The sequence below is a fragment of the Variovorax pasteuri genome (assembly GCF_051216435.1).
Lineage (GTDB): Bacteria > Pseudomonadota > Gammaproteobacteria > Burkholderiales > Burkholderiaceae_C > Variovorax.
In genome coordinates this window covers 1-109,950 of sequence record NZ_JBPJZS010000007.1, presented here as the reverse complement: position 1 = coordinate 109,950, position 109,950 = coordinate 1, and the positions used below count along the sequence as shown (strand labels likewise).

Genomic DNA, 109,950 nt, shown 5'->3' with positions numbered 1-109,950 from the left:
CGGGGGCGCGGCCACGTCTTCGGCGTTGAGCGCGGGCAGCGCATGGCCTCGGCGCACGTGGTCGGACTCCATTGCATCCATGATCGATTGCGCCTCGGCCAGGCGGCCCTGGCTTTCGAGCCAGCGCGGCGACTCCGGCAGCGCCCGGCGCCACCACAGCAGCAGCACCACGGGCGTGGCCGTGATGAAGATGACGATGCGCCAGCCCTCGGCGAACGCCGGCACGATGAAGTAGCCCAGCAAGGCCGCGGCCACGAAGCCGAAGGAGAAGAAGCCGGCCAGCGCGCCCGTGAAGGTGCCCCGGTAGCGGCGCGCCACGAACTCCGACAGGTAGGGCGCGATGATCGCGCTCTCGGCGCCGGCGCCGAAACCGGCCACGATGCGCAGCCCGAGGAAGATCGTCCACTCGTTGACCATGCCGCTGAACAGCGACGCCACGCAGTAGATCGCCAGCGCCGACATCATCACCTTGCGCCGCCCGATCAGGTCGCCGAAGGAGCCGGCGGCCAGTGCGCCGAAGAAGAAGCCGATGAAGTTCGCGCTGGCCAGCACGCCGATCTGCACGCTGCTCAGTCCCCAGGCCGTGCGCAGCACCGGCAGCACGAAGGCGATGACGGCCGCGTCCATCGCATCGAAGGTGTAGCCCAGTCCTCCCATCAGAAGCAGCCGGCGGTGGAAGCCGGAGAAGGGCAGGCGCTCGATGCGGGCCGACAGCATGGTCATGGGAATCCCTCAGCTCGGGTGATACGACGAAACGATGCAGAAGCGCCAAATCGTAGGATCGGAGGGATATAACGGCAAATTTATACGTGTGATTGTGTTTATAGAGCCCGTGAATGACCTACCGCACTGCTGACCTCAACCTGCTGAAGGTGTTCGAGGCCCTCATGACCGAGGGCAACGTCACGCGCGCCGCGCGCAAGCTGTCGCTGACCCAGCCGACGGTCAGCAATGCGCTGCGCCGGCTGCGCGAGACCTTCGACGATCCGCTGTTCGTGCGCAGCGGTGCGGGCGTCAATCCGACGCGGCGCGCCATCGACCTGTGGGAGCCGCTGTCGCAGTCGCTGCACGCCATTCGCGGCACGCTGGACGTCGAGCGCTTCGACGCCCTGCGCAGCACCGCCAGCCTGAGCATCGCCATGTCCGACTACGTGTCGAGCATCGTGGTGCCCCGGCTGGCCAGCACGCTCAGCAAGGTCGCGCCGTCGATGCAGATCCATGCCATTCCCAACACGCTGGTCGATTTCGGCAAGGTGCTGGCCGACAACAAGGCCGACTTCGCGATCAGCGTCTACAACGAGGAGGTGCAGCGGCCGGCGTTTTTAAAGTCGCGCGCGCTGTGGTCGCCCGACTTCGTGTGCTTCATGCGCACCGGGCATCCGCTGGCGCGCCTGGAGAAGATTCCGCTGAAGAAATTTCTCGCGGCGCGTCATGTCGACGTGAGCCTGGTCGGCAAGACCTCGCCCACCTACGACCTGTTCCTGCGCAGCCGCGGCCTGCAGCGCAACCTGGTCTCGACCGTGAACCACTACGGCGCCGCCTACGAGGTGGTGCGCCGCTCCGACCTGATCGCGGTGCTGCCGTGGTCCGCGCGTTTCGAGCCGCCGCGCCTGGCAGGCCTGCGCAAGGTGCCCGTGCCGCTGGAGGCGCCGCCGCGCATCATCGAGCTGTTCTGGCACCAGCGGCACGAGACGTCTGCCTTGCACCAATGGCTGAAGAACACGCTGCTGGACCTGTTCGAGCAGCGGTGATGCGCGGTCAGGCTCAGCCGCGCAGGCGCACCACCTGCAGGTCGTCGCGCGCGGCGGCATGCAGCCGCGTGACCTCGGCCGCGCGCCGGTTCAGCACCGCGCGCTGGTTGATGTAGCCCTTGTCGGTGATCTCGCCCGCATCGAGGTTCGGCGGCTCTTCCAGCACCAGCGCGCAGGTGGGGCACTGCGAGGAGCCCGCGCCTTCGTCCCGCAAGGCGCGCAGCACGCCGGCGATGCGCTCGCCCAGCGCCTCGGGCGACAGCGACGCCGCCTGCGGACCGGGAAACACCAGCATGCCGATTTCGTCGCGGTCGTGCCCGGTGAGCACCACGTCCTGCACATGCGGCGCCAGCAGCGACACCAGCTTCACGCGCAGCGTGCCCACCGACACCCAGGTGCCGCTGGAGAGCTTGAAGTCTTCCGCCACGCGGCCATTGAAGATCACGCCGTGCGCGGGCTCGCCCGGGTTCGCGAGGAAGCCGGCGTCGCCGATGCGGTAGTAGCCCTCTTCGTCGAAGGCCTCGGCCGTTTCGCGCGGGGCGTCGCGGTAGCCCGGGAACACCGAGACGCCCTTCACGCGCATTTCCAGCTTCTCGCCGTTGGGCACGAACTTCAGCTCCAGCCCGGGCAGCGGCGCGCCGATGCAGCCGGCGCCGTCGAGCTTCCAGTGCGCGGAGGTGATGGCGGGCGAGGTCTCGGTGGCGCCCCACGAGGTGGTGAGCCACAGCGGGCGCGCGGGTCGCACGCGCTGCGCCACGGCCTCGAGCCGTTGCCAGGTGGAGGGCGCGAGCGCCGCCGCCGCATAGAAGGCCAGCCGCAGGCGCGAGAACACCTCGGTGGCCAGCGCGTCGTCGGCTTCCAGAAAGGGCAGCAGCATGTCGAAGCCGCGCGGCACGTTGAACAGCAGCGTGGGCTTCACCTCGCGCAGGTTGCGCACGGTCTTCTCGATCAGGCCCGGCGCGGGCCGGCCTTCGTCGATGTAGAGCGCGCCGCCGTGGCACAGCACCATGTGCAGGTTGTGGTTGGCGCCGAAGGTGTGGCTCCAGGGCAGCCAGTCGACCAGCACCGGCTTCTCCTGCGCGAGAAAGCGCCAGGTCTGCGCCATCATCTGCTGGTTGGCGCACAGCATGCGGTGCGTGTTGATCACCACCTTGGGCTTGCCGGTGGAGCCGGAGGTCAGCAGGTACTTGGCGTGGGTGTCGGGCAGCACGTGCCCGAAGGCTTGCATCACCGCGGGCGTTTCCCTGGCCGCCAGCAGCCGGTCGAACGCCATCGCACCCGGATGCGCGTCGGCGTTGCGGCTGAACACCGTCACCGCTTCCACGCCGCAGCCCGCGAGCGAGCCGCCGTAGACCTTGGCGTCGGAGGCGTAGATCAACCCCGGCTTCAGCGCCTGCAGCATGCCGTGCAGCCGCGACGGGTCCTTGGCCATGCGCGAATAGGCGCTCGAGAGCGAGCACGCGGTGCGCCCGATGTGCATGGCCGCGAGCATCAGCACCGCGTGGTCGATCGCGTTGTCCGAGAGGATCACGACCGGTTGGCCCGGCGGCAGGTTCATGTCGAGCAGCGCCTGCGCCACCGCGCCCACCGCTTCGCGCAGCGCCCGGTAATCGAGCTTGCGCCAGCCTTCGCCGGTGTCGTCGCGCTCGGCAAACGCCAAGGCATCGGGCGTCTCGCGCGCCCAGCGTTCGATCCATTCGCCGATGCAGCGCGCATAGGGCTTCAGCGCCATCGGCGAGCGCAGCGCGAAGGAGCCGTCGTCGAAGTCGATGCGCACCGTGCGGGGCGGGGCGATCAGGCTTTCGTCCAGAAGGAAGTCGGTCATGTCAGTCGAGTGTGCCGGTATCGGCCTTCGCGCGAATCAGGTTCAACAGCAGGGTGTCGCGGGCGGCTTCGAGGTCGGCCGTGCGGCGCGTGCCCAGTTCCTCGGCCACGCCTTCTGCCACCTTCTGCTTCAGCTCCGCCGTCATCGACGGCGCGCCCAGGTCCTTCCACCAGTCCTCGATCGGGCCGCCCAGGTGCGCGAGCACATGTTCGATGCCGCCCGCGCCGCCCGACAGATGCAGGTTCATGAAAGGCCCCATCACCGCCCAGCGCAGGCCGGGGCCGTGCGCGATGGCGGTGTCGATGTCGGCCACGCTGGCCACGCCTTCGTTCACGAGGTGGAAGGCTTCGCGCCACAGCGCCGCCTGCAGCCGGTTCGCAATGTGGCCCTTGACCTCGCGCTTCACGTGGATCGGCCGCTTGCCGATGGCCGCGTAGAAGGCCATCGTGCGTTCGATGGCCTCGGCCGAGGTCTGCTCGCCGCCGATCACTTCCACCAGCGGAATCAGGTGCGGCGGGTTGAACGGGTGCCCCAGCACCACGCGCTGCGGATGCGCGCAGCCCGACTGCACGCCGCTGATGGCCAGGCCCGACGAACTCGACGCGAGGATGGTGTGGTGCGGCGCGGCCGCGTCCATGCGGCGGAACAGGTCGATCTTGAAGTCCATGCGCTCGGGGCCGTTCTCCTGCACGAAGTCGGCCACGGAGACGGCGTCTTCCAGGCTGTCGTGAAAGCGCAGGCGGTCGACCGAGGCACCCTCGGACAAGCCGAAGCGCGCGAGCGTCGGCCAGTGCTGCGCCACCGCCGCGCGCAGGCGTTCTTCCGCACCCGGCGACGGGTCGGTCGCGTTCACGTCCAGGCCGTGCGCCAGGAAGTACGCCGCCCAGCTTGCACCGATCACGCCGGTGCCGACCACCGCCACGCGCTTCACTTCGTTGTTGTTGATCATGATTTCCACCGCGTGCAGCGGCTCTCCGCCTTCGTCGTCCATGCGGCCTCGCCGCGAATCGGCTCGACCACCTTGTAGTAGTCCCACGGCTCCTTCGACTCGGCCGGGGTCTTCACCTGCATCAGGTGCATGTCGTGCACCATCAGCCCGTCGTCGCGCAGCCAGCCGCCCTTGACGAACATGTCATTGAACTTCGTCTTGCGCAACTGCGCCATCACCTTGTCGGCGTCGTCGCTGCCCGCGGTCTTCACGGCCTGCAGGTACTGCAGCGCGGCCGAGTAGTCGCCGGCGTGGAACGAGGAGGGCATGCGCTTTTGCTTGTCGAAGAAGCGGCGCGCCCACTCGCGCGACTCGGGGCTCTGGTTCCAGTACCAGCTGTCGGTGAGGTACATGCCCTGCGAGTTCTTCAGGCCCAGCGCATGCACGTCGTTGATGGTGATGATCATGCCGGCGAGTTTCATGTTCTTGCTGATGCCGAACTCCGCCGCCGACTTGATGGCGTTCACCGTGTCGCCGCCCGCGTTGGCCAGCGCCAGCACCTGCGCCTTGGAGTTCTGCGCCTGCAGCATGAACGACGAGAAGTCGCTCGCGCCCAGCGGGTGCTTCACCGACCCGGCCACCGTGCCGCCGTTGGCCTGGATCACCTTGGCCGCGTCCGCCTGCAGCGCCGCGCCGAAGGCGTAGTCGGCCGCCACGAAGTACCAGCTCTTGCCGCCGGCCTTGACCACCGCGCTGGCGGTGCCGCGCGCCATGGCCACGGTGTCGTAGGCGTAGTGCACCGTGTAGGGCGAGCAGTATTCGTTGGTGAGGCTCGATGCGCCCGAGCCCACCACGAAGTACGGCTTCTTCTTGTCGGCCGCCACGCCCGCCATGGCAATGGCCGCGCCCGAGTTCACGCCGCCGATCAGCATGTCGACCTTCTGCACGTCGAACCACTCGCGCGCCTTGGCCGCGGCGATGTCGGGCTTGTTCTGGTGGTCGGCCGTGACCAGCTCGATCTTCTTGCCGCCGATGGCGCCGCCCATGTCGGCGATGGCCATGCGGACGGCCTCGGCACCGGCCGGGCCGTCGTAGTCGCGGTACAGGCCCGACATATCGCTGATGAAGCCGATGCGGATGGTGTCGTCGGACACCTGGGCCGATGCACCCGATGCGAATGCGGTGCCGAGTGCGAGCGCGAGCGCGAGTGGGAGTGCTCGGGCCAGCGCGGTGCGCGGAATGTTCATGTGTCTTGTCTCGGTTCGTTGTTCTTGTCGTCTCTGGTGCCTGGCTTCAACCCAGCGCGAACTCGGGCCGCGGACCGCCCACGCGCGGCAGCCCCATCATCTGGCGTGCCTCGGCCGGCGTGGCCACTTCCATGTCGAGCTCGCGGATCACGCGCACGATGCGCTCGGTGAGCTGCACGTTGGTGGCCAGCTCGCCCTGGCGGAAGTACAGGTTGTCTTCGAGCCCCACGCGCGCATGGCCGCCCAGCAGCAGCGCCGCCACGTTGGCCTCCAGCTGCGACATGCCGATGCCGCTCACGCCGAAGATGGCGCCCTTGGGCAGGGTGTCGACCATCATCTGCAGGTTGCGCGGCGAGTAGGGCATCGCGTTCTGGAAGTTGCGGTGCACGTTCATCACCAGGTTGATGAAGTAGGGCTCGTCGTCGTGGCCCTCGCCGATCAGCGTGGTCGTGTCCTGCAGGATGTGCGTGGGGCTGAACACCTCCCACTCGGGCTTGATGCCGCGCGCCTTCATGCCCGCGGCCAGCTCGCGCCCGCGGGTGATGGGCGTGTCCATCAGGATCTGCCTGCCCTCGAAGCTCAGGTTGAGCGTGGTGGCGTCCAGCGTGCACATCTCGGCGCCGGCGTCCATGCCCTTGATGCGCTCTTCCCACGCAATTTCCCAGCGGTCGCCGGCCAGCGGCTTGACCATGTCGCCGTGCACGCCGCCGCCAGTGGAGTTGTTCAGCACGATGTCGCAGCCACCCGCGCGGATGCGGCTGTTGATGTCGCGGTACACGTCGGCGTTGCAGGTGGCGCCGTCGTCGGGGCGGCGTGCGTGGATGGCCACCACGCTGGCACCGGCGTTCCAGCAGCGCAGCACGTCGGCGGCAATCTCGGCGGGCTGCGTGGGCAGGTGGGGGTTCTGCGACTTGTGCGCCATGCCGCCGGTGGGGGCGATGGTCACGATCACTTTGCGCTTGGACATGCGGTTTCTCCTGTGGGAAGCGCGCTATTATTTTTGGCTGCCGTCGCCCGGGCAGTCATTGCGATGACATTTGGGATCAGGGTTTACGAGGCGCAGTCCGTCTGCGCAGGAGCTTTCATTTCATGCCCACCACGAAGCCGGCCATCAAGGCGGCATCGCTGACCATCCCGCAGCTGCTGCAAGGCTCGGCCTGGTTCCCGCTGCTCGACGTGAGCGCGGGCGAGCGCGTGCTCGACGAGATGCGCGAGGTCGAAGTGGCCGCCGGTGCCGCGCTGTGCCGGCGCGGCGACACGCCGGCGCACTGGTACGGCACGCTCGAGGGTCTGCTCAAGTGGTCGATCACCTCGAGCGACGGGCGCGCGGTGACGCTGGGCGGCCTGTCGGTGGGCAGCTGGTTCGGCGAGGGCACGCTGCTGCGCGCGCTGCCGCGCTCGGCCGACATCATCGCGCTGCGGACCAGCCGCGTGGCGCAACTGCCGCTGGAAACCTTCGAGTGGCTGCACCGCACGCAGCGCGGCTTCGATCACTTTCTGCTGCAGCAGATCAACGAGCGGCTGCACTGGTTCATGGGCAGCTACGCGGCTCACCGCCTGCTCGACGCCGACAGCCAGGTGGCGCGCGCGCTGGCCGGGCTGTTCCACCCGTGGCTGCACCCGGGGAGCGAGCCGCATCTGCAGACTTCGCAGGAGGAGATCGCCAACCTGTCGGGCGTGTCGCGACAGCGCTGCAATGCGGCGCTGAACCGGCTGAAGGAAGCGGGTTTTCTTCGCATCGAGTACGGGGGGATCACCGTGATCGACCTCGAAGGGTTGCGGCGCTTCATCGAATAGAGCCCCGAACAAGGTCCCGACGGCCCGCGGAAAATTCCGTTTGACACGCCCGAAACCTTCTCCTATTCTCCGGCCTCACGTCAGCACTCGGCCTTGAGTGCGGCGGGCAGCAACATTGCTGCTTCACATACCGGCTATGAAAGCCCTCGAACAACGCGCAAGCGGGGTCGAGGGCTTTTTTGCGTTTTGGAGCTCAGATGGCAACAGAGGATGGACTTTCAGCGAGCCCGGCATTCCCGGACTTGATCGTGGCGAGCGTGCAGATGGCGCCGCGCGTCGGGCACACGGCGGCGAACGTCGAGCGGTCGGTGCGGCTGATCGAAGAAGCGGCGGCACAAGGTGCGTCGATCGTCGTACTGCCCGAACTGGCCAGCAGCGGCTATGTGTTCGCGAGCCGCGCCGAGGCCTTCTCGCTGGCCGAGCCCGTGCCCGACGGGCCCAGCACGCAGGCCTGGGCCGAGGCGGCGCAGCGGTGCAAGGTCCACGTGGTTGCAGGCATCGCCGAACGCGCGGGCGACCGCCTGTACAACGCCGCCGCGGTGCTGGGCCCCAATGGCTGGCTCGGCACCTACCGAAAGCTGCACCTCTGGGGCGACGAGCACCTGTTCTTCGAGTCCGGCGACAAGGGGCTGCCGGTGTTCCACACCGAGCTGGGCCGACTGGGCGTGTTGATCTGCTACGACGGATGGTTCCCCGAGACGTACCGCCTGCTCGCGATGCAGGGTGTCGACATCGTCTGCATGCCCACCAACTGGGTGCCCATGCCCGAGCAGCCGGCGGACCGGCCGGCCATGGCGACCACGCTGGCCATGGCCAATGCCCACAGCAACGGACTGAACATCGTTTGCGCGAACCGGGTCGGCACCGAGCGGGGCCAGCCTTTCGTCGGGCAGAGCCTCATCGTGGGTGCGCAGGGGTGGCCGCTGGCCGGGCCCGCCTCGCACGACGCCGAGGAAATTCTCTATGCCCGCATCAACCTCAAGGCCTCGCGCCGGGCTCGCCACCTGAACGCGTTCAACGACGTGCTGCGCGACCGGCGCGACGACATCTACGACCCGATGCTGGGCACGGGCTGGCCGTTGCCGCGGCACTGAGCCGACGGCTCCCTTCGATTTCTCAACCTGAACCCCTCGAGGATTTTGACCATGAAAAAACTGACATCCCTCCTGTGCAGCGGCACGCTGGTCGGCACTGCCGCGCTGGTCCTGACCCTGAATGCCCAAGCCGCCGATCCGATCCGCATCGGCGTGGCCGTCGGCCTGTCGGGTGCGAACAGCGTGGTCGCGCCTGCCGTCGTGCAGTCGTCGCAGCTGGCGGTCGAGCAGATCAACGCGGCCGGCGGCATTCTCGGGCGCAAGGTCGAGCTGGAGATCGTGGACGACGCCTCGGGCGCGGTGGGTGCGCAGAAGGCCTTCGATACGCTGGTCTTCCAGAAGAAGGTGCAGGCCATCATCGCCATGGAGACCAGCGCCGCGCGCAATGCCGCGCTGCCGGTGGTCACCAAAGGCAGGATTCCCTACATCTACACCTCGTTCTATGAAGGCCGCTCGTGCAACCCCTGGATGTACGTGAACGGTTGGGTGCCCGAGCAACAGGTTGCCCCGATGGTCGATTACTTTGCGAACGCCAAGAGCGCAAAGAACTTCTTCCTGGTCGGCAACGACTACGCCTTTGGCCGCGGCATGCTGGAGTTCACGAAGAAGTACATCGAGAAGAAGGGCGGCAAGGTCGTCGGCGAGGAGTATCTGCCGATCGATGGCAGCGACTGGACCTCGGTGGTTTCCAAGATCCGCTCGGTGAAGCCCGATGCGCTGATCAGCGCGACAGCCGGCGGCGCGCCCAATGTTTCCCTGGCCAAGCAGCTCAAGGGCGCGGGCCTCACGCTGCCCTACGGCAACCTCGCGATCGACGAAGGCACGGCAAAGACGATGGGCGACGTGGCCACGGGCCTGTACATGTCGGCCTCGTACCTCACCGGCATCGACACGCCGCAGAACAAGGAATTCATCGCCGCGATGACGAAGAAGTTCGGCGCCGACCTGAAGACGCCCAACGAGCTTTCCGAACCCCAGTACGAAGCGTTCTTCCTGTACAAGGCGGCGGTCGAGAAGGTGGGCTCGACGGACTCGGCCAAGGTGACGCAGGCGCTGGGCGAGGTGTCGTACACCGGCCCGCGCGGTGCGGTCGCAATGAACAGCAGCCGTCACACGCAGCTGTCGATGCGGCTGGGGCACGTGCAGGCCGACGGATCGATCCAGATCCTGGAGACTTTCAAGAACGTCGATCCGGGTGCACAGTGCCCGAACCTCAAGTAACCGCGTTCGTCACCGCACGCTGAAGACCTTTCCATGGTGCTACTGCTGGACCTGCTCACTACCGCGGCGATGCTGTTCGTCGTCACCGCCGGGCTGATGATGATTTTCGGGGTCATGAAGATCGTCAATTTCGCGCACGGCGCATTGCTCACGCTGGGCGGCTACGCCAGCTATGTCGTGACGCAACTCAAGCTCGACCCCTGGCTGAGCTGGCCGCTCGCGCTGGTTGCGGGCGTGGCGGCGGGCATGCTGGTGGAGTGGCTGATCGTCAAGCCGCTCTACAAGCGGCCGCTCGACGCCATCCTCGCGACCTGGGGCCTGGGCATCGTCATCGGCCAGCTGATCGTGATGGGCTTCGGGCGCGAGGTGCAGTTCGTCGACGCGCCGCTGTCGGGCACCTGGTCGGTGTTCGGCGTCGACTACTCGGCCTACCGCCTGCTGCTGGTGCCGATCGCCGTCGCGCTGTGCCTGTTGCTCACGGCGCTGCTGAACGGCACGCGCTTCGGCATCCGCACGCGCGCGGTGATCATGAACGAGGAACTGGCCAGCGGCCTGGGCATTCATGCCGGCCGCGTGCGGTTCATCACCTTCAGCCTGGGCGCGGGCTTGGGCACCCTGGCCGGCACGATGATCACGCCGCTGTCCAGCGTCGATCCGAACATGGGCCTGCCGTGGCTGGTGAGTGCGTTCATGCTGGTCATGGTGTCGGGCCATTCGATGCTGAGCCTCCTGGCGACCTGCCTGGTGTTCGGTGCCTGCCAGGTGCTGGTCAGCACCTATGCGAACCCGGTGCTGGGCGGCCTGACCATCGCGGTGCTCGCGGCCGTGACGCTGCGCATCCGTCCGAAGGGGTTTGCCCGTGGCTGAAACCGCTGCAATGGCTTCGGCCTCGTCTTCAGTCCCTTCGGCTCCTCCAGCCTCTTCCGCGCGCGCGGCGCTTCGGTCCGGCCGCGGCCTGCTGGCGCTGGGCACCCTGGGCGTCGCATTGATCGTGGCCGGCCCGTGGGTGTTCGACACCTACCTGCTGAACATCCTCGTCAAGGCGTTCTTCTTCGCCATCGCGGCGCTGACGGTGGATGTGCTGTGGGGCTACACCGGCTACCTGAGCTTCGGCCAGTCGGCCTTCTTCGGCATCGGCGCCTATGCGGCCGGGCTGGTCTTCACGCACGGTGGCTTCGGCGTGTCGAGCGTGCTGCTGGCATTGCTGGCGGCCGTCGCGGTCAGTGCGGCCGTGGGCGCGCTGGTCGGCTGGCTGTCGTTCTATCGAGGTGCGTCGCCGTTCTTCGCGACCGTCATTTCGCTGGTGCTGCCCATCGTGCTCACGCAACTGCTGCTGTCGGGGGGGCAGTGGACGGGCTCCAGCTCGGGGCTGACCGGCTACGAGACCTTCGACCTCTCCATCGAAGCCTGGTATTGGATCGCCGGCGCGATGCTGCTGCTGTTCGGCGTGCTGGGCTGGCTGCTGGTGCGCAGCGACGCGGGTCGCGTGCTGGTGGCCATGCGGGACAACGAATCGCGTTGCGCCTATCTCGGCATTCCGACGGCGCTGGTGAAGATCGCGCTGCTGGTCGTCATGGCCGCCGTTGCCGGCATTGCCGGTTTCGGCTACGGCAGTTTCAGCGGCGTGGTGGCGCCCGAGCTGACGGGCTTTGCGTTCGGCACGGAGCTGATCATCTGGGTGGCGCTGGGCGGCCGGGGCACGCTCTGGGGACCGCTGATCGGCACGGTGCTGATCAACGTGGCCACCGCCTACCTGAGCGGCAGCATGCCCTTCGCGTGGCAGCTGATCGTCGGCCTGGCGTTCGTGGGCGTCATCGTGCTGTTGCCGCAGGGACTGGTGCCCGTGTTGCTCAAGCCTTTCGGCCTCGGGCGCCTGGCAGGGCGCGTGCCGGTGCTCGAAGAGCGCGCGGTGAGTGCCCCCACCGAGACGCCGTCCGCGCCGGCCCTGCGCATGCACCAGCTCGCCAAGCGCTTCGGCTCGCTCAAGGTGCTTCAGGGCATCGACCTGGAGGCCCATGCCGGTGAACTGGTGGGCCTGATCGGTCCGAACGGCGCCGGCAAGACCACGCTCATGCGCTGCATGAGCGACGGTGCGGACCGCAGTGCCGGCACGGTGGAACTGTGCGGCCATGACATCCGCCAGTTGCCGCCCGAGGCCTGCGTGCGCTTTGGCCTGGGCCGCAAGTTCCAGAACGCCAACATCTTCGAATCGCTGACGGTCGCGCAATGCCTGCGCATCGCGGGCACCCTGCTCGAAAAGCCGTCGCTCGTGCGGCAACGCCGCGCGCTGCGCCTGCCGCCCTATGCGCTCGATGTCGTGCGAACCACCGGCCTGGACGCCAAGCTCTGCACCGTGGCACGCGACCTGTCGCACGGCGAACAGCAGGCGCTCGAACTCGCGATGGTGCTGGCGCTGGAGCCGCGCATCGTGCTGCTGGACGAACCGACCGCGGGCCTCACCAAGACCGAACGCACGCAGATCGGCGAAGTGCTGTCATCGCTGGCGCACCGCTACCGGCTGTGCTGCCTCCTGGTGGAACACGACCTGGACTTTGTCGAGCAGATCGCTACCCGCATCGTGGTGCTGCACCAGGGCACGATCGTGATGCAAGGCAGCTTCGAGGAGGTGGTCAACTCGCCGCTGGTGAAGACCATCTACTCCGGCAGCGCACATGTGCCGAAGGAGGTTGCATGAGCGAACCTGCATTGAGGCTGGATGGCGTGACCAGCGGCTATCGGGCCTCCGTGGTGTTGCGCGAACTGTCGCTCGGCATTGCCGCCGGAGAAGCGGTCGCCCTGCTCGGAAAGAACGGCATGGGCAAGAGCACGCTGCTGAAGACGGTGATGGGCTACCTGCCCAAGCAGCAGGGGGCCGTGCATCTGAAGGGAGAGGACATCACCCGGCTGCCGCCGCACCGCATCGCCCGCCAGGGCATCGCGTATGCGGCGCAAGAAAACGCGCTGTTCGCCGACCTGAGCATTCGCGACAACCTGCGGCTCGGCCTGGTGGACGAATCGACGTTCGGTGAGCGCTTTGCAGACATCGAGCCGCTGTTTCCGGTGTTCAAGGCGCGGCTGCAGCAGGACGCCGGCACCCTGTCCGGTGGCGAGCAGAAGATGCTGCTGCTGGCCCGCGCCCTGATGATGCGTCCGGCGGTGATCCTGCTCGACGAAATCACCGAGGGGCTGCAACCCTCGGTGATCGATCGCCTGGCGCATGCGTTGCTGGCCGAACGCGCCCGCCGCGGCACGACGATGCTGATCGTCGAGCAGAACGTGCGGTTCGCGCTCCAGGTCGCCGATCGCTACGTGGTGCTCAAGCAGGGCGAACTGGTCGACGAGGGCGATGCCAAGGCCGGCGGTGCGCTCGACACGGTCTTCGACCATCTGCGGGTTTGAACATGGTGTTGCCCACCTGTGTTTTCATCGCGACCGGCGGCACCATCGCCATGAAGGTCGACCCGGTCGGTCGGGCCCCGGTGCCGGCGTTGTCCGGGGAGGACCTGCTTGCGGCGGTGCCGGGCATCGGGCGCCTTGCAAGGCTGGAAGTCCACAACCTGTACAACGTGCCGTCCGACTGCATGGGGCCCGAGCGCTGGATCGCCCTGAGCCGCGCGGTCGACGCCGCGTTGCAGCGACCCGAGGTGACGGGCGTTGTCGTGTCGCACGGCACCGACACCCTCGAAGAGACCGCCTGGTTCCTGGACCTGACGCTGGCAGGCCGCAAGCCGGTCGTGTTGACCGGCGCGCAGCGCAACGCCTCGGCACCGGATTTCGACGGGCCGCGCAACCTCCTGAATGCCGTGCGAACCTGCATCGCACCCGAAGCGGTGGGGCAGGGCGTGCTGATCGTCATGAACAACCAGATCAATGCGGCGCGAGAGGCAACCAAGAGCCATACCGCCGACGTCGAGTCTTTCAAGTCGGGCGACTTCGGCTTTCTCGGTGTCGTCGACGAGGACCGCATCGTGTTCTCGCGCGCGTCGTCACGCCGCCAGCACCTGCCCGTGAACGCCGACGTCCTGCCGTGCGTGGAGATCGTTGCGATGTACGGCGGCGCCAGTGGCGCGATGGTGCGGGCGGCGACATCGCTCGGTGCGCGCGGCATCGTCATCCAGGCCTTGGGCCTGGGGAACGTGAACGCGGCGATGTTCGAGGCCATCGAGGCGGCGATCCGCCAGGGCGTGGTGGTCGTGGTCTCGACCCGGGTGCCGAATGGGCGCGTCGCGCCGGTCTACGGCTTCGTGGGCGGCGGGCGCACGCTCAAGGCTGCCGGGGCCGTCTTCGCGGACAACCTCAGCCCCCAGAAGGCACGCATTCTGCTTATGCTTGCGCTGCAGAACGCCCCGACACCTCGCGAGATCCAGAGCCTGTTCGACCGATGACGAAAGAAACCGATGGCCGCTGACAACCATCCGCCCGCCGACGAAGGCTGGCGCATCGGCGTGCTGTTCTCGCGCTCGGGTCCCACGGGCGTGACCGAGACCGAGCATTTCCTCGGCACTGCACTGGCCATCGAGGAAATCAACGGCCTGGGCGGCGTGCTCGACCGGCCGCTGCTGCCGGTGGCCTACGACCCCAAGGGGGATTCCGACGAGTACCGGCGGCTCGCGACGCGGCTGCTGCTGGAAGATGAAATCAACGTGGTGTTCGGCTGCTCGCGCTCGTCGAGCCGCAAGGCCGTGTTGCCAGTGATCGAGCGCAACAACGCGTTGCTCTGGTATTGCTCGTTCTACGAAGGCTTCGAGTATTCGCCCAACGTGATCTACACCGGCGCCCTGCCCAACCAGGGCAGCGTGCAGCTCGCCGCCTACCTGTTGAAGAACAAGGGCCGTCGGTTCTTCCTGGTCGGCGCCGACTACATCTATCCGCGCGAGTCGAACCGCGTGATGCGCGAAATGGTCGAGCAGCACGGCGGTGAAATCCTCGACGAGGTCTACATCCCGCTGGAGGCCTCGGAGGCCGAGCTTCAGGCGGTGATGCGCGACATCGTCGACATGCAGCCCGACGTGATCTTCTCCACCGTCGTGGGCCAGTCGGCACGTCGCCTGTACCAGATCTACCGCGCGCACGGGCTCGATCCGCAGCGCATGCCGATCGCCAGCCTGTCGATGGCCGAAGAAGAGGTGCGGCTGACCGGCGCGCAGGTCTGCGCCGGGCACATCACCGCGGCCACCTACTTCGGGTCGTTGGAGAACGAGTGCAACACGCGCTTCGTCGCGCTGTGGCGCGCGCGCTTCGGCGACCGCCCGACCAGCACCTGGTCCGAGATGGCGTACAGCCAGATGCATCTGTTCGCTCGCACGCTCGAGCGCACCGGCAGCCTTGACACCCGCAAGCTGGTGAACGCGGCGCGCACCGTGCGCTTCGATTCGCCGGAAGGACCGCTGTCGATCGACCCCGACAACAACCACACCCTGCTGACGCCACGCATCGGCGTGTGCCGCAGCGACGGGCAGTTCGACATCGTCTGGGAAAGTGCCGCACCGGTGAAGCCCGACCCGTACCTGTCGACCTTCGGGTTTTCCGAGTTCTGGCTGAGCTGACGCCGTGAGCAGCTTGCGTCGCCTCTACGATGACCTGCGCAGCATCTGCGTCGCGGTGGTGTACCCGCCGGGCGAAGACCGCGACCTGTTGCTCGACCAGCTCAAGCGCATCGGCTGCAGGCTCAAGGTGATCTGGCCCTTTCCGGCGGCGCCGCCCACGGGCGTTGACGTGATCTTCTTCCAGGTCTCGCAGGAGCTGCAGGACAGCACGAACTGGTGCGCGAGCGCGGTGGAGGCCACGCTGATCGCGCTGTCCGACTATGAGAACCCGACCACGCTGAAGCTGCTGCTCGACACGAGCGCGCACGGCGTGATCACCCGGCCTTTTCGCTCTTCGGGCATCCTGAGCACGCTGGTGCTGGCCCGCTCCTCGCGGGGCTACCAGGAGCGCCTGCAAAGCAAGGTCCTGAAGCTCGAAGACACCATCAAGTCGCGCCGGCAGATCGAGAAGGCCGTGCGCCTGCTGGCGGAAACCCAGGCGCTCTCCGAAGCCCAGGCCTACGAGCACATGCGCGCACGGGCCACGGCCCTGCGCGTCACGGTGGCGGAGGTCGCGTTGATGGTGGTGGAGGCGAGCGAAGCCATGGAGAAGCTGGGGCTGGGCCGTCCGCGCGGTCGGCCTTGATGGGCGGCTGCTGCCATGGCGTCGCTCCGCGCGCTTGTCAGCGCGTGTGGTGCGACGCCGCCCGCTCGTACACCGGCGTATCGATCCCCTCCATGCGCGCCTTCAGCTGCAGCGCCAGAAACTGCGAGTAGTGCCGCGACTGGTGCAGGTTGCCGCCGTGGAACCACAGGTTGTCGACCTGCGTGGGCTTCCACATGTTGCGCAGCTCGCCTTCCCACGGCCCCGGGTCCTTCGGTGTGTTCGAGCCCAGGCCCCAGCACTTGCCCACCTTGTCTGCAATCTCCGGCGAAATCAGGTCGGCGAGCCAGCCGTTCATCGAGCCGTAGCCGGTGGCGTACACCAGCAGGTCTGCGGGCAGCTCCGTGCCGTCCGTCAGCGTCACCGAGCGCTCGTTCACCCGCTCGATGTTCACGCCGCTCTTCAGGTGGATGCTGCCGTTGGCCACCAGTTCGGAGGCGCCCACGTCGATGTAGTAGCCCGAGCCGCGCCGCAGGTACTTCATGAAGAGCCCGGAGCCGTCCACGCCGAAGTCCAGCAGGAAGCCCGCCTTCTCCAGCCGCGCATACAGGTCGGCGTCGCGCTTCTTCATCTCGTCGTACACCGGGATGTGGAAGGTGTGCATGATCTTGTAGGGCACCGACGCGAAGATCAGGTCGCCCTTGTGGTGGTCGATGCCGTTCTTCACCGCCTGCTCGGAGTAGAGCCCGCCGAGCGCCAGCTCCATCAGCGACTGCGAAGGCGCGATGTGGGTGGACGAGCGCTGCACCATCGTCGCGTCCGCACCGTGTTCCCACAGCGCCGCGCAGATGTCGTGCGCCGAATTGTTCGAGCCCAGCACCACGCACTTCTTGCCCGCGTAGGCCTCGGGCCCCGGGTGCTGGCTGGAGTGGTGCTGGTCGCCCTTGAAGTTCTCGGCGCCGGCCACCTTCGGCACGTTCGGATAGCCCGACACGCCCATCGCAAACACCAGCTGCCTCGGCCGCAGCACCACCGTCTTGCCCTCGCGCTCCACCGTCACCTCCCAGCGCTGCGTGGCCTCGTCGAAGCGCGCGTTCTTCGCGTTCGTGGAACTCCAGTAGTTGAGCTCCATGATCTTGGTGTACATCTCGAGCCAGTCGCCGATCTTGTCCTTGGGCGCGAACACCGGCCAGTCGTCGGGGAAGGGCATGTAGGGCAGGTGGTCGTACCAGACCGGGTCGTGCAGGCACAGCGACTTGTAGCGCTTGCGCCAGGAGTCGCCGGCCTTGGCGTTGCGCTCCACGATGATCGTCGGCACGCCCAGCCGCCGCAACCGTGCACCCAGCGCAATGCCACCCTGGCCGCCGCCGATGACCACCACCTCGGGCTGCTCGGTGTAGCCGAGTGCGGCTTCTTCGTCGCGGCGCTTCTCCAGCCAGTTCTTGCGGCCCTTGTGCACGCCGTGCTCCGCGCCCTTGACGCGGTTGTCGCCGGTCTTTTCCTCGAAGCCCTTCAGTTCGGTCATGGTGGTGAGCAGCGTCCAGGCCTTGCCGTTGCGAAGCCGCAAGTGGCCACGGCCGCGCGCCACGCGCGTCTCGAAGGTGAACCACGCATCGACCACGCCGTCGGCCTCGGTCGCGTCGCCCTCCACCACGAAGGCCGTGGGCTGCGTGTCGGCCAGGCGCGCCGCCAGCATCGCGCGGATGGCCTCGGGCCCTTCCTGCGTGCGGATGTTCCAGGTGAAGGCGACGAGGTCGCGCCAGTAGCTGTCGGGTTCGAAGAGCGCGACGACGGCGTCGATGTCGTCCTGCGCGAGCGCGGCGGCGAAATCGGCGAGCCAGTGGGCGGCGGCCCGGGTGGGGCCGCTTGAGCTGAGGGTCGGGTCTGTCATTGAATGTCTCCGGAGCGTCGTTGATGAATGCGCGGCGCTGCAAGGCGCACGCGGCGTTCATTGCGCAGCTTTCGTGCCCTAGGCGGTACGACGACAAATCAATGACTTGGCGACGGTTTTGTCGCATCTGTCGCACTCATCGCGCGACAGGCGTCGCGGCTGCCGCACTGCGCTACAGGCGTTGCGGCGGCGTGATGCCGTGGCGCTTCATGTGCCGGTAGACCGTCGCCCGGCAGATGCCCAGCTCGGCTGCGGCAAGAGACACGTGCCAGCGGTGGCGCTTCAGCAGCTCGAGCAGGCGGGCCGCGCTGCCGATGTCCTCGGCCATGGGCTGGGGGGTGGTCGGGGTGCAGCCGGTGGCGTCGCCAGCAGGCAACTGAAGATCGTCCACGCCGACCGATCCGCCCGTACACAACGCCAGCGCCAACCGCAGCACATTGCGCAACTCCCGCAGGTTGCCCGGCCAGTCGTGCGCCAGCAGCTGCTGCATGGCCTCTGGCGACAGGCGGGCGGAAGACCCCATCGCCGCGGCTTCCTCGTTAAACATGCCTTCGACGAGGTAGCGCCTGTCGCCGCGTGCACGCAGCGGCGGCAGCTTCAGCACCGCGCCGCACAGCCGGTAGTACAGGTCTTCGCGAAAGCGCCCCGCGGCCACCAGCGCCGGCAGGTGCCGGTGCGTGGCGGCCACCACCGCAACGTCCACCCGCTGCGGCGACTCCGCCCCCAGCGGCAGCACCTCGCCCTCGGACAGCACGCGCAGCAGCCGCGTCTGCAGCGCCATCGGCATGTCGCCGATCTCGTCGAGGAACAGCGTGCCGCGGTCGGCCTGCGCGATCAGGCCCTTCATGCCCTTGGCGCGGCCGCCGGTGAAGCTGCCGGGCGTGTAGCCGAACAGCTCGCTCTCGATCAGCGAATCGGGAATGGCCGCGCAGTTCACCGCCACGAAGGGCAGGGCCGCGCGGCGGCTCGCCCCGTGCAGTGCGCGCGCCAGCACTTCCTTGCCGCTGCCGGTTTCGCCTTCCACCAGCACGTGGATGCCGCGGTCGACCAGCCGGCGCGCCTGGGCGAGCAGCTTGCGCATTGCGGGGTCGTCGCCGGCGATGCGCTCCAGCGGCGGCAGGCGATCGGAAGGCCGCGCGCCCGGCGCGGCGGCGCTTGCGGGTGCGGATGCAGGCGCCGAGGCGCGACGCACGCGCGGCGCCAGCAGCGAGGCGTGGTACTCGCCGCCACCGGGCAGCAGCACCGTGTGCGCAAAGGGCATTGCCGAGGCGCCGCCGGTGCCGATGCGCCAGATGGCGTCCATGGGCATGTGCAGCAGCTCCGACACCGCGCCGCTCAACGCCCGCCCGGCCAACGCCTGCCGCGCGCCGCCGTTCGCGCCCGCCAGCGTGCCGCCCTCGTCGAAGGCCAGCATCACCTCGCCCGCCACGTCGACCAGCCCGTAGGCGCTGCCCAGCCGCAGGATCCAGTGGCCGCGGAAGTTGCGCAGGAAATCGGCGTCCTCGATCATCCGCGCGTACATGGCCACCAGGTGGCGCACCAGGTGCTGGCTCTCCCTGGCCTCGGGCGAGCGCAGCGCCGACACGTCGAGGATGGCCGTGAGCTTGCCGCTGTGGTCGAACAGCGGCGCGGTGGTGCAGGTGAGCGCGATGTGCGTGGCGTCGAAGTGCTCGGTCTGGTGGCAGGTCATGGCCTGCTGCTCGACCAGGCAGGTGCCCACGCCGCAGGTGCCGGCATGGGCCTCGTTCCAGTCGGCGCCCAGGTACAGGCCGGCCTTGCGCAGCTGGTCGTCCCATGCGGGGTTGCCGATGTAGTCCACCGTGATGCCTTCGGCATCCGTCAGCAGCACCATGTAGCCCAGGTCGGCCACGCGGCGGTAGATGTCTTCCATGCCCGCGCGTGCCGCGCGCAGGAAGTGCTCGAGCTGCTGCTGGTGCGCGCGCACCTCCTGCGCGGGAAGGATGCGCGCGGGGCTGGGCTTCGACGGATCGAGCCCGTGTTCGCGCACGCAGCGCGCCCATGACTTGTGGACCAGGCTGCGCGCCGGATCGGCCAGCGCCGCGCCGGTGGCGATCGAGCAGACGTTGTCGATGTGACGCGATTGCAGGGAGATCATGCAGAACCTCGCGGTGGCGCACGGCCGCGCCAAGCGAAGCCGGGGCGCCGTGCAGCCGCACATCATTCGGCTGTCGCGCTGTCGCAGGACAGAGGTGAAACCCGGTGGAACCCAGGTGTTACTCCCTCACACAGAGGGGCGACGGGCGCTAGACGCCCAGCAACTCTTCCAGCGCCTGCGGCTGCGCCAGCAAGTCGGCTGAAGCCCCGTGCCGCACGATCTGCCCCTTCTCCATCACCACCGCCAGGTCGGTGTGCGCCAGCACCTTGCGGTAGTCGCGGTCGACGATCAGCGTCGCGATGCCGGTGCTGCGGATCTCGCTGATCACGCGCCAGATCTCGGCCACGATCAGCGGGGCCAGGCCTTCAGTCGCTTCGTCGAGGATCAACAGGCGCGGGTTGGTCATCAGCGCACGGCCGATCGACAGCATCTGCTGCTCGCCGCCCGACAGCTGTTGCCCGCCGTGCGACAGCCGTTCGGCCAGCCGCGGAAAGGTGGCCATCACGCGGTCGAAGGTCCAGGCGCGCTGGCCGTCGATGCCGGCGCGTTCGCTCATCACGAGGTTCTCGCGCACCGACAGGTTGGGGAAGATGCCGCGGCCTTCGGGCACATAGCCGATACCGAGGCGCGCCATTTTCTCGGGCGGCAGGCCGGTGACGGTGCGCCCGTCGACCTGCACTTCGCCCGAGGCGGGGCGCACGTAGCCCATCACGGTGCGGATCAGCGTGGTCTTGCCCATGCCGTTGCGCCCGAGCAGGCCGACGGAGGTGGCGGCCGGAATGCCGGCGTGCACGCCGCGCAGGATGTGGCTGTTGCCGTAGTAGGTGTTGAGGTCGCGAACGATCAGCATGTCAGTGTTTCTCTTCGCCGAGGTAGGCGGTGCGCACTTCGGGGTTCTCGCGGATCTCTTGCGGGTTGCCCGTGGCGATGACGGTGCCGTTCACCATCACGGTGATGCGGTCGGCAATGCGAAACACCGCGTCCATGTCGTGCTCCACCAGCAGGATGGCGTGCGTGCCCTTCAGCCGCGCGAGCAGCGTGAGCATGCGGTCGGTTTCTTCCGCGCCCATGCCGGCGAGGGGCTCGTCGAGCAGCAGCACGCGCGGGTGGGTGGCCAGGCACATCGCCACCTCGAGCTGGCGCTGCGCGCCGTGGCTCATGGTGCCGGCGATGCGCCGCGCCTCGTGCGCGAGGCCGGCCGCTTCGAGCGCGGCATCGGCCGAGGCGTTGCTGGTGGCGCAGCGCTGCGACGACTGCCAGATCGCCCACGGCTTCGCGGTGGCGGCCTGCGCGGCGAGGCGGCAGTTCTCGTGCACCGTGAACTCCGGGAAGATGGTCGTGCGCTGGTAGCTGCGGCCCACGCCGTCGCGCGCACGGCTCGATTGCGCGCGGCCGGTGATGTCCACCCCGTCGAGCGCGATGCGGCCTTCGGAGGCCTCGATCTCGCCCGAGAGCATGTTGATGAGCGTGGACTTGCCGGCGCCGTTGGTGCCGATCACCGCGTGGACCTCGCCGATGTGCAGGTCGAGCGTGACGGCGTTGACGGCGGTGAGGCCGCCGAAGCGGCGGGTCAGCTTGTCGACGGAGAGCAGTGCGTTCATGGTCTTGCTCCTTCCCCTTCCGGGGGAAGGTGGGGATGGGGGCTCGCGGCGGTGGCGGAGGCGGTGCTTTTGCAAAGGCCGCTTGCCCCCACCCCAGCCCTCCCCCAGCGGGGGAGGGAGCAAGTCAGAACTCCGGGGCGCGTGGTGATTGGCTTTGCTCCTTCCCCCTTTGGGGGAAGGTTGGGATGGGGGCGAGCGGCGGTGGAGGAAGCAATGCCTTTGCAAAGGTCGCGTGCCCCCACCCCAGCCCTCCCCCAGCGGGGGAGGGAGCAAGTCAGAACTCCGGGGCGCGTAGTGATTGGTTTTGCTCCTTCCCCCTTTGGGGGAAGGTGGGGATGGGGGCAAGCGGCGCTGGTGGAAGCAATGCCTTTGCAAAGGCCGCTTGCCCCCACCCCAGCCCTCCCCCGGGAGGGGAGGGAGCAAGGCAGAAGACGGGTCATGCGGCCTCCTTCGGCGACAGCCGCTTCACCAGCCCGATCAGTCCCTTCGGCAGCAGCGCCACGAACACGATGATCGTGAGCCCCAGCGTCAGCTGCCAGTGGTCCGCCAGCGGGCCCATCACGGCATGCGTCGAGAAGATCTCCTTGAGCAGCGTGAACGCGATGGCACCGATCACAGCGCCGCGCAAATGCCCGAGCCCGCCCAGGATCACCATCAGCAGCACCTCGCCCGAGTTGTGCCACGCCATCAGCTCCGGGTTGACCACGCCGTCGCGCGAGGCCAGCAGGAAGCCCGCCAGGCCCGCAAGCGCACCGGCCAGCACGAAGGCCGCGAGCTTGTAGCCGTACACCGCGAACCCGGCCGCGCGCATGCGCTGCTCGTTCACGCGAATGCCCGCCAGCGCCGCGCCGAAGCGCGAGCGGCGGATGAGCGCCAGCAGCCCGTAGGTGAACACCAGCGACGCCAGCACCACATAGAACAGCACCGTGCGGTTCTCCAGGTCGAGCGCGCCGAGGGCGGGCCGCACGTACATGTAGATGCCGTCGCTGCCGCCGCCCACCTTGGTGTCGTGGAACACGAAGAAGGCCATCTGCGCGAAGGCCAGCGTGACCATGATGAAGTACACGCCGCGCGTGCGCAGGCTCAACGCGCCCACGAACAGCGCATAGAGCGCCGCCGCACCCATGGCCAGCGGCAGCAGCAGCGCGAAGTTGCCGCCCTCGCTGCCCGAGGCCAGCACGGTGACGTACGCGCCGATGCCGTAGAACGCCGCATGGCCCAGGCTCACGAGCCCGGTCATGCCGACCAGCAGCTCCAGGCTCAGCGCGAAGATCGACAGGATCATGATCTTCACGACGAAGTCGGACATGTAGTTGCCCATCAGCGGGCCGGCCACGCCGATGGCGACGGCGCAGGCCACGGGCACGAGGAAAGCGCTCTTCTTCATGGCCGTCATGACCGCTTCCCCATCAGCCCTTCAGGCTTCCAGATGAGCACGATGGCCATCAGCAGGTAGATGCCGATGCCGCTCAGGTCCGCGAAGAACACCTTGCCGAAGGTGTCGACGAAGCCCACCAGCAGCGAAGCCACGAGCGCCCCGGTGATCGAGCCGATGCCGCCGATCACCACCAGCACGAAGCAGATGATGAGCACGCTCGCGCCCATGTTCGGGTACACCGAGGACATCGGCGCGGCGATCATGCCGGCCAGCGCCGCCAGCGCCACGCCGGCGGCGAACACGATGCGGTAGAGCCGCTTCACGTCGATGCCCAGCCCGCGCACCATGTCGCGGTTGCTCGCGCCGGCGCGGATCATCATGCCCAGGCGCGTGCGGTTCACGACCCAGTACAGCGCCACGGCCAGCACGATGCAGGCGGCCGAGGCGAACAGGCGATACCAGGGGTAGCTCATGACGTTGCCCAGCGCGAAGCTGCCGTCCAGCCAGGCGGGCACCTTCACGCCGTGCACGTCGTTGCCCACCAGGATGGAGCGCAGCTCCTCGAACACCAGGATGAGCCCGTAGGTCATCAGCACCTGCTGCAGGTGGTCGCGCTGGTAGAGGTAGCTGAAGAAGGCCCACTCGAGCAGGTAGCCGAAGATGGCCGCGAGCACCACGCCGGCCACCAGCATCAGCAGGAACTGGTCGCCGAACAGCGGCGCGAGCGCGAACGCCATGTACGCGCCGATCATGTAGAAGCTGCCGTGGGCGAGGTTGATGACGCCCATGATCCCGAAGATCAGCGTCAGCCCCGAGGCCACGAGGAAGAGCAGCAGCCCGTACTGAACGGAGTTCAGGCACTGGACTAAAAAGGTTCCGAAATCCACGTGGAAGGTCTCTCAGGGGGCGGAATCGTTGAGGGAGGGATGCAGTTCGCCAGACACCGCGGAACCGGCTTTGCCGGGCCGCAGGTGTCGCCCCCGGCGAGGGGGGAGGCGCAGCGACACGAAGTGCGCGAAGCCTGGGGGAGAGCCCCGTTTACATCCTGCAGCCGCGTGCCGGATCGGCCAGGCCCTTGATGGCCGTGCTCACCAGCTTGTTCTCCTTGCCGTCCACCTTGCGCAGGTAGATGTCCTGCACCGGGTTGTGCGACTTGCTCATCGTGAACGTGCCGCGCGGGCTGTCGATCTTCGCCTTCTCGATGGCGCTCGTGAACTCGGCCTTCTTCGAGATGTCGCCCTTGGTGGCGTTCAGGCCCACGCCCAGCATCTGCGCCGCGTCGTAGCCCTGCACCGCGTACACGTCGGGCTGCAGCTTGAACGACTTGGCATAGGCGGTGCGAAACGCCGTGTCGCGCGGCGTGTTCAGGCCGTCTGCATAGTGCAGCGTGGTCAGCATGCCTTGCGCCGATTCGCCTTGCGCGTCGAGCGTGCCGTCGGTCAGGAAGCCGGGGCCGTACAGCGGAATGGTCTTGTTCAGGCCCGCGGCCTGGTAGTCCTTGACGAACTTCACCGCGCCGCCGCCGGCGAAGAAGGCGTACACCGCATCGGGCTTGGCCGCCGCGATCTCGGTCAGCAGCGCCTGGAATTCCACGTTGGGGAAGGGCAGCGTGAGCTGCTTGTCGACCTTGCCGCCGTTCTTCTCGAAGCCTTCCTTGAAGCCGTTGACCGACTCGTCGCCGGCCGCGTACTTCCAGGTGATGGTCATCGCCTTCTTCTTGCCCTGCTGCTTGGCTGCGACTTCGCCCATGGCGTAGGCCGGCTGCCAGTTGCTGAAGGAGCTGCGGAAGATGTTGGGCGCGCACATCGGACCCGTGACGGCGTCGGCGCCGGCGTTGGGCACGATCAGCACGGTGCCGCTTTCCTTGGCGGCCTTGGCCATGGCCATGGCCACGCCCGAGTGCACGGTGCCGACGATGACGTCGACGTTGTCGCGCTTGATGAGCTTGTTGACGTTGTCGGTGGCCTTGGCGGGGTCGGACTCGTCGTCGACCTTGAAGTACTCGATCTCGCGGCCGGCGAGCTTGCCGCCCTGCTCGTCGACGTACAGCTTGAAGCCGTTCTCGATGGCGACGCCCAAAGCGGTGTAGGTGCCGCTGTAGGGCAGCATCAGGCCGACCTTGAGCTTGCCGGTGCCCTGGGCGCCGGCGGCCGAGGCCAGGGCGGCAAAGGCGATGGCGGTGAGTGCCAGCCGTGCGGTGCGAATGGTCATGGTGTCTGTCTCCTGTTTTTGGTGATGAAAGAAGTGGTCGCGACGATGACACGATCCGGCTGATCGCGATGCGGGGAATGCCCGCATTCGGGGATCTCGAGCAGCTGCGTCGTGGGCACGCGCGCAGCGATGTCGCGGATCTGCGCGAGCGTGCCGTATTCGTCGTCGATGCCCTGCACGGCGAGCACCGGGCAGCGGATGGTGTCGAGCTCGGCCTCGATGTTCCAGTCGCGAAACGGCGGGTGCAGCCAGATGCGGTTCCAGCCCCAGAAGGCGGAATCGGCGCTGTCGTGGTAGCGGCCCAGCTTCTTCGGCAGGTCGGTGTTCAGGTAGGCGGTGCGCGCGATCTCGATGTTCGCGACGGTCTTGTCTTCCACGAAGATGTGCGGCGCGAGCACCACCAGGCCTGCGACCTTGTCGGGGAAGCGCGAGGCGTACAGCAGCGAGATCGAGCCGCCGTCGCTGTGGCCGAAGAGCCAGGGCTTGTCACCGTCGAGCTTCAATGCGGCGAAGAGCGCGGGCAGAACTTCGTGCGCCTGGCGGTGCATGAAGTCGACGTCCCAGGTCTCGTCGTCGGCACGCGGTGTGGAGCGGCCGTAGCCGGGGCGCGAGAACACCAGGCCGCGGGTGTTGGCGGCTTCGCAGACCTGCGCGGGGAAGTCCTTCCACATGGCGACGGAGCCGAGGCCTTCGTGGAGGAAGACGATGAGGGGGGCGTCGGTGCGCTCGGGGGCGATCCACTGGCATTCGATGTGGACCGTGCGGCCGCGCCAGTCGATGGTGGCGAACTCGGGGCTCATGGTTTTGCTCCTTCCCCCTTTGGGGGAAGGCCGGGATGGGGGCAAGCGGCGCTGGCAGAGGCAGTGCTTGTGCAAATGCCGCTTGCCCCCACCCCAGCCCTCCCCCGGGAGGGGTGGGAGCAAGACAAAGACAGGGCTCCTGTCATGCCTGCTTTTCCTTCTCACGCAACCTGAACCGCTGAATCTTCCCCGTCGCCGTCTTCGGCAGCTCGCTCACGAACTCCAGGAAGCGCGGGTACTTGTACGGCGCGAGCCGTTCCTTCACGAAGGCCTTCAGCTCTTCCTCGGTCGCCGTGCTGCCGTCCTTCAGCACCACGAACGCCTTGGTCTTCGTCAGCCCTTCGGCGTCTTCCTTGCCGATGACGGCGACTTCGAGCACCGAGGGGTGCTGCATCAGCGTGGCCTCGACCTCGAAGGGCGACACGTAGATGCCGCTGACCTTCAGCATGTCGTCGCTGCGGCCTGCGTAGGTGAAGTAGCCGTCGGCATCGCGCGTGTATTTGTCGCCGCTCTTGGTCCAGCCGCCCTGGAAGGTGTCGCGCGACTTCTCTCGGTTGGTCCAGTACATCAGCGCCGCGCTCGGGCCGCGGATGTAGAGGTCGCCGATCTCGCCGTCGGCCACGGGGCGGCCGTCTTCGCCGCGCAGCTCGATGTCGTAGCCCTCCACCGGCTTGCCGGTGGTGCCGTAGCGCACGTCGCCGGGGCGGTTGGAGATGAACACGTGCAGCATCTCGGTCGAGCCGATGCCGTCGATGATCTCGCAGCCGTAGTGCGCCTTGAAGCGCTGCGCGATCTCGCCGGGCAAGGCTTCTCCGGCCGACGAACACATGCGCAGCGCCACCGCGTCGCGCGCCGGAAGTCTGGGCGAAGCCAGCATGCCCGCGAAGCCCGTGGGCGCGCCGAAGAACACGGTCGGCTTGTGCTCCACCCAGCGGCGGAAGGTGGCGTCGGGCGTGGGCCGCTCGGCCATCAGCACCACGGTGGCGCCCACCGACAGCGGGAAGGTCAGCGCATTGCCCAGGCCGTAGGCGAAGTACATCTTGGCGGCCGAGAAGCACACGTCGTTCTCGGTCAGGCCGAGCACGGGCTTGCCGAACAGCTCGGCCGTCCACCACAGGTTGGCGTGCGTGTGCACCGTGCCCTTGGGCTTGCCGGTGGAGCCGGAGGAATAGAGCCAGAAGCCGGGGTCGTCCGACGCCGTGGTCACGGGCGCGGCCATGGGCTCGACGGCGGCGAGCGCGGTGTCGAACGCTTTGGCGTTTTCAGGCAATGCACCCACCGGCTGCGACACGAACAGCGTCTGCACCTCATGGCCGCCGCGCGACATCGCGTCCTGCAAGGTCGGCAGCAGCGCGCCCGACACCAGCACGGCCTGCGCGCGGCTGTGGTCGAGCATGTAGGCGTAGTCGTCGGGCGTGAGCAGCGTGTTGACGGCGACCGGCACCACGCCGGCATACAGGCAGCCGAGAAAGCTCACGGGCCAGTCGCTGCTGTCGAGCATCAGCAGCAGCACGCGTTCTTCGCGGCGAATGCCCGCTGCCTTCAACGCGGCGGCCAGGCGGCGCGCCCGGTCTTCGAGCTGGCCGTAGCTCAGCGTGCCGCGGTCGTCGATGTAGGCAATGCGTTCGGCGCGGCCGCGGTTGAGGGCGAACAGGTGCTCGGCGAAGTTGAATCGTGGGGGCAGGGTCATTTGTTTGTCTCCTTCGGCCGCTTTTTGTGTTTCTTCTAGAGGCCCAGTGCCGCGAGCACGCCGGGGCTGGCCTGCACCGCGGTGCGGCGGTGATAGAAGTCGAGCGCGCGCAGGCCGCCCAGTTCGGCGCCGCCGCCCGCGCGGCCGGGGCCGCCGTGCAGCGACATCGGCATCACGTTGCCGTGCCCGGTCTGGGCTTGCGCCACTTCGGGCGTGATGACGTGCACGCGGCCGTGGCTCGGTGCGACAGACAGCGCGGCTTGCGCCAGCGCGGCGTCGTCGCTGCCGTACAGCGAGGTGACGAGCGAGCCTTGACCCCGGTGGGCGAGCGCGATGCCATGCGCGAGGTCGCGATAGGGCAGCAGCGTGGCGACGGGGCCGAACACTTCCACGTCGTGCACGCGTTGCGCCGCATCGGCATCGCGCGCGCCCAGCAGCACGGGGCCGATGCAGGCGGCCACCTTCGGGTCGGCATCGACCAGGGGCTTGTTGCGGCTGTCGTGCAGCACGGTGGTCTGTGCGGCCAGCGCGTCGAGGCCGTCGCGCACCGCGTTCAGCTGCGCGCGGCTCACGAGCGAGCCCATGCGCACGCCTTCGTTGCGCGGGTTGCCGACGCTGATGCCCGCGAGCTTGGCGCCGATGGCTTCGGCGGCCGCGTCGTACACCTCGGCCGGCACCAGGATGCGGCGGATGGCGGTGCACTTCTGGCCCGACTTGACGGTCATTTCGCGCACCACTTCGCGCACGAGCAGGTTGAAGGCCTCGCTGCCGGGCGCGGCGCCGGGCAGCAGCAGGGCGCTGTTGAGGCTGTCGGCCTCGATGTTCACGCGCACCGAGCGTTCGGTCACGGCGGCGTGCGAGCGGATCACCGCGGCCGTCTCGGCCGAGCCGGTGAACGAGCCCACGTCGAAGGGCTGCAGCGCGTCCATCAGGCCGGCCGAACTGCCGCACACGATCGACAGCGCGCCGGCGGGCAGCACGCCCGCGTCGACCACGTCCTTCACCATGCGCTGCGTGAGCCAGGCGGTGGCCGTGGCGGGCTTCACGATCACCGGCACGCCCGACAGCAGCGCGGGCGCGGCCTTTTCCCACAGGCCCCACGAGGGGAAGTTGAAGGCGTTGATGAACAGCGCCACGCCGTGCGTGGGCACCTGCAGGTGCTGCGACTGGAACACCGGCTCCTTGCCGAGCTTGACCGCGTCGCCGTCGCGCAGCGCGCGCACGTCACCGAGCGTGTCTCCCCACTTGGCGTACTGGCCGACGGTGAAGATCGCGCCGTCGATGTCGACGGCCGAGTCGTTCTTCACCGTGCCGGAGTTGGCGGTGGCGATCTCGTAGTACGCGTCGCGGTTGGCCTGCAGCACCTTCACGATGGCGCCGAGCAGCCCGGCGCGCTGGCGGTAGGTCAGCGCGCGCAGCGCCTGGCCGCCCTGTTCGCGGGCGAAGGCAAAGGCCGCGGGCAGGTCGAGCCCGGTGGCGTCGACGCGCGCGAGCTCGGTGCCCAGCACCGGGTCGAACAGGGGCGTGCCGGCGCCCGATCCGCTTTGCCAGCGGCCGGCGACGTAGTTGGGGAGGAGCTCAGTCATGGGGTGAACTTGATCTGCCCTTCGGGCAAGAGATAGAGAACGAGTGCGCGGCCACTGGCCACGGTCGGGCGGTGTGCGGTGCCCGGACCGTAGACGCACCAGCCCGCGGGCCGTCCGTCGAAGGTGGCGGGGTGGTCGTCGAGCGGCATGATCAGGTCGATCTCGCCGTTCGGATGGGTGTGGTGCGGGCCGGCGATGTCCTGCATGTCGACCACGTCGACCGAGAAGCGGTGCAGCGCGTCTTCGGCCTTGAAGACGCGGCCGTACTTGATGCCGCCGCCTTCGCGCTCGCACAGCCAGCCTTCGGCCACGCCGCCGATGCAGGCCTGGCGCAGCTGCTCGAAGCTGGCGCTGCCCGCGCCGTGGGTGGCGTTGAGCCACTGGTCGAGCGTGCCGTCGAGCGGCTTGCCGGCGATTTCTGCCGTCAGGCCGGCGATCAACTGGTGAAATGCTGCCTTGCCTGAGATGGCTGGGTTGCTGCTGTCGGACATCGGGGGGCCTCGAACGGTGGAACGACCTTGCGTGATTGCTGCGTGTGCAGTATCTTGCTTGTGGCCGAACAATAAGCATCGAGACAATGAGTGTCAAGCAATATAGTGCATATATGGTGTTTACCCTGAGCGCGCACAATCCCGGCGAAGAACGAGGAATTGCATGAACGAGCATGTAGACGCGGTGCTGGCCACCGCGCCCGAAAGCGCCGCCGGCGGCAACGGCGCGGCGCCGGCCGGGGAGGCCAAGAATCCGTTGCTGGCGGCATTGGGCGACCGGGTGCGCAACCTGCGCGCGCAGCGCGGCCTCACGCGCAAGGCGGTGGCCCTGTCGGCCGACGTGTCGGAGCGCCACCTGGCCAACCTCGAGTACGGCATCGGCAACGCGTCGATCCTGGTGCTGCAGCAGGTGGCGGGCGCACTGCATTGCTCGCTGGCCGAACTGGTGGGTGACGTGACGACCAGTTCGCCCGAGTGGCTGCTGATTCGCGAACTGCTCGAAAACCGCAGCGAGACCGACTTGCGCCGCGTGCGCGTGGCGCTCGGCGAGTTGCTGGGCACGGCCTCGGTCGACCCGGCGCGGCACCGGCGCATTGCGCTCGTGGGGCTGCGCGGCGCGGGCAAGTCGACGCTGGGACAGATGCTGGCCGAAGACCTGGAGCTGCCGTTCATCGAGCTGAGCCGCGAGATCGAGAAGCTCGCGGGCTGCAGCGTGCGCGAAATCCACGACCTGTACGGCACCAACGCCTACCGCCGCTACGAGCGCCGCGCGCTCGAAGAAGCGGTGCAGATCTACAGCGAGGTGGTGATCGCCACGCCAGGCGGCATCGTGTCCGACCCGGCCACTTTCAACGAGCTGCTGGCGCACTGCACCACGGTGTGGCTGCAGGCCGCGCCCGAGGAGCACATGGGCCGCGTGGCTGCGCAGGGCGACACCCGCCCGATGGCCGCGAGCAAGGAGGCGATGGAAGACCTGCGCCGCATCCTGAACGGACGCGCCGCTTTCTATTCGAAGGCCGACCTGTCGGTGGACACGAGCGGCAAGACGCTGGCGCAGAGCTTCCAGAACCTGCGTGCGGCCACGCGCCAGTCGATGGGCCTGGGCGCCTGACTGAAATCTGAAAAAAAGCACAACAGGCATTGACTTGCCTGTATGCATGCAGCATGATGCATGTCATCGGCGCAAGAAAGTGCATTATCTTTCCTGTTCCCGGTTTCCGAACACAGCCCCACAGGAGACTTCTGCATGACCGACACCACCACGCTCCAGGCGCCCGCGCGCGTCGACTACCGCACCGAACCCGGCCAGTACCGCCACTGGTCGCTGAGCTTCGACGGCGCCATCGCGCGCCTCGTGCTCGACATTGCAGAGGACGGCGGCATCCGCCCCGGCTACAAGCTCAAGCTCAACAGCTACGACCTGGGCGTGGACATCGAGCTGAACGACGCGCTCAACCGTGTGCGCTTCGAGCACCCCGAGGTGCGCAGCGTCATCGTCACCAGCGGCAAGGACCGCATCTTCTGCTCGGGCGCCAACATCTTCATGCTCGGCGTTTCCAGCCACGCCTGGAAGGTGAACTTCTGCAAGTTCACGAATGAAACGCGCAACGGCATCGAAGACACCTCGAAGCATTCGGGCCTGAAGTTCATCGCGGCGGTGAACGGCGCCTGCGCCGGCGGCGGCTACGAGCTGGCCCTGGCCTGCGACGAAATCCTGCTGGTGGACGACCGCTCGTCGGCCGTGTCGCTGCCCGAAGTGCCGCTGCTCGGCGTGCTGCCCGGCACCGGCGGCCTGACCCGCGTGACCGACAAGCGCCGCGTGCGCCATGACCTCGCCGACATCTTCTGCACCAGCGTGGAAGGCGTGCGCGGCCAGCGCGCGGTCGACTGGCGCCTGGTCGACGCCGTGGCCAAGCCCGCGCAGTTTCCCGCCGCCGTGCAGGAGCGCGCGTCGCAGCTCGCCGCCGGCAGCGACCGCCCGGCCGATGGCAAGGGCGTGGCGCTGACCCGCCTGGAGCGCACCGACAGCGCCGACGGCATCGCGTATTCGCACGTCAACGTGCAGATCGACCGCAGCAAGCGCACGGCCACGATCACCATCAAGGCGCCCACCGGCGCGCAGCCGGCCGACATTGCCGCCATCGAGGCCGCGGGTGCCGCCTGGTGGCCGCTCGCGATGTGCCGCGAACTCGACGACGCCATCCTCAACCTGCGCACCAACGAGCTCGACACCGGCACCTGGCTGCTCAAGACCGAAGGCGACGCCGCCGCCGTGCTGGCGTCCGATGCCGTGATGTTCGCCCACAAGGACCACTGGCTGGTGCGCGAAACCATCGGCGCGCTGCGCCGCACGCTGGCGCGCCTCGATGTGTCGTCGCGCAGCCTGTTCGCGCTGGTCGAGGCCGGCTCCTGCTTCGCCGGCACGCTGGCCGAGCTGGCCTTCGCGGCCGACCGCACCTACATGCTCGCGCTGCCCGACGATGCCGACCGCGCGCCGAAGCTCACGCTGGGCGAGGCCAGCTTCGGCCACTTCCCGATGGTCAACGACCAGAGCCGCCTGCAACGACGCTTCTATGAAGAGACCGCGCCGCTGGAGGCCGCACGTGCCGCAGTCGGCAAGGCACTGGACGCCGACGAGGCCGTCAAGCTGGGCCTGGTGACGGCCGCGCCCGACGACATCGACTGGAACGACGAGATCCGTATCGCCATCGAGGAGCGTGCGGCCATGTCGCCCGACGCGCTCACCGGCCTGGAAGCCAACCTGCGCTTCGCGAGCAAGGAGAACATGAACACCCGCATCTTCGGGCGGCTCACCGCCTGGCAGAACTGGATCTTCAACCGCCCCAACGCCGTTGGCGAAAAGGGCGCGCTGAAGGTCTACGGCACCGGCGAGAAGGCCGGCTTCGACCTGAACCGCGTCTGAGCACACAACCGTCCGAACAACCCAAGGAACAACGATGAGCACGATCAACTACGGCGAGAAGATCCCCAACAACGTCAACCTCGGCGAAGACCGCACGCTGCAGCGCGCGCTCGAAGGCTGGCAGCCCAACTTCATCAACTGGTGGGACGACGTGGGCCCCGAAGGCTCGACCAACCACGACGTGTACCTGCGCACGGCCGTGAGCGTCGACCCGCAAGGCTGGGCCCAGTTCGGCCACGTGAAGATGCGCGACTACCGCTGGGGCATCTTCCTGAACCCGGGCGATGCCAACCGCGAAATTCACTTCGGCGACCACAAGGGCGAGAAGGCCTGGCAGGACGTGCCCGGCGAACACCGCGCCAACCTGCGCCGCATCATCGTGACGCAGGGCGACACCGAGCCCGCGTCGGTCGAGCAGCAGCGCCACCTGGGCCTGACCGCGCCCAGCATGTACGACCTGCGCAACCTGTTCCAGATCAACGTGGAAGAAGGCCGCCACCTGTGGGCCATGGTGTACCTGCTGCAGAAGCACTTCGGCCGCGACGGCCGCGAGGAAGCCGACGCGCTGCTGCAGCGCACCTCGGGCGACGCCAACAACCCGCGCATCCTGGGCGCCTTCAATGAGAAGACGCCCGACTGGCTGGCGTTCTTCATGTTCACGTACTTCACCGACCGCGACGGCAAGTTCCAGCTGGCCGCGCTGGCCGAGAGCGCGTTCGACCCACTCGCGCGCACCACCAAGTTCATGCTGACCGAGGAAGCCCACCACATGTTCGTGGGCGAGAGCGGCGTGTCGCGCGTCATCGCGCGCACCGCGCAGGTGATGAACGAGCTGAAGACCGACGACGCGCAGAAGATCCGCGCGGCCGGCTGCATCGACCTGGGCACCATCCAGCGCTACCTGAACTTCCACTACAGCGTGACCATCGACCTGTTCGGCGCCGACCAGTCGAGCAACGCCGCCATCTTCTACAGCTCGGGCCTGAAGGGCCGCTACGAAGAAGGCAAGCGCGACGACGACCACGTGCTCAAGGGCCAGACCTACAAGGTGCTCGAAGTGCGCGACGGCCAGCTCGTCGAGAAGGACGTGCCGATGCTCAACGCGCTGAACGAAGTGCTGCGCGACGACTTCATCAAGGACTCCGTGGCCGGCGTGGGCCGCTGGAACAAGGTGCTCGAGAAGGCCGGCATCCCGACGCGCCTGTCGGTGCCGCACAAGGCCTTCAACCGCCAGATCGGCGCGCTCGCGGGCATCAAGATGTCGCCCGAAGGCCGCGTGGTGAACGAGGTGGAATGGGCCGCCAAGCGCGACGAATGGCTGCCGAGTTCCGAAGACTTCGCTTTCGTGGCATCGTTGATGGGCCGCGTGGTGGAGCCGGGCAAGTTCGCCGGCTGGATTTCGCCGCCGGTGATGGGTATCAATCGCCAGCCGGTGGACTTCGAGTACGTTCGCTTCGGCTGATCGGTATTTCGGTATTGCTCCTTCCCCCGCTGGGGGAAGGCTGGGATGGGGGCCAGCAGCGTGACCACGACAAGCGCCGCTTGCGCCCACCCAACCCTCCCCCGAAAGGGGAGGGCTTTCAGGAGAGAACCACATGGACATGGCCGTTGAAGCCGGAGTCATCAAGCAGCACCTGATCGACCCCGAGATCTGCATCCGCTGCAACACCTGCGAGGCCATCTGCCCCGTGAACGCGATCACGCACGACGACAACAACTACGTCGTGCGCGCGGACATCTGCAACGGCTGCATGGCCTGCATCTCGCCGTGCCCCACGGGCTCGATCGACAACTGGCGCACGATGCCGCTGGTGCGCGCGTACACCATCGAGGAACAGCTCGGCTGGGAGTCGCTGCCCGGCGAACTGTCGCCCGAAGAGCTCGAAGCCGCCGGCGTGCCTGCAACGACAGCAGAAGCCGCCGAAGTGCCCGCGCAGACGCAGGCCCAGGCCGCCGCCGAAGCGACCGAGCCGGTCTTCAATTCCGCGCAGTACGGCGCCAGCGTGCCGCCCTGGTCGGCCGCGCACGCGTACACGAATCTCTTTCCGCCCAAGACCCCGACCACCGCCACGGTGGTGGGCAACTTCAATTGCACCGAGGCGGGCTTCGACAGCGAGACGCACCACATCGTGCTGGACTTCGGCGTGGTGCCGTTCCCGGTGCTCGAAGGCCAGTCGATCGGCATCGTCCCGCCGGGCGTGGACGCCATCGGCAAGCGCCACCATGCGCGCCAGTACTCGGTGGCCAGCCCGCGCAACGGCGAACGGCCCGGCTACAACAACGTCTCGCTCACCGTGAAGCGCGTGACCGAGGACCACGAGGGCGACCCGGTGCGCGGTGTGTGCTCCAACTTCGTGTGCGACCTGAAGGTGGGTGACACGGTGCAGGTGGTGGGGCCCTTCGGTTCCTCGTTCCTGATGCCGAACCACCCCAAGTCGAACATCGTGATGATCTGCACCGGCACCGGCAGCGCGCCCATGCGCGCCATGACCGAGTGGCGCCGCCGCCTGCGCAAGAGCGGCAAGTTCGAAGGCGGCAAGCTGATGCTGTTCTTCGGCGCGCGCACGCAGCAGGAGCTGCCGTACTTCGGGCCGCTGCAGTCGCTGCCGAAGGACTTCATCGACATCAACCTCGCGTTCTCGCGCACGCCGGGGCAACCCAAGCGCTACGTGCAGGACCTGATGCGCGAGCGCGCCGCCGACCTGGCCGCGCTGCTGAACGACGGCAGCAGCCACTTCTACGTGTGCGGCCTGAAGAGCATGGAAGAGGGCGTGGTGCTCGCACTGCGCGACGTGGCCAAGGATGCGGGGCTCGACTGGGACACCGTGGGCGCCGCGCTGAAGCGCGAAGGCCGCCTGCACCTCGAAACCTACTGAGCCGCGGCGGATGCAGTTCGCCGACTTCCATGCGGGCCAGGTCATCGAGGCCGGGCCCTATGTGCTCACCGAGGCCGAGCTGGTGCAGTTCGCGCGGGCCTACGACCCGCAGTGGTTCCACACCGATGCCGAAGCGGCCGCGCAGAGCCCCTTCGGCGGGCTCATCGCCAGCGGCTGGCAGACCTGCGCCATCGCGATGCGGCTGGTGGTCGATGCGGTGCTGGCGGGGTCGGAGTCTTTTGCGTCACCGGGGCTCGAGCAGGTGCGCTGGCCCAACCCCGTGCGGCCCGGCGACACCCTGCGGCTGGTGGCCGAGGTCAGCGAGGTGCGACGCTCCGAGAAGCGTCCCACGCTGGGCATCCTGCGCTGGCGCTGGCGGCTGTTCAACCAGCGCGAGCAGCTGGTGCTCGAGGTCGATGTGACCAGCCTTTTCAAGCTCAAGCCGGCGCCCTGAACGCACAAAAAAACCCGCAACGCGCGAGCGCTGCGGGTTTTCCGTGTGTGACAGACTTGATTTCTTACTTGGTCAGGTCGACGGCGCTGGAGCCCTTGGCCTTGCCGTTCGCCTTCACGCCAGCGCCCGATGCGCCCGGTGCCTTCAGGCCACTGCCGGCCGAGCCCGCGGCACCCGTCGCGCCGTTGAGCGTGCCGCCCACGGTGTTCGTCAGGCCGCCCGTGGTGTTGCCGACGGCGCCCGTGGCACCGCCCACCGCACCCGTCGCGCCGCCGAGGACGCCGCCTGCTGCGTTGCCCACGCCGCCTGCGGCATTGCCTGCACCGCCAGTGTTCGCCGAGGTGCCCGCCCCGGCGGCTGCGCCGGTGTTGGCGCCGGCGCTGCCCTGGGCTGGCGCCGTCTTCACGCCGGTCGAGGTGTTGACGTCGGCATTCACGCCCACGCCGACCCCCACGCCTTGCGCCTGCGCTGCACCGCTCACGGCCAGGAGGCCGGCGAGCAGGGCGCCGACGAAAATCTGCTTGTGTTGTTGTTGCTTCATGTGTGACTGTTCCTTTCGTTGAATGGTCACGAACCGGCTCTGGGCCAGTTCGGGTTGAACCTTCAACGTAGCGGAACGTGTCGCCGTGTGCGCGACAGTCGTCCTTGCGTGTGGGACTTGGCTGTCAGCGGGATCCGGGGCTCGTGCGTTCCCGCGGGCGCTCGGCTGCCGGCGTCAATCCAGCAGATGCGCGCTGAAGAAGGCCGTTGTCTTGCTGTTCACTTCGGGCACCTCGTGCGCGCGGTCGAAGCCCGGCGGGTCGTTCAGCATGTCGCCGATCAGCCCCGTGAGGCCCGGCGGCGGCGGTGACAGCAACGCGCCGTGTCCGCCGCTCGGCATCTGCGCAATGAGCTCGCAGCGCGGCAGGCAGGCCGCGAGCACGCGGTCGCTGTGAAAGCGCGGAATCAGCCAGCGGTCCTGCCGCGCGGTAATCAGGCCAAGCGGTACGCGCGGCGTGGCGAGCGAGGCCATGTCGAAATCGGCCGACGACGGCACGCCCGCCACGATGGCGGCGATGCGCGGGTCGGTGTGCACGCGCGGCGTGGCGTCGTCGAAGCGATGGCGAATGACCAGCAGCGCGCCCCATTTCTTGAGACCGTCGAATGGCCCGCCCGTGAGCCGCGTGATCAGGCCCACGCACGACTGGAAGTCGTCCACCAGGTTCGTCTCGCAGTGCTGCCTGAACGCAGCCGGCGACCAGCGCCCGCCCGCCAGGCTCAGTGCCGTGTGGCCGCCGGCCGACATGCCGTACATGCCGACCTTGTCGAGCCGCAGCAGCGGCGCGAAGCGCGCGTCGGCCGCGACCGCATCGATGGCGCGCGACACCTCGGCCGGGCGCATCGCCCAGCTGTCGGGGCCGGGGTTGCTGTCGTCCTTGTAGTTGTCGGCCTTGTGCTCGGGCATTGCGACGACGAAGCCCGCGTCGACCAGGCTGCGCGCCAGGTCCGCATGCACCCACGGCGCGCCGCCCGAGCCGTGCGAAACCACGACCAGCCGGCCGTTGCCGCGCACCGGCGCACCCTGCACCGCCACGTCGAGCATGAAGCGCCCGTGCCTCGTCGGCGCAGCGGCATCGCCGGACGGATAGAACACGGTGACCGGGCCGTCTCCGGCCGCGGCGGGAATTTCGGCCAGGCCCATCGTGGCGTGCACCGCGCCGGACCACAGTGCCAGCAGGCAGATGAAATACAGACTTCTTCGCATCGGACTCCTTCGTCATCGAGGGCCCATGCCCCCGGCGACACGGACGATGCAGCGCGGCGCCGCCCGCGTCTGGCCGAAACCCGCAATCTCGGTTTTCGGCCAGCAATTTCAGGATTCGGCCAGCTTCTGCTTGCGGAATTCGGTGGGCGTGAGGCCGGTGGCGGCCTTGAAGGCGCGGTTGAACGGGCCGATCGACTGGAAGCCGGCGGTCAGCGCAATGGTCAGCACCGGCAGCTCGCGCTTCGACGGGTCGGCCAGTGCCGCCATCGCTTCGGCCAGCCGGAAGCCGTTGACGAAGGTGTTGAAGTTGCGGTGCCCCAGGCGCTGGTTGATGAGGCGGCGCAGGCGGTATTCGGGCACGCAAAGCCGGGCGGCGATGCTGGCAATGCTCAGGTCTTCGCTGCGGTAGATGCGCTCGACGGCCATGGCGTGCTGGAGGGATTCGGCAAGGCGGTCTTCGGCAAGGTCTGGGGCGGGTTCGGGTTGCGCATGCGGCTCGGGTTCGGGCCGGGGCTCGGGTGCAGGCGGCGGTGTTTGGACGGGAGCTGGTGCGGCTTCTTCTTCGACCTCTTCTGCTGCTTCTTCCGTTGGCGAGCCTGGCGTCATCGCCGCCACCGCGACCGACGCTGGTGCAGCCGGAAACAGCTCCGACCCCGCCAGCCGCAACATCCGCCAGGCCACCACCGCGACGATCAGCAGCAGCATCGCCGCATCCGCCGTCGCCGACAGGTCCGACAGCTGCCCATGCGGCGAAGCCAGCCGAACGAGCAACATGCCCACGCTGTAGCCGACGCCCGTCACCACGATGAACACGCGCAGCCGGCGCCGCCCCTCCACCAGGTCCGCGCGCCACTGCGAAGCCGCCGCGATGGCGGCCAGCACCGCGAACACCAGCGGCACCGCGCGCTGCACGCCCATCGTCAGCGGCGCCAGCACCGAGGCGCTGCCCGCCACCACCGCGCAGTTGACCGCCGCCACCGCGGCCACCGCGAGCCAGGTGGCGACATGCAGCGGCCGCAGCACGAATTCGTCGTTGAACAGGGCCTGCACGAACACCCAGAACAGCACGGCATTGCCGACCGACACCGCGACAAACGGCGCCTGCCACCCGCGCGGCACGAGCGCCTCGAACAGCGGCGTGGCGCCGATGACCTGCACGCACAGGCCGAGCGCGAGCAACGCGCCCGCCCGCGCCGCCGGCAGGCGAGGGCGGTCGCGCCCGAGCATCAGCGCCAGCACGAGCAGCAAGGCCAGCAGCACGCCGCGCAGTGCGGCGTCGAGCAGGGTGGTCGGGGTGGGCGTCATGGCGGGACCGATTCTCGTGCCTGTGCGTGACGAGCGTCGCGCAAATCCGAACGCGCAAAGACCCTTCGGCATGCCATGGAAAAGTTACGCAACTAATAATGTTTCATGAAACGAGACAGCAAGCTTTCAGGCGTCCTCCACGTGCTGCTGCACATGGCCGAGATGGACGGCCCCGTCACCTCCGAGTCGCTCGCGGTCGCGATGCACACCAACCCGGTCGTCGTGCGCCGCGTCATGGCGGGGCTGCGGCAGGCGGGGTTCGTGAGCTCGGCCAGGGGCCACGGCGGCGGCTGGGTGCTGTCGTGCTCGCTGGATGCGGTGACGCTGGGCGACATCCACAACGCCGTGGGCGCGCCCGCGCTGCTGGCCATGGGCCACCGCACCGAAAGCCCGGGCTGCATCGTCGAGCAGGCCGTGAACGCGGCGCTCGACGGCGCCTGCCAGGAGGCCGAGGCCTTGCTGCTGCGGCGTTTCAACAGCATCACCCTGGCAGACCTGTCCAGGGACTTCCATCGCCGCATGACAGGCGGCAGTTTCACCTTGAAGGACATCGAACATGCGGCATGACGCCCTGATCGTGGGCGGCAGCTTTGCCGGCCTTTCCGCTGCCATGCAACTGGCCCGTGCGCGACGCAGGGTGTGCGTCGTCGACGCGGGCGCGCCGCGCAACCGCTTCGCCGCCCAGTCGCACGGCTTCTTCGGGCAGGACGGCATGCCGCCTCTGAAGATGATTGCCGACGCGCGCGACAAGCTGCTCGCATACCCGACGGTCGAATTCGTCCAAGCCAGTGTCGTGGCCGCGAGCGCCGACGGCGCCGACGGATTCACCGCCACGCTGGACAACGGCGAACAGCGCTCGGCCCACAAGCTGCTGCTGGCCTTCGGCGTGCAGGACGGCCTGCCGGACATTCCCGGCGTGCGCGAGCGCTGGGGCACCAGCGTGCTGCATTGCCCCTACTGCCACGGCTACGAGTTCAGCGGCCGGCAGTTGGGCCTGCTGTTCGCCGGCGCGCTGCCGCCGGACCATGCGCTGCTGATCGCCGAGTGGGGGCCGGTCACGTTGTTCATGAACGGCAGCGACGCGCTCGACGCCGAGGTGCGCGCGAAGCTGCAGGCGCGCGGCGTGACCATCGAGCCGGGGCGCGTCGCCGGCCTCGAAGGCGCGGGAACCGACCTGGCCGGCGTGTGGCTAGGCGACGGGCGGCGGGTGCCGATCGAGGCGCTGTACGTGGTGCCGCGCACCCGGCCCGCCAGCCCGCTGGCCGGGCAGCTCGGCTGCGCCTTCGACGACGGCCCGCTCGGCCCGGTGCTGCGCGTCGACGCCATGAAGATGACGACCGTGCCCGGCGTGTACGCAGGGGGCGACCTCGCCATGGCCTTCACCAACGCCACGCTGGCCTCCGCCGACGGGCTCTCGGCCGGCGTGTCGCTGCATCGGTCGCTGGTGTTCGAGGCCTGATTTCACTTTTTTTCGTGGATTCGGCAAAAACGGCCCAAGACCACCCTATAATCTGAGGCTGTCGCGGGAATAGCTCAGTTGGTAGAGCGCAACCTTGCCAAGGTTGAGGTCGAGAGTTCGAGACTCTTTTCCCGCTCCAAATCGCGCAAAAAGGCCACCTCACAAGGGTGGCCTTTTTCATTGGCGCTCCGGTTCAGCCCCTGGCTGCCAACACCGTCCCCCGGCTCTCCCCGAACCCGATGCGCGCATGCCCGGGCTTCTCGCACCAGCCGCGCAGCAGCACCGCGTCGCCGTCTTCCAGGAAGCTGCGCTGCTCGCCATTGGCCAGCGTCACCGGGCTTTGCCCCGCGCGCGCCAGCTCGATGATGGCGCCGGCCTCGCCCTCGCCGGGCCCCGAGATCGTGCCGCTGCCGAACAGGTCGCCCGGGTTCAGGCTGCAGCCGCCCATCGTGTGGTGCGTGACCATCTGCGCCACGCTCCAGTACTGGTGCCTGAAGCTGGTGGCCGACAGGCGCGACGGCCCGGTGTTTTCCTTGCGTGCCTTCTCGCTTTCGAGCCACACCTCCAGCCGGATGTCGAGCGCGCCGCTTTCGCGGTTGGCGGCGTTCTCCAGGTATGCCAGCGGTTGCGGCTCGTTCGCGGGCCGCGTCCAGGCTTGCCGGTAGGGCGCGAGCGCCTCCATGGTCACGATCCACGGCGAGATGGTGGTGGCGAAGTTCTTCGCCAGGAAGGGCCCGAGCGGCGCCATCTCCCAGAACTGGATGTCGCGCGCCGACCAGTCGTTGAGCAGGCAGATGCCGAAGATGTGTTCCCCGGCGCGCTCGAGCGGAATCGGTTCGCCCTGCGCGTTGCCCGTGCCGATCCACACGCCCAGCTCCAGCTCGTAGTCGAGCCGTGCGCAGGCCTGGTAGGTGGGCGCCTTCGCACCCGGTGCCATCGATTGCCCCATCGGCCGGTGAAAGCGCTGCCCGCTCACGCCGATGGTCGACACGCGCCCGTGGTACGCGGTGGGAATCCAGCGGAAGTTGGGCGTCACGTCGCCGTCGGGGTTCATCAGGCGGCTGATGTTCAGCGCATGGTCGATCGAGGTGTAGAAGTCGGTGTAGTCGCCGATGCGCGCGGGCACCGTGTATTCGACCTCGCCCTGCGGCACCAGGCACGTGCGCACCGCCTGCACGGTGGCATCGGGCGCGTCGTGCTTCAGCAGGTCGAACAGCGCGTGGCGCAACACCCGCCATGCGCCGCCGCCAAGCGCGAAGAAGTCGTTCAACGCAGGCAACGCGGCCGCGCGCGCCGCATCGAGTGCCGGGCCGTCGAGCTGCCGGGAGCCGACCAGCGCCGCCAGGTCGAGCACCTGGTCGCCGATGGCCACGCCGCCGCGAAACGCCTCTGTGCTGCCCGCGCGGCGGAACACCGCATGCGGCAGGTTCTGGATCGGAAAGTCGCTGCCCGCGGCATGGGCCGATTCGACCCAGCTGCGTGCGTCGGCGTCGTGCGTGTGATTGAGCGCGTTCATCAAATGCCCCTTACACGGATGCCATCAGCGCGTCGTCGAAGATCGCGACCGCGCGCGTCCACCCCGCCGATGCGCCGCGGATCTTGTGCGGGAAGCAGCTGATGAAGAAGCCCGTGGGCGGCAGCACCTCCAGGTTGTGCAGCTTCTCGATGTGGCAGTAGCCGATGTCGCGCCCGGCCTTGTGGCCCTCCCAGATCAGCGAGGCGTCCTGCGTCTCGCCGTACTTCTTCGCGGTGTGCACGAAGGGCGCGTCCCAGCTCCAGGCGTCGGTGCCCGTCAGGCGCACGCCGCGCTCCAGCAGGTACATGGTGGCTTCGTAGCCCATGCCCGCGCCGGCGGACACGTAGTCGTTGTGGCCGTAGCGCGAGCCGGCGCGCGTGTTGACCACCACGATTTCCAGCGGGCTCAGCGTGTGGCCGATGCGCTGCAACTCGGCCTCGACGTCGGCGGCCGTCACCACGTAGCCGTCGGCGAAGTGGCGGAAGTCGAGCTTCACGCCCGGCTGGAAGCACCATTCGAGCGGCACGTCGTGGATGGCGATGGCGGGCTTCTTCTCGCCCAGCGCCTTGTCCATGGTCGAGTGAAAGTGATAGGGCGCATCGAGGTGCGTGCCGTTGTGCGTGGACAGCTGCACCAGCTCCACGGCCCAGCCTTCGCCGTCGGGCAGGTCCTCCTTCTTCAGGCCGGGAAAGAAGGGCTCGATCTGCTCGTAGGTCTGCTCGTGCGTGAAGTACTGGATCTTCGGCGCGAAGGCCGGCGGGTCGGACATCACGTCGTTTTCCAGGAAGATCGAGAGGTCGACGAATTTGCGTGGCATGGGAAGGCTCCTTGTGTCTTCGTGTGGGAATAAGGAATCAGGGCTGCTGCCAGCGCAGCAGGCGTTGCTCGGCAAAGGCCAGCAATGCATTGCTCACGAAGCCGATGAGGCCGAGCAGCACGATGCCGGCGAACAGGTCGCTGGCGCGAAAGGCGCGCGCGGCCAGAAGAATGGCCTGGCCCAGGCCGCTTTGCGAGGCGATCATTTCGCCCACCACCGCCACGATGAGCGCGATGGTCAGCGCCAGGCGCATGCCGGCCAGGATGTCGGGCATGGCGTTGGGCAGGCCCATCTTCCAGATGTACGCCGCGCGCGACATCTGCAGGCAGCGCGCCACCTCCGCCAGGCGCGGCTCCACGGCCGCGAAGCCGTGCACTGTGGCCAGCAGCACCGGCCACATCGCGCCGAAGGCCACCACGAAGAGCACCATGCCGGGGCTGAGCCCGAAGATCGAAATGGCCAGCGGCAGCAACGCCGAGGCGGGCAGCGGGCGAATGAACTCCAGCGTGGGCTGCACCCACGCGCGCACCGCGGGCGACACGCCGATGGCCGCGCCCAGCACCACGCCGAACAGCGACGCGAGCAGCCAGCCTTCGACCATCCGGCCGACCGTGGCCTGCGTGAACGCCAGCAGCTCGCCCTTGCCTGCGTTCGTGCTGTCGCCCGAGAGGTTCAGCCCTTCGAGCAGGCTGGCGAGGGTGGCTTGGGGCGTCGGCAGGAACACGCGGCTGACCCAGCCCGCGTTGCTCGCGACCCACCACAGCGCGACCAGCGCGAGCAGCACGCCCAGCGAGCCGAGCCAGTCCAGGCCGAAGCGGTTCGAGCGGTTCATGACAGCACGCCCATGCGCCGCGCGACCACACGCTGCAGCAGCACCATGCCCGCGTTCACCGCGAAGCCCACCACGCCGATCCACCCCAGCCACGCGAGCATCAGCGCGGGGTCGAAGCTCTGCTGCGCGATCATCATCGCGTAACCCATGCCGTTCGGGTTGGCCGCGATCTCCACCGTCACGGCCACCACCAGCGCCACCGCCACGCCGAGCCGCAGCGCGACGAACAGGCGCGGCACGATGGCCGGCAGCACGATCTTGAAGGCCCGTTCGCGCGCCGACAGGCCCAGCACGCGGCTCACCTCCAGCAGGCGGGGCTCGATCTGCTGCACCGCCGACTGCACCAGCACCAGCAGCGGCCAGAAGGTGGCGAAGGCGACGATGGCCAGCTCCATGCGCACCCCGAAGCCGAAGCCCAGCATCGCAAGCGGAATCAGCGCCACCGAAGGCACGGGGCGCAGCACCTCGATGGACATGGACCCGAGCTGCGCCGCGCGCCGCGAGAGTCCGAGCACCAGGCCCCCTGCAATGCCGAGCACCGCCCCCAGCAGCAGACCGAGCGCAGCAGTGCCCAGCGTGAAGCCGGTGGCCTGCCACAGCGAGCCGTCCATCGCCGCGCCTGCAAAGGCCCTGGCCGCCGCGCTCGGCGGCGCGAGCGAATCGCTGCCCAGGGCGGCTGCGCGCCGCGCGTACCACTCGAATGCCGCGACCAGCAAGGCGGGAACCACCCACGGCCGCAGCCACCGGAGGACGCGGCGCTCAGTCATGGCCTTGCTCGATGAAGGCGAACAGCTCACGCCGCAACCGCAGGTACTCCGGATGCTCCTTCGTCGTGAGCTGGTCGCGCGGCCGCGGAATCTTCACGTCGATCATCCGCGCGAGGCTCGGCCGGCCCGGGCCCGGGTCGGCCTGCAGCGCGATCACGCGGTCGCCGAGGTAGATGGCTTCTTCCAGGTCGTGCGTGACGAACAGCACCGTGAGCCCGTCGTCGCGCACCAGCCGCGCCAGCTCGTCCTGCAGGCTCTGCCGCGTGAGCGCGTCCAGCGCGCCGAAGGGCTCGTCCATCATCATCAGCTCGGGCTGCTGCGCGAGGCAGCGTGCAATCTGCGCGCGCTGCTGCATGCCGCCCGACAGCTGCACCGGAAACTTCTGCGCATGCTTCGCAAGGCCGACCTTGCCCAGCACCTCGGCGATGCGCGGCGCGCGTTCGGCCGCCGGCACGCCGGCCGCTTCGAGCGCCAGGCTCACGTTGCCCTCCACCGTGCGCCAGGGCAGCAGCGCGCGGCCGTAGTCCTGGAACACGAAGGCGACTTCGCGCGAGGGTTCGGTCATCTTCACGCCGTTGCGTCGCACGTCGCCCGCGCTGGCCGCGACGAGCCCGCTGGCCGCGCGCAGCAGCGTGGTCTTGCCGCAGCCGCTCGGGCCGACGATGCAGACGAACTCGCCGCGTGCCACGTCGAACGAGGTGGGCGACAGGATCTCGCGTCCGCCCAGGCGGATGGCAACGCCGTCGAAGCGCAGGAAGGGGGTGGCCTGCATCGCGGGGCCGGCCTGCGAAGGGAAGCCGTTCGCCGACAGCGCGGCGCGCGCGGTGACAGGTGCGGGTGCCGAGATCACTTGGCCACCAGCTTCGTCACGTCGATGTTGGTCTTGAGCATGTCCTGCTCCTTCATCAGCCCGGTCCAGTAGGCGAGCTGCTTCTCGGTCACGACCGGCCCGGGCGGCGAGACCTGCACCTTGGCCAGCACCTCGGGCGGCAGCTTGATGTACTTGCCGATGGCCGCGCGCACCCTGGCGTCGTTCTTCGCCTGCTGCATGAACGCGGCGGATTCGACCAGCGCCTCGCGAAAGGCGCGCGCCGCGCCCGGGTTCTTCGCCACCCATTCGCGCTTGGCCGCATGCACGATGGTCTGGTTGTTCTCGGGCAGGAAGGTCGAGTAATACGAAGCCACGTAGCCCGCGCCGCTTTCGGTGATGCGGCTCATGAACGGGTCGGCCGACACCACTGCGTCGACCGAGCCGCCGCGCAGCAGGTCGGCATGCTGAGGGAACGCGGCCTCCACGAAGTTGACCTTGCGGTAGTCCACGCCGCTGTCCTTCAGCCAGGCGCGAAAGGTCACGTGCAGGAAGGCGCCCAGGCCCGGCACGCCGATCTTCTTGCCCACGCAGTCCTGCGGGCCCTTGATGCCGGAGCCCGCGCGCGCCACCAGGCCGAAGCCGGTGATGGTCTTCGACGTGAGCCCGCCGCCGGCCACCAGCACCAGGTCGAGGCCGCCGTCCACCGCCTGCAGGAACACCGAGGGCGTGGGCCCGCCGATCTGCAGCGAGTCGGACTGCAGCGCCGCGGGAATGGTCGAGTTCAGGGGAATGAACTTGAGCTCCACGTCGAGGTTGCGCTTCTTGAAGTACCCCTCTTCGGCCGCCACGAACACCGAGGCGAAGTCGGTCACGGCGGTGTAGCCGAACACGACCTTCGTGTTGGCCTGCGCGAAGGCGGGCAGCGCGGCGGCGGCCGATGCCGCGGCCAGCGCCGACAGCAGGGTGCGCCGTTTCATCGTGGGGGTCTTCGTCATGTCTTCTGTCTCCTGGGAGTGGTCTTCGTGCGTGGGGTCTTGACGGTCTTCGGGCGCGGCAGCGCGGCGCGCAGCCCGCCGACGATGAAGCTCACCAGCATCGGCGCCACGGCCGGGTCGGCGCGCTTGTTCTCGCCGCGCGACAGCCGCTCGATGCGGGTGTCGTTCAGGTGATGCAGCAGCGAGCCCAGCGCGAACTGGTAGCCCCAGGCGGCCTGGCTGCGCGTGGCGTGCGGCAGCGCGGTGTGCAGCGCGTCGATGTAGGCCTCGGCCAGCGGGTCGAAGTAGGCGCGCAGCACGCGGTCGGCCTCCTCGGTGGCGTGGTACAGCTCGCGCGCCACCAGCAGTGCGTAGTACTCGCCCTCGGCGCTCGCGCGCAGTGCCAGCACGGGCGCGGTGAAGGCATCGATGATGCGCGGCAGCGTGCGCGCGTCGTCGGGGACTATGTCCACTGCGGCCAGGCCGGCCAGCCGCGCCTCGATGGAGTGGCCCCAGTGCTCGAAGATGGCGTGAAACAGCTCGTGCTTCTGGCCGTAGTAGTAGCCCACCAGCGCCAGCGGCACGCCGGCCTCCTCGGCAATCTGGCGGATCGTCACCACGTGGTAGCCGTGACGCGCAAAAAGCTTCTCGGCCGCCAGCAGGATCGCCTGCTTGCGGTCGGGCCGCGCAGTCTCGGGGGCGACTGCGGCGGAACTCGGCGTCGGGGTGCGCGAGGCGCTGCGCCTTGCGGTGGGTGTGCGGGTGCTCATCGGGGCGTATTGAACGCTTGTACAAATACATTGAACACGCGTACAAACCCTGAGGTCAACCCTCATTGAGCACGGTCGTTCGCGGCGCTACGCTCGTGCCATGGCCGTTCCCAACATTCCCCAGATCCGTCTGTATCAAAACTGGCTGCGCGACACGCGCGGCCTCTCGTTCGACAGCTACGACGCGCTGTGGCGCTGGTCGGTCACCGACCTCGATGCTTTCTGGCAGAGCCTGTGGGACTACGCCCGCATCGAGTCGCCCACGCCGCACACCGCGGTGCTCGCCGAATCGCGCATGCCCGGCGCGCGCTGGTTCCCCGGCGCCCAGGTCAACTACGCGCGCGAGGTGCTGCGCCATGTCGACGCGGCACATGCGGCCGGCATGCCCGCCATTGTGAGCGACAACGAGCGTGGCGAGGTGCGCGAGATGTCGTGGCCCGAAATGCGCCGCCAGGTCGCTTCGGCCGCGCTCACGCTCAAGTCGCTGGGCGTGCAGCGCGGCGACCGCGTGGCCGCCTACATGCCCAACGTGCCCGAGACCATGGTGGCCTTCCTGGCGTGCTCCAGCATCGGCGCCGTGTGGAGCGTGTGCGCGCCCGACATGGGCACCGCCGCCGTGGCCGACCGCTTCCGCCAGATCGAGCCCAAGGTGCTGATCGCGGTGGACGGCGTGCACTACGGCGGCAAGGCGCTCGACCGCAGCACCGTGCTGCAGGAACTGCGCGCGCAGCTGCCGAGCGTGAAGAAGCTGGTGCTGGTGAAGACGCCCTACGCCGCGCAGACGGTGCCGCACGACGTCGAATGGCTGCACGCCATCGACCGCTACGACGACAGGGTCGCCGCCTTCGAGCCCGAGTGGCTGCCCTTCGACCACCCGATCTGGATCGTCTATTCGAGCGGCACCACCGGCCTGCCCAAGCCCATCGTGCACGGGCAGGGCGGCATCATCCTCACCATGCATGCCTGCGGCCTGCACAACGACGTGGGCGCGAGCTACGGCGCCAACAACTTCGGCGAGCGCTACCACTGGTACAGCTCCACCGGCTGGGTCATGTGGAACTCGCAGCTCTCGGGCATGGCCTTCGGCGCCACCATCTGCATCTACGACGGCAACCCGGCCGGCAGCAAGGACAAGCCCGACTGGGGTGTGCTGTGGCGCTTCGTGGCGCGACACAAGGTCACCTTCTTCGGCGCGGGCGCGGCCTATTTCACCAACTGCATGAAGGCCGGCCTGGTCGCGAAAGACTGCGGCGACCTGTCGCGCGTGCGTGCGCTCGGCAGCACCGGCTCGCCGCTGCCCGAAGAGGTGCAGCGCTGGGGCTCGCAGCAGGTGCTCGACGCGGGCTCCCCGGATGTGTGGTGGTGCAACATCTCGGGCGGCACCGACTTCTGCGGCGCCTTCGTCGGCGGCAACCGCGAACTGCCCGAAGTGCCGGGCCAGATGCAGTGCCGCGAACTCGGCCATGCGGTCGAGGCCTGGAACGAGGGCGGGCAGAGCGTCGTCGGCGAGGTGGGCGAGCTGGTGTGCACCCAGCCCATTCCGTCGATGCCGCTCTACCTGTGGGGCGACGAAGGCAACGCGCGCTACCTGTCGAGCTACTTCGACACCTACCCGGGCGTGTGGCGCCACGGCGACTGGATCAAGATCGGCGAAGACGGCGGCTGCGTCATCTACGGCCGCAGCGACGCCACCATCAACCGCCAGGGCCTGCGCATGGGCACCAGCGAGATCTACAGCGCGGTCGAGGCACTGCCCGAGGTGCTCGACTCGATGGTGGTCGACCTGGAGTACCTGGGCCGCGACAGCTACATGCCGCTGTTCGTGGTGCTGCGCCCCGGCGTGGCGCTGGACGACGCGATGCGCACGCGGCTGAACAACGCCATCAAGACCTCGCTGTCGCCGCGCTTCGTGCCCAACGACATCTTCCAGGTGGCCGAGATTCCGCGCACGCTGTCGGGCAAGAAGCAGGAGCTGCCGATCAAGAAGCTGCTGCTGGGCCAGCCGATCGAGAAGGTGGTCAACCGCGAGGCCATGGCCAACCCCGCGAGCCTCGACTGGTACGTGGCCTTTGCCGCGCAGCGCGCTGCCGCGGCCTCGGAAGCCGCAGCAGCCTAGGACGTCAGCAGCTCGTAGAGCACCATGCGCGTCTGCCGGCCGCGCAGCTCCACCAGCTCCTCGATGCGCCGCGTGTGCAGGCGGCCTTGCAGCCCGGCGAAGGTCACCTCCGACATCAGCATCTGCGTGCCCAGCTGCTTGTTGATGCCCTCGATGCGGCTCGCCACGTTGATGACGTCGCCGAAGGCCGTGTAAGACAGCCGGTCGTTCGAGCCCAGCACCCCCGCGATCACCGTTCCGGTATGGATGCCCACGCGCGTGCGGAATTCGGGCAGCCCCTGTGCCAGCCACTTGCGGTTGAGCTCGCTCATTTCCACATGCAGCTCGAGCGCCGCCAGGCAGGCCTTGTGTTCCGCGTCGGGCAGGTCGGCCGGCGCGCCCCACAGCACCATGATGCCGTCGCCGATGAACTTGTCGACCACGCCGCCGTGCCGCGCGAACACGCCGGTGGCCAGGTTGAAGTACTCGGTCAGCATGCCCACCAGCACGTCGGTGTCCAGCGACTCCGAGATCGAGGTGAAGCCTTCCACGTCGGTGAACATCACCGTGATACGGCGCGGCGAGCCGTTGGGCGCGAGCGCATGGCCCTCGGCGATGAGCTGGTTGATCACGTCCACCGGCACGAACTTGCTGAACGCCTTCAGGCTGCGCGCCGAGTCGTCCAGGGCCTGGTCCAGATGCTGGATTTCCAGCACGCGGCTCGGCTCGCGCGGCAGGTTGTCCAGTTCCAGCAGGCCGATGCGCCGCGCGATGTGCGAGAGGTTCTCCACCGGCGAGGTCACCAGCTTGGACAGCTTCAGCGACATGAGCAGCGCCATCGCCAGGAAGACCAGCGCCAGCAGCAGCCCCCACAGCACCGCGCGGTGCAGGTCGCCCAGCAGCATTTCCTCGGGCACCCAGCTCACCAGCTGCCAGCCGGTGGCGGGAATGCGCGAGGTCTGCACCAGGTAGCGGCGCCCTTCGTGGGCGAACGAAAACGCCGTGGCGGTGCCGCTGCCGGCGGTGCCGTCGGCCACCATGTGCGCGTGCAGTGCGCCGAGCACCCCGGTCGGCGCGTCCAGCTTGTGCAGCACGCCCGGCATGTCGCTGCGCGCGAGCACGCGGGCGTCCGAGCTCAGCAGCGCGCTGTCGCCGTAGCCGCCGCTGCTGAACTGCCGCACGAAGTCGGAGAGCCGCCCCAGCGACACGTCGCCCGCCACCACCAGCGCCTGCGCGCTGCTGTCCGCGTAGCGGCGCTTGCTGGGCAGCGCGTAGGTCACGCCCAGCTCCTGCGCGGCCGCGAACACATAGGGCCGCGTCCAGACCGGGCCCTGCGTCTTGCTGGCCTGCAAGTACCAGCTGCGCTGCGTCGGGTCGTAGCTGCTGCGGTAGGACGCGATGCGCTGCGTGGCGTAGCGCTGCTGCACGTCGGCCTCGGCGTCCAGCGGCAGCTTGTACTGCCAGGTTTCCGTGGTGAAGCCCTGGCCGAGCTCGATGTGGCGCATGGCAGGCACCGGGTAGCGCAGGGCCATCAGCATCTGGCCGCGCTCGTTGCTCACGTAGATGCTGTCGAGCTCGGGCGACTGCTGCAGCAGCGTCCACAGCAGCTCGGACGTGTGTTCCACCTGGTCGCCCGCGGGCCGCAGGCTGGGTGCGGTGCCCACCGCGTTGATGACCGACTCGGCCTTCTGCAGGAAGGCCCGCACCTTGTCCTCGGTGCGGTCGTGGTTGGACTTGTGCGCGGACACGCCGATGCGCGACACCAGCCGCTGCGAGCCCCAGTAGCCCAGCGACACCAGCAGCAGCGACTGGGCCAGGGCCACGGCACTGACGATGGAGCCCACGTCGACCCTGAAGCGCCGCGAACGCCCGGGCGGTGGGGCCGCTGTCGAGGCGGCGGCGGCGGGTTCTATCGACGGCCTTCCAGCCGCGGCCGGATGTCCGGACGTGTTCTTGTGCATACAGCTCCCTGGCAACCATCGGACACACCCGCGACGCGAAGGCCGCGGGTCGGCCTGCAGGGAGCCCACGGCCCCGATCGTGTGTGTCAGGGATCCTGGTGGGTGCCGCAGGCGGGCGAGATTTTCGCTCGTCTTCGCGAATGGCGTGTCTCAGGCCTGTCTAGACCGCAGCGGCCGCGGGGCGGGCCGTGCGCGAAGCCGCTCAGCGTGCGTCGTGGAAGATCAGGCCCAGCGTGTGCCGCCGGCCCGCGCGCAGCCGGCTCACGCCGTGGCGCATCGTCACGCGGTAGCTGCCTCGCGTGCCCGCCACCGGCCGCTGGTTGACTGCGAAGATCACCGCCTCGCCCTGCGCGAGCGACACCACCTCGGCGCGCGACTGCATGCGCGGGCGCTGCTCGGTCAGCACGAACTCGCCGCCGGTGAAGTCCTGCCCCGGAACGCTCAGCAGCACCGTGAGCTGCAGCGGAAACTGCAGGTCGCCGTACAGGTCCTGGTGCAGGCAGTTGTAGTCGCCTTCGTCGTAGCGCAGCAGCAGCGGCGTGGGGCGCAGCTGGCCTGCGGCGTGGCAGCGCGCCAGGTAGGCCGCGTGGTCGGGCGGGTAGTCGGCCGGCTGACCCATGGCGGCGGCCCACGCGTTGGCCAGCGGCGCCAGCCGTTCGTACAGCGCGCCGCGCCATGCCGCGAGCTTCTTCGGCAGCGGGTAGGCAAAGTACTGGTACTCGCCCTGGCCGAAGCCGTGGCGCTGCATCACGACGCGGCTGCGAAAGCGCTCGCCCTCGTCGTACATCGCAATGAGCGCGGCACATTCCTCGGGCGTGAAGAGGGGGCCGGCGACGGCGCAGCCGCGGGCGCCAAGGTCGGTTTCGATGCGGGGCCAGTCGAGGGCGGCGATGGTGCGCACAGGGGGGGCGGAGGTTTGCATGGGGCCAGTGTCCGGGCGGCGGGCGGGCGATGCTGGCCGTTTTCGGACGCGATGCCAGCGGCGAGCGGGCGTTCGTTCAAGGGCGGTCGCTGTGCGTCCCGCGGGATGCCCTTGGAAGCAAGGCCTTGATATGTTTGCGCAGCAGTGCCGGAGGGACCGAAGGCGCCATCTGCAGCATGTCCATGCACCTTTCCATGCGGCCGGGCCGCTGCAGCAAGGCATCGGCCGCTCTTGCAAGGTCGGTGTCGATGCTGTCGCCGTAGGCCAGCCGGGCCTTGTCTGTTGCGTGCTGGCGCAGCGTTTTGCCGGGCCGCATCATGGCCAGGTCGATCAGGTCCCGGCTGAACACGCTGTCGTCGGCCCAGCGGTCGGAATTGGCGAGCAGCTTGCTTGCTGCCATGTCCAGGGGCGTGAGCGTGGCGATGCCGCAGATGCGGTCGGCGGCACCCGGCGCTTCGAGCGCGATGCGTGCCTCGAGCACGATTTCGAACTTGAGCTCCGTGCCGTCCACGCGAACGAGGGTTCGGATTCCGTATTGGTCGGCGCGTACTTCGCGTGCCTGCTGCAACTGGCCGCCATCGCGGGCGAGTGCGCGCAGGCCTTCGCTGCCGGTGACAAGCTGCCGCAGGCAGCGATAGCCCGCCACGTCCGACACGAGAAAGTCGATGTCCACCGATTCGCGGTACTCGCCATGCCGAAGCGCGATGGCAGTGCCCCCGCCGAACAGGCAATGGTTGTCTGCCAGCAGGTCGGCATTCAGCGCGGCGAGCACCTCGGCCACGCGGCGATGGTGTGCGCGTTCAAACATCCAGGGGCTTGCGACCGAGCGTGCGGGCCAGCTCGGCGAGCAACTGGCGTTCCTTGTCTTCGAGTGCCGATGGATCGGCGTGGCGCCAGTTGCGTTCGTAGGTGCCCCAGGCTTCTTCGGGGGTGAGCTCTGCGTCCGCCGGCAGTTGCCAGGCGAGACGGCGCAATTGCGGGAAATCGGCGACCCGCACGGTTGTCTTCGGCGCGCGCGCGGAAGCAGGCGTTGCAATTTCCCTGGCGCGGCCTTCGAACGGCGCAACCACCTCGACATCCAGCCCCAATGCCGCCAGCGCGTTCATGTAGGCCCCCATCGTGACGGACGGCTCCCCGCGTTCGATGCGATGCAGCGTCATGCGCGACATGCCCGCCGCCTCGGCGGTCGTGACGGCGCTGACCTTGAGTGCCTTTCGCCGAGCGTGAATGTGCCGACCGAAGGCTTCAAGGCGTTGGCCGGCTCCTTGGGAGGTGGTGGGCGCAGTGGATGGCATATACGTATCACATAATAGACATAAAGATAAAAATGTCTAGATCGAGTGACTTTTCAGTTTGCCCGACCTTGCCGCGCCTGCACTAGCAGCCAGTCGCTGAAGAACTTCAGCAAGGGCCGCTGGTCGGCGCGCTCTGGCGTGACCAGGTAGTAGTTGCGCTCGCCCGACAACGGCCGCGCGCACGCCACCACCAGGTCGCCGCGTGCCAGTTCGTCGGCCACCAGCATCGTCGGCATCAGCGCCACGCCCAGCCCGTGCGACGCGGCTGCCGCGAGGATGGAGAACAGCTCGTAGCGCGGCCCGCCGCGCGCGTTGGGCGCGTCGATCTGCTGCGCGTCGAACCACTGGCGCCAGCCGTCAGGCCGCGTGCTCTGCTGCAGCAGCGGCATCTTCGCGACGGCGGCCGGCGCCACGGCCTTGCCGCGGGGCAGCAGCGAGGGGCTGCACACCGGCACCACGTCCTCGTGCATCAGCAGCAGCGCATGCGTGCCGGCCCAGTTCTCCACCTGCGCGGGCGTGCCGGCATACAGCGCGGCGTCGAACTCGGCGTCGGCGAAGAGAAAGGGGCGGGTGCGCGTCTCGATGTGCACGACCACGTCGGGCTGCAGCGCCGCGAAGCCCTTCAGGCGCGGCATCAGCCAGCGGGTGGCGAAGGTGGGCACTGCCGCCAGCGACAGCGAGCCGCCTTCGCCCTGGTGCGCCATGGCGTCGAGCGCGTCGCGTTCCATCGCCTGCAGCCGCAGGGCCGTTTGCCGCGCGTAGGCCGCGCCGCTGGCGGTGAGCGCCACGCCGTGGCGCGTGCGGCGGAACAGCGCCACGCCCAGGAAGGCTTCGAGCGTGCCGATCTGCCGCGACACCGCGCTCTGCGTGAGGGCGAGCTCCTGCGCGGCGCGGGTGTAGCTCTCGTGGCGCGCGGCGGCGTCGAAGCACACCAGGGTCTGCAGGGGCGGGATCTTGCGTCGCATGTATGACTGGAATGTATGAATGGGAACGGTGGCTCGCCAATGAAGATGCCGCTCCAACATCTTGCAAGACATTCTACGAACGCATATCTGGGTGCGGAATCCTCGTTTGCCTCATGGGTCCTGCGTGGCTAGGATCGACCTATTCCCGTTTTTCTCTTCTTTCCCCTTTTCCGGAGACAGCCACATGGCCGCCAAAGCGCAATTCCACTGGGACGACCCCCTTCTTCTCGACCAGCAACTGACCGACGAAGAACGCATGATCCGCGACGCGGCCAATGCCTACTGCCAGGAGCGCCTGGCGCCCCGCGTCATCGAGGGCTTCCGCAGCGGTGAAACCGACCCGGCCATCTTTCGCGAAATGGGTGCACTCGGCCTGCTGGGCCCGACGATTCCCGAACAGTACGGCGGCCCCGGCCTCAACTACGTCGCCTACGGCCTGATCGCGCGCGAAGTCGAACGCGTCGACTCGGGCTACCGCTCGATGGCCAGCGTGCAGAGCTCGCTGGTGATGGTGCCCATCTTCGAATTCGGCACCGAAGGCCAGAAGCAGAAGTTCCTGCCCAAGCTCGCCACCGGCGAATGGATCGGCTGCTTCGGCCTGACCGAGCCCGACCACGGCTCCGACCCCGGCAGCATGGCCACGCGCGCCAAGAAGGTGCCGGGCGGCTACTCGCTCAGCGGCTCCAAGATGTGGATCAGCAACTCGCCCATCGCCGACGTGTTCGTGGTGTGGGCCAAGGAAGTCAGCGAAAGCGGCACGGTCGGCCCGATCCGCGGCTTCGTGCTCGAGAAGGGCATGAAGGGCCTGAGCGCCCCCGCCATCCACGGCAAGGTCGGCCTGCGCGCCAGCATCACCGGCGAGATCGTGATGGACGGCGTGTTCTGCCCCGAGGAAAACGCCTTCCCTGAAGTGCAAGGCCTGAAGGGCCCCTTCACCTGCCTGAACAGCGCGCGCTACGGCATCTCGTGGGGCGCCCTGGGTGCCGCCGAAGACTGCTGGCACCGCGCCCGCCAGTACACGCTGGACCGCAAGCAGTTCGGCCGCCCGCTCGCCGCCAACCAGCTCATCCAGAAGAAGCTGGCCGACATGCAGACCGAGATCACGCTGGGCCTGCAAGGCAGCCTGCGCCTGGGCCGCATGAAGGACGAAGGCACGGCCGCGGTGGAAATCACCTCGATCATGAAGCGCAACAACTGCGGCAAGTCGCTGGACATCGCCCGCATGGCGCGCGACATGATGGGCGGCAACGGCATCAGCGACGAGTTCGGCGTGGCACGCCACCTGGTGAACCTGGAAGTGGTCAACACCTACGAAGGCACGCACGACATCCACGCGCTCATCCTGGGCCGCGCCATCACCGGCATCGCGGCTTTCGCCAACTGATCGAAGGCATGAGCAACAAGCCCGCAGCACTCGACGGCATCAAGGTCCTGGATCTGTCCCGCGTGCTCGCGGGCCCGTGGTGCACGCAGATCCTGGCGGACCTGGGCGCCGACGTCGTCAAGATCGAGCGCCCCGGCGTCGGCGACGACACGCGCACCTGGGGCCCGCCCTTCATCAAGGACGCGAACGGCAACGACACCGACCAGGCCAGCTACTTCACCGCCTGCAACCGCAACAAGCGCTCGGTCACCATCGACATGGCCACGCCCGAGGGGCAGGCGCTGCTCAAGCAGATGGCGGCGCAGGCCGACATCGTGGTGGAGAACTTCAAGACCGGCGGCCTCGCGCAATACGGCCTCGACCAGCAAAGCCTGCGCGCGGCCAATCCGCGCCTCATCTACTGCAGCGTGACCGGTTTCGGCCACGACGGCCCCTACGCCGAGCGCGCGGGCTACGACCTGATGATCCAGGCCATGACCGGCATGATGAGCATCACCGGCCGTCCCGACGACGTGCCCGGTGGCGGCCCGCTGCGCGTGGGCGTGGCGCTGACCGACCTGTTCACCGGCGTGTACGCCAGCACCGCCATCCTGGCGGCGCTGCAGGTGCGCGACCGCACCGGCGAAGGCCAGCACATCGACATGGCGCTGCTCGACGTGGGCATGGCCATCCTCGCCAACCAGGCCAGCGCCTTCCTCAACACCGGCGAAGCGCCGCAGCGCCAGGGCAACACGCACCCGAGCCTGGCGCCCTACCAGGACTTTCCGACGCAGGACGGCGCGATGCTGCTGGCCGTGGGCAACAACGGCCAGTTCGCGCGCTTCTGCGAAGCGGCCGGCCACCCCGAATGGGCGGCCGACGCGCGCTTTGCGACCAACACGCTGCGCGTGAAGCACCGCGGGGTGCTGATTCCGATGATGGAAGAACTCACGCGCACCCGCACCACGGCCGCGTGGGTCACGCTGCTCGAGGACAAGGCCGTGCCCTGCGGCCCGATCAACGACATCGCGCAGGCCTTCGACGACGCGCAGGTGCAGGCGCGCGGCCTCAAGGTGACGCTGCCGCGCGATGCGGGCGACGGCATCACGAGCATCACCGGCGTAGCGAGCCCGCTGCGCCTGTCGGCCACGCCGCCCGTGCTGCGCCACGCGCCGCCGGCGCTGGGGCAGCACACGCAGGAGGTGCTGGCGGAAATGGGCATCGGCGCGGCCCGCTTCGACGCCCTGCGCTCCGCCGGCGTCGTCTGACGAAGCAGCCATGACAGACCCGATGCGCCCACCGTTCTCGGTGCTGCGCATCGACCATGTGGTGCTGCGCGTGAAGGACATGGAGCGCGCCGTCGCGTTCTACCGCGACGTGCTGGGCTGCGACGTCGAGAAGCGGCGCGACGACCTGGGGCTGGTGCACCTGCGCGCCGGTGCCAGCCTGATCGACCTCGTCACGCCCGACGGCCCGCTGGGCAAGCAGGGCGGGGCGCTGCCCGGCGCGGAAGGCCGCAACGTCGACCATCTCTGCCTGCGCATCGAGCCCTTCGATGAAGCGGGCATCCGCGCGCTCATGGCGCGGCACGGTGTCGCCCTGCACGGCGACGTGCAGAACAACTTCGGCGCCGAGGGCAACGGCCCGTCGATCTACCTTGGCGACCCCGACGGCAACACGGTCGAACTCAAGGGGCCCGCTGCCTAGGCCTGTTCGTACGCCAGGCTCATGCGCGGCAACATCGAGGTCGAGCGCAAGCCGGTGGACGGCGCGGTGCTGGGCGAGCGCTGAAGCCTCGCCGGGCGGGGCCTGACCCCTAACCCGCGCGCCCGACGATCGCCACCGCGAACACCACCACGCCCAGCACCAGGTTCATTCCCACCAGCTGGCGCACCGTGTTCAGCAGCGAAGCCGCCTTCGGCCACTCGCTGTCGGCCACCGCGCGCCGCAGCGCCTTGAACACCGAGGCGCGGATGTACACGTAGATCGCGGCCATCACGATGGCGAGGCTCATCATGGCCTGCACGCGCCAGTGCACGGAACGAAAGCCGCCGGTCGCCAGGATCATCACCACGCCGGTCACGAACAGCAGCGTGACCGACGCATCCACCCCCACGAAGAAGCGCCGCAGCGTCGCGGCCATCATGCGCAGGCGCAGCGGTGGCTCCAGCGTGGCGACGGCCGCGGGGCGCACCGCGAAATGCATGGTCGCCATGCCGCCGACCCAGAAGGCGGCGCACAGCAGGTGAATGAAAAGCGGGATGACATAGGACATGGGGTCCGATCAGAACACCGATGGGCCGCATCGCGCAACGTGGCCGTCATGCGGCCACGCCGCGCCGGCGCGTGGCTGGCCGCACGGCCGGGCGCTTCTCGGGCCCCGGCGGGGTCTCGGCATAGCGGCGCATGTCCGCCACGATGCACCGCAGCAGCTCCGCCGCGGCCGGCGACAGCATGCGTCCGTGCCGCGACACGATGTGGGAGCGGCCCTGCGACAGCAACGGGTTCTTCATCGGCAGCTCGACCACTTCGGGGTGGGTGGCGTTGGGCGTGAGCGAGATGCGCGTGCCCAGCGCGTACCCCAGCCCCGCCGACACGAAATGCCCCAGCGCGCTGAACGAGGTGGTGGTCAGCACCGAGGGCAGCCGCACGCCCTCGCTGACCTCGGCCGCCTCGATGTGCTGGCGCACGCCGAAGTTGCGGTGCAGCGTGGCGCCGGGGTAGGGCACCAGGTCGGCCAGCTTCAGCGGCCGGCCCAGCCGTGCGAGCGGGTGCGAAGCCAGCACCAGCGCCTGGATCGGCTGCGGGTGCGACTGATGCGACGTGAGCCGATCGTCCTTGGGCGGCTGGAACAGCATGCCGATGTGGGCGCGCTCCTCGACCACGCGCTGCACGATCTCGTCGGTGCTGGCCACGTCCAGGTCGATGGTGATCTTCGGGTGCGTGGTCATGAAGTCGCGCAGGCTGTGGCGCATGAGCCAGTCGACGTAGCCCTCGCCAGCCACCACGTCGATGTGGCCGCGCTCGATCTTGCGGATGCTGTCCATCTGCGCCATGAGGTGCTGCTTCTGGCTGTTCTGCCGGCGCACGTAGCCGGCCAGCATCTGCCCCGCGTCGGTGGGCGCCACGCCGCGGCCGTGGCGCTCCAGCAGCGGCACGCCGCATTCCTGCTCGAGCAGGCCGATGGCGCGGCTCACGGCCGAGGGGTCCATGTCGAGCACGTCGGCGGCGCCGCGCACCGAGCCGCTGTCGAGCACCTGCATGAAGTAGCGCACGCGGCGCGTGTCGAGCTTGTCGTCCATGGCCCGGTCTCCTGAAGTTCGTGGCGAGTGTTGCATTTGGTGCATCGAATATCCCGATTTACTGTCATTGATGCAAGAGGCCCGCAGGCAGAAACTCGCCCGGATTGCCACAGACCGAGCCCCCCGCGCCATGAACCCTGCCGCCTCCGCCCACCCGGCCCTCGCCGCCGCCGCGCCCTCCGCCGGCGCCTCCGGAAAACTCAAGCTCGCGCTCGTCACGCTGGCCATCGTGGCCGCGGCCGAGCTCATCGGCCCGGCGCAGTTCAGCGTCGGCCCCGGCAAGGTGGCGCTGCTGCCGATGCTGTGGGCGCTGCTGATCGCGGCCGTGTGGGGCATCGCGCACCGCCGCATGCCGGGCGTGGTGCGCGTGGCGACCGCCGAGCAGTCGTTCGCCGGCGGCCTGCTCAACGCGGGTTTGCTGCTCTTCATCGTGAAGCTGGGGCTGACCGTGGGCGCCGCGCTGCCGCAGATCAAGCAGGCCGGCTGGGCGCTGCTGTTCCAGGAGTTCGGCCATGCGCTGGGCACCCTGGCGCTCGGCCTGCCGCTGGCGCTGCTGCTGGGCATCAAGCGCGAGGCGGTGGGCGCCACCTTCTCGGTGGGCCGCGAGGGCAACCTCGTGATCATCGGAGAGAAGTACGGCATGGCCTCGCCCGAAGGCCGCGGCGTGCTGGCCGAGTACATCACCGGCACGGTGCTGGGCGCGCTCTTCATCGCGGTGCTGGCGGGCTTCATCGCGAGCCTGCACATCTTCGACCCGCGCTCGCTGGCCATGGGCGCCGGCGTGGGCTCGGGCAGCCTGATGGCCGCTGCGTTGGGCGCCATTGCCGCGCAGAACCCGCCCGAGATGCTGCCGCAGCTCACCGCGATCGCCGCCGCGTCGAACCTGCTGACCACGGTGGCGGGTTTCTACTTCACGCTGTTCCTGTCGTTGCCGCTGTGTTCGTGGCTGTACGGCAAGCTGGAGCCGGTGCTGGGCCGCATGTCCAAGCGCGGCGCGCAGGACGCTGCGGGCACGGGTGCGATGTCGCAGGTGAGCGTGGCGCACGGCGGCGCGCTGCCGTTCCGCGACACGCTCATCGCCTGGGCCGTGGTGGGCGGCGGCGTGCTCATCGGCAATTCGCTGACCTACAAGGTGCCGGTGCTGGTGTCGCTCGAAGGCGTGGCCGCGGTGGTGCTGATTGCGCTGGTGGTCGAGGGCATCAAGCGCCTCGCGCCGCGCCTGCCGATGGTGCTGGTGCTGTCGGTGGTGGCCACCGTGGTGGGCATTCCGGGGCTGTTCCCGTTCTCCGACGCGCTGATCGGCATCACGTCCAAGCTCAACTTCCTGGCCTTCACCACGCCGGTGCTGGCGCTGGCCGGCTTCTCGGTGGCGAAAGACCTGCCGGTGTTCCGCCAACTGGGCTGGCGCATCGTGGTGGTGTCGCTCACCGCCACCGCTGGCACCTTCCTCGGTGCGACCCTGATCGCCGAATTCTTCCACTGACCCCACAACGCCAAGAGAGACCCACGCCATGTACCGCGACCCCGAAATTGCCGAAGACACCCGTGCCCGCATGCTCAGCTGGCGCCGCGACATCCACGCCAACCCCGAGACCGCTTTCGAGGAACACCGCACTGCCAACGTCGTCGCCAATGCGCTGATGCTGATGGGCCTGCCGGTGCACCGCGGCCTGGCCGGCACCGGCGTGGTCGGCACGCTGAAGAACGGCGAGGGCCCGAGCATCGCGTTGCGCGCCGACCTCGACGCGCTCAACATGCAGGAGCTGGGCACGCAGGCGCATGCGTCCAAGTGCGTCGGCAAGATGCACGCCTGCGGGCACGACGGCCACACCGCCATGCTGCTGGGCGCGGCCGAGCACCTGTCGCGCCACAAGCCCTTCAAGGGCACGGTGCACTTCTTGTTCCAGCCCGCCGAGGAGAACGAAGGCGGCGGCCGCGTCATGGTGGAAGAGGGCCTGTTCGACCAGTTCCCGGCCGACGCCGTGTACGGCATGCACAACTTCCCGGGCCTGGCGCGCGGCAAGTTCGCCATCCGCAAGGGCACCATGACGGCCTTTCTCGACACCTTCGAGATCGTCGTCACCGGCAAGGGCAGCCATGGCGCCATGCCCGAGACCGGCATCGACTCGGTGGTGGTCTCGGCCCAGCTCATCAACGCGCTGCAGACCATCGTGAGCCGCCGCACCGGCGCCACCGACTCGGCCGTGGTGAGCGTCACGCAGATCCACGGCGGCGACACCTGGAACGTGATTCCCGAGACGGTGGTGCTGCGCGGCACCGTGCGCACGCTGGACGCGGCCATCCAGGACAAGACCCAGGCCGCGATGCAGCAGATCTGCGACGGCGTGGCCGCCACGCACGGCGCCCGCGTGGCGCTGGACTACCGCCGCGGCTACCCCGGCGTGGTCAACACGCCCGCCGAGACCGACGCGGCCATTGCCGCGGCCGCCAGCCTGGTCGAGCGCGCGCAGGTGCACACCGACATTCCGCCGGCCATGGGCTCGGAAGACTTCGCCTTCATGCTGCAGAAGCGCCCGGGCGCCTACATCGGCATCGGCGCGGGCGAGGGCCCGAACGACCCGAACGTGCACAACCCGTACTACGACTTCAACGACAACATCCTGCCGCTGGGCGCGGCGTACTGGGTGGCGCTGGTCAAGCAGCAGTTGCCGCTTGCCTGACGCGCTGATGCTGTCCGCCTTCGACATCTTCAAGATCGGCATCGGCCCGTCGAGCTCGCACACCGTGGGTCCGATGCGCGCGGCGCTGATGTTCGCGCAGTCTCTCGAAAGCCGCGGCGTGCTCGCGCAGGTGGCGCGCCTGCAGGTGGACCTGTTCGGCTCGCTCGGCGCCACGGGCCATGGCCACGCCACCGACCAGGGCGTGATCCTGGGCCTGCTCGGCGAGGCGCCCGACACGGTGCGGCCCGAGAGCGTGCAGCCGCGGCTCGACGCGCTGCGCCGCACCGGGTAGCTCAGCCTGCTCGGCACCACGCCGATGGCCTTCGACCGCGTGCGCGACATCGCGTTTCGCGGCGAAGAATCGTTGCCCGAGCATCCCAACGCGATGCGCTTCACGGCCTTCGCGGCCGAGGGCCGCACGCTGGCCGAGGGCACGTACTTCTCGGTCGGCGGCGGCTTCGTCGTCGAGGGCGGGCAGGCCGTGGCCGCGACGGTGGCCGCGGCCGCCGCCGTGCCGCATCCCTTCACCACCGGCGACGAACTCATGGCGCAATGCGAGGCCACCGGCCTCTCGGTGGCCGCATTGGTCATGCGCAACGAATGCGTATGGCGCCCCGAAGCGGATGTGCGCGGCGGCCTGCTGCGCATCTGGCAGGTGATGCAGCAGTGCGTGCAGCGCGGCTTCGGCATCGACAACCCATTGGCCGCGCAAGCGCTGCCCGGCCCGTTGCGCATGCGCCGCCGCGCACCGGAGCTGAACCGCGAACTGCTGGCGCAGGCCGGCGCGGCCGACCCGCTGGCGGTGATGGACTGGGTCAATGCCTTCGCCATGGCGGTGAACGAGGAGAACGCGGCGGGCGGGCGCGTCGTCACCGCGCCCACCAACGGCGCGGCGGGCGTGGTGCCCGCGGTGATGCATTACTACCAGCGCTTCGTGCCGCAAGCGAGCGACGAAGGCATCGTCGACTTCCTGCTCACCGCCGCGGCCATCGGCATGCTCTACAAGACCAACGCCTCCATCTCGGGCGCCGAGGTCGGCTGCCAGGGCGAGGTGGGCGTGGCCTGCTCGATGGCGGCCGGCGCGCTGGCCGCGGTGCTGGGCGCCACGCCGGCGCAGGTCGAGAACGCGGCCGAGATCGGCATGGAGCACAACCTCGGCCTCACCTGCGACCCGGTCGGCGGCATGGTGCAGATCCCGTGCGTGGAGCGCAACGCGATGGGCGCGGTGAAGGCCATCAACGCGGCGCGCCTGGCGCTGCGCGGCGACGGCAGCCACTACGTGTCGCTCGACGCCGTGATCCGCACCATGAAGCAGACCGGCGAGGACATGAAGTCGACCTACAAGGAAACCTCGCTCGGCGGCCTCGCGGTGAACGTGGTGGAGTGCTGAGCGGGCTGCGCGCAGAATGCGGGCTCCTTGCCACGCACGCAGAAAGCCGAGGCTCCATGACACGCTCCGTCGCCGAAAAGCGCGCCGACTTCCGCGCCCTCCACGAAAAAGGCTGCTTCGTCATTCCGAACCCCTGGGACACGGGCAGCGCGCGCTACCTGGAAGGCCTGGGCTTCAAGGCGCTGGCCACCACCAGCTCCGGCTTCGCGTGGTCGCGCGGCCACGCCGACGGCGCAATGTCGCGCGACGCCATCCTGGCCCACCTGCGCGAGCTGGTGGCGGCCACCGACCTGCCGGTGAACGCCGACTTCGAGAACGGCTTCGCCGCCGACGCGCAGGGCGTTGCCGAAAGCGTGCGCCTGGCCATCGAGACCGGCGTGGCGGGCCTGTCTATCGAGGACTCGACCGGCAATGCGGCCGACCCGCTCTTTCCCATTGACGTGGCGGTCGAGCGCATGCGCGCCGCGCGCAAGGCCGTCGACGCATCGGGCGCCGACGTGCTGCTGATCGGCCGCGCCGAGAACTTCTTCGCCGGACGGCCCGACCTGGACGACGCCATCGCGCGGCTCAAGGCGTATGCGGACGCGGGCGCCGACTGCCTCTATGCGCCCGGCATCAAGACCCGCGAGCAGATCGCGGCGGTGGTCGCGGCCGTGGCGCCCAAGCCGGTCAACCTGCTGGTCGGCGGCGCCAGCGAGCTGAGCATGGTGGACATCTCCGAACTCGGTGTGCGCCGCGTCAGCGTGGGCGGCGGCATGGCGCGCGCTGCCTGGGGCGGCTTCATGCGCGCCGCGCGCACGCTCGCCGACGAAGGCCGCTTCGACGGCTTCGCGGACGCCGCGACGGGCAGCGAACTCGACGCCTTCTTCCGCCCGTTTGCCGGATAGCCGGGCCGCCGGAAAAGCCTTGCCGTGGAGCTTCTTCTTGCCGAGATCCGCAATTGCACCGTCTGTGCGGCGCACCTGCCGCTGGGCCCGCGGCCCGTGGTGCAGGCCAGCGCCAGCGCCCGCCTGCTGATCGTCGGCCAGGCGCCCAGCATGACCGTGCACCAGACGGGCGTGCCGTGGGACGACAAGAGCGGCGACCAGCTGCGCCGCTGGCTCGGCGTGGAGCGCGACACCTTCTACGACGCCGCGCGCATCGCGCTCGTGCCAATGGGCTACTGCTACCCGGGCCGCGGCACCAGCGGTGACCTGCCGCCGCGCAAGGAGTGCGCCCCGCTGTGGCAAGACCGCCTGCTGGCGCAGATGCCGCACATCGAGCTGACGCTGCTCGTGGGCCAGTACGCGCAGCGGCACCTGCTGGGCAGCAGGGCGCGCGGCGGCGTCACCGACACGGTGCAGGCCTTCGCGGACTACGCGCCGCGCTTCATTCCGCTGCCGCATCCGTCGCCGCGCAACACGGGGTGGTTCAAGCACCATCCGTGGTTCGAGAGCGAGGTGCTGCCGGTGCTGCGCGAGCGGGTGCGGCGCGCGCTCGCCACCGACCGCATCGAGGCCTGCAGTTAGGGCGCCGAGGCGACGGACGTGGTCGCCGCGGCGAAGGGCTGCGCCGCATACACCACGCGCCCGCCCACCACCGTCATGAGCGAGGTCGTCTTGCCGATGCGCTCCACCGGCACGCTGAAGAAGTCCTGGTCGAGCACCGCGAAGTCTGCGAGCTTGCCGACCTCCAGGGTGCCGCGCTTGCCCTCGTCGAAGCTGAACCACGCGCTGCCCGCCGTGTACAGCCGCAGCGCCTGTTCGCGCGAGGGCGTTTCGTCGGGGCCGCGCATGGCCTTGCCGCTCACGGTCTTGCCGTCGAGCATCCACTGCAATGCGACGAAGGGGTTGTACGACGCCACGCGGTGTGCATCGGTGCCTGCGCCCACGTTCACGCCGGCGCGCAGCGCGGTGGCGATGGGCGGCATGCGCCGCGCCGCGTCGCCGCGCACGCTCAGCATGCGGTCGCCCTGGAAGTACATCGCGTCCTGCATGGTCCAGCCGATGCCCAGCGCCTTCATGCGCGCGAGCGTCTCGGGGGAGGCATCGTCCAGGTGGGCAATGGACCAGCGCAGGCCGTTGATCGGCACTTCGGCATTCAGCTTCTCGTACAGCCCGAGCAGGTGGTCGACCGAGCCGTTCTCCTGCCAGTGGATGGTGACGGCGAGCTTGCGCATCGCCGCCCACTTGATGAGCTCGTAGAACTTCGCCTTCACCGCCTCGTCGGGGAAATTGTTGTTGTACATCGCGAGCGTCACGCGTTCGCCCAGGCCGTTGAACTTGAGCATGTCGTCGCCGAAGCCCATCGGCAGCATCTGCGTGAGCTCGCGAAACTCCTGCAGTTCCGCGCCGGGCTTCTGCGCGAACACGCTGTAGGCCACGCGCAGCGTCAGCGCCTTCTCGCGCCACAGCGCGAACAGCGCCGCGTACTGCGAAGGCGCGATGCTGAAGCCGCCCGGGTCCACCAGCCCGGTGATGCCCAGGCGGTTCAACTCGGTGAAGAAGGCGCGCGTGCCGGCCAGGTTGTCGTCGTAGGTGGGCTTGGGCAGCTTGTCGAACAGGGCCGAGATGCCGACGATGTCGCCGGTCATCCAGCCCGGTGCGCCGTCGGGCGAGGGCTTCATGCCGGCGGGCAGCGTGCCCGCCGGCACGGCCAGCGCCTCGAGCGCCTTGGGCGTCATGACCACCGCTTCATAGAAGAGCTGCACGTACACCGGGTTGTTCGGCGCGGCCTCCTGCAGCTCCGCGAGCGTGGGGCGGCGGCGTTCGGCGAACTGCTGCTCGGTCCAGCCGCCCGCCACGATCAGCCAGCCGCCGGGGCGCGCGTTGGCTGCGGCGGCGCGGATGCGTGCCATGGCTTCGGCGATGGTGCCGGCGCCGATCCAGTTGACCTCGGTCGAATAGCTCAGCGCGGCGCGCACCGCATGCATGTGCGAGTCGATGAGGCCGGGGATGACGGTGCGCCCGCCCGCGTCGACCGTGCGGGTCATGGGGCCGGCGAGCGTGCGCATCTGCGTCGTGTTGCCGACGGCCACGATGTGTCCGTCGCGCACGGCCAGCGCCTGCGCGTTGCTGGCGGCGGCATCGAGCGTGGCGATCTTCGCGTTCGTGACGATGAGGTCCGCCGGTTGCGCTTGCGCGGCGACGGGCAGCAGCAGGCTGGCGGCGAGAGCCACCGCCGTGATGAGTGTGCGTGGTGCCATGTCAGTCGACCTTGATGCTGGCGGCCTTGACCACCTGTTGCGCCTTGCCGGTCTCGTCCACGATGAACTTGTTGAACTGCGCCGACGGCATCGTGAAGGGCTCGGCACCCAGCTTCTCCAACCGCTCCTTCAGCTCCGGCGACACCATGATCTTCGCCACCTCGGCCTGCAGCCGGTCGATCACCGGCTGCGGTGTTTTCGCGGGTGCGAACAGGCCGACCCAGAACAGGTACTCCGAGCCCGGCACGCCGGCCTCCACGGTGGTCGGCGCGTTGGGCAGCGCCGACGAGCGCTTGCCCGTGCCCACGGCGAGTGCCTGCAGCTTGCCGCTCTGGATCAGCGGCAGGGCCGACACCATCGGCGCGAAGAACCAGTCGACCCGCCCGGCCATCACCTCGGTCATGGCCTCGGGCGTGCCGCGAAAGGGCACATGCTGCGCATCGATGCCGGCCGCGAGGCGGAACACCTCGGCGTTCATGTGCGTGGCCGAGCCGTTGCCCGCGGAGCCGTAGTTGAAGCTGCCGGGCTTGGCCTTGACCTTCGCCACCAGGTCCTTCACGTCGGCGAAGTGCGCGGGCGCGGTGACCAGCACGTTGGGCAGGCTGGCCATCGGCGTGATGCCCGCAAAGTCCTTGATCGTGTCGTACGACAGGCCCTTGTAGATCCACGGGTTCACCAGGTGGCCGGCCGAGTGCACCAGCAGCGTGTAGCCGTCGGCCGGCGCCTTGGCCGTGATGGCCGCGCCCAGCGTGCCGCCGGCGCCGGGCTTGTTGTCGACGATGACGCTGGTGCCCAGCGCGGGCCCCAGCTTCTCGACCACGAGGCGCGCGACGATGTCGGTGCCGCTGCCCGCCGTGAAGGGCACCACCAGCTTGATGGGCTGCGTGCCCGGCCACGCGCTCTGCGCGTGGGCACCGGTGAGTGCGCAGGCTGCCGCGAATGCGGCGGCCATCGCCAGCGCGTGCCGGCGGCCCTGTTGGAATGTCTTCTTCATGCGTCTTGTCTCCGTTGATTTGATTCGATGAGCGATGAATGACTGAAAGAGAGAGCGCTAAGGCGGCGGCGCGTGGGGCATCACCAGCGCGACCAGCACCGGCCGGTTGCTGCGGTTTTCCAGCTGGCGCTTTTCACCGGGCGCGAAGCGGCAGCTGTCGTAGGGCCCGAGCACTTCTTCCTGGTGTGCGCCGTCGATCTCGCCCACCACGTGCAGCTGGCCTTCGAGCACGAGGTAGAGCTTTTCCATCGGCGAGCCGTCCAGGCCGGTGTGGCCGCCGGGCAATATCTGGCTCATGCCCATCCACATCTGCGTGGACGGGCCGGCTTCCTTGCCCTGCAGGCGCAGGCAGCGCATGTCGAAGTGGTTGGGCGCCTCGTAGTGCGGCGCCTCGCTGAAACGGGTCACGTGCATGGGATGTGCTCCAGGAGGGCTTCTTCAGGGCCGCAGCACCACGCGGTCGGTGCTGCCGGAGAGCACCAGCCGGTAGGCGTCCATCGCTTCGTCGAGCGTGAAGCTGCGCGCCACGGGAAAGGGCTTCAGCGTGCCGCGCTCGAAGCCTTCGCGCATGGCGTCGAGCTGCGCGGTGCTGGCCACGCAGTCCATGGCCAGCGAGTCGATGCCCACGAAGGTGTGCATGCCGCGGTAGAACGCGAAGATGTCGAAGGGCACCGCGCGTTCGTGCGTGGCGATGAAGATCTGCGTCGCGCCCTTGGCCATGGCCTTGTTGGCGGCCTCGAAGTAGGCGCTGCCCACGGTGTTGTAGACGATGTGCGCGCCGCGCCCGTCGGTGAGCTCGCGCACCCGTGCGGCCACGTCGGTATGGTGGCGGGCATCGATCAGGTCCACCGGTCCGTTCGCAAAACCCGCATAGGGCCCGGCATGGCGCTGCACCGCGATCACGCGCGCACCGGCCTGCGATGCCAGCTGCACCGCCGCCTGCCCGACCTTGCCGTTGGCACCCAGCACCAGCACGGTCTGCCCGGCCTGCGGCATGCCGCTGCGGCGAAAGCCTTCGTACGCGGTGACGAAGGGCACGCCCACCGCGCCGGCTTCGTCCATCGAGATGCCCTGGGGCTTGGCGCGCAGCGCCTGTTCGGGCAGCACGAGGTAGCGTGCATGCGAGCCGTCGCGCGTGATGCCGACGTCGCCGCCCGAGCCGTAGACCTCGCGGCCGATCCATTCGGCGGGGCCGCTCACCACGGTGCCCGCAAAGTCGCGCCCCGGGGTGCGCGGCCACACGGCCTGCGGCATGATGCCCAGCGTCGCTTTCACGTCGCTCGGGTTCACGGCCGCGGCGGCGATGCGCACCACGGCGTGACCCGGGGGCGGGGTGGGTTCGGCCTGCGGTGCGGCGTGCAGTTGCAGCGCGTCGAGGTTGGCCGCCTTCTCGTTCACGCGCAGCGCGCGGGCCGAATGGGGGGAGTGCATGGCTGCGACGCTCATCGTGCGGCTCCTTGCACGGCGCGGGTGTCCGCCAGCCCCAGCATGGCGCGCGCCTCGCGCGGGTTGGCAACTTCACCGCCCAGGCTCAGGAGGATGTCTCGCGCCTTCGCCACGAGTTGGGCATTACTCTCGGCGAGCACGCCCTTTTCGAGGTAGATGTTGTCTTCCATGCCCACGCGCACATGGCCGCCCATCAGCCAGGCCTGCGCGACGATGGGGAACTCCATGCGGCCGATGCCGAAGGCGCTCCAGAAGGCGCCGCGCGGCAGCATGTTGCGTGCGTACAGCAGCGTCTCGGGCGTGGGCGCAAAGCCGTACTTCACACCGAGCACGAAGGTCCACATGGCCGGGCCGTCGAGTGTGCCGTCGGCGATCAGGTCGAGCGCGAGGTTGATGTCGCCCGAATCGAAGATCTCCAGCTCGGGCTTCACGCCCGCCTCGCGCATGACCTTCGCCATGCGGCGCACGTTCCTCGGCGTGTTGATGACCACGTCGGGCCCGGAGTTCATGGTGTTCAGGTCGAGCGAGCACACGTCGGGCCTGATGAGCGCGATGTGTTCCACGCGCTTTTCCGGCAGCAGCAGCGTGGTGCCGGGTGCCGCGACCTTCGGGTCGTCCTCGCTTGGAACGAAACGCCCGCCCGGGCCGGTCGTGAGGTTGACGATCAGCTCGCGGTTGCCGCGGCGGATGCGCTCCACCACCTCGCGGTACAGCTCGACCTCCATCGAAGGCTTGCCGGTTTCGGGGTGGCGCACATGAATGTGCACCTGGCTCGCGCCGGCTTCGGCCGCGGCCAGGCATTCGTCGGCGATCTGCACCGGCGTGATCGGCAGGTGCGGCGTCTGCTCCGGCTTCACGAGGTTGCCCGTGACGGCGCAGGTGATGAGCGTCTTGGCGGTGCTCACAGGTGGCGCCCTCCGTCGACCACGATGCGCGTGCCGGTCACGAAGCGCAGCGTGGTGGCCAGCGCCTCGACCGTGGCGGCCACGTCGTCGGGCTTGCCGATGCGACCCAGCGGGGTGGTGCTGGCCATCTTGCCGGCGAACTCCGCGCCGCGCCCGGGCACGAAGCCCGACTCCACCGCGCCCGGCGACACCGACACCACGCGCACCGCCGGCGCCAGCGCCTTGGCGAGCGCGTCGCCCACCACGTCGAGCCCCGCCTTGGCCGCGACGTACGCCAGGTTGCTGCCCACGCCGGTGAAGCCCGCGATGGACGAGATGTTGACCACCAGCGCGTCGCCGCTGGCCTTCAGCATCGGCGCGAAGGCGCGGATGGTGGCGAACACGCCGCGGAAGTTGGCGCGCACGATGTCGTCGATGAGTTCGTCGGTCAGCGCGTCGAGGTCGGCGGCCGGCACGGGCTGCGTGTGGCCCGCGCTGTTGACGAGGATGTCGCAGCGCCCGTGCGTGGCTTGCACTTCGGCGGCGGCGGCGGCAAGGCTTGCCGAATCGACGATGTCGGCGCGGATTGCCGCATGGCGCTGGTTGGTGGCCGAGGGCAGGGCGGCGGCGCGCGCGGCGGCATCGTCGCCCTTGCGGTGCAGCAGCACGCAGGTGGCGCCGAGCGCGGCCAGCCGCGTGGCCGTGGCGTAGCCGATGGCGCCGAGGCCGCCGGTGATGACGGCGACCTTGCCGTCGAGTCGGGATACAGGATCGAAGCTCATGGATGTGAGAAGAGTGGGTTGATCGGGGTGATGCCTTTTCGCGGAACACCGCGGAGCCGGCTTTGCGGGGCCGCAGGTGTTGCCCCCTCGAAGGGGGTTGGCGAAGCGACGCGAAGTGCGCGAAGCCTGGGGGTGGTCAAGGTATGGGAGGCCGGGGGAACTTCATTTCTCCCGGTTCGAGTTCGAAGTCGTGGTGCATCGATGCGGTCTTGCCGTCGGGCGCCAGCGCGAAGCGCCCGATCAGCCGGCGCGTCACGCCGAAGGTCGGGTCGCTCTCGAGGTTCTCGTCGTCGTCGGCGAACACCTGCGTGATCAGCACCTTGTGCCCCGGCTTGCTCACCATGAAGTGCAGGTGCGCGGGCCGGTTCGGGTGGCGCAGCTGCGCGCGCAGCAGCACGCCGCACGGCCCGTCGGTCGGCACCGGGTAGCCGGCCGGGCGCACGCTGCGGAAATGAAAGCGGCCCTCGGCGTCGGTGCTGAAGCGCCCGCGCAGGTTCATGTCTTCCTGCGCGGGGTCCTGGTTCTCGTACAGGCCCACGGGCGAGGCCTGCCACACGTCGACCGTGGCCTCGGCCACCGGCCGGCCCGCGGCGTCGCGCACCGTGCCCGTCACCTCCAGCGGAATGCCCGGCGTGCCCGAGCGCGCGATGTTGTCGCCCAGCGCGCAGGCCGGTGCGTTCGCGCGCCAGAACGGCCCGAGCAGCGCGGCCGGCGACTCGCCGTGCGGGTCCTGGTTGTTCTGCAGCGCCACCACGGTCGACACGCCCAGGATGTCCGCCGCCAGCACCACCTCGTTCTTGGTCTCGCCCGTGGCGTGGCCGATGGCGACGATGAATTCGAGCGCCTGCTCGAACTCCTCCTCGGTGAGCTTCACCTCCTGCACGAAGGCATGCAGGTGGCGCGTGAGTGCGTCCATCACGGTGCGCAGCCGCGGGTCGGGCGTGCGTTTCATGGCGTCGAGGGTGAAGCCCAGCACCGAGTCGGGGGAGGTGGCGATGTTCATGGCAGGTCTTTGCAATCGTTTGCACGATGTTAGCCCAAATCGCCAAAAAGTAAAATACAGGGATTCCGCAAGCCATGAGTGATGGAAAGGCGGTCGAAGCCACCCGTTCGCACGACAATCGTTTGCACCAATGAGCACCCCACCGCCCGCCTCGCCTTCGTCTTCCCCTGTCACCATCCGCGACGTCGCCCGCGCCGCCGGCGTGCACGTGTCGACCGTCTCGCGCGCGCTCAGCCCCGGGAAGCGTTCATTGATCAGCGACGAGGTGCTGCGCGTGGTCGAGGAGGCCGCCCAGCGCCTGGGCTACCGGCCCAACCGCGCGGCCTCCGCGTTGCGCACGGGCCGCACCCACACCATCGGCGTGCTGGTGCCCGACATCACCAACGCGGTGTTCCCGCCCATCCTGCAGGGCATCGAGGCCAGCGCGGCGGCGCGCGGCTACTTCGTGTTCGTCGCCAACGTGGTGGATCCGGCGCTCGCCCGGCCGGTGCTCGAACGCATGCTGGCGCAGCGCGTGGACGGCGTGGTCATGGCCACCGCCACGCGCGACGACCCGCTGGTCGACTTCGTCACCCGGGCCGGCATGACGGCCGTGCTGGTCAACCGCGCCGACGAAACCGGGCGGCTGCCCGCCGTGGTCAGCGACGACCGCCTGGCGATGAAGCTCGCGGTCGATCACCTCGTGGGCCTGGGCCACAAGCGCATCGCGCACCTGGCCGGCCCGCAGAACATTCCCACCGGCGTGGGCCGCAGGCTGGGCGTGGAGCAGGCCTTGCGAGACCACCGCCTGAAGCCATTCCGCGTGGTCGAGTGCGCCAGCTACAGCCGCGAGGCCGGCGCCGCCGCGATGCGCCAGATGCTGGACGCCGGCGCCGCGCCGCAGGCGGTGGTGTGCTGCAACGACCTGGTGGCGCTGGGCGCCTACGACGCGCTGCGCGCGGCGGGGCTGCGCGTGCCGCAGGACATCTCGGTCACCGGCCACAACGACATGCCGCTGGTCGACATGGTCGACCCGCCGCTCACCACCATCCGCCTGCCGCACCGCGAACTGGGCTGGCGCGCCGCGGAGATGCTGTTCGAGGAGATCGACGGGCGCTCGATGTCGGCCTCGACCGTGGTGCTGCGGCCCGAGTTGGTGGTGCGCAAGTCGACCGGCGCGCCGGGTGCGCCGGCGGGGGCGCGCTGAACGGCGCCACGCGGCGGCATCCGCTCACCACCAGCGCGCGATGTCGTCGCTCAGGCCCGCCAGCAGCAGCGCCACGGCGACCAGCGCGACGATGAGCTTGTTGCGCCGCGACAGCCCCTCCTTCGGCGCGAAGGCTTCGGCGCGGCCGCTGAAATGCACGCCGCAGTGGGGACAGCGCAGCGCGTAGCCGAACACGGGCTGCTTGCAACGCACGCAGGGCACTTCGCCCGGGCCCATGCCCGGCTGCGCCGGGGCGTCGGTGGCGGTGTTGGCGTCGGCGTCTCGCGATGCCTGCGCCGCGGCGCGTTCCTGCTGCAGCTTCTTCAGCCGCGCGCGGCGTTCGCGGTGCGCGGCCAGGTCGATGGGCTCGCCGGAGCCGTTGCGGCTGTCATGGCCGTCGTGGCCGTTCGGGTCGTGGGGCATGTGATGAACCAGGTCTCTAGCGCGCGCGGGGCGCGGTCTTCTTTCGTGCGGCCGGCCGGCGCGGCGGTTTCGCTTCGAGCACCAGCTCGGCCGGCAGCGTGTCGTTCCACGATTCGGTGAAGTAGGCGCGGTCGCTGGCCACCAGCGCAGGCAGGGCTTCGCGCAACAGCACCAGCGACGCTTCGGCCGCCTTCAGGTCGCCCGCATGCGCCGCGTACCAGGCGTGCTCGAACAGCAGGCTGCAGTGCTGCAGGCCCGGGTAGCGGCGCCGGCCGGCCTGGTGGTCGGCCAGCCGTGCCTGCGCCACCTGCACCCAGCGCGCGGGCCAGTTCGTCGCGTCGAAGGCATCGGCCAGCGGGCCCGCGAGCCTGGAGACAGCCGCCGGGTCCAGCGGCTTCTGCGCGCGAAACTGCGCGAGCGTGGGCTGCCCGCCGGATTCATCGGGCTTGCAGTGGCCGCGCGCGATGCGCATCAGGTAGATCGCGTTCCATGCCGAGCGGCCCTGGCCGTCGGTGTGGCCGCAGAGCCATTCGCTGAAGGCGATCCATTGCACCGCGCGGCGCGTGGTGTCGGCCTTGCCGTCGTGCGCCAGCGCCGGCAGGTCGGACAGGCCCACGCGGTCGAACAGCCATGCGGCCATGCCCATGTTGGCGGCCACGTGCTGGGCCGCGTCGAAGGAGTGCGACTCGAACGCCGCCGCCAGCGCCTCGCCGAAGCGGCGCAGCGACTCTTCGGCCAGCGCTGCCGCCGCCGGCTTGTCGTCCGCGGCCATCCCCAGCGCGCGCGAGCGGCACACCAGCGCCCACAGGTTGCACCACTCGAAGCGCACGTCGGGGTGGTGCCGCAGCACCAGCCCGCGTGCCGCGTCCTCGGCCATGCCGGCCAGCAGCGACTGCGCCAGCGGCAGGTCGCGCGCGGTGTAGGCGCACCACGCCGAGACGATGCACTCCATCGCGCCGAGGTAGTCGTTGCCCGCCACGTGGTGCGCGAGCCGCTGCTTCTTGAGCGCCTGCAGCCGGCGCCGCGCCTGCTCGTTGTCGCCGAGCCGGCGCCACAGCATGGCCTCGTTCAGCGTGACCAGCGCGCGCTGGAAGTCGCTGGCGGCCAGGGTGCCCGCGAGGCGGATCGATTCGAGGGCGCTGCCCTGGTTGCCGCCGCCCGCCACCGGCGCCATCAGCCTGCCTTGCCTGGCGGCCTGCTGCGAGGCGACCAGCTGCTTCCAGAACGCCGCGTCCTGCAGGTGCACGGCATCTGGCGGCGGCGCGCCGGCGGCCGGGGCCTTGCGCGAACGAAGCCCGAGGAACGAGGCCACCTCGGCGGGCGTGGCCGCGCGGCCTTCGACCAGCACGCGCAGCCGCCTGGCTTCACCGGCGGGCAGCCAGAACGGGCCCTGGCTGCGCCGCTCGGCGTTCAGGAACCGCGGCTCGCGCTGCGTGTCCTCGCCCCAGCCGACCTCGAGCTGCCAGGCCTTGAAGTCGCGAAACGCCCGGCTCACCACCATGCGCAGCGTGCTGGCGTCGGACACCTCGCCGCGCAGGTCGGCCAGCCGCACCACACCGGCGGCGGTGTGGTGCGCGTGCTGCATGCGCACCAGCAGCCAGAGCGACTGAAAGGCCGCGCGCCGGCCGTTGACCGACTGCGGCGAAGTGAGTTCGATGGAAAGAACGGCGGGGTTGGAAGCAGGCTTGGGCACGCCCTGAATTGAACCTCAAAACGGGCGCGATGCCCGAACGAGCCAGCGCGCTGCTCAGTACCGGTGGCGGTCCAGCAACCCGGGCACCTCGCTGCGCCCGATGCCCAGGTCGCGCAGCTCGTGCTCGCTCATGCCGCGCAGGTGCCGCCAGTCGGCGCGCGCACGGCGGCGGTTCACCACGCGGCGGCGCCAGCCCCGCAGGGCATGCATCAGGCGTTGATGAAAAGACGGTGGCTTCGGCGCGGTCACGATGGGCTCCTCGGTTGGGAACGCTCATCTTCTTGCGCCGGCTGCTATTGTGGAAGTTGAGAATACTGACACTAACAATCAGGCTTCCTGATACTCAACCGACGCAACCCCATGCGACAACTCAACCTCGACCAACTGCGCACCCTCATCGCCATTGCCGACCTCGGCACCTTCTCGGCCGCGGCCAAGGCGCTGCACCTGGCGCAGCCCACGGTGAGCCTGCACATCAGCGAGCTGGAGTCGCGCCTGGGCACGCCGCTGGTGCTGCGCGGCGGCCGCAGCGTCACGCCCACGGCGGCCGGCGCGGCGCTGGTGGAGCGCGGGCGCAAGCTGCTGCGCGACACCGACGACGCCATCGAGGCCGTCAAGCGCCAGACCGAAGGGCGCGTGGGCCGCGTGCGGCTGGGCACTTCCACCGGCGTGCTGGTCGACCTGCTGCCGCAGGTGCTCGAAGCGCTGGGCGAGGCGCACGCGGGCATCGACGTCGAAGTGAGCATCCGCGGCTCCTACGAGGCCATGGAGCGGCTGGCGGCGGGCACGCTCGACATCGGGCTGGTCGCGATTCCGCAGCCGCCGGTGCGCGGCATTGTCGTCACGCCGTGGTGCGAACAACCCATGATGGCCTTCGTGCCCCCGCGCTGGAAGGCGCCCAGGCGCGTCACGCCGACGTGGCTGGCGGCGCAGCCGCTGATCTTCAACGAAGCCACCACGCACATGTACCGGCTCACCATGGAGTGGTTCGCCGCGGCGGGCTTCGCGCCGCGCGCGCGCATCGAGCTCAACTACGACGCGGCCATCCGCAGCCTGGTGGCGGCCGGCTACGGTGCCGCGCTGTTGCCGCTGCAGCAGAGCACCGACAACGTGCGCGGCGACCGCATGCAGATCCTGCCGGTGAGCCCCAGGCTCACCCGGCGCGTGGGCATTGCGCACCGGCAGCACGCGGCACTCGACGGCGCCACGCTGAGCGTGCTGAGGGTGCTGACGGCGTTCAGCCAGGCCTGAGCATCCCGAGCCGGGCACTCATGCGCGCCAGGCGCTGGGGGAGCGTGCGCGCATCGTCGGCAATGCCGTGGTTGCGCCAGCCGAAGATGCGGCGCACATAGGCATCGGCCGCGCCGTCCACCGCAATGCAGGCCGTGTGCACGCCGGCTTCGCGCGCCTCGGCCACGGCCTGGCGGGCGTCTTCGATCAGGTACTTCGGGTCGTGTACATCGATGTCGGAGGGCGCTCCGTCGGTCACGAGCAGGATCGCGCGCTGGCCCGCAGGCTCGCCGCGCAGGTGCGTGGTGGCATGGCGCAGTGCGGCGCCCATGCGCGTGGAGTAGCGCCCCTGCACCGCGCCGATGGTGGCGCGCGACGCGGCATCGAGCGGCTGGCCGAAGTCGAGCAGCCGGTAGTAGTAGACCTCGGCGCGCGTGTTCGACGAAAAGCCGTGGATTGCGAGGCGGTCGACGCCGTCTTGCGTGTTCGATGCGGCGAGCAGCAGGGCGGCCTGCTTTTCGATGTCGAGCAGCGAGATGGTGTGCGGGCCCGCATCGTTCGCCGATGCCGACAGGTCGAGCAGCACGAGCAGGCTCGAAGGGCGCAGGCCCTTGCCCGGGCGCATGAACAGGCGCGGGTCGGGCTGCAGGCGCAGGCGGAGGTCGAGCAGCACTTCGATGGCGGCGTTCAGGTCGATTTCATCGCCTTCCCATTGGCGGCGCAGCCGGTGCGTGCGGTCCAGATGGCGGGAGCGAGGCAGGGCAAGCGCAGGGATGCGCCTGCTGTCGGCCGTGGCTTGCCCGGGCAGTGTGGAGAGGCCTTGCCATGCGGGCAGCTTTTCGATCACCGTGCACCAGTCGGGGCGCAGGCGCTCCAGCTTGCGGTCCCATTCGGGGTAGGTGTAGCGGCCCAGTTCCATCGTGTCGTTCATGGTGTTGGACGTACCCGAGACCGGTGGTGGCCGTGCGCTCGATTGCTGGAGCGCGATGGCCTCGTCCGGCGGCGTATCGGCCTCGCCGAAATCCCAGAGGTAGCTGTTGTCGTCGCGGTAGGGTGCGGGCACCGCGTAGTCCCGGGGCTCGAAGCGCACGCGCATCTGGCCGAGGTCGTTGGCAAGGACGGAGGCGATGGCGCGGAAGGCGTCGCCGTCTTCCAGACCGGCATGCGCGATGGTTTCGTCGAACAGGCGGCGGGCCTTGTTGACCCAGTGGTTGTCGTCCTGCCAGGCGGGCAGCATCAGCATGCGGTCCATGCGCGCGACGAGCGCCGCGAAGCTCAGGTCCCGCGGGTCGGGCACTGGCGCCAGTGATTCAACGAACCAGCCGTGCAGGCCGGGGAAGTCGCGGCACAGCAGGCGTTCGACGCGCGCGTCCTCGATGGCCGAGACCACCGCGATGCCCATGGGCTTGAGCGTGCGCGCCGGGCGGGCGGGCATGGAGTGGCGCAGGTGCGCGACTGCATGCGCGACCATGGCGCGGCGCAAGCGTTCTTCGCCAGCGCCTTCGGGCAGCAGCAGGCGCTTGCCGGTGAGCACGGCACGCGCTCCGGCCAGCGCCTGCACCTCGACATCGATGCCGGCGAGGCCACGGGCCAGCAGCGACAACGCAGCGTTCATCCGAACTGCGCTTCGACAAAGCCCTGCAGCGCGCTCGCCACGTCGGGGTCGTCGGTGAGCGCGCGCGTCATCGTCATCTCGCAGCTTTCGCGCGGCGTCACGCCGTCGCGGATCAGCACGCCCGCGTAGATCAGCATGCGCGTGGACACGCCTTCGTCGAGCCCGCGGTGCTTCAGTTCGCGCGAGCAGCGCGCAATCGCCACCAGCTTGGCCGCCAGGTCGATGGTGACCTCGGCCTCGTGCGCGACGATTTCCGCCTCGAGCTTGCTGTCCGGGTAGTCGAACTCCAGCGCCGCGAAGCGTTGCCGCGTCGAGGGCTTCATGTCCTTTGCGCTGCTCTGGTAGCCGGGGTTGTACGACACCACCAGCTGGAAGTCGGGGTGCGCGTGCACCAGCTCGCCTTTCTTGTCGAGCGGCAGGATGCGGCGCGCGTCCGTCAGCGGGTGGATGACCACGGTGGTGTCCTGCCGCGCTTCCACCACTTCGTCGAGATAGCAGATGCCGCCGTGCCGCACCGCCAGCGTCAGCGGTCCGTCGTGCCAGGCGGTGCCGTTGGCGTCGAGCAGGTAGCGCCCGACGAGGTCCGATGCCGTCATGTCCTCGTTGCAGGCCAGCGTGACCAGCGGCCGCCCGAGCGACCATGCCATGTGCTCCACGAAGCGCGTCTTGCCGCAACCGGTCGGGCCTTTCAGGATCAGCGGCATGCGGTGGCGGTAGGCCTGCCGGTACAGCGCCACCTCGTTGCCCGCGGGGCGGTAGAAGGGCTCGGCCTCGATGCGGTAGGCGGCCAGCGGATCGGGAACCGCCGCGTTCATCGGTGCTGGGCCGGCTCGTTCGGAATGCCTTCGATCGGGCATTCGGGCGTGCCCACCGTGCTGCGCGTGAACGACTCCACCATCTCGCGCGTGCCCTCGGGGTCGTTGATCCACTTCGTATAGAAGTTGTACGGGCAGGCCGCCACGCCCTTGTCGCCGTCGCCGGAGTTGATGGTGCCGGTGTAGCCGCGGTGCACCAGCTTGAACAGGTGGTTCTGCGACTGGCCGTTCTTGCGCGCGTCGCGGATCAGGCCCATCGAGAGTTCGGCGTAGTTGATGCCCATCTCCTCCTCGCCGCATTCGCCCAGCGTCCGGCCGTCGAAGCCGATGAGTGCCGAATGGCCGAAGTACGAGTACACGCCGTCGAAGCCCGCCGCGTTGGCCACCGCCACGTAGGTGTTGTTCATGAAGGCCATGGCCTTGGACACCAGGATCTGCTGCTCCTTTGCCGGGTACATGTAGCCCTGGCAGCGCACGATGAGTTCGGCGCCGCGCATGGCGCAGTCGCGCCAGATCTCGGGGTAGTTGCCGTCGTCGCAGATGATCAGGCTGATCTTCATGCCCTTGGGGCCATCGCTCACGTAGGTGCAGTCGCCGGGATACCAGCCCTCGATGGGCACCCACGGCATGATCTTGCGGTACTTCTGGACGATCTCGCCCTGGTTGTTCATGAGGATCAGCGTGTTGTAGGGCGCCTTGTTCGGGTGCTCTTCATGGCGCTCGCCGGTCAGCGAGAACACGCCCCACACGTTGGCGCGGCGGCAGGCGTCCGCGAAGATCGCGGTCTCCTCGCCGGGCACCGTGGCGGCGGTGTCGTACATCTCCTTGGCGTCGTACATGATCCCGTGGGTGGAGTACTCGGGGAACACCACCAGGTCCATGCCCGGCAGGCCCCGCTTCATGCCGACCAGCATCTCGCCGATCTTGCGGGCGTTGTCCAGCACCTCGGCCTTGGTGTGCAGGCGGGGCATCTTGTAGTTGACGACCGCGACGCCCACGCAATCGTTGCTGCTCGAAATATCACCATGTCGCATGACGCTGCTCCTGAAGGATGGTTGAGAAAAAGCAAAAAGGCCCGAGCCGGTGTCCAACCGGTTCGGGCCTGTCTGCGGGGCATCGGGTTCGTGTCGTCGAAGCCGATTGTTCTCAACTCAGCGGGGGCTGCACATACGTCATTTCGCTGATTGCGGGGCTGGCTCAGCGCGGGCGCGCGTAGTCGGACTCGATCCAGGCGGTGGCGCTCGAGGGGGTGAGCTTGAACGCGGGCGACACGCTCACGCTGGCGAGTTCGGAGTCGTCGGCATCGTCGCAGGCGCTGAGCGTGGCCGAGGGGTTGTCCTCGTCGGGCACGATGGCCAGGGTCACGCGAACGCGCTGGTCGTTGCGCGCGGTGACGGTCATGCTCTTGTTGAGCGTGGCGTGCAGCTGCTGCTCGTGGCGGCGGATGACTTCGGCGGCGGTCTTCACCAGCGTGGAGAAGGCCGGGCCGTCCAGCGGCTTGGGGTTCTTCTTGTCGCGGCCCATGGTCCAGGGGCCGACCAGGGCGGGTTCGGGGTCGCCCTGTCGGGTCATCTCGACGGCCCAGCCGTCGTCTTCCTCGTTCTTGATGACGCGGGCGGTCCACAGGCCGTCGCGCCAGAGGCGGGGTTCCTGCAGGGGGCGGGTGTCGGGGTCGGTGGTGTCGGTGAGGTCGGTCATGCGGGTGTCTGTGTGCTTGCGCGGGCCATTTTCCCCTGAGTCCCTCGCGGGGGCCGGCCGATGTATTCCTGCAGTCCGTCGACCAGGGCATCGAAGGCGGCGCGGCAGCGCGGGCTGTTGCGCAGGTCTTCGTGCATCGTGACCCAGGTCTCCAGCTTCATCGCGAAAGCGCGCGGCACGAGGCGCACCAGTGCGTCGTCGCGCCGGGCCAGCCCGACCTGGCAGATGCCGATGCCCGCACCGGCGCGGATCAGCGCCAGCTGCGCGAGGTCGCTGTCGGTGCGCAGCGAGAAAGCCTCGCGGCCATAGCCCGGCAGCGCCTTGCCCGCGTTGCGCACGAAAGCCGAAGGCTGGTCGTAGCCGATGAAGGCATGCGCCGCCATGTCTTCCATCTTGCGCGGCGTGCCGTGGCGGGCCAGGTAGTCCTTGCGCGCGTGAAAGCCCAGCTCGATCTGCCCGACGTGGCGCGCGACCAGTTGCTCCTGTTTCGGCCGCACCATGCGCACGGCGATGTCGGCCTCGCGCCGCAGCAGGTCCTGCACGCGGTTGGTCAGCACCAGCTCGACCTTCAGCGCGGGGTGCGCCTCGCGCAGCCGCGCGACGATGGGCGGCAGCACCTCGACACCGATCACCTCGCTGGCCGAGATGCGCACCACCCCGCGCACGCCTTCGCCCTGGCTGGTGGCCGCGCGCTGCAGCGACGCGGCGGTGCTTTCCATGGCTTCGGCGTGGGTGCGCAGCGCCAGCGCCACCTCGGTGGGCAGCAGGCCCACCTGCGAGCGCGTGAAGAGCACCACGCCCAGTGCTTCTTCAAGCGCCGCCACATGGCGCCCGGCCGTGGGTTGGGTGATGCCCAGCGCGCGCGCCGCGCCCGAGAGAGAGCCCTCGCGCAGCACGCCGAGGAAGGAGCGGTAGAGCTCCCAGCCGATGTTCGAAGTCATGCATAAATGTATAGCTGCTGACTCATGTTCGGCAATTCCAATGGAACGCCGTCGCTTCCAGAATCGGTCCATCGACAACCCTTTTGGAGCATTTCATGGCACGCAACGACACGGTTCTGGTTCTGGGCGCAACGGGCGGCATCGGCGGCGAGGTGGCCCGCCAGCTGCGCGACGCGGGTTGGGAGGTGCGCGCACTGAAGCGCGGCGCGACCGAAGAAAAGCGCGATGGCATCACCTGGCTGGCCGGCGACGCGATGGACGCGCAGGCCGTGCGGCAGGCCGCGAAGGGCTGCGCGGTGATCGTGCATGCGGTCAACCCGCCGGGCTACCGCAACTGGTCGCAACTGGTGCTGCCGATGCTGGACAACACCATCGCCGCCGCGAAGGCCGAAGGCGCGACCATCGTGCTGCCGGGCACGGTCTACAACTTCGGGCCCGACGCCTTCCCGCTGCTGGCCGAAGATTCGCCGCAGCACCCGGCCACCCGCAAGGGCGCGATCCGCGTCGAGATGGAAAAGCGGCTCGAAGACGCCAGCCGCGAAGGTGCCCGCGTGCTGATCGTGCGCGCCGGGGACTTCTTCGGCCCGAAGACGGGCAACAACTGGTTCTCGCAGGGGCTGGTGAAGGCGGGGCAGCCGGTCAAGGCCGTGAGCTACCCCGGCCGCGCGGGCGTCGGCCACCAGTGGTCGTACCTGCCGGACGTGGCGCGCACCATGGTCGAGCTGCTGGCGCGGCGCGACCGGCTGGCGCCCTTCGCGCGCTTTCACATGGCCGGGCACTGGGACGCGGACGGCACGCGCATGAGCGGCGCCATCCGCAAGGCGGTGATGCGCCGCACCGGCACCGAGGCGCGTGTGTCGGCCTTTCCGTGGTGGCTGCTGACGCTGGCCTCGCCCTTCGTCGCCACCTTCCGCGAGATGCGCGAGATGCGCTACCTGTGGGAAACGCCCGTGGGCATGGACAACGCGAAGCTGGTGGCCTTTCTGGGGCGCGAGCCGCACACGCCGTTCGACGAGGCGGTCGAGGCCGCGCTCGAAGGCATGGGCTGCCTGGCCGCGGTGCCGGTGGTCACCGTGACTGCGGCGGCCTGATCAGAAGACGGAGAGCCCCGTGCGCGCCACGAACAGTTCCAGCGCCTTCATGCCCAGCAGCGAATTGCCGGTGGCGTCGAGCGCGGGCGACCACACGCACAGCGTGAGCCGGTCGGGCACCACCGCCACGATGCCGCCGCCCACGCCGCTCTTGCAAGGCAGGCCGATGGAAAAGGCCACGTCGCCGGCCGCGTCGTAGGTGCCGCAGGTGAGCATCAGCGCGTTGATGCGGCGGGTTTGCCGCTCGCCCGTGATCTCGGGCTCGCCATCGATCGGGTGCGCCCCGTCGCGGCTCAGGAAGGCCGCGGCGCGCGCCAGCTGGCGGCAGCTCATGCGCAGGGCGCACTGGTGGAAGTAGGTGTCGAGCACGGTGGCGACGTCGTTGTCGATCTTGCCGAAGCTCTTCATGAAGTTGGCCAGCGCGATGTTGCGAAAGCCCGTGTCCGCCTCGGACTGCGCCACCTCGTCGTCGAAGGCGACGGGCTCGCCGCACAGGCCGGCCATGAGCGCGAGGATGTCGTCCTTCGCGCTGCCACCCGCGGCCTTCGCCTGGCTCACCAGCCGGTCGGCCACCGCGATGGCACCGGCATTGATGAACGGGTTGCGCGGCTTGCCCTGCTCGTTTTCCAGCTGCACCAGCGAGTTGAACGGGTTGCCCGAGGGTTCGCGGCCGATGCGCTCCCACAGCGCGTCGCCCATTCGCTGCATGGCGAGCGTGAGCGTGAAGAGCTTGGACACGCTCTGGATGGAAAACGGCGTCTCGAAGTCGCCCGCGCCGGCTTCCTCGCCCTCGCAGGTGCGCAGCGCAATGCCGAACTGGCGGGCATCGACGCGCGCCAGCGCCGGGATGTAGCTGGCCACGGTGCCGCCGGGGCAGCCCTGGTCGATCTGCGGGCGCAGGGTGGCGACGATCTCGTCGAGCACCGGCTGGAAGTTCATGGTCTGGCCGTTCATGCGGTGCGTTGTACCGCAGGCCGCCGGTTCACCAGCACGATGCCCAGCGCCACGCCGACCAGCGCCACGATCAGTTGCGCGGTCAGCGGCTCCTTCAGGAGCACCACGCCGCACACCAGCGCGAACAGCGGCGTGAGGAAGGTGAAGGACGACATCTGCGTGGCCGGGTAGTGCCGCAGCAGCCACATCCAGGCCAGGTAGCTGGCGAAGGCGCCGACCACCATCTGCAGGCCGATGGAGCCCCACGCCCAGGCCGAGTACGCAAAGCCCCACGGCTCGCCCAGCGCGAGCGACAGCACAGGGCACATCGCGGCCGTGACCGCCACCTGGTAGAAGAGCGTTTTCTCGGCGCTGGCGGTGGCCAGGCGGGTGGTGCGCAGCGTGAGCGTGGTCAGGCCCCACAGCATGCCGGCCCCCAGGCCCATGGCGTCGCCGATCAGCTGCGACGAGCTCATGTGGTCGAAGCCCTCGCTGAAGGCCAGCACCACGCCCGAAAAAGCGATGAAGAGCCCGAGCCACTGGAAGCCCCGCAGCCGCTCGGCCGGCACCCAGCGCGGCAGCAGCAGCGACACCCAGAAGGGCGCCGTGTAGAGAAACACCGTGAGCCGCGAAGCGCTGGTGTGCTGCAGCCCGAGGTAGATGCCGGCGAACTCGCCCGAGAACAGCAGCCCGGCCAGCAGCCCTGGCCACAGCGTGCCGTCGCGCTCGAACAGCCGCACACCGCGCGACGCGCACCACAGCCACAGCAGCGCGGTGGCGCCCACCATGCGGATGGAGGCCTGCCACATGGGCGGCACCTCGGCCACGGTGGTCTTGATGAGGATCTGCTGCAGGCCCCAGAAGGCACAGCAGGCAATGAGCAGGCCGATGGCGAGGCTGTCGAGGTGGGTCTTGCGCTGGATCATGAACGGTCAGTCACTGTCGGTCAGGTGGCGGGCGGCCACCAGATTCATCGGATGATCGTACCGCGCCGACGCGTTCCCCGGGGTGTTACTGCGCGAAGGCCTCCAGCGCGGGCAGCGGCGCCTGCCGCTCGAAGCGCCGTTCGATGGCCAGCAGCGCGGCCTCCAGGAACTGCAGGAACATGCCCATGGCCACTGCCGTGGTCTGGCCCGCGCGCTGGTAGAGGCAGCTGAACGAGCGCGCGCCCGCGTCGGCCAGCCCGGTCCACACCAGCGTGCCGCGTTCCACGTCCTCGGCCACGTTCTCCGGAATCAGAAAGCCGATGCCCGTGCCGCCGGCCACCAGCCGCCGCACCATCGCGACCGAACTGGTTTCCACCAGCGGGCGCACCTTGCGGTGCTCGCGGTGGTCGATCTGGTCGACCATGGCGCGCAGCTCGGTGTCGGGCGTCATCAGGATCAGCGGGTGCTCCAGGCAGTCGCGCAGCCGCGGCAGCTTGCCGAGCGCCGCCAGCGGATGGCCGGGCGGCGTGACCAGCCCCAGGTGCTGCGGGAACGCGCGGATCTCCTCCACGCCGGGCGGCGGCTTGCGGCGCAGGCAGAAGCCGATGTCCGACTCGCCGTTGGCCACCCATTTCAGGATGTTCTCGCCGCTGCCCGAGCGCACGCTGTAGGTCACGCCGGGGTAGTTCTTCATGGCCGCCTCGATCACTTCGGGCACCAGTTGCTCGGCCGACGAGTGCGACACCGCCAGGTTGATATGCCCGCGCCGCAGCGACCGCAGGTCTTCCACCTGCGCCATGGCGTTGTCGAAGTCGCGCTGCCCGCGCCGCACGGCCGCCACCATGATCTCGCCCGCGGTGGTCAGCTGCATGCCGCGCGGCAGGCGGTCGAACAGCGGCGTGCCCACCTGTTCCTCGAGGTTGAGCACTTGCTGGTGCACCGCTGCGGCCGTGAGGTGCAAGGTCTCGGCCGCCTTGCGCACCGAGCCGCGTCGGGCCACTTCGTCGAAACACCGGAAGGTTTGGGAGATGGGGCGCATGGTGCTGCGCAGTGTATGGATTTTCTATACGCACTGTACGAAACAAACAGATTTTCCTGACGCGCGATGCGGCCTAGATTCGCACCATTCGTCCATTTCCCCGAGGTTCGTTCCCGTGACCCAGACCACCGTCGACCAGATCACCCAGCGCCGCCGCGGCACCGGCCTGATCGCCCACGACCCGGCGCTCAGTGCCGGCGGCTACACCCTGATCGCCCCGCAGACCGATGACGGCAACGTCTACCTGATCGACATCGAGGGCCGCGTCGCGCACCAGTGGAAGATGCCCGTGCGCCCCGGCCGCGCGGCCGTGATCCTGCCCAACGGCAACCTGGGCTACAACGGCAACCACGCGGACTCGCCCGAGATCTACGGCGCCTGGTCGCTGTGGCACGGCGGCGATTTCTACGAGGCCACGCCCGCCGGCGAGATCGTCTGGCGTTTCCAGGACCCGACTCATCACCACGACGCCCGCTGGCTGGCCAACGGCCACCTGCTGTACGCCGGCTGCGCGCCGGTGCCCGCCGGCTTTGCCGAACGCGTGCCCGGCGGCACGGCGCACGGCCCGTATGAGCCGATGTACGGCGACGTGGTCCGCGAGGTCGACCGCGACGGCAAGCTGGTGTGGGAGTGGAAGGCCTGGGAGCACCTGGCACCCGAGGACTTTCCGATCCACCCCGGTTTCGGGCGCACCCACTGGCCGCTGGTGAACGGGCTGGACGTGACGCGCGAGGGCCTGGTGCTGATGAGCCTGCGCACCACCTCGGGCATCGTCGGCGTCGACAAGGGCACGGGCGCCGTGAAGCTGCACATTCCGCCGTCGGTGCTGTCGCACCAGCATGCGCCTGTCGCGCTGGAGAACGGCCACATTCTTGCTTTCGACAACGGCAACTTCCGCACCGGCAAGCATGTGGCGTTCTCGCGCGTTCTCGAAATCGACCCGGCCTCCCACGAGGTCGTGTGGCAGTACGCGGACGAACTGGTCAACGCGTTCTACACGGCCTACATGGGCAGCGCGCAGCGCCTGCCAAACGGCAACACGCATGTCACCGAGTCGGCCACGGGGCGCCTGTTCGAGGTCACGCCGGCCGGCGAGGTGGTGTGGGAGTACGTGATTCCCTGGTTCGCCGAATACCCCGACGAGGCCGCGCGCAAGTACGTGCCCGGCCGGCAGAACAGCGTGTTCCAGACCTTCCGCTACACCGCGGCGCAACTTCCCTGGCTCGAGGCTTCCGCATCATGATTTCTCCCACTTTTCGCCGTCTCGCGCTTGCGCTGGCCACGGTGCTTCCGCTCGCGGTACAGGCCGCCGACGCGCCCAAGCCGGTGCGCATCCTCAGCAACTGGTTCGCCCAGCCCGACCAGGCCGGCTACTGGCAGGCCCAGCAGGACAAGCTCGGCAAGGAAGCCGGCATCGAGATCAGCGTGCTGCAGGGCGGCCCGAAGATCCAGACCATTCCGCAGGTGGCCTCGGGCCAGGCCGAGTTCGGCATCGGCAATGCCGACGACGTGCTGCTGGCCCGCCTGCGCGGTGCGCCGGTGCGCGCGGTGTTCGCGCACCTCGACCACGTGCCCTACACGCTGGTCTATCACGCCGACCCGGCGGTGAAGTCCATCGCCGACCTGCAGGGCCGCACCTTCGCGGTGAACCTCGGCAACGCCTACTGGGAGTGGACGAAGAAGCAGTACAAGCTCTCCGGCTCGCGCGAGATCCCGGTGAGCGGCGACCTGAGCCTGTTCCGCAACGACCCGAAGATGGTGCAGCAGGGCTACTCGCTGTTCCTGCCCGCGCGCATGGCCGCGGCCGGCGTGCAGGTGCAGCAGATCACGCTGGCCTCGCTGGGCTATCGGCCGTACGACGTGCTCTTCACCACCGACGAGCTGATCCGCAAGAACCCCGCTTTGGTGAAAGCCACCATCGCAGCGGTGCAGAAGGGCTGGGCCGACTACGTGCGCAACCCGCAAGGGCTCAAGCCGCTGATCACCGGCATGAACAAGCAGATGACACCCGAGATCTACGACGCGGCCAACAAGGAAATGATCGAGACGCTGATCTCGCACGACCTCGGGCGCATCGGCTGCATGACCGATGCGCGCTGGAGCGAGCTCGCGGGCCAGCTGCGCAGCGTGAACTTCCTGCCGGCCGGCTTCGACGCGAAGCAGGGCTACGACCGCACGCTGGTGCCGGGCTGCAACCCATGAGCACCCCGGGCGCCGCCATCGGGCTGGAAGGTGTTTCGAAGCGCTTCGGCAAGGGCGAGGGCCTGCAGGCCCTGGACGCGGTCGACTTCGCGCTGCGCCCGGGCGAGTTCGTCTCCATCGTCGGGCCCTCGGGCTGCGGCAAGTCGACGCTGCTGCGCATCATGGCGGGGCTCGTCGCGCCGAGCACCGGGCGCTGCACGCGGCCCGAGGGCATCGCGACCGCCTTCGTGTTCCAGGAGGCCGCGTTGCTGCCCTGGCGCACCGTGGAGCGCAACGCGCAGTTGCTGATGGAGCTCGAAGGCCACGCGCCCGCGAGCTACAAGGCGCGCGCCGCCGAGGCGCTGAAGCTGGTGGGGCTCGCGGGCTTCGAGGCCTCGTACCCGCACCAGCTCTCCGGCGGCATGCGCATGCGGCTGTCGCTGGCGCGCGCACTGGCGCTGCGGCCCGGGCTGCTGCTGCTCGACGAGCCGCTGGCGGCGGTGGACGAGCTCACGCGCGACGTGCTGCAGGAAGAGCTGTCTTCGCTGTGGCGGCAAGCCGGCTTCAGCGGCGTGCTGGTGACGCACAACGTGCACGAGGCGGTGTACCTGTCGAACCGGGTGGTGGTGATGTCGCCGCGGCCGGGGCGCATCCTGGACGTGATCGACGTGCCGTTCGAATTTCCGCGCGCACCCGAGCTGCGCGCCAGCGCCGGCTTCGCGGCGCTCACCGGCCAGGTGACCGCGGTGCTGCGCGCGCAGCACCACGCGCCGGCCTTGGCTTGAGGGAGCGGGCCATGGCAACGACCCGATCTGTCTCGTCTTCGGCCGCGGCCTTCGCGCGCAACGCCAGCCCGGTGCTGGTGGTGGCGTTGCTGGGCATCGGCCTCTGGTGGCTGCTGAGCGCCACCGTCTACCAGGGCAAGGGCTACCTGCTGCCGTCGCCGCAGGAGGTGGCGGCCGCCACGGCGGAGAACGCCGGCGTGCTCGTGGGCGCCACGCTCTCGACGCTGAAAGAGGCGCTGCTGGGCTATGCCCTGGCCATCGTGCTCGGCATCGCGGGTGCGGCGGTGCTGGCGCAGTCGCGGCTGCTGGAGCGCAGCCTGTACCCGTACGCGGTGCTGCTGCAGACCGTGCCGGTGGTGGCGGTCGCGCCGCTGATCGTGCTCTGGTTCGGCTACAACGAGCTGTCGGTGGTGATCGTGAGCTTCATCATGTCGCTGTTCCCGATCATCAACAACACGATGCTGGGCCTGCGCTCGACCTCGCGCAACCTGGCGGAGCTGTTCGCGCTGCACCGCGCGAGCGGGCTGGTGTCGTTCTGGAAGCTGCGGCTGCCGGGCGCGCTGCCGCACATCTTCGCGGGGCTGCGCATTTCCGCGGGGCTGTCGGTCATCGGCGCCATCGTGGGCGAATTCATCATCGGCTCGGGCAATGCCGAAGGCGGGCTGGGTGTGCAGATCGTGTTCGCGCAGGGGCGCATGTACACCGCGCTGCTGTTCGCCGAGGTCATCGCGGCGACGCTGCTGGGCTTTCTGTTCTTCCTGGCGGTGAGCGCGATCGGGCGGCTGCTGTTGCGGCACTGGCACGAGTCGGCGCTGGAGGGCTGAGTGGCGAAATGCCTTGTTTCGCGGCCACCGGGTAGGTCGGCTGGCCGTGCGTGCCGACCCTCAGGTCGGGCACCACGGCTTCCACATCGGGCAGCGCGCGCGCCGCGCGTTCGAGCTTCTTCGCCAGCGCCGCGTTCGGCACACAGCCCTGCAGGTACACCCATCGGCGCTGGATCATGACCCACACGCTGCCTTTGTTCACCCCCGGCACCGCGAGCAGCGCGGCGCGCACCTTGGGCGCGAGCGGCTTGTCGTAGCGGTAGGCATTGCTGTCGGCGCACTTGCCGGCCAGCCAGCAGCTGGTGCCGCGCTCCAGCCGCGAATGGGTCTGCAGGCGGCGCTCTTCGGCCGTGTAGAACGGCCCTTCCGGCACGGCGCAGGCCGGCAGGCCGGCCGATACCTGGAAGAAAGGGTCGTCGAACCAGTTCTGCTTGAGCGGCCCCGGGGCCTCCTGCGCCATGACGGTCTGCGCAAGAAGCAGCAGCACGGGCATGAGCGCGGGGTGCTTCACTACAAGGGGTGTTCCGTGTAGAAGCGCCCGCCGTGGAACAGCAGCGGCGAGGCGCCGGCATCGTGGCTGCAGCGCTCCACTTCGCCCACGAAGATCACGTGGTCGCCTTCGTCGTAGCGGCTGCGGTTGAAGCACTCGAAGCTGGCCGCCGCGCCGGCGAGCACCGGTGCGCCGCCCAGGCCTTCGGTGAAGGCCACGTCGGCCCAGCGGTCGATGTTCTTGGTGGCGAAGCGCTCGGCCAGCGCCTTCTGGTTGGCCGCCAGGATGTTCACGGTGTAGTGCGAGCCCGTGCTCAGCGCGGGCATGGAGCCGGCCGCACGCGCCAGGCTCCACAGCACCAGCGGCGGCGCGAGCGACACCGAATTGAAGGAGTTGGCGGTGAGCCCGACCAGCGTGCCGTCGGCCGCGCGCGCGGTGACGATGGTCACGCCGGTGGCGAACGTGCCGAGCGCATCGCGAAACTCGTCGGGCGAAAAGGAGGGCGGTTGGGCCCGGCGGGGAGTGGTCACTGAAAGGGGCAGCAAGTGCTTGAAGGGCAGAAGGCCATTTTGGCTCAGCGCCCGGGGGGCTGCTTGGCGGGGCTCATCAACTCGGTCACCAGCCGGGAATAGGCGGTGGCCGCAGGCGAGAGGGTACGCCCTGCGAGCGTCACCAGGCTGTAATGCGTCTGCATGCGCGCCAGGCCCGCGACGGGCAGAGGCACCAGGGCACCGGTCTCGTGCCCCGGCGCGGGCGCCAGCGGCGCCAGGATCACCGCGTGCGCCGTGAGCGCCAGGTGGCGCAGCGTGCCGGCGTCGTCGCAGGTCACGTTGAACACGCTGCGTTCGCCTCGCTTGACCTGGCGCTCGAAATGCGCGGCCACCTCGGCCGGCAGGTGCGGGCCGGCCACGGGGTGGTCCATGAGCCGTTCGAGCGTGACCTGCTTCAGCCTGAGCAGCGGGTGCTTCGGCCGCACGAAGAACGACACCGGCACGTTGGGCAGGCGCGCCAGCTGCAGGCCGGGCTGCTTCTTCAGGTCGCGCGTATCGGCGATGAACAGGTCGAGCTGGCGGCGGTGCAGGCGCTCGCACAGGGTGGCGGTGTCGGCCACTTCCATGCGCATTTGCAGCTGCGGATGGCGCTGCGTCATGAGCGACAGGGCCAGCCGGCCCAGCGTGCCGGCGGCAAACGGGCCGAGCCCGACCGCCAGGCTGCCGATGGCCAGGCCCTCGAGCTGCAGCACGTCGCGCGCGATCTGCTGCGCGTCGGCCAGCAGTTCGCGGGCGCGCGCCAGCACCAGCTCGCCGGCCTGGGTGAAGCGCACCGTGCCGTAGGCGCGGTCGATCAGGCGCGCCTGCAGGCCTTCCTCGAGGTTGTCGATGCTGCGCGACAGGGCGGGCTGCGACAGGTGCACGGCCTGGGCCGCGCGGCCGAAGCTGCCCTGGTCCGCGAGGGCGACGAGATGCTGGAGCTGGCGCAGCTGCATTTTGCGTTCCACTTAAAAAGCAAGCACGTATTTTGCATTTGCCAATGCATGGAGGGCTTCGGAGAATCCGGCCTTGCCCCCTTGGAAGACCGAGACACACCATGACGCCCCCTCATTTCTCCCGCGCGCTGGTTGCACTGGCTTGCGCGTTCACCGCCGCATCGGCCCCGGCGCAGGTCGCGCCCAAGCCGCCCGAGCCGTCCACGCTGCAGGCCAATGCCGACATGGCGAAGGCGTTGCCCTTCGCCGACCGGCGCGATTTCGAGGACGCGATGCGCGGCTTCATCGCCACCGTTCCCGACGCGCTGGTGCCCGGCACCGGGGCGCGCCCGGTCTGGAACATGAAGCCGTACGACTTCCTCAAGGCGGACGTGCCCGCCGACACCGTCAACCCGAGCCTGTGGCGCCAGGCGCAGCTCAACGCCATCCACGGCCTCTTCAAGGTGACCGAGCGCGTGTACCAGGTGCGCGGCTTCGACCTGGCGAACATCACCATCGTCGAGGGCGACACCTCGCTGATCGTCATCGATCCGCTGCTCACCGCCGAGACCGCGCGCGCCGCACTCGAGCTGTACTACCAGCACCGCCCGCGCAAGCCGGTGGGCACGGTGATCTACACGCACGGCCACGCCGACCACTTCGGCGGCGTGAAGGGCGTGGTGAGCGAGGCGGACGTGGCTGCCGGCAAGGTGCAGGTGATCGCGCCCGCGGCCTTCATGGAAACGGCCGTGGCCGAGAACATCCTCGCGGGCAACGCGATGAACCGGCGTTCGCAGTACCAGTTCGGCTCGCTGCTGCCGCCGGGCGTGCGCGGACAGGTCGACACAGGCCTGGGCAAGGCGCTGGCGCACGGCAGCGTCACGCTGATCGCGCCCACGGCCACCATCGACAAGCCGACCGAGACGCGCACCATCGACGGCGTGCAGTTCGTGTTCCGGCTGGTGCCGGGCTCCGAGGCGCCGTCGGAAATGCTGCTGTACCTGCCGCAGTTCCGCGTGCTGAACATGGCCGAAGACGTGACGCACAACATGCACAACCTCTACACGATCCGCGGCGCCGAGGTGCGCGACGGCAACCTGTGGTCGAAGTACATCGACGAGGCGCGCGTGGCCTTCGGCGACAGGACCGACGTGCTCATTGCCCAGCACCACTGGCCCACCACCGGGCGCGAGCGCATCGTCGACCTGCTGAAGAAGCAGCGCGACATGTACAAGTTCATCAACGACCAGTCGCTGCGCCTGCTCAACCAGGGCTACACCGCGGCCGACATCGCCGAGACGCTGCGCATGCCCGCGAGCCTGGCGCAGGAATGGTCGGCGCGCGGCTACTACGGCACGCTGAGCCACAACGCCAAGGCGGTGTACCAGAAGTACCTGGGCTGGTACGACGCGAACCCGGCCAACCTGAACCCGTTGCCGCCGGTGGCCTACGCGAAGAAGACCGTCGAGTACATGGGCGGCGCCGACGCGGTGCTGGCGCGTGCGCGCGAAGACTTCGGCAAGGGCGAGTTCCGCTGGGTGGCCAGCGCCATGAGCCAGGTGGTGTACGCCGACCCGTCGAACCGCGCGGCGCGCGAGCTGGGCGCCGACGCGCTGGAGCAGCTCGGCTACCAGTCGGAGGCCGGCACCTGGCGCAGCGCCTACCTGGTGGGCGCGATGGAGTTGCGCAACGGCGTGCCGAAGATTCCTGCGGGCAGCAGCGCCAACGCCGACACCCTCAAGGCGGTGAGCAACGACCTGTTCTTCGACTTCCTCGGCGTGCGGCTCGACGCGGCCAAGGCCGAGGGCAGGAAGATGGTCATCAACTGGAACTTCACCGATTCCAACCAGCAGTTCGTGCTGACGCTGGAGAACTCGGCGCTCACGCACATCGCCGGCCAGCAACCCGGCGCCGACGCCACCATCACGCTGAGCCGCGCCACGCTCGATGCGGTGACGCTGAAGGAAACGAGCTTTCCCGCGGCGGTGCTGACCGGCAAGGTGAAGATCGACGGCGATCGCGGGAAGCTGGCGGAGCTGATGTCGATGCTCGATACCTTCGAGCCGATGTTTCCTGTGGTCGAGCCGCGGAAATAGGGGCGTTCAGGGCGGGGGCACAGGGGGCGCCGTGGGTGAACGGCGCAGCCCCTACCCGAAGAACCAGTAGCAGACAGCGACAGCGGCAACGACCCCCGCCACCTCGGCCAGCAACGCACAAGCCACGGAGTGCCGCGCGCGCTGGATGCCGACCGCCCCGAAATACACCGCCAGCACATAGAACGTGGTCTCCGTGCTGCCCTGGATGGTGGCCGCCACCAGCGCGGGGAAGCTGTCGACGCCCTGGGTCTTCATGGTCTCGATCAGCATTGCGCGGGCCGCGCTGCCCGAGAACGGCTTGACCAGCGCGGTGGGCATGGCGTCGACGAAGCGTGCGTCGAAGCCGCCCGCCGTCACCAGCCAGCGCAGGCCGCCCAGCAGGAAGTCGAGCGCACCCGAGGCGCGCAGCACGCCGACCGCGCACAGCATGGCCACGAGGTACGGCAGCAGATTCTTCGCGATGTCGAAGCCTTCCTTCGCGCCTTCGATGAAACATTCGTAGACCTTGATGCGCCTGATGGCCCCGGCCAGCAGGAACAGCAGGATCACGCCGAACAGCGTGAGGTTGCCCAGCAGCGAGGACAGCGACGCGATGGCCGCGGCCGACAGCGTGCCCAGCAGCGCCATGAACCCGCCCAGCGCCAGCGCGCCCGGCACCAGGTAGGCCAGCACCACCGGGTCCCACAGCCGCAGGCGCTGCACCACCGCCACCGACAGCAGCCCGACCAGCGTCGAGGCGCTGGTGGCCAGCAGGATCGGCAGGAACACCATCGTCGGGTCGGCCGCGCCCTGTTGCGCGCGGTACATGAAGATGGTGACGGGCAGCAGCGTCAGCGACGAAGCGTTCAGCACCAGGAACAGGATCTGTGCGTTGGTGGCCGTGAGCGGGTCGGGGTTGAGCCGCTGCAGCTCGCGCATGGCCTTCAGGCCGATGGGCGTGGCGGCGTTGTCCAGGCCTAGCGCGTTGGCCGCGAAGTTCATGGTGATGAGCCCGAGCGCGGGGTGCCCCGCCGGCACGCCCGGCATCAGGCGGCGAAACAGCGGCCCCAGCAGCCGCGCGAGCCAGCCCACCAGCCCCGCCGCCTCGGCAATGCGCAGGAAGCCCAGCCACAGCGTGAGCGTGCCGAACAGCAGCACCATCACCTCGACCGCGAGCCGCGCCATGGCGAACAGGCTCTCGACGATGGCCGCGAACACCGTCGGGTCGCCGCCGACGAGCCAGCGCCCCAGCGCGGCCAGTGCCGCCACCGCGAAGAATCCCAGCCACAGGCCGTTGAGCACGTTGTTTCCCTTTTTGGTGCGCGGATCATAGGCCGCGCGTTCGTCACCGCCGCGAGCTACGATTCGGGCCATGCGCGCCCCCTCCCTCCGCCGACTTGCCGCCCTGGCGCTGGGCGCGGCCACGCTCTGGCTGGCCGGCTGCGTGAGCTTGCCGCCGGGCCAGCCGATGCCCGTGGTCAGGGCCTTCTCGGCCACGGAGGTGTCGCAGACCGAGCTGGCGCAGCTCGCCGCCAAGGACGCACCCGGCGGCGGCTCGCCCGCTCTCTCGGGCTTTCGCCTGCTGCCCGAGGCGGCCTTCGCGTTCGATGCGCGCATCTCGCTGGCACGGCATGCCGAGAAATCGCTCGACGTGCAGTACTACCTGATCCAGAACGACGACGTCGGGCTGCTGTTCCTGAAGGAGCTGCGCGAGGCGGCCGCGCGCGGCGTGCGCGTGCGCCTGCTGGTGGACGATCTCTATACCGGCGGCGAGGACGAACTGTTCAGCGCGCTCTCGGCCTTTCCCAACGTGGAGGTGCGGCTGTTCAACCCGCTGCCTTCGCGCGCCGGTTCGCTTTCCACGCGGCTGCTGATGTCGTTGACCGACTTCGGGCGCATCAACCACCGCATGCACAACAAGATGCTGCTGGCCGACAACAGCTTCGCGGTCACGGGCGGGCGCAACATCGCCAACGAGTACTTCATGCGCAGCACGGCGGCGAACTTCATCGACATGGACGTGATCTCCAGCGGCCCGGTCGTGCGCGAGATGTCGGCCGGCTTCGACCGCTACTGGAACAGCCCGCACGTGCGCCCGATCGAGAACATCGCGCCGCTGCGCACCACGCGCGAGGCCGCGCAGCGCCGCTTCGACGAGATCGCGCGCACCGCGGTGCCCGACGTGGCCATGCGCCCGCGCGACATCCTCAACAAGTCGCCGGTGGGCGAGCAGCTGCTCACGGGCAAGATCGACCGCTACTGGGCGCCGTTCACGTTCTTCGTGGACGACCCCGAGAAGATCACGCGCAAGGCCGACCTCGCGTTCCAGGGCAGCGTGACCGAGGGCGCGCTGGGCGTGATCGACTCCGCGCGGCGCGACGTGAAGATCGCCTCGCCCTATTTCATTCCCGGCCCGCGCGGCATGGCGCAGATGAAGCGCGGTGTGGCGCAGGGCACGCACATCACCGTGGTCACCAATTCGCTGGGCGCCACCGACGAGCCGCTGGCCTATGCGGGTTACGAGCGCTACCGCGCCGACATGCTGAAGATCGGCGTCAACATCTTCGAGATCGCGCCGGTGCTCAGCGGGCGCTCGGGCCAGTTCGGGGACTTCGGCAAGACCACCAGCCGGCTGCACGCCAAGCTCGCGATCGTGGACGACGAGCGCTTCTTCGTCGGCTCGATGAACCTCGACCACCGCTCGGCGGCGGTCAACACCGAGGTCGGCCTCGTGATCGACAGCCCCGAGCTCGTGCGCGACTACGACAAGCTCATGCGCACCACCGGGCGCGTGAACATCGGCTACCGGCTGCGCCTGGGCCCCGACGGGCGCCGCGTGCAGTGGCTCGAGTACGACGACGCCGGCGGCGACATCGTCCACGAGGACGAGCCCGGCGAGTTCCTGTGGCTGCGCCTGAAGAACTGGTTGCTGCTGCCCATCGTGGGCGAAGAACTGTTGTAACGGCGGGTCGGCGCGCGCCGGTTGTCATCTTCAGAACGGGCAGCTGCGTTACATTTCTAGTAGAAATGTGAACGTTTGTGACAGCATTCTGGAGACTTCGACCATGACCGATCCCCTGCCGCGCGAGTCGATTGCGCCGCTTTCCAACAGCCGTCGCCGTGTGCTGACCGGTATGGCCGCCACCGCGGCGACCGCCGCAGCGGGCCTGGGACTGCCGGCCTTCGCGCAGAACCGCGCGGTGCGCGTGGGCACCACGTTCGACAACAGCAGTGTCGAGAAGGCCAACGGCCAGGGGCTCTTTCAGGGGTCGAGCGCCTTCTTCGCGGCGCTGAACAAGGCCGGCGGCATCGGCGGCACCAAGGTCGAGCTGGTGATGGCCGACGACACCTTCAAGCCCGACGTGGCCAAGGCCAACGCGCTGGCGTTCGAGAAGGACAGCGCCGTGCTCGCGCTGCTGCACCCGCTGGGCACGCGCCAGACGGCCGAGGTGATGGACGCGGTGCCCGGCATGGCCGTGGTCGGCCCCATCACCGGCACCATCTCGCTGCGCAAGAAGGCCTCGCCCAACACCTTCTGGGTGCGCGCCAACTACGACCAGGAAGTCGACAAGCTCGTGAGCACGGCCGCCGTGCTGGGCCAGAGCCGCATCGGCCTCGTGCATTCGGAAGACCCGCTGGGCCAGTCGGTGCTGGCGGCCTTCAAGAACGCGCTGGCCAAGGCCAAGCTGGAGCCGGCGGTCATCGCGACCACGCCCAACACCACCAGCATGGAAGTGGGGCCTGCGGCCGCCGCCATCGCCAAGGCCAAGCCGCAGGTGATCGTGGTGGGCCTGGCCGGCACGGCGCCGGTGTTCCTGAAGGCGCTGCGCGAGGCGGGCAACAGCAGCTCGGCCTACGGCCTGTCGATCACGGCCAGCGCGCTCGCGGCCATGGGCGACCTGGCCAAGGGCCTGGGTTTCGTGATCGTGGTGCCTTCGCCGTACTCGACCAAGTTCGAGATCGTGCGCCGCTACCAGGCCGACATGCTGGCCAGCGGCGTGAAGGAGTTCTCGCTCACCAGCCTGGAGGGCTACCTGAACGCCGCCGTGCTGGCCGAGGGCATGCGCCGCGCCGGCGGCCCGCTCACGCGGGCGTCGGTGATGTCGGGGCTGGCCAGCATCGAGAACTTCGACCTGGGCGGCGTGAAGATCAACTACGGGCGCACCAACCGCGAAGGCGGGCAGTTCGTGGACGTGGCGGTGATCGGCAGCCGCGGGCAGATGCTGAGCTGAGCCTGCGCTTCTGCGGGTAGCGTCTGCGGCTACTTCTGCGCGGTTCCCGCGCTGTGCGGGAGTGGCGCCGCTAAAGTGCAAGCCACCTGCACTGCCGGAGCTTTGCGCCCATGGACGACGACTTCTTGCTGCTGAACGGCCTGTTGCTGCTCGGCTTCGTGACCTGCGCATTGCTCGCCGTGGTCGCTTTCTTCGCCTGGCAGCGGCCCGTGTCGCAAGGCCGCATCGGCCCGCTGGAGGCCAGCCTTGGCTACGCCCTGTGCGTTGCCGCGGTGCCGCCGGCCGTGTGGTGGTGCGTGGGCGCCTATCTCCAGCGCCTTCAGGGCCTGAGCGGCAACGCCCCCTCGTTCTGGACGCACCTGGCGGACATCGGCGTGGCCTTCATCGTCTTCGCGTGCCTGTGGGTCTCGTGGGCGGTGGCCTTCGCGCTCGCGTGCCTCGCCGCGTGGCGCTTCAGCGTGTGCGCCCGGCGTTGGCGCGAACGGGCCGGGGCCTGAGGCCGGGGGGAGCCTCAGGCCGCCGGGTCAGCCCGCCACGTCCTCGGCAATGCCCACGCCGAGCAGGCCTTCGAGCAGGCCCCTGTCGGCGGCCAGCGCCGCGCTCGGGCCGGCATGCACGACAGTGCCGCGCTCCAGCACGATGGCCTTGTGCGTCATCTCCAGCGCCAGCACCGGATGCTGTTCGACCACGATGGACGCCAGTCCTTCCGACTCGCACAGCCGCCGGATTGCCGCGGCCAGCTCTTCCACGATGATCGGCGCGAGACCCTCCATGGGCTCGTCGAGCAGCAGCAGCTTGGGGTTGGTCATCAGCGCGCGGGCAATGGCCAGCATCTGCTGCTCGCCGCCCGAGAGCTGGTTGCCGTAGTTGCCGCGCCGCTCGCGCAGGCGCGGGAAAAAGTCGTATACGCGCTTGAGGTTCCACGCGCCGAAGCGCGCGATCACGGTGAGGTTCTCTTCCACGGTGAGCGAGGGAAACACCTCGCGCTCCTGCGGCACCCAGCCCAGCCCGGCGCGCACGCGCTGGTGCGAGGGCCAGCGCGTGATGTCCGCGCCCTGCCATCGAATGGCGCCCTGCATCACGCGCGTGTTGCCCATCAGCGTTTCGAGCAGCGTGGTCTTGCCTACGCCGTTGCGCCCGAGGATGGCGAGGCTCTCGCCCTGCTGCAATGAAAAGTCGAGGCGGTCGAGCACCACGGCGTTGCCGTAGCCGGCGGTGACGCGGTCGAACGCGAGTGCGGGTACGGATGCGGATGTTTCAGGCATGGTGATGAGAGCTTCCCAGGTAGACCTCGCGCACACGCGGATCGGTGCCGATCTCGGCCGGCGTGCCTTCGGTGAGGATGCGTCCGCCCACCAGCACCGAGATGCGGCGCGAGAAACGGAAGACGAGCTTCATGTCGTGCTCGATGAACAGCACGCTGATGTCTTCGGGCAGCGCCGCGATGGCTTCGAACAGCTCGCCGCTCTCGTCTTCCGGCACGCCGGCCGCGGGCTCGTCGAGCAGCAGGATGCGGGGTTTGGCGGCCAGCGCCAGCGCAATCTCGAGCAGGCGCTGCTTGCCGTAGGGCAGCTCGGACACGGGCACGTCGGCCAGGCTGTCGAGCTTGAGCGTGCCGAGCAGCGCGTGCGCTTCGTCGAACACCGAGGTGCATCCCGTGAGCGGGCGCCACCAGGTGGCGCCCAGCCCTTCGCGCTCGCTGATCGCCAGCACCACCGACAGCAGCGGCGTGAGGCTGGGGAACAGCGTGTTGATCTGGAAGGTGCGCGCCAAGCCCATGCGGGCGCGCTTGTCGCAGGGCAGGCGCGTGATGTCGCGCTCGCCCATGTGGATCGAGCCGCTCGTGGGCTTGAACACGCCGGTGAGCAGGTTGATGAGCGTGGTCTTGCCCGCGCCGTTGGGGCCGATCAGCGCTTGCCGCGCGCCGGGTTCGAGCGAGAGGTTCACCTCGCTCACGGCCTGGAAGGCGCCGAAGCGGATGCCCAGGTTCTGCGTGCGCAGCGTGTGGGTGGTGGAGCCGCTCATCGCGCCTTCCCCGTGCGAACGAAGCGCGACAGCGCCCCCATGATGCCGCCGCGCCCCAGCATGACGGCCGCGATCAGGAAGATGCCGAGCCAGAACATCCAGTACTGCGGGTTCATGTCGGCGAACCCGTCGTGCACCAGCATGTAGACGATGGCGCCGATCATTCCGCCATACAGACGCCCGGTGCCGCCGAGCACGAGGATGATGAGCACTTCGGCCGAGCGGTTGAAGCCGATCGACTCGATGCCGACGAACTGCGTGGTCTGCGCCAGCAGCGCGCCCGCCACGCCGGCCACGGCGGCCGAGAAGGCGTAGGCCATGCGCAGCCGCGCTTCGACCGGCGAGCCGATGGCCAGCATGCGCTTGCGGCTGTCGTGGATGCCGCGCAGCGCCAGGCCGAAGGGCGAGCGCAGCACCAGCCGCACGAGCAGGAACATGGCGAGCACCACGCCGAAGGCATAGCAGAAGGCGGTCTTGCCGTAGAGGTCGAAGTCGAAGAAGCCGAGCACGGGCGCAATGACCACGCCCTGCAGGCCGTCGGTGCCCCCGGTGATGCCCGAGAGCCGGTTGGCCACCTCGAACAGGAGCACGCACACGCCGATGGTGATCATCAGCCGCGTGAGGTCGGCGCCGCGCACCACGAGGTAGCTCAGCGCATAGCCCAGCAGGCCGCTGACGACCAGCGCGAACACGAGGCCGGTGAAGGGCTCGCCCCAGCCGTACTTGGCGAGCAGGCCGGCGGCGTACGCACCCGCGCCGAAGAAGGCGGCGTGGCCGACGGTGAGGATGCCCGCGTAGCCCAGTGCCATGTCGAGCGACACGGCGAACAGGCCGAAGATCATGACCTGGCTCATCAGCGTGAGCTTGTCGGGCAACAGGAAGAAGGTGGACGCGAGTGCGAGCCAGAAGGCGACCTCGGCGATGCGCAGCTGCGCGGCGGAAACGTTCAGGGCTTTCATGCGATCCCCTTCTTCGCCACGATGCCGTGGGGCCGCACCAGCAGCATGACGATCATGACCACGTAGATGAGAAAGGCCCCTGCTTCAGGCCAGTAGTACTTGCCCGCCACATCGACGATGCCGACCAGCAGCGCCGCGATGAACGGCCCGGTGACGGTGCCCGCACCGCCCACGCACACCACCATCAAGAAGTAGACGAGGTACTTGAGCGGGAACGAAGGCTCCAGCCCCAGCATGCCCAGGCTCAATGCACCGCCCAGCCCCGCGAGACCGCAGCCCAGCGAGAAGGTCAGGAAGAACAGGCGCTGCACATGAATGCCCGTGCCGCCCGCCACGCGCTGGTTGTCCACCGCCGCGCGCACCATCGCGCCGTAGCGCGTCTTGCCCAGGCCCAGCAGCAGCGCCACCAGCACGGCCACGCCGCAGACGATCAGGAACAGGCGGTAGCGGCCCACCTCGAGGCCGAACATCGACACCTGCCCGTCGAGCGCCGGCGGCAGCGTGAAGGGCTGCATCGTCGGGCCGAAGAAGTAGGTGAACGCGGCGATCGACACGAACACCACGCCGATCGACAGCAGCACCTGGTCGAGCGGATGCGCGCGGTACAGGCGCCGGTAGAACACGAACTCCAGCACCGCGCCCACCAGCGCAGCCGACACGAAGGCCGCCGCCAGCGAAAGGCCGAAGCCCACGCCGAATTGGTTCATCAGCACGCTCGCGGCGTAGCCGCCCACCATCGCGAAACTGCCGTGCGCGAGGTTGACGAAATTCATGAGCCCCATCGTGATGGACAGGCCCACGCCGATGAGGAACAGGAGCATGCCGTAGGCCACTCCGTCGAAGATCACGATGCCCATGAGTTTCCTGCTTGCTGCGTGCTGGCTGGCGGCTTGCGTTGCGCCTTACTTGGCGGCGGCTTCCTTGGCCGGGTCCTTCACGCGGTCGAACTTGTCGAACTCCACGTTCACCAGCTGGCCGTTCACGCGTTCGGTCTTGCGGATGTACACGGTCTGCACGATGTCGCGCGTGGCCGGGTCGATCTCGATCGGGCCGCGCGGGCTCTCGAAGCTCAGGCCCTTGAGCGCCTCCATGAACTTGTCGCCGCCGGTGTCGCCCTTGGTCTTGGCCAGTGCCAGGTCGATGGCGGCCATGGCGTCATACGCGGTCACGGCGAAGTAGCTCGGGCGCAGCTTGGCGCCGTTGTCGGCGGCGAAGTCTTTCACGAACTTCTGGTTCTTGGGCGAGGGGTGCGCGAACGAGTAGTGGTGGCTGGTGACCAGGCCCAGCGCCACGTCGCCGGTGGCGTCGAGGTAGCTGTCGTCGGTGGCTTCACCCGTGGCGTACAGCTTGATGCCGGCCTGCTCCATGCCGCGCTCCTTCCACACCTTCAGGAAGGCCGGCGGCATCACGCCCGAGGGGAAGAAGAAGAACACGGCCTGGGGCTTGGCGTCCTTGATGCGCTGCACGTAGGCCGAGAAGTCGGGGTTGTTCATGGGCGTGCGCACCTCGCCCGACACCTTGCCGCCGCCGGCGGTGAAGGTCTTCTTGAAGGCGGTTTCCGCATCGACGCCCGAGGCGTAGTCGGCCACCACGGTGTAGGCGTCCTTGATGCCTTCCTTGAGCATGTAGCGCGCCATCGGGTCGGTGACCTGCTGCACGGTGAACGACAGGCGCGCCACGTAGGGCGAGCTGGTGGTGATGGCCGACGAGGCGGCGTTCATCACGATGGTCGGGATCTTGGCCTGCGTGGCGATGGCGCCCACGGCGTAGGCGTTGGGGCTGAAGTCCAGGCCGGTGAGGATGCTCACCTTGTCGCGCACGATGAGCTCCTGCGCGATGCGCTTGGCGGCGTCGGGCGCGGGGCCCGCGGTGTCCTTCTTGATGATCTCCACGGTGCGCCCGCCCACCTTGCCGCCGTGCTCCTTCAGGTACAGCGCGATGCCCGCGTCGAACTGGCGGCCGTAGTCGGCATAGGGGCCGGAGTAGGTGGCGATGAGGCCGATGCGCAGCGGCTCGTCGGCGGCGTGCGCCGTCGCGCCCAGCAGGCCGAAGCCGGCCAGCAACAGGGTCGACAGGAGGGTTCTCTTGGAGATCGTCATGGGCGTCGTTGGCGTCATTTGAAAAGACCTTTCAGGTGGAGTGAATGCGCCCCTCGGGCGCCGCTGTCATGTAACCGGATGCGCAAAGCGGGCGATGATGCCCGACCCCCGCTTCAGATCTGCGTATCGGGCACGCGCACCGTGAGGCCATCGAAGGCGGCCGTGACGGTGAGCTGGCAGCTCAGGCGCGAGCCCGGCCTGCGTTCGGAGGCGACCGCGTCGAGCAGGGCGCTTTCCATGTCGTCGGGCGGCGGCAGCAGGTCGAGGAAGGCGTCCTCCACGTAGACGTGGCAGGTGGCGCAGGAGCAGCAGCCGCCGCACTCGGCGTCGATGCCGCGCACGTTGCCGCGGATGGCGGTCTCCATCACGCTGGCGCCGAGCTTGGCGTTGACGTCGCGCGTGGTGCCGTCCTTGAGGATGTAGTGGATCGTGGGCATGGAAAGGTCTAGAAGATGTCGAAGTACTCGCGGTGTTCCCACTCGCTGACTTCGAGGTTGAAGCGGGCGATTTCCGCTTCCTTGATGTGGCACAGGTAGTCGACGAAGGTCTTGCCCATCTGCGCGTTGAGCATCTCGTCGCTGCGCAGGCAGGCCAGCGCCTCGCCCAGCGAGCGCGGCAGTTGCTCGGCCGGCGTCTCGTAGGGTGCGTCGGCGGAGGGGCCGGGGTCGATGCGGTTCTTCATGCCGTCCAGGCCCGAGAACAGCTGCGACGCCAGGTACAGGTACGGGTTGGCCGTGGGCTCGCCCACGCGGTTCTCGATGCGCGAGGCGTTCTGCCCCACGCCGCCGAGCACGCGCAGCATGGCGCCGCGGTTGTCCTTGGCCCAGATCGCGCGGTCGGGCGCGAGCGAGAAGGGGCGGTAGCGCCGGTAGCCGTTGATGGTCGGGCTCGCGAGCGCCGCGGCGCCGCAGGCGTGCGCTTTCAGCCCGCCCAGGTAGTGCATGCCGATCTCGCTCAGGTGCCGGCCCTCGGCCTCGGGCATGAAGGCGTTCACGCCGTCGCTCTTGCGCCGCAGCGACTGGTGCAGGTGCCAGCCGCTGGACATCACGTTCGGAATTTTCGGGCGGCACATGAAGGTCGCGTGCAGCCCGGCGCGCTGGCAGATCTGCTTGATGGCGCTGCGCAGCAGCACCATGGTGTCGGCCGGCGTCACGCCCGCGGTGGGACCGAAGGTCAGCTCGAACTGGCTCGGGCCGAACTCGATTTCCAGCGAGCGCAGCGGCAGGCCCAGCGCGATGAGCTGCGAGCGCAGCAGCTCCATCAGCGTGTCGACGCGGTCGTAGCGCAGCTCGGTCAGGTACTGGTGGCCGTGCGAGAGCAGCGACACGCGCGGCGGCTCGCCGGGCTGGCCCGAGTCGGCCAGGTTCATGCGCGCGTCTTCCAGCTTGAAGACGTGGAACTCCACCTCGAGGCCGGCGATGAAGTCCAGCCCCAGTTCGTCGAGCTGGCGCACCGCGCGCTGCAGGATCTGGCGCGTCGCAAAGGGGCAGGGCTTTCCGTCGGCCATGTAGGCGTCGCACAGCACCCAGCCGGTGCGCGGGGACCACGGCAGCACCTTGAAGGTGGCGGGGTCGGCCACGACGGTGAAGTCGGCGCCGCCCTGCAGGCCCTCGATGGCGAAGCCGCCGTTGGCGCTGAACACGGGGAACACGGTCTTGTGCGAGGTGTCCTTGGCCAGCAGGGTGGAGGTGAGGTTCACGCCCTCCCACAGGGCCGAGCGGGCCTCGGTGGCCACCAGCGTCTTGCCGCGCAGGATGCCGTGCTGGTCGGGCCAGGCGAAGCGCACGAGGTCGACCTCCGCGTTGTCGATGCGGCGCACCAGTTCCCTGGCCTGCGCGTGCTGGTCGTCGGACCAGAGACCGAAACGGTCGACGAATGTGTTGCTGCTCATGGCGTGCGCTCAGCCGGCGAGCCGGGCGGCAGCCCAGTCGGACTTCAGGCGGCGCGCGCGGTCGGCGTCCTGCCAGTAGGCCTCGGTGGCGGCTTCGTCGCTGACGTTGCGCCCGATGCCGTCAATGGACGGCGGCCCGGTCATCGCGGCGGCTTGCGCGGCGTCGATGAGCATCGGCGCGGTTTCGCCGGCCAGCGTGGCCTCGATGGCCTTCACCAGCATGCGGCGGTAGGCCACGATGCCCTTGTCGGTGCTGCCCAGGTGCTCGCGCGTGCGGTCCTGGATGGCGCCTTGGGACTCGACGGCCCATTGGTCATGCACGTTGATGTCGTCGCCCATGCCGGTGTAGGTTTCGGTCAGCTGTTCCTCGATGCTGAAGCCGTAGTTGTTGCGCTTGTTCTTGCGCGAGGTGTAGTCGGGCAGCTCGTACAGCTTCAGGCGCTGGTCGCGCATCTGCTGCTTGTCGACCGGGCCGGTGAAGCTGGTGAACACGGCGTACCAGTAGCAGTGCGTGTCGTCGACCGGCACGTGCCATTGCGAGATGGTCATCTCCGCGCTCATCGGGATCACGAAGGCCTGCGGGAACACCACGTTGGTCACGCGCACGTGGGTGGTGTCTTCGCTCAGCTTGCGCAGGGCCTTCAGGCGAAAGCCGTAGTCGGTGGTCTCCACGCTGATGTCGGGGCGGTCGTACTCGCGCAGCACCTTGGTGATGGGCATGTCGGAGTCGGCCGAGGCGCCTCGGAACTGCTTGCCGTAGCTCTCGGAGGTGTCTTCGTCCTCGAAGAAGCGGTGCAGGTACGAGGCGTGCGCGGGGTCGATGCCCACTTCGAGCGCCTGCAGCCAGTTGCACTCGAACAGGCCCTTGAAGGCGAAGGTGTGGCTGTCGGGCGCGACGAAGCAGTCGAAGTCGGGGAAGGCGGGGGGCTCGCCCTCGCCGATGTACGCGAAGACCACGCCGGCCTTCTCGACCACCGGATAGGCCGACTGCTTGATGCGGCTGCACAGCTTGCTGGTGGCGGGCTCGGCCGGGGTTTCGAGGCAGTTGCCCTTGGCGTCGAACAGCCAGCCGTGGAAGGCGCAGCGGATGCCGCCGTTTTCCAGCCGGCCGAAGGCAAGGTCGGCACCGCGGTGCGGGCAGTCGCGGTCGAGCATGCCGAGCTGGCCGCTCTCGTCGCGGAACAGGACGAAGTCCTGCCCCATGAGCTTCACCGGCTTGACCGGGCGCAGGCCCGCCAGTTCGTCGGTCAGGGCCACCGGCTGCCAGTAGCGGCGCAGCAGCTGGCCGGCCGGCGCGCCGGGTCCGACGCGGGTGATGAATTCGTTCTGCTCTGCGCTGATCATCGTGCGGGCTCCATCGTGGGTGCTGTGGGAAGAGGCTTGTTTGTCATTGCATGCAACTGCATGCATTGTCTTGGTGATCCTCCACATCGGTCAAACCTGCATCGGCTTTTTTGCCCTGAAACGGGGCATTGAAGCGCCACAGTCAGGGTAAATACGCAGACTTCCGTGTGTTTTACACACCTGCTGACGAAGAATGCATGCAACAACTGAGCCAGCATAAATCTGCTGCGTGCAATGAGGGCGCGTCTCCTAGAATCCGCCGATGGACTCCCAACAATCCCGCGTGCTCGTGCAACTGCGCGACCTGATCCTCAAGGGCGCATTCGTGCCCGGAGAGCGGCTGGCCGAGATCCCGCTCGCAGAGAAGCTCGACGCCTCGCGCACCCCGGTGCGCCTCGCGCTGGCCAGCCTGGAGCATGAAGGCCTGATCGAACAATCGCCCAGCGGCGGCTACCAGATGCGCCGCTTCACCTCGCAGGAGGTGGCCGACGCCATTCGCGTGCGCGGCGTGATCGAGGGCTTCGCGGCGCGCCTGCTGGCCGAGGACGGTGCGTCGCGCCAGCTGCTGCGCGACCTGAAGGACTGCCTGGACGACGGCGACCGCGCCGTGAACAAGCCGAGCATGGAAATCGACGACTACGCGGCGTACGTCGAAATGAACGACCGCTTCCACAAGCTGATCCTCGAAGGCTGCGGCAACCTGGCCCTGAAGCGCGTGATGGACATGCTGGGCGGCCAGCCCTTCGCCGCGCCGAGCGCCATGCTGCCGATGCAGTCGTCGATGGAAGAAGGCCAGCAATGGATGCGCCAGGCGCATCGCACCCATCACGCGATGGTGCAGGCGATCGAGCGGGGGCAGGGCTCGCGGGCGCAGGCGCTGGGCGAGGAGCACGTCGAAATTGCGCGCATGAACCTTGACTACGCGCTGGAGCGGCCGGAACTGGCGGCCGAATTGATGCCCGGCATCCGCCTGGTGTCCAAGGGCCGCAGCAGCTGAACGTCAGGTCGGAACTGCTCGGTCTGTAAAAGACTGGTTGGTATTTCGGCATCCAGTCCGTCTGATCGGCGACGCTCAAGACTAGAATTTCGCCCATGAGTGCCACCGCCCCCGCCAAGACCTCCTTCAAGGAACAGATGCTGCAGGCCCGCGAGGAGGCCATCGTCCAGACGGCCAACCGCCTGCTCGCCGAGAAGGGCTTCGAGTCGATGACGGTCGACGAGGTGGCGGCCGCCGTCGGCATCGCCAAGGCCAGCCTCTACAAGCACTTTCCCAGCAAGGAAGACCTGGCCGCCGCGGCGATGGTGCGCATCATGCAGCGCACCCTCGACTTCGTGGCTGCCGTGCCGGCCGAGGACACCCCCGTCGCCAAGCTGCGCGCCGTGGTGCGCTGGTCGATGCAGGTGCAGCTGGCCGGCGAGATGCCCTCGCTGCCGCACCAGAACTCCACGCTGCGCGCCGCGCTGATGAACAACCGCGGCTACCTCGACCGCCTGGTGACCCTGAGCGACAAGCTCGGCGGCTGGATCCAGGCCGCGCAGGCCGACGGCTCGCTCAACTCGAAGCTGCCCGCGATTGCCGTGCTGTACACCTTGTATGCGCGCGCCTGCGATCCGGTGCTCGGTTTCCTGAAGGCCGGCGGACTGCAGACCGACGAGCAGATCGTCGACCTGGTGCTCGCGACCTGCTTCGACGGCATCGCCTCGCGCTGACTGCACAGCGGGGCGCTGCGCGCACGTCGAGGCCTGGTTCTTCAGCGCACCTCGATCAGCAGTCCGGGCCTGAAGCCTTCCTGTTCGCCGTTGCGCGCGTAGCCCAGCGGATTGGCCACCACGCGGCAGCCGTTCTTCACGTAGTCGGACGGGCAGTGCAGGTGGCCGTGCAGCCATAGCTTCGCGTGGGGCAGGAGTTCGTCCAGCCCATTGCAGAAACCGGCCGTGCCGGGCGTCAGGCCGTAGCGCGGGTCGCCGCTCTCGAGACTGGGCGCGAAGTGCGTGATGGCCACCGTGGTGCCGTCGAACGGCTCGGCCAGCGCCTGCGCGAGCCAGGCCTGGCAGGCCAATCCCTGCTCCCGCAACTGCGCAGCGAGGAAGAGCTCGCCGTGACGCATGGTGGCTGCTTTTTCAAGGTAGAAGTCAGCCGCGCGCATGGCCTTGCCGCGCTTCTTCAGCGCCTCGGCCAGGCTGTCGGTGGGCACGGCGAGCGCGTCGAAGTCCGCCCACAGCGTGGTGCCGATGAAGCGGATGCCGTCGATCACGCGGGTTTCGCGTTCCAGCCAGAGGATTCCGAGCTCTTCGCAGAGCGCGCGCAGCTTGTCGTGGGTTTCGTCGAAGTCGACGTTGTCGTACTCGTGGTTGCCCGGCACGTAGATCACCGGCGTGGGCCAGCCGTTGCGCGGGGAAAAACGGCCCAGGCCGAAGTCCGTGTCGGTCAGGCGGGAGCCTTCCTGGTACGAGCCGATGTCGCCCGCCAGGATCAGCATGTCGGCACCCGGCACGGGCTCTGCATGGAAGCGGGGGTGGGACTCCAGGTGCAGGTCGGAGAGCAGTTGCAGCTTCATCGTCGGGGCAGTCTAGGTGAATTGCCCCATGCATGAAGCGCATAAGGTCGCACTTGTTTTGTTAGGGATAACCCTTAATCTTGGTACATCAACCACTCAGAGCACGGCCACAAGCCGCGCAACATCATGTTCAGCCTCATCGCCCAAGTGGCACGTTTCTTCCGTTCCTCCACCGTCAACGCCCCCGCGAGCCATGCGTCGGCCCTGATGGAAAGCGCCGACATGCGTGCCGGCCGCGGTGCCCACGACGCGCAGGAACTGCGCGCTGCCGCGAGCGCCTGGCTCAGCGTCGTCCGCTGATCCGTTTCGGTCAGCCGGGCACCTTCTGCCCGAGGACCGATCCGGCGAAAGCCGAGGCTGCCGAGCGCAACAGCGCGGTGCGCAGCCACTCGTGCGCATGCCCGTGCTGGGCGCGCCGGTGCCAGATGGCATCCACGTGCACCGGCGGCTGGTCGAAGGGCAGGTCGCGCAGCACCAACTGGTCGTCGATGCCGGTCACCGTCACGAAGTGACGCGGCAGCACGGTCAGCAGGTCTGAATTGGCGACCACCCGGCCCGCCGTGAAGAACTGGTTCACCGTCACCACGATGCGCCGCTCGCGCCCCAGGGCGCCCAGCGTCTGGTCGATGAAGCCGTACGGCCTCCCCGAAAAGCTCACCAGCAGGTGCCGCGCCGCGCAATAGTCGTCGAGCGTGAGGGGCGACTTTGCCAGCGGGTGGTCCCGCCGCATTACGCACACATATTGACCCAGGTAAAGCCGCTGGGTCTCGAACGCCACGCCCACGCCCGACTGCCCGCGTGCCGCGAGGCTGGCGATCACCGCCGGGAAATAGCCAACGGCCATGTCGACTTCTTCTTGCTCGAGCATGCGGCGCGGGTCGCGCGTGGTCAGGGGCAGCACGCGCATCGAGATGGCGGGTGCTTCCTTTTCAGCGATCTGCACCAGGCCCGGGATGAGCTCGGCCGCCGTGGCGTCGGCCATGGCCAGCAGGAAGGTGGTGTCGGCGGTGCCCGCATCGAACTCACCGGGCGCCAGCGTGTGCTGCAACTGGCGCAGGGCGTCTCGCACGGTCGGCCACAGGGCCAGCGCGCGGGGCGTGGGCTCCACGCCGGCACCCGAGCGGCGCACCAGTTCGTCTCCCAGCACCTCGCGCAAGCGCCTCAGCGCGTTGCTCACCGCCGGCTGGGTGATCGACAGGTTGCGGGCGGCGCGCGTGAGGTTGCGCTCCGCCATCACCTCGTCGAAGACGCGGAGCAGGTTGAGGTCGAGCGTGCGAAAGTTGACGTCCATCAGTGCTATGAATGATAAACATCAGAAAGATAAAGTGGAAACGCACTAGGGTAAGCCCTAATATCACTGCATCGGCCTTGTTCGCCACCACTGATTACCACTATCCCTTAGGAGGGATGCATCATGACCAGCTTCGTCCACGTTGACCAACCTACTGTCCACCCCGGCGTGCATCGCGCCGAAGTCCTGTTCGGCCAGATCCAGGCCGCCCGCGCCGGTGCCAACGGCGCCCGCCCCCTCATCGCCCTGCTGATCGTCGCCATTGCCGCGGCCGTGCTGGTGGTGACCGACTCGCTCGTGTCGAACTGGAACGAAGGCAGCGTGCTCGCCGTGTGGGCGGTGTTCTGCCTTGCAGCCATCGGCTTGTTTGCGCTGTTTGCCGGCTCGGTCCGCCAAAGCAGCGTCGCTGGCGCCTGGCGTGCTGCTGCTCAGCGCCGTGCTGCTGCTCGCGCTGACGCTCGTTTCCTGGAAACGGCCAAGAACGATCCGCGCGTGATGCAGGAATTGCAGGCCGCCATGTGGCGTCAGCAATCGCAAGGCACTGTGCCCGCTGCTGAAGCCGCCAAGATCGATGCCGTTGCCCGTATGAACCTGCGTTCGCAGGAAGCACGCATGCCTACGCTGTACGAAGCGATGCGTCGCATGAACAACTCGCGCTATTACTAAGCAGCGAGTTGCAGGATGCAAAGCCGCCCTTGGGCGGCTTTTTGCTTTTTAGTGTGTGAAGCCGGTCGGGCAAGTGACTGCTTGATGAAAAATCTTCTCCTCCTTGCTCGAAGTGCTAAAAACTGTGCATAATCGAGGGCTCGACTGACAGTCACCGCAAGGTGTTGGTTGCGATGGGTTTCTTCGGAGCTGATTGCGAGTTGG

At 68.8% G+C, this 109,950-nt stretch carries 106 protein-coding genes, 1 tRNA gene and 1 pseudogene (1 of these 108 only partly in view); 42 read left to right on the top strand and 66 right to left on the bottom strand.

Annotation, left to right across the window (positions count from 1 at the left end; genetic code table 11):
• On the bottom strand, positions 1-723 hold the 5' portion of the coding sequence (locus ACSFBM_RS23650) for an MFS transporter (RefSeq protein WP_435486559.1). The gene continues 645 nt to the left of window position 1, outside the view; the window shows 723 of its 1,368 coding nt (coding positions 1-723); the start codon lies at positions 721-723; its stop codon lies beyond the left edge, outside the window.
• A 113-nt stretch (positions 724-836) separates the two neighbouring features.
• Between ACSFBM_RS23650 and ACSFBM_RS23645 the strand changes: the two genes are divergently transcribed.
• Positions 837-1,751: a LysR family transcriptional regulator gene (locus ACSFBM_RS23645; RefSeq protein ID WP_435486558.1), complete on the top strand. Its 915-nt coding sequence runs from the start codon at positions 837-839 to the stop codon at positions 1,749-1,751.
• A gap of 13 nt (positions 1,752-1,764) precedes the next feature.
• On the opposite strand, the gene ACSFBM_RS23640 is transcribed toward ACSFBM_RS23645, so the two are convergent.
• The 4 genes from ACSFBM_RS23640 to ACSFBM_RS23625 are packed head-to-tail and all read right to left on the bottom strand — an operon-like array spanning position 1,765 to position 6,718.
• Complete coding sequence (locus ACSFBM_RS23640) at positions 1,765-3,576, bottom strand: feruloyl-CoA synthase (RefSeq protein ID WP_435486557.1); 1,812 nt, start codon at positions 3,574-3,576, stop codon at positions 1,765-1,767.
• Between the two features lies 1 nt (position 3,577).
• Positions 3,578-4,567 (bottom strand): 3-hydroxyacyl-CoA dehydrogenase NAD-binding domain-containing protein, encoded by a 990-nt coding sequence (locus ACSFBM_RS23635; RefSeq protein WP_435486556.1) that lies wholly within the window; start codon positions 4,565-4,567, stop codon positions 3,578-3,580.
• Positions 4,522-5,751, bottom strand: a complete 1,230-nt coding sequence (locus tag ACSFBM_RS23630; protein WP_435486555.1) for an ABC transporter substrate-binding protein — start codon at positions 5,749-5,751, stop codon at positions 4,522-4,524. The genes ACSFBM_RS23635 and ACSFBM_RS23630 overlap by 46 nt, the downstream gene beginning before the upstream one ends.
• Before the next feature lie 46 nt (positions 5,752-5,797).
• On the bottom strand, positions 5,798-6,718 hold the full coding sequence (locus ACSFBM_RS23625) for a beta-keto acid cleavage family enzyme (RefSeq protein ID WP_435439888.1): 921 nt from the start codon (positions 6,716-6,718) through the stop codon (positions 5,798-5,800).
• A 122-nt stretch (positions 6,719-6,840) separates the two neighbouring features.
• On the opposite strand from ACSFBM_RS23625, the gene ACSFBM_RS23620 reads away from it, so the two are divergent.
• From ACSFBM_RS23620 to ACSFBM_RS23580, 9 genes are all read left to right on the top strand, one after another.
• Entirely contained in the window at positions 6,841-7,548 is a 708-nt protein-coding gene (locus tag ACSFBM_RS23620; protein WP_435486554.1) for a Crp/Fnr family transcriptional regulator, read from the top strand.
• 197 nt (positions 7,549-7,745) lie between these two features.
• Positions 7,746-8,642, top strand: a complete 897-nt coding sequence (locus ACSFBM_RS23615) for a nitrilase family protein (protein ID WP_435486553.1) — start codon at positions 7,746-7,748, stop codon at positions 8,640-8,642.
• A gap of 51 nt (positions 8,643-8,693) precedes the next feature.
• Positions 8,694-9,863, top strand: coding sequence for a substrate-binding protein (locus ACSFBM_RS23610; protein WP_435486552.1), 1,170 nt, complete (start codon positions 8,694-8,696; stop codon positions 9,861-9,863).
• A 33-nt stretch (positions 9,864-9,896) separates the two neighbouring features.
• Positions 9,897-10,730, top strand: coding sequence for a branched-chain amino acid ABC transporter permease (locus ACSFBM_RS23605; protein WP_435486551.1), 834 nt, complete (start codon positions 9,897-9,899; stop codon positions 10,728-10,730).
• Between the two features lie 10 nt (positions 10,731-10,740).
• Entirely contained in the window at positions 10,741-12,558 is a 1,818-nt protein-coding gene (locus ACSFBM_RS23600) for an ABC transporter permease subunit (protein ID WP_435486786.1), read from the top strand.
• The gene (locus ACSFBM_RS23595; RefSeq protein ID WP_435486550.1) at positions 12,555-13,262 is read left to right on the top strand and encodes an ABC transporter ATP-binding protein; all 708 of its coding nucleotides are present in this window, start codon (positions 12,555-12,557) and stop codon (positions 13,260-13,262) included. Before ACSFBM_RS23600 ends, ACSFBM_RS23595 begins: the two co-directional genes overlap by 4 nt.
• A gap of 2 nt (positions 13,263-13,264) precedes the next feature.
• Positions 13,265-14,248: an asparaginase gene (locus ACSFBM_RS23590; protein ID WP_435486549.1), complete on the top strand. Its 984-nt coding sequence runs from the start codon at positions 13,265-13,267 to the stop codon at positions 14,246-14,248.
• Between the two features lie 12 nt (positions 14,249-14,260).
• Positions 14,261-15,409, top strand: a complete 1,149-nt coding sequence (locus ACSFBM_RS23585) for a transporter substrate-binding domain-containing protein (protein ID WP_435486548.1) — start codon at positions 14,261-14,263, stop codon at positions 15,407-15,409.
• Between the two features lie 4 nt (positions 15,410-15,413).
• Positions 15,414-16,034: an ANTAR domain-containing response regulator gene (locus tag ACSFBM_RS23580; RefSeq protein WP_435486547.1), complete on the top strand. Its 621-nt coding sequence runs from the start codon at positions 15,414-15,416 to the stop codon at positions 16,032-16,034.
• 37 nt (positions 16,035-16,071) lie between these two features.
• Here ACSFBM_RS23580 and ACSFBM_RS23575 read toward each other — a convergent pair whose 3' ends face one another.
• The 11 genes from ACSFBM_RS23575 to ACSFBM_RS23525 form a co-directional block, all read right to left on the bottom strand.
• Positions 16,072-17,883 carry an NAD(P)/FAD-dependent oxidoreductase gene (locus ACSFBM_RS23575; protein WP_435486546.1) on the bottom strand — a complete coding sequence of 604 codons (1,812 nt, stop codon included), beginning with the start codon at positions 17,881-17,883 and terminating at the stop codon, positions 16,072-16,074.
• Positions 17,884-18,055: 172 nt separating this feature from the next.
• On the bottom strand, positions 18,056-19,999 hold the full coding sequence (locus ACSFBM_RS23570) for a sigma-54-dependent Fis family transcriptional regulator (protein ID WP_435486545.1): 1,944 nt from the start codon (positions 19,997-19,999) through the stop codon (positions 18,056-18,058).
• Between the two features lie 148 nt (positions 20,000-20,147).
• Positions 20,148-20,849 carry an ABC transporter ATP-binding protein gene (locus ACSFBM_RS23565; RefSeq protein WP_435486544.1) on the bottom strand — a complete coding sequence of 234 codons (702 nt, stop codon included), beginning with the start codon at positions 20,847-20,849 and terminating at the stop codon, positions 20,148-20,150.
• 1 nt (position 20,850) lies between these two features.
• Positions 20,851-21,600, bottom strand: a complete 750-nt coding sequence (locus ACSFBM_RS23560) for an ABC transporter ATP-binding protein (protein ID WP_435486543.1) — start codon at positions 21,598-21,600, stop codon at positions 20,851-20,853.
• Positions 21,601-22,036: 436 nt separating this feature from the next.
• A complete protein-coding gene (locus tag ACSFBM_RS23555; RefSeq protein WP_435486542.1) occupies positions 22,037-22,996 on the bottom strand; it encodes a branched-chain amino acid ABC transporter permease in 960 nt (319 codons plus the stop codon).
• On the bottom strand, positions 22,993-23,865 hold the full coding sequence (locus ACSFBM_RS23550) for a branched-chain amino acid ABC transporter permease (RefSeq protein WP_435486541.1): 873 nt from the start codon (positions 23,863-23,865) through the stop codon (positions 22,993-22,995). Before ACSFBM_RS23550 ends, ACSFBM_RS23555 begins: the two co-directional genes overlap by 4 nt.
• 151 nt (positions 23,866-24,016) lie before the next feature.
• Positions 24,017-25,189, bottom strand: a complete 1,173-nt coding sequence (locus tag ACSFBM_RS23545) for an ABC transporter substrate-binding protein (RefSeq protein ID WP_435486540.1) — start codon at positions 25,187-25,189, stop codon at positions 24,017-24,019.
• Positions 25,186-25,989: an alpha/beta fold hydrolase gene (locus tag ACSFBM_RS23540; RefSeq protein WP_435486539.1), complete on the bottom strand. Its 804-nt coding sequence runs from the start codon at positions 25,987-25,989 to the stop codon at positions 25,186-25,188. Before ACSFBM_RS23540 ends, ACSFBM_RS23545 begins: the two co-directional genes overlap by 4 nt.
• A gap of 142 nt (positions 25,990-26,131) precedes the next feature.
• Positions 26,132-27,679 (bottom strand): benzoate-CoA ligase family protein, encoded by a 1,548-nt coding sequence (locus ACSFBM_RS23535; RefSeq protein WP_435486538.1) that lies wholly within the window; start codon positions 27,677-27,679, stop codon positions 26,132-26,134.
• 35 nt (positions 27,680-27,714) lie between these two features.
• The gene (locus ACSFBM_RS23530) at positions 27,715-29,265 is read right to left on the bottom strand and encodes a 3,4-dehydroadipyl-CoA semialdehyde dehydrogenase (protein WP_435486537.1); all 1,551 of its coding nucleotides are present in this window, start codon (positions 29,263-29,265) and stop codon (positions 27,715-27,717) included.
• Positions 29,262-29,756, bottom strand: a complete 495-nt coding sequence (locus tag ACSFBM_RS23525; protein WP_435486536.1) for a 4-hydroxylaminobenzoate lyase — start codon at positions 29,754-29,756, stop codon at positions 29,262-29,264. Before ACSFBM_RS23525 ends, ACSFBM_RS23530 begins: the two co-directional genes overlap by 4 nt.
• Before the next feature lie 163 nt (positions 29,757-29,919).
• Between ACSFBM_RS23525 and ACSFBM_RS23520 the strand changes: the two genes are divergently transcribed.
• The 5 genes from ACSFBM_RS23520 (at position 29,920) to ACSFBM_RS23500 (ending at position 36,009) form a co-directional block, all read left to right on the top strand.
• Positions 29,920-30,867: a helix-turn-helix transcriptional regulator gene (locus ACSFBM_RS23520; RefSeq protein ID WP_435486535.1), complete on the top strand. Its 948-nt coding sequence runs from the start codon at positions 29,920-29,922 to the stop codon at positions 30,865-30,867.
• A gap of 135 nt (positions 30,868-31,002) precedes the next feature.
• Positions 31,003-32,679 carry a 2,3-epoxybenzoyl-CoA dihydrolase gene (gene boxC / locus ACSFBM_RS23515; RefSeq protein WP_435486534.1) on the top strand — a complete coding sequence of 559 codons (1,677 nt, stop codon included), beginning with the start codon at positions 31,003-31,005 and terminating at the stop codon, positions 32,677-32,679.
• Between the two features lie 34 nt (positions 32,680-32,713).
• On the top strand, positions 32,714-34,141 hold the full coding sequence (gene boxB / locus ACSFBM_RS23510) for a benzoyl-CoA 2,3-epoxidase subunit BoxB (RefSeq protein WP_435439903.1): 1,428 nt from the start codon (positions 32,714-32,716) through the stop codon (positions 34,139-34,141).
• Positions 34,142-34,274: 133 nt separating this feature from the next.
• On the top strand, positions 34,275-35,555 hold the full coding sequence (boxA, locus tag ACSFBM_RS23505) for a benzoyl-CoA 2,3-epoxidase subunit BoxA (protein WP_435486533.1): 1,281 nt from the start codon (positions 34,275-34,277) through the stop codon (positions 35,553-35,555).
• Between the two features lie 10 nt (positions 35,556-35,565).
• Positions 35,566-36,009, top strand: a complete 444-nt coding sequence (locus ACSFBM_RS23500) for a MaoC family dehydratase (protein WP_435486532.1) — start codon at positions 35,566-35,568, stop codon at positions 36,007-36,009.
• Between the two features lie 64 nt (positions 36,010-36,073).
• Here the strand turns inward: ACSFBM_RS23500 and ACSFBM_RS23495 are convergent, their stop codons facing one another.
• The 3 genes from ACSFBM_RS23495 to ACSFBM_RS23485 form a co-directional block, all read right to left on the bottom strand.
• Positions 36,074-36,550, bottom strand: a complete 477-nt coding sequence (locus ACSFBM_RS23495; RefSeq protein ID WP_435486531.1) for an adhesin — start codon at positions 36,548-36,550, stop codon at positions 36,074-36,076.
• A gap of 174 nt (positions 36,551-36,724) precedes the next feature.
• The gene (locus ACSFBM_RS23490; RefSeq protein WP_435486530.1) at positions 36,725-37,753 is read right to left on the bottom strand and encodes an alpha/beta hydrolase family protein; all 1,029 of its coding nucleotides are present in this window, start codon (positions 37,751-37,753) and stop codon (positions 36,725-36,727) included.
• Between the two features lie 108 nt (positions 37,754-37,861).
• Positions 37,862-39,058: a helix-turn-helix domain-containing protein gene (locus ACSFBM_RS23485; protein ID WP_435486529.1), complete on the bottom strand. Its 1,197-nt coding sequence runs from the start codon at positions 39,056-39,058 to the stop codon at positions 37,862-37,864.
• A gap of 105 nt (positions 39,059-39,163) precedes the next feature.
• Between ACSFBM_RS23485 and ACSFBM_RS23480 the strand changes: the two genes are divergently transcribed.
• The 3 genes from ACSFBM_RS23480 (at position 39,164) to ACSFBM_RS23470 (ending at position 40,656) form a co-directional block, all read left to right on the top strand.
• Positions 39,164-39,625: an RrF2 family transcriptional regulator gene (locus tag ACSFBM_RS23480; RefSeq protein ID WP_435486528.1), complete on the top strand. Its 462-nt coding sequence runs from the start codon at positions 39,164-39,166 to the stop codon at positions 39,623-39,625.
• Entirely contained in the window at positions 39,615-40,517 is a 903-nt protein-coding gene (locus tag ACSFBM_RS23475; protein WP_435486527.1) for an NAD(P)/FAD-dependent oxidoreductase, read from the top strand. Before ACSFBM_RS23480 ends, ACSFBM_RS23475 begins: the two co-directional genes overlap by 11 nt.
• Before the next feature lie 63 nt (positions 40,518-40,580).
• Positions 40,581-40,656 (top strand) — tRNA-Gly (locus ACSFBM_RS23470).
• Between the two features lie 54 nt (positions 40,657-40,710).
• On the opposite strand, the gene fahA is transcribed toward ACSFBM_RS23470, so the two are convergent.
• From fahA to ACSFBM_RS23435, 7 genes are read right to left on the bottom strand one after another with little or no spacing between them, the layout of a single operon-like run.
• The gene (gene fahA, locus ACSFBM_RS23465) at positions 40,711-42,033 is read right to left on the bottom strand and encodes a fumarylacetoacetase (protein ID WP_435486526.1); all 1,323 of its coding nucleotides are present in this window, start codon (positions 42,031-42,033) and stop codon (positions 40,711-40,713) included.
• Positions 42,034-42,043: 10 nt separating this feature from the next.
• Positions 42,044-42,850 carry a cyclase family protein gene (locus ACSFBM_RS23460; RefSeq protein WP_435486525.1) on the bottom strand — a complete coding sequence of 269 codons (807 nt, stop codon included), beginning with the start codon at positions 42,848-42,850 and terminating at the stop codon, positions 42,044-42,046.
• 37 nt (positions 42,851-42,887) lie between these two features.
• Positions 42,888-43,682 carry an ABC transporter permease gene (locus tag ACSFBM_RS23455; RefSeq protein WP_435486524.1) on the bottom strand — a complete coding sequence of 265 codons (795 nt, stop codon included), beginning with the start codon at positions 43,680-43,682 and terminating at the stop codon, positions 42,888-42,890.
• Positions 43,679-44,449 carry an ABC transporter permease gene (locus ACSFBM_RS23450; RefSeq protein ID WP_435486523.1) on the bottom strand — a complete coding sequence of 257 codons (771 nt, stop codon included), beginning with the start codon at positions 44,447-44,449 and terminating at the stop codon, positions 43,679-43,681. Before ACSFBM_RS23450 ends, ACSFBM_RS23455 begins: the two co-directional genes overlap by 4 nt.
• The gene (locus tag ACSFBM_RS23445) at positions 44,442-45,299 is read right to left on the bottom strand and encodes an ABC transporter ATP-binding protein (RefSeq protein ID WP_435486522.1); all 858 of its coding nucleotides are present in this window, start codon (positions 45,297-45,299) and stop codon (positions 44,442-44,444) included. The genes ACSFBM_RS23450 and ACSFBM_RS23445 overlap by 8 nt, the downstream gene beginning before the upstream one ends.
• A complete protein-coding gene (locus ACSFBM_RS23440) occupies positions 45,296-46,255 on the bottom strand; it encodes an ABC transporter substrate-binding protein (RefSeq protein ID WP_435486521.1) in 960 nt (319 codons plus the stop codon). Before ACSFBM_RS23440 ends, ACSFBM_RS23445 begins: the two co-directional genes overlap by 4 nt.
• Positions 46,252-47,004: a TetR/AcrR family transcriptional regulator gene (locus ACSFBM_RS23435; RefSeq protein ID WP_435486520.1), complete on the bottom strand. Its 753-nt coding sequence runs from the start codon at positions 47,002-47,004 to the stop codon at positions 46,252-46,254. Before ACSFBM_RS23435 ends, ACSFBM_RS23440 begins: the two co-directional genes overlap by 4 nt.
• Positions 47,005-47,104: 100 nt before the next feature.
• Between ACSFBM_RS23435 and ACSFBM_RS23430 the strand changes: the two genes are divergently transcribed.
• Positions 47,105-49,120, top strand: a complete 2,016-nt coding sequence (locus ACSFBM_RS23430; RefSeq protein ID WP_435486519.1) for an acetoacetate--CoA ligase — start codon at positions 47,105-47,107, stop codon at positions 49,118-49,120.
• On the opposite strand, the gene ACSFBM_RS23425 is transcribed toward ACSFBM_RS23430, so the two are convergent.
• The 5 genes from ACSFBM_RS23425 to ACSFBM_RS23405 form a co-directional block, all read right to left on the bottom strand.
• Entirely contained in the window at positions 49,117-51,060 is a 1,944-nt protein-coding gene (locus ACSFBM_RS23425; RefSeq protein WP_435486518.1) for an adenylate/guanylate cyclase domain-containing protein, read from the bottom strand. The two genes, ACSFBM_RS23430 and ACSFBM_RS23425, sit on opposite strands and share 4 nt — an antisense overlap.
• A 202-nt stretch (positions 51,061-51,262) precedes the next feature.
• Entirely contained in the window at positions 51,263-51,982 is a 720-nt protein-coding gene (locus ACSFBM_RS23420) for a 2OG-Fe(II) oxygenase (protein ID WP_435486517.1), read from the bottom strand.
• A 76-nt stretch (positions 51,983-52,058) separates the two neighbouring features.
• On the bottom strand, positions 52,059-52,790 hold the full coding sequence (locus ACSFBM_RS23415) for a nucleotidyl transferase AbiEii/AbiGii toxin family protein (protein ID WP_435486516.1): 732 nt from the start codon (positions 52,788-52,790) through the stop codon (positions 52,059-52,061).
• Positions 52,783-53,277, bottom strand: a complete 495-nt coding sequence (locus ACSFBM_RS23410) for a helix-turn-helix domain-containing protein (protein WP_435486515.1) — start codon at positions 53,275-53,277, stop codon at positions 52,783-52,785. Before ACSFBM_RS23410 ends, ACSFBM_RS23415 begins: the two co-directional genes overlap by 8 nt.
• A gap of 53 nt (positions 53,278-53,330) precedes the next feature.
• Entirely contained in the window at positions 53,331-54,242 is a 912-nt protein-coding gene (locus ACSFBM_RS23405; RefSeq protein WP_435486514.1) for a LysR substrate-binding domain-containing protein, read from the bottom strand.
• A gap of 184 nt (positions 54,243-54,426) precedes the next feature.
• Between ACSFBM_RS23405 and ACSFBM_RS23400 the strand changes: the two genes are divergently transcribed.
• Genes ACSFBM_RS23400 through ACSFBM_RS23390 form a run of 3 tightly spaced genes read left to right on the top strand, consistent with a single transcriptional unit; the run spans position 54,427 to position 57,312 of the window.
• Entirely contained in the window at positions 54,427-55,626 is a 1,200-nt protein-coding gene (locus ACSFBM_RS23400; protein ID WP_435445906.1) for an acyl-CoA dehydrogenase, read from the top strand.
• 8 nt (positions 55,627-55,634) lie between these two features.
• Positions 55,635-56,873 (top strand): CaiB/BaiF CoA transferase family protein, encoded by a 1,239-nt coding sequence (locus tag ACSFBM_RS23395; RefSeq protein WP_435486513.1) that lies wholly within the window; start codon positions 55,635-55,637, stop codon positions 56,871-56,873.
• A gap of 10 nt (positions 56,874-56,883) precedes the next feature.
• Positions 56,884-57,312 (top strand): VOC family protein, encoded by a 429-nt coding sequence (locus ACSFBM_RS23390; protein WP_435486512.1) that lies wholly within the window; start codon positions 56,884-56,886, stop codon positions 57,310-57,312.
• Positions 57,313-57,421: 109 nt separating this feature from the next.
• Here ACSFBM_RS23390 and ACSFBM_RS23385 read toward each other — a convergent pair whose 3' ends face one another.
• Together ACSFBM_RS23385 and ACSFBM_RS23380 are read right to left on the bottom strand one after the other, a co-directional pair.
• The gene (locus ACSFBM_RS23385) at positions 57,422-57,880 is read right to left on the bottom strand and encodes a CopD family protein (protein ID WP_435439926.1); all 459 of its coding nucleotides are present in this window, start codon (positions 57,878-57,880) and stop codon (positions 57,422-57,424) included.
• Positions 57,881-57,926: 46 nt separating this feature from the next.
• A complete protein-coding gene (locus ACSFBM_RS23380) occupies positions 57,927-58,907 on the bottom strand; it encodes a LysR family transcriptional regulator (RefSeq protein ID WP_435486511.1) in 981 nt (326 codons plus the stop codon).
• 130 nt (positions 58,908-59,037) lie between these two features.
• On the opposite strand from ACSFBM_RS23380, the gene ACSFBM_RS23375 reads away from it, so the two are divergent.
• From ACSFBM_RS23375 to ACSFBM_RS23355, 5 genes and pseudogenes are all read left to right on the top strand, one after another.
• The gene (locus tag ACSFBM_RS23375) at positions 59,038-60,390 is read left to right on the top strand and encodes a DUF3100 domain-containing protein (protein ID WP_435486510.1); all 1,353 of its coding nucleotides are present in this window, start codon (positions 59,038-59,040) and stop codon (positions 60,388-60,390) included.
• A gap of 28 nt (positions 60,391-60,418) precedes the next feature.
• On the top strand, positions 60,419-61,588 hold the full coding sequence (locus ACSFBM_RS23370) for a M20 aminoacylase family protein (protein WP_435486509.1): 1,170 nt from the start codon (positions 60,419-60,421) through the stop codon (positions 61,586-61,588).
• A gap of 4 nt (positions 61,589-61,592) precedes the next feature.
• A pseudogene (locus tag ACSFBM_RS23365) lies at positions 61,593-62,978 on the top strand (L-serine ammonia-lyase).
• 56 nt (positions 62,979-63,034) lie between these two features.
• Positions 63,035-63,865, top strand: coding sequence for an isocitrate lyase/PEP mutase family protein (locus tag ACSFBM_RS23360; RefSeq protein WP_435486508.1), 831 nt, complete (start codon positions 63,035-63,037; stop codon positions 63,863-63,865).
• A gap of 24 nt (positions 63,866-63,889) precedes the next feature.
• The gene (locus ACSFBM_RS23355; RefSeq protein ID WP_435486507.1) at positions 63,890-64,486 is read left to right on the top strand and encodes a uracil-DNA glycosylase family protein; all 597 of its coding nucleotides are present in this window, start codon (positions 63,890-63,892) and stop codon (positions 64,484-64,486) included.
• Here ACSFBM_RS23355 and ACSFBM_RS23350 read toward each other — a convergent pair.
• The 7 genes from ACSFBM_RS23350 to ACSFBM_RS23320 form a co-directional block, all read right to left on the bottom strand.
• On the bottom strand, positions 64,483-66,162 hold the full coding sequence (locus ACSFBM_RS23350) for an amidohydrolase (RefSeq protein ID WP_435486506.1): 1,680 nt from the start codon (positions 66,160-66,162) through the stop codon (positions 64,483-64,485). The genes ACSFBM_RS23355 and ACSFBM_RS23350 overlap by 4 nt on opposite strands.
• Before the next feature lies 1 nt (position 66,163).
• Entirely contained in the window at positions 66,164-67,156 is a 993-nt protein-coding gene (locus tag ACSFBM_RS23345) for a tripartite tricarboxylate transporter substrate binding protein (protein ID WP_435486505.1), read from the bottom strand.
• A gap of 57 nt (positions 67,157-67,213) precedes the next feature.
• Positions 67,214-67,570 (bottom strand): cupin domain-containing protein, encoded by a 357-nt coding sequence (locus ACSFBM_RS23340; protein WP_435439935.1) that lies wholly within the window; start codon positions 67,568-67,570, stop codon positions 67,214-67,216.
• Positions 67,571-67,594: 24 nt separating this feature from the next.
• Positions 67,595-68,602, bottom strand: coding sequence for a quinone oxidoreductase family protein (locus ACSFBM_RS23335; RefSeq protein ID WP_435486504.1), 1,008 nt, complete (start codon positions 68,600-68,602; stop codon positions 67,595-67,597).
• The gene (locus tag ACSFBM_RS23330) at positions 68,599-69,507 is read right to left on the bottom strand and encodes a beta-keto acid cleavage family enzyme (RefSeq protein WP_435486503.1); all 909 of its coding nucleotides are present in this window, start codon (positions 69,505-69,507) and stop codon (positions 68,599-68,601) included. Before ACSFBM_RS23330 ends, ACSFBM_RS23335 begins: the two co-directional genes overlap by 4 nt.
• Complete coding sequence (locus ACSFBM_RS23325; protein ID WP_435486502.1) at positions 69,504-70,268, bottom strand: SDR family NAD(P)-dependent oxidoreductase; 765 nt, start codon at positions 70,266-70,268, stop codon at positions 69,504-69,506. Before ACSFBM_RS23325 ends, ACSFBM_RS23330 begins: the two co-directional genes overlap by 4 nt.
• Before the next feature lie 136 nt (positions 70,269-70,404).
• The gene (locus tag ACSFBM_RS23320) at positions 70,405-71,271 is read right to left on the bottom strand and encodes a dioxygenase family protein (RefSeq protein ID WP_435486501.1); all 867 of its coding nucleotides are present in this window, start codon (positions 71,269-71,271) and stop codon (positions 70,405-70,407) included.
• A gap of 130 nt (positions 71,272-71,401) precedes the next feature.
• On the opposite strand from ACSFBM_RS23320, the gene ACSFBM_RS23315 reads away from it, so the two are divergent.
• Positions 71,402-72,457 (top strand): LacI family DNA-binding transcriptional regulator, encoded by a 1,056-nt coding sequence (locus tag ACSFBM_RS23315; RefSeq protein WP_435486500.1) that lies wholly within the window; start codon positions 71,402-71,404, stop codon positions 72,455-72,457.
• A gap of 24 nt (positions 72,458-72,481) precedes the next feature.
• On the opposite strand, the gene ACSFBM_RS23310 is transcribed toward ACSFBM_RS23315, so the two are convergent.
• The 3 genes from ACSFBM_RS23310 to ACSFBM_RS23300 are packed head-to-tail and all read right to left on the bottom strand — an operon-like array spanning position 72,482 to position 74,822.
• On the bottom strand, positions 72,482-72,880 hold the full coding sequence (locus ACSFBM_RS23310; RefSeq protein WP_435486499.1) for a hypothetical protein: 399 nt from the start codon (positions 72,878-72,880) through the stop codon (positions 72,482-72,484).
• Positions 72,881-72,896: 16 nt separating this feature from the next.
• Positions 72,897-74,573, bottom strand: coding sequence for a hypothetical protein (locus ACSFBM_RS23305; RefSeq protein WP_435486498.1), 1,677 nt, complete (start codon positions 74,571-74,573; stop codon positions 72,897-72,899).
• Between the two features lie 54 nt (positions 74,574-74,627).
• Positions 74,628-74,822, bottom strand: a complete 195-nt coding sequence (locus ACSFBM_RS23300; protein ID WP_435486497.1) for a YjiS-like domain-containing protein — start codon at positions 74,820-74,822, stop codon at positions 74,628-74,630.
• A gap of 111 nt (positions 74,823-74,933) precedes the next feature.
• Here ACSFBM_RS23300 and ACSFBM_RS23295 point away from each other — a divergent pair, with 111 nt between their 5' ends.
• Entirely contained in the window at positions 74,934-75,824 is an 891-nt protein-coding gene (locus ACSFBM_RS23295) for a LysR family transcriptional regulator (RefSeq protein WP_435486496.1), read from the top strand.
• Here the strand turns inward: ACSFBM_RS23295 and ACSFBM_RS23290 are convergent.
• The 5 genes from ACSFBM_RS23290 to ACSFBM_RS23270 form a co-directional block, all read right to left on the bottom strand.
• The gene (locus ACSFBM_RS23290) at positions 75,811-77,418 is read right to left on the bottom strand and encodes a nitric oxide reductase activation protein NorD (protein WP_435486495.1); all 1,608 of its coding nucleotides are present in this window, start codon (positions 77,416-77,418) and stop codon (positions 75,811-75,813) included. The two genes, ACSFBM_RS23295 and ACSFBM_RS23290, sit on opposite strands and share 14 nt — an antisense overlap.
• Positions 77,415-78,233 (bottom strand): CbbQ/NirQ/NorQ/GpvN family protein, encoded by an 819-nt coding sequence (locus ACSFBM_RS23285; protein ID WP_435486494.1) that lies wholly within the window; start codon positions 78,231-78,233, stop codon positions 77,415-77,417. The genes ACSFBM_RS23290 and ACSFBM_RS23285 overlap by 4 nt, the downstream gene beginning before the upstream one ends.
• Positions 78,230-79,267, bottom strand: a complete 1,038-nt coding sequence (locus ACSFBM_RS23280; protein WP_435486493.1) for an aliphatic amidase — start codon at positions 79,265-79,267, stop codon at positions 78,230-78,232. Before ACSFBM_RS23280 ends, ACSFBM_RS23285 begins: the two co-directional genes overlap by 4 nt.
• Before the next feature lie 163 nt (positions 79,268-79,430).
• Positions 79,431-79,931: a hypothetical protein gene (locus ACSFBM_RS23275; protein WP_435486492.1), complete on the bottom strand. Its 501-nt coding sequence runs from the start codon at positions 79,929-79,931 to the stop codon at positions 79,431-79,433.
• A complete protein-coding gene (locus tag ACSFBM_RS23270; protein ID WP_435486491.1) occupies positions 79,928-80,872 on the bottom strand; it encodes a LysR family transcriptional regulator in 945 nt (314 codons plus the stop codon). The genes ACSFBM_RS23275 and ACSFBM_RS23270 overlap by 4 nt, the downstream gene beginning before the upstream one ends.
• Before the next feature lie 95 nt (positions 80,873-80,967).
• On the opposite strand from ACSFBM_RS23270, the gene ACSFBM_RS23265 reads away from it, so the two are divergent.
• Positions 80,968-81,963: an SDR family oxidoreductase gene (locus tag ACSFBM_RS23265; protein ID WP_435486490.1), complete on the top strand. Its 996-nt coding sequence runs from the start codon at positions 80,968-80,970 to the stop codon at positions 81,961-81,963.
• Here the strand turns inward: ACSFBM_RS23265 and ACSFBM_RS23260 are convergent, their stop codons facing one another.
• From ACSFBM_RS23260 to ACSFBM_RS23250, 3 genes are all read right to left on the bottom strand, one after another.
• Positions 81,964-82,917, bottom strand: coding sequence for a glutaminase (locus ACSFBM_RS23260; protein WP_435486489.1), 954 nt, complete (start codon positions 82,915-82,917; stop codon positions 81,964-81,966). It abuts the gene before it with no gap.
• On the bottom strand, positions 82,914-83,822 hold the full coding sequence (locus ACSFBM_RS23255) for a DMT family transporter (RefSeq protein WP_435486488.1): 909 nt from the start codon (positions 83,820-83,822) through the stop codon (positions 82,914-82,916). The genes ACSFBM_RS23260 and ACSFBM_RS23255 overlap by 4 nt, the downstream gene beginning before the upstream one ends.
• An 85-nt stretch (positions 83,823-83,907) precedes the next feature.
• Positions 83,908-84,861, bottom strand: a complete 954-nt coding sequence (locus tag ACSFBM_RS23250) for a LysR family transcriptional regulator (RefSeq protein WP_435439959.1) — start codon at positions 84,859-84,861, stop codon at positions 83,908-83,910.
• A 115-nt stretch (positions 84,862-84,976) separates the two neighbouring features.
• Here ACSFBM_RS23250 and ACSFBM_RS23245 point away from each other — a divergent pair, with 115 nt between their 5' ends.
• From ACSFBM_RS23245 to ACSFBM_RS23230, 4 genes are read left to right on the top strand one after another with little or no spacing between them, the layout of a single operon-like run.
• On the top strand, positions 84,977-86,104 hold the full coding sequence (locus tag ACSFBM_RS23245; protein ID WP_435486487.1) for an aryl-sulfate sulfotransferase: 1,128 nt from the start codon (positions 84,977-84,979) through the stop codon (positions 86,102-86,104).
• Complete coding sequence (locus ACSFBM_RS23240) at positions 86,101-87,063, top strand: ABC transporter substrate-binding protein (protein ID WP_435486486.1); 963 nt, start codon at positions 86,101-86,103, stop codon at positions 87,061-87,063. Before ACSFBM_RS23245 ends, ACSFBM_RS23240 begins: the two co-directional genes overlap by 4 nt.
• On the top strand, positions 87,060-87,827 hold the full coding sequence (locus tag ACSFBM_RS23235) for an ABC transporter ATP-binding protein (protein WP_435486485.1): 768 nt from the start codon (positions 87,060-87,062) through the stop codon (positions 87,825-87,827). Before ACSFBM_RS23240 ends, ACSFBM_RS23235 begins: the two co-directional genes overlap by 4 nt.
• A gap of 11 nt (positions 87,828-87,838) precedes the next feature.
• Positions 87,839-88,651, top strand: coding sequence for an ABC transporter permease (locus ACSFBM_RS23230; RefSeq protein WP_435486484.1), 813 nt, complete (start codon positions 87,839-87,841; stop codon positions 88,649-88,651).
• Here the strand turns inward: ACSFBM_RS23230 and ACSFBM_RS23225 are convergent.
• The 3 genes from ACSFBM_RS23225 to ACSFBM_RS23215 are packed head-to-tail and all read right to left on the bottom strand — an operon-like array spanning position 88,551 to position 90,627.
• Positions 88,551-89,162 carry a BON domain-containing protein gene (locus ACSFBM_RS23225; protein ID WP_435486483.1) on the bottom strand — a complete coding sequence of 204 codons (612 nt, stop codon included), beginning with the start codon at positions 89,160-89,162 and terminating at the stop codon, positions 88,551-88,553. The genes ACSFBM_RS23230 and ACSFBM_RS23225 overlap by 101 nt on opposite strands.
• On the bottom strand, positions 89,162-89,671 hold the full coding sequence (locus tag ACSFBM_RS23220; protein ID WP_435486482.1) for a flavin reductase family protein: 510 nt from the start codon (positions 89,669-89,671) through the stop codon (positions 89,162-89,164). Before ACSFBM_RS23220 ends, ACSFBM_RS23225 begins: the two co-directional genes overlap by 1 nt.
• Positions 89,672-89,715: 44 nt before the next feature.
• Positions 89,716-90,627 carry a LysR family transcriptional regulator gene (locus ACSFBM_RS23215; protein ID WP_435486481.1) on the bottom strand — a complete coding sequence of 304 codons (912 nt, stop codon included), beginning with the start codon at positions 90,625-90,627 and terminating at the stop codon, positions 89,716-89,718.
• 101 nt (positions 90,628-90,728) lie between these two features.
• On the opposite strand from ACSFBM_RS23215, the gene ACSFBM_RS23210 reads away from it, so the two are divergent.
• On the top strand, positions 90,729-92,702 hold the full coding sequence (locus ACSFBM_RS23210) for an alkyl/aryl-sulfatase (RefSeq protein WP_435486480.1): 1,974 nt from the start codon (positions 90,729-90,731) through the stop codon (positions 92,700-92,702).
• Between the two features lie 51 nt (positions 92,703-92,753).
• Here ACSFBM_RS23210 and ACSFBM_RS23205 read toward each other — a convergent pair whose 3' ends face one another.
• Positions 92,754-93,983, bottom strand: coding sequence for a nucleoside recognition domain-containing protein (locus ACSFBM_RS23205; RefSeq protein WP_435486785.1), 1,230 nt, complete (start codon positions 93,981-93,983; stop codon positions 92,754-92,756).
• A gap of 70 nt (positions 93,984-94,053) precedes the next feature.
• Here ACSFBM_RS23205 and ACSFBM_RS23200 point away from each other — a divergent pair, with 70 nt between their 5' ends.
• The 3 genes from ACSFBM_RS23200 to ACSFBM_RS23190 all read left to right on the top strand — a co-directional run bounded on the left by ACSFBM_RS23200 (position 94,054) and on the right by ACSFBM_RS23190 (position 97,410).
• On the top strand, positions 94,054-95,643 hold the full coding sequence (locus ACSFBM_RS23200; protein WP_435486479.1) for a phospholipase D family protein: 1,590 nt from the start codon (positions 94,054-94,056) through the stop codon (positions 95,641-95,643).
• Positions 95,644-95,746: 103 nt separating this feature from the next.
• Positions 95,747-96,913 (top strand): ABC transporter substrate-binding protein, encoded by a 1,167-nt coding sequence (locus ACSFBM_RS23195; protein WP_435486478.1) that lies wholly within the window; start codon positions 95,747-95,749, stop codon positions 96,911-96,913.
• Positions 96,914-97,023: 110 nt separating this feature from the next.
• Positions 97,024-97,410, top strand: a complete 387-nt coding sequence (locus tag ACSFBM_RS23190; RefSeq protein WP_435486477.1) for a hypothetical protein — start codon at positions 97,024-97,026, stop codon at positions 97,408-97,410.
• A gap of 27 nt (positions 97,411-97,437) precedes the next feature.
• Here the strand turns inward: ACSFBM_RS23190 and ACSFBM_RS23185 are convergent, their stop codons facing one another.
• The 8 genes from ACSFBM_RS23185 to ACSFBM_RS23150 all read right to left on the bottom strand — a co-directional run bounded on the left by ACSFBM_RS23185 (position 97,438) and on the right by ACSFBM_RS23150 (position 105,231).
• Positions 97,438-98,178, bottom strand: a complete 741-nt coding sequence (locus ACSFBM_RS23185) for an ABC transporter ATP-binding protein (protein ID WP_435486476.1) — start codon at positions 98,176-98,178, stop codon at positions 97,438-97,440.
• Positions 98,171-98,938: an ABC transporter ATP-binding protein gene (locus ACSFBM_RS23180; protein ID WP_435486475.1), complete on the bottom strand. Its 768-nt coding sequence runs from the start codon at positions 98,936-98,938 to the stop codon at positions 98,171-98,173. Before ACSFBM_RS23180 ends, ACSFBM_RS23185 begins: the two co-directional genes overlap by 8 nt.
• Complete coding sequence (locus tag ACSFBM_RS23175; RefSeq protein WP_435486474.1) at positions 98,935-99,897, bottom strand: branched-chain amino acid ABC transporter permease; 963 nt, start codon at positions 99,895-99,897, stop codon at positions 98,935-98,937. Before ACSFBM_RS23175 ends, ACSFBM_RS23180 begins: the two co-directional genes overlap by 4 nt.
• The gene (locus ACSFBM_RS23170; RefSeq protein WP_435486473.1) at positions 99,894-100,754 is read right to left on the bottom strand and encodes a branched-chain amino acid ABC transporter permease; all 861 of its coding nucleotides are present in this window, start codon (positions 100,752-100,754) and stop codon (positions 99,894-99,896) included. The genes ACSFBM_RS23175 and ACSFBM_RS23170 overlap by 4 nt, the downstream gene beginning before the upstream one ends.
• Before the next feature lie 45 nt (positions 100,755-100,799).
• On the bottom strand, positions 100,800-101,996 hold the full coding sequence (locus tag ACSFBM_RS23165) for an ABC transporter substrate-binding protein (protein ID WP_435439988.1): 1,197 nt from the start codon (positions 101,994-101,996) through the stop codon (positions 100,800-100,802).
• 113 nt (positions 101,997-102,109) lie between these two features.
• A complete protein-coding gene (locus tag ACSFBM_RS23160; protein WP_435486472.1) occupies positions 102,110-102,433 on the bottom strand; it encodes a 2Fe-2S iron-sulfur cluster-binding protein in 324 nt (107 codons plus the stop codon).
• Positions 102,434-102,441: 8 nt separating this feature from the next.
• Positions 102,442-103,887 (bottom strand): glutamine synthetase family protein, encoded by a 1,446-nt coding sequence (locus tag ACSFBM_RS23155; protein WP_435439975.1) that lies wholly within the window; start codon positions 103,885-103,887, stop codon positions 102,442-102,444.
• Positions 103,888-103,896: 9 nt separating this feature from the next.
• A complete protein-coding gene (locus ACSFBM_RS23150; RefSeq protein WP_435486471.1) occupies positions 103,897-105,231 on the bottom strand; it encodes an aromatic ring-hydroxylating dioxygenase subunit alpha in 1,335 nt (444 codons plus the stop codon).
• Between the two features lie 262 nt (positions 105,232-105,493).
• On the opposite strand from ACSFBM_RS23150, the gene ACSFBM_RS23145 reads away from it, so the two are divergent.
• Both ACSFBM_RS23145 and ACSFBM_RS23140 read left to right on the top strand, forming a co-directional pair.
• The gene (locus tag ACSFBM_RS23145) at positions 105,494-106,228 is read left to right on the top strand and encodes a GntR family transcriptional regulator (RefSeq protein ID WP_435439977.1); all 735 of its coding nucleotides are present in this window, start codon (positions 105,494-105,496) and stop codon (positions 106,226-106,228) included.
• Positions 106,229-106,323: 95 nt separating this feature from the next.
• Entirely contained in the window at positions 106,324-106,941 is a 618-nt protein-coding gene (locus tag ACSFBM_RS23140) for a TetR/AcrR family transcriptional regulator (RefSeq protein WP_435486470.1), read from the top strand.
• Positions 106,942-106,982: 41 nt separating this feature from the next.
• Here ACSFBM_RS23140 and ACSFBM_RS23135 read toward each other — a convergent pair whose 3' ends face one another.
• Positions 106,983-107,789, bottom strand: coding sequence for a metallophosphoesterase (locus ACSFBM_RS23135; protein ID WP_435486469.1), 807 nt, complete (start codon positions 107,787-107,789; stop codon positions 106,983-106,985).
• Positions 107,790-107,915: 126 nt separating this feature from the next.
• On the opposite strand from ACSFBM_RS23135, the gene ACSFBM_RS23130 reads away from it, so the two are divergent.
• Complete coding sequence (locus ACSFBM_RS23130; RefSeq protein ID WP_435439980.1) at positions 107,916-108,089, top strand: hypothetical protein; 174 nt, start codon at positions 107,916-107,918, stop codon at positions 108,087-108,089.
• A gap of 10 nt (positions 108,090-108,099) precedes the next feature.
• Here ACSFBM_RS23130 and ACSFBM_RS23125 read toward each other — a convergent pair whose 3' ends face one another.
• Entirely contained in the window at positions 108,100-109,080 is a 981-nt protein-coding gene (locus ACSFBM_RS23125) for a LysR family transcriptional regulator (RefSeq protein ID WP_435439981.1), read from the bottom strand.
• Positions 109,081-109,203: 123 nt separating this feature from the next.
• Here ACSFBM_RS23125 and ACSFBM_RS23120 point away from each other — a divergent pair, with 123 nt between their 5' ends.
• Entirely contained in the window at positions 109,204-109,746 is a 543-nt protein-coding gene (locus ACSFBM_RS23120; RefSeq protein ID WP_435486468.1) for a hypothetical protein, read from the top strand.
• Here ACSFBM_RS23120 and ACSFBM_RS23115 read toward each other — a convergent pair.
• On the bottom strand, positions 109,743-109,950 hold a 208-nt coding region (locus ACSFBM_RS23115; protein WP_435486467.1), incomplete at its 5' end, for a hypothetical protein. The genes ACSFBM_RS23120 and ACSFBM_RS23115 overlap by 4 nt on opposite strands.

Bases quoted from the DNA above. Each gene is read 5' to 3' on its own strand.
- ACSFBM_RS23645 (WP_435486558.1), top strand. From the start codon at position 837: ATGACCTACCGCACTGCTGACCTCAACCTGCTGAAGGTGTTCGAGGCC.
- ACSFBM_RS23640 (WP_435486557.1), bottom strand. From the start codon at position 3,576: ATGACCGACTTCCTTCTGGACGAAAGCCTGATCGCCCCGCCCCGCACG.
- ACSFBM_RS23635 (WP_435486556.1), bottom strand. From the start codon at position 4,567: ATGGACGACGAAGGCGGAGAGCCGCTGCACGCGGTGGAAATCATGATC.
- ACSFBM_RS23630 (WP_435486555.1), bottom strand. From the start codon at position 5,751: ATGAACATTCCGCGCACCGCGCTGGCCCGAGCACTCCCACTCGCGCTC.
- ACSFBM_RS23625 (WP_435439888.1), bottom strand. From the start codon at position 6,718: ATGTCCAAGCGCAAAGTGATCGTGACCATCGCCCCCACCGGCGGCATG.
- ACSFBM_RS23620 (WP_435486554.1), top strand. From the start codon at position 6,841: ATGCCCACCACGAAGCCGGCCATCAAGGCGGCATCGCTGACCATCCCG.
- ACSFBM_RS23615 (WP_435486553.1), top strand. From the start codon at position 7,746: ATGGCAACAGAGGATGGACTTTCAGCGAGCCCGGCATTCCCGGACTTG.
- ACSFBM_RS23610 (WP_435486552.1), top strand. From the start codon at position 8,694: ATGAAAAAACTGACATCCCTCCTGTGCAGCGGCACGCTGGTCGGCACT.
- ACSFBM_RS23605 (WP_435486551.1), top strand. From the start codon at position 9,897: ATGGTGCTACTGCTGGACCTGCTCACTACCGCGGCGATGCTGTTCGTC.
- ACSFBM_RS23600 (WP_435486786.1), top strand. From the start codon at position 10,741: ATGGCTTCGGCCTCGTCTTCAGTCCCTTCGGCTCCTCCAGCCTCTTCC.
- ACSFBM_RS23595 (WP_435486550.1), top strand. From the start codon at position 12,555: ATGAGCGAACCTGCATTGAGGCTGGATGGCGTGACCAGCGGCTATCGG.
- ACSFBM_RS23590 (WP_435486549.1), top strand. From the start codon at position 13,265: ATGGTGTTGCCCACCTGTGTTTTCATCGCGACCGGCGGCACCATCGCC.
- ACSFBM_RS23585 (WP_435486548.1), top strand. From the start codon at position 14,261: ATGGCCGCTGACAACCATCCGCCCGCCGACGAAGGCTGGCGCATCGGC.
- ACSFBM_RS23575 (WP_435486546.1), bottom strand. From the start codon at position 17,883: ATGACAGACCCGACCCTCAGCTCAAGCGGCCCCACCCGGGCCGCCGCC.
- ACSFBM_RS23570 (WP_435486545.1), bottom strand. From the start codon at position 19,999: ATGATCTCCCTGCAATCGCGTCACATCGACAACGTCTGCTCGATCGCC.
- ACSFBM_RS23565 (WP_435486544.1), bottom strand. From the start codon at position 20,849: ATGCTGATCGTTCGCGACCTCAACACCTACTACGGCAACAGCCACATC.
- ACSFBM_RS23560 (WP_435486543.1), bottom strand. From the start codon at position 21,600: ATGAACGCACTGCTCTCCGTCGACAAGCTGACCCGCCGCTTCGGCGGC.
- ACSFBM_RS23555 (WP_435486542.1), bottom strand. From the start codon at position 22,996: ATGACGGCCATGAAGAAGAGCGCTTTCCTCGTGCCCGTGGCCTGCGCC.
- ACSFBM_RS23545 (WP_435486540.1), bottom strand. From the start codon at position 25,189: ATGACCATTCGCACCGCACGGCTGGCACTCACCGCCATCGCCTTTGCC.
- ACSFBM_RS23540 (WP_435486539.1), bottom strand. From the start codon at position 25,989: ATGAGCCCCGAGTTCGCCACCATCGACTGGCGCGGCCGCACGGTCCAC.
- ACSFBM_RS23535 (WP_435486538.1), bottom strand. From the start codon at position 27,679: ATGACCCTGCCCCCACGATTCAACTTCGCCGAGCACCTGTTCGCCCTC.
- ACSFBM_RS23530 (WP_435486537.1), bottom strand. From the start codon at position 29,265: ATGACTGAGCTCCTCCCCAACTACGTCGCCGGCCGCTGGCAAAGCGGA.
- ACSFBM_RS23525 (WP_435486536.1), bottom strand. From the start codon at position 29,756: ATGTCCGACAGCAGCAACCCAGCCATCTCAGGCAAGGCAGCATTTCAC.
- ACSFBM_RS23520 (WP_435486535.1), top strand. From the start codon at position 29,920: ATGAACGAGCATGTAGACGCGGTGCTGGCCACCGCGCCCGAAAGCGCC.
- boxC (WP_435486534.1), top strand. From the start codon at position 31,003: ATGACCGACACCACCACGCTCCAGGCGCCCGCGCGCGTCGACTACCGC.
- boxB (WP_435439903.1), top strand. From the start codon at position 32,714: ATGAGCACGATCAACTACGGCGAGAAGATCCCCAACAACGTCAACCTC.
- boxA (WP_435486533.1), top strand. From the start codon at position 34,275: ATGGACATGGCCGTTGAAGCCGGAGTCATCAAGCAGCACCTGATCGAC.
- ACSFBM_RS23500 (WP_435486532.1), top strand. From the start codon at position 35,566: ATGCAGTTCGCCGACTTCCATGCGGGCCAGGTCATCGAGGCCGGGCCC.
- ACSFBM_RS23495 (WP_435486531.1), bottom strand. From the start codon at position 36,550: ATGAAGCAACAACAACACAAGCAGATTTTCGTCGGCGCCCTGCTCGCC.
- ACSFBM_RS23490 (WP_435486530.1), bottom strand. From the start codon at position 37,753: ATGCGAAGAAGTCTGTATTTCATCTGCCTGCTGGCACTGTGGTCCGGC.
- ACSFBM_RS23485 (WP_435486529.1), bottom strand. From the start codon at position 39,058: ATGACGCCCACCCCGACCACCCTGCTCGACGCCGCACTGCGCGGCGTG.
- ACSFBM_RS23480 (WP_435486528.1), top strand. From the start codon at position 39,164: ATGAAACGAGACAGCAAGCTTTCAGGCGTCCTCCACGTGCTGCTGCAC.
- ACSFBM_RS23475 (WP_435486527.1), top strand. From the start codon at position 39,615: ATGCGGCATGACGCCCTGATCGTGGGCGGCAGCTTTGCCGGCCTTTCC.
- fahA (WP_435486526.1), bottom strand. From the start codon at position 42,033: ATGAACGCGCTCAATCACACGCACGACGCCGACGCACGCAGCTGGGTC.
- ACSFBM_RS23460 (WP_435486525.1), bottom strand. From the start codon at position 42,850: ATGCCACGCAAATTCGTCGACCTCTCGATCTTCCTGGAAAACGACGTG.
- ACSFBM_RS23455 (WP_435486524.1), bottom strand. From the start codon at position 43,682: ATGAACCGCTCGAACCGCTTCGGCCTGGACTGGCTCGGCTCGCTGGGC.
- ACSFBM_RS23450 (WP_435486523.1), bottom strand. From the start codon at position 44,449: ATGACTGAGCGCCGCGTCCTCCGGTGGCTGCGGCCGTGGGTGGTTCCC.
- ACSFBM_RS23440 (WP_435486521.1), bottom strand. From the start codon at position 46,255: ATGACGAAGACCCCCACGATGAAACGGCGCACCCTGCTGTCGGCGCTG.
- ACSFBM_RS23435 (WP_435486520.1), bottom strand. From the start codon at position 47,004: ATGAGCACCCGCACACCCACCGCAAGGCGCAGCGCCTCGCGCACCCCG.
- ACSFBM_RS23430 (WP_435486519.1), top strand. From the start codon at position 47,105: ATGGCCGTTCCCAACATTCCCCAGATCCGTCTGTATCAAAACTGGCTG.
- ACSFBM_RS23425 (WP_435486518.1), bottom strand. From the start codon at position 51,060: ATGCACAAGAACACGTCCGGACATCCGGCCGCGGCTGGAAGGCCGTCG.
- ACSFBM_RS23420 (WP_435486517.1), bottom strand. From the start codon at position 51,982: ATGCAAACCTCCGCCCCCCCTGTGCGCACCATCGCCGCCCTCGACTGG.
- ACSFBM_RS23415 (WP_435486516.1), bottom strand. From the start codon at position 52,790: ATGTTTGAACGCGCACACCATCGCCGCGTGGCCGAGGTGCTCGCCGCG.
- ACSFBM_RS23410 (WP_435486515.1), bottom strand. From the start codon at position 53,277: ATGCCATCCACTGCGCCCACCACCTCCCAAGGAGCCGGCCAACGCCTT.
- ACSFBM_RS23405 (WP_435486514.1), bottom strand. From the start codon at position 54,242: ATGCGACGCAAGATCCCGCCCCTGCAGACCCTGGTGTGCTTCGACGCC.
- ACSFBM_RS23400 (WP_435445906.1), top strand. From the start codon at position 54,427: ATGGCCGCCAAAGCGCAATTCCACTGGGACGACCCCCTTCTTCTCGAC.
- ACSFBM_RS23395 (WP_435486513.1), top strand. From the start codon at position 55,635: ATGAGCAACAAGCCCGCAGCACTCGACGGCATCAAGGTCCTGGATCTG.
- ACSFBM_RS23390 (WP_435486512.1), top strand. From the start codon at position 56,884: ATGACAGACCCGATGCGCCCACCGTTCTCGGTGCTGCGCATCGACCAT.
- ACSFBM_RS23385 (WP_435439926.1), bottom strand. From the start codon at position 57,880: ATGTCCTATGTCATCCCGCTTTTCATTCACCTGCTGTGCGCCGCCTTC.
- ACSFBM_RS23380 (WP_435486511.1), bottom strand. From the start codon at position 58,907: ATGGACGACAAGCTCGACACGCGCCGCGTGCGCTACTTCATGCAGGTG.
- ACSFBM_RS23375 (WP_435486510.1), top strand. From the start codon at position 59,038: ATGAACCCTGCCGCCTCCGCCCACCCGGCCCTCGCCGCCGCCGCGCCC.
- ACSFBM_RS23370 (WP_435486509.1), top strand. From the start codon at position 60,419: ATGTACCGCGACCCCGAAATTGCCGAAGACACCCGTGCCCGCATGCTC.
- ACSFBM_RS23360 (WP_435486508.1), top strand. From the start codon at position 63,035: ATGACACGCTCCGTCGCCGAAAAGCGCGCCGACTTCCGCGCCCTCCAC.
- ACSFBM_RS23350 (WP_435486506.1), bottom strand. From the start codon at position 66,162: ATGGCACCACGCACACTCATCACGGCGGTGGCTCTCGCCGCCAGCCTG.
- ACSFBM_RS23345 (WP_435486505.1), bottom strand. From the start codon at position 67,156: ATGAAGAAGACATTCCAACAGGGCCGCCGGCACGCGCTGGCGATGGCC.
- ACSFBM_RS23340 (WP_435439935.1), bottom strand. From the start codon at position 67,570: ATGCACGTGACCCGTTTCAGCGAGGCGCCGCACTACGAGGCGCCCAAC.
- ACSFBM_RS23335 (WP_435486504.1), bottom strand. From the start codon at position 68,602: ATGAGCGTCGCAGCCATGCACTCCCCCCATTCGGCCCGCGCGCTGCGC.
- ACSFBM_RS23325 (WP_435486502.1), bottom strand. From the start codon at position 70,268: ATGAGCTTCGATCCTGTATCCCGACTCGACGGCAAGGTCGCCGTCATC.
- ACSFBM_RS23320 (WP_435486501.1), bottom strand. From the start codon at position 71,271: ATGAACATCGCCACCTCCCCCGACTCGGTGCTGGGCTTCACCCTCGAC.
- ACSFBM_RS23315 (WP_435486500.1), top strand. From the start codon at position 71,402: ATGAGCACCCCACCGCCCGCCTCGCCTTCGTCTTCCCCTGTCACCATC.
- ACSFBM_RS23310 (WP_435486499.1), bottom strand. From the start codon at position 72,880: ATGCCCCACGACCCGAACGGCCACGACGGCCATGACAGCCGCAACGGC.
- ACSFBM_RS23295 (WP_435486496.1), top strand. From the start codon at position 74,934: ATGCGACAACTCAACCTCGACCAACTGCGCACCCTCATCGCCATTGCC.
- ACSFBM_RS23290 (WP_435486495.1), bottom strand. From the start codon at position 77,418: ATGAACGCTGCGTTGTCGCTGCTGGCCCGTGGCCTCGCCGGCATCGAT.
- ACSFBM_RS23285 (WP_435486494.1), bottom strand. From the start codon at position 78,233: ATGAACGCGGCGGTTCCCGATCCGCTGGCCGCCTACCGCATCGAGGCC.
- ACSFBM_RS23280 (WP_435486493.1), bottom strand. From the start codon at position 79,267: ATGCGACATGGTGATATTTCGAGCAGCAACGATTGCGTGGGCGTCGCG.
- ACSFBM_RS23275 (WP_435486492.1), bottom strand. From the start codon at position 79,931: ATGACCGACCTCACCGACACCACCGACCCCGACACCCGCCCCCTGCAG.
- ACSFBM_RS23270 (WP_435486491.1), bottom strand. From the start codon at position 80,872: ATGACTTCGAACATCGGCTGGGAGCTCTACCGCTCCTTCCTCGGCGTG.
- ACSFBM_RS23265 (WP_435486490.1), top strand. From the start codon at position 80,968: ATGGCACGCAACGACACGGTTCTGGTTCTGGGCGCAACGGGCGGCATC.
- ACSFBM_RS23260 (WP_435486489.1), bottom strand. From the start codon at position 82,917: ATGAACGGCCAGACCATGAACTTCCAGCCGGTGCTCGACGAGATCGTC.
- ACSFBM_RS23255 (WP_435486488.1), bottom strand. From the start codon at position 83,822: ATGATCCAGCGCAAGACCCACCTCGACAGCCTCGCCATCGGCCTGCTC.
- ACSFBM_RS23250 (WP_435439959.1), bottom strand. From the start codon at position 84,861: ATGCGCCCCATCTCCCAAACCTTCCGGTGTTTCGACGAAGTGGCCCGA.
- ACSFBM_RS23240 (WP_435486486.1), top strand. From the start codon at position 86,101: ATGATTTCTCCCACTTTTCGCCGTCTCGCGCTTGCGCTGGCCACGGTG.
- ACSFBM_RS23235 (WP_435486485.1), top strand. From the start codon at position 87,060: ATGAGCACCCCGGGCGCCGCCATCGGGCTGGAAGGTGTTTCGAAGCGC.
- ACSFBM_RS23230 (WP_435486484.1), top strand. From the start codon at position 87,839: ATGGCAACGACCCGATCTGTCTCGTCTTCGGCCGCGGCCTTCGCGCGC.
- ACSFBM_RS23215 (WP_435486481.1), bottom strand. From the start codon at position 90,627: ATGCAGCTGCGCCAGCTCCAGCATCTCGTCGCCCTCGCGGACCAGGGC.
- ACSFBM_RS23210 (WP_435486480.1), top strand. From the start codon at position 90,729: ATGACGCCCCCTCATTTCTCCCGCGCGCTGGTTGCACTGGCTTGCGCG.
- ACSFBM_RS23200 (WP_435486479.1), top strand. From the start codon at position 94,054: ATGCGCGCCCCCTCCCTCCGCCGACTTGCCGCCCTGGCGCTGGGCGCG.
- ACSFBM_RS23195 (WP_435486478.1), top strand. From the start codon at position 95,747: ATGACCGATCCCCTGCCGCGCGAGTCGATTGCGCCGCTTTCCAACAGC.
- ACSFBM_RS23190 (WP_435486477.1), top strand. From the start codon at position 97,024: ATGGACGACGACTTCTTGCTGCTGAACGGCCTGTTGCTGCTCGGCTTC.
- ACSFBM_RS23185 (WP_435486476.1), bottom strand. From the start codon at position 98,178: ATGCCTGAAACATCCGCATCCGTACCCGCACTCGCGTTCGACCGCGTC.
- ACSFBM_RS23180 (WP_435486475.1), bottom strand. From the start codon at position 98,938: ATGAGCGGCTCCACCACCCACACGCTGCGCACGCAGAACCTGGGCATC.
- ACSFBM_RS23175 (WP_435486474.1), bottom strand. From the start codon at position 99,897: ATGAAAGCCCTGAACGTTTCCGCCGCGCAGCTGCGCATCGCCGAGGTC.
- ACSFBM_RS23170 (WP_435486473.1), bottom strand. From the start codon at position 100,754: ATGGGCATCGTGATCTTCGACGGAGTGGCCTACGGCATGCTCCTGTTC.
- ACSFBM_RS23165 (WP_435439988.1), bottom strand. From the start codon at position 101,996: ATGACGATCTCCAAGAGAACCCTCCTGTCGACCCTGTTGCTGGCCGGC.
- ACSFBM_RS23160 (WP_435486472.1), bottom strand. From the start codon at position 102,433: ATGCCCACGATCCACTACATCCTCAAGGACGGCACCACGCGCGACGTC.
- ACSFBM_RS23155 (WP_435439975.1), bottom strand. From the start codon at position 103,887: ATGAGCAGCAACACATTCGTCGACCGTTTCGGTCTCTGGTCCGACGAC.
- ACSFBM_RS23150 (WP_435486471.1), bottom strand. From the start codon at position 105,231: ATGATCAGCGCAGAGCAGAACGAATTCATCACCCGCGTCGGACCCGGC.
- ACSFBM_RS23145 (WP_435439977.1), top strand. From the start codon at position 105,494: ATGGACTCCCAACAATCCCGCGTGCTCGTGCAACTGCGCGACCTGATC.
- ACSFBM_RS23140 (WP_435486470.1), top strand. From the start codon at position 106,324: ATGAGTGCCACCGCCCCCGCCAAGACCTCCTTCAAGGAACAGATGCTG.
- ACSFBM_RS23135 (WP_435486469.1), bottom strand. From the start codon at position 107,789: ATGAAGCTGCAACTGCTCTCCGACCTGCACCTGGAGTCCCACCCCCGC.
- ACSFBM_RS23130 (WP_435439980.1), top strand. From the start codon at position 107,916: ATGTTCAGCCTCATCGCCCAAGTGGCACGTTTCTTCCGTTCCTCCACC.
- ACSFBM_RS23125 (WP_435439981.1), bottom strand. From the start codon at position 109,080: ATGGACGTCAACTTTCGCACGCTCGACCTCAACCTGCTCCGCGTCTTC.
- ACSFBM_RS23120 (WP_435486468.1), top strand. From the start codon at position 109,204: ATGACCAGCTTCGTCCACGTTGACCAACCTACTGTCCACCCCGGCGTG.